Genomic DNA, 115,343 nt, shown 5'->3' with positions numbered 1-115,343 from the left:
TGCTTGCCGATTAGCTGGAGGAGCATCGACAAATTCGACGAATCGGCGATTCTGCGCGCGGTTTGCTGCGGCCATCCGAAGAATACGGGCATATCAACGTTTCCACCGCTCGATACGAGCAGGCAGCCTCCGGACATGCCGAGAGCACTTGCAGACATACTGAACGTTTTCTGCATGACGGCTTCAGAGTCCATTGCCATGGAGCTGACCGCTTGAAGCGCATGACTGGAAGTTTCCACGACGTCAGCTTTGAGATAAAGCCGCTCCGACTCGATAAGCACATCCAGTATCCGGGGCATTAATTCCAAAAGGAACCGCAGCAGCTCCATCTTTTTTTTCGGCACACGCGCGATCGGTCCAACTCGAATAATTCCATTTCCTCCGTCCATAGGCAGATGAAGCAGCGGCACTTCGCCTTCATATATAATCCCGGAATTCTGGGCGGACTCATCCACCTTCAAGCTGAGCGGAGGCAGATACACCTCTTTCTGATAAGGCGCTAGCCCGCTGTAAGAAGGCTCCGCCTGACCCGGATCACGCCGCTCGTGACGAACGGCTTTCAGTACGAAGTTTCCGCTTTTCGGATCCCGGATATAGAAAGCATAGCTGTATGCATCAATGATAGAGCCGATCACTTCCAGAAAAAGATTGAGGTTATTTTCAAGTCCCGCTTCCGGCTGCATAAGCTTGATCATGCGCTCAGCCATTTCAAGGCGCTCCGTCTTTTTGCGCATCCGGCGTAATATACCGATAATCAGCAGTACGGCGAGCGCGAGCAAGCCGGCTGCAGCCGGGAGCAAATAAGGGGCTATGTTCGATAGTATAAAATCAGTCCATTTGAGCATAAAGGTTCCCCCTTCCTTGACGAGGCAAAGCTGTGTCAATTGTCTTTCCCATTCGATTCTCCACTCCGCGGAATATCGCGTTCCTTGTCCAGGAGAGCGACATGCTGAGCGAGCTGGCGCAGCTTTTCATTCAACACGGAGATTTGCATCGACTGGTAAAGCACGATAACGAGCAGCACCAAGGTGGAGAACAGAAATAGCAGCGACGGCGGATAACTGACGCCAAGAAGCCTAGCGAGCCTATCGAACCAACCCGGGTTCGCCGAGAGGATCAAGATAACAGCGACGCTCAGCATCCACGCCACCGAGTTGCGTGCGCTAATTTTTTTGCGCAGCAGCAGACGGATAATGGCTCCGGAGAACGTAATGCCGCAAAGCAAAATGAACCATTTTAAATGATAATCCATCTTCTCACGACACCTTCTTCGTCAGCTTATGGCTAATAATAACGATACTTATGCTGAGCATAATTTGCAGCACGTAAATGACCGGCTTTAGACCCGCATGCATGGAAACGCCCGCTTCCCGCTTACGCATATGCGCAGGAACTTCCTTCACCCTGTACTTCATCAGCAGCTGCTGAATCAAAATATCCGCATCCGGAAAATCCGCCGGAAAGCGGTCGCGTACCGAGTAAAAGTTGAATACGCTGCTGGAGACGCCGCGAAGACCCGATGTCGGATCTGTAATCCGTGTACCGGTCAGCTTTTGGATTAATAGGCGAAAGAAACGGATACCGGCTCCTTTCACAAATCCCGTATCGAATCCGCTGCTCTCCTCAAGAAACCGTGAGCCCATGACGATGTCGGCATCGCCCTTCTGCAGCTCGTACATAATACGGGACAGGTCGTTTGGATTATGTTGTCCATCGGAGTCGAATTGGAGGATGTATGGGTAGCCTTTCTCCGTCGCGTACTTGTAGCCCGTTTGAATCGCAGCACCGTACCCGAGATTAACCGGATGCGTGATGACCGTTACGGGATAGCGCCTGGCAACCTCTTCCGTGCGGTCGCGCGAACCATCATTCACGACAAGAATTTCGGCCATTAACCCCACGTCCAGCAAACCGGCAAGAACATTCCCAATATTTTCTTCTTCATTGAAGGCGGGTATGATAATTAAAAAGGGTTGGCTTGACATATTATCCACTCCGATTATTCGAATCTCGTACGACTAAGATAAACATAAGCAGGGCATTAAGTCCCCAGCCGCATAGAGCGCCGTATCCCAGCGCAGCAGGACCAAAGGATTGCACCGTAAGCAGGTCGAATACGATCGTACATACCGTTGAAACCAGATAAACGGCCGCGGGGCCGTACAGACGGCCGCATGCCAGGAAATAACGGAGGCAGAGGACGGAAACGACTTGGAAGGCGACGCTCAAGGAGTATCCTGCCAGCAGCTCCGATGTAAGGGCAACGGAATGCGAGTCGAAAGCCCCCCGTCCAAAGAGCAGCGAGATAATCGGCTCCCTTAGGAAATAGAGAACGGCAGCCGAAGGCAGCATCAGACAGAGTGTCGCACCCAGGGCGCGATACAGCTCGGGCTTCACGGATCCCCCGCCTCCGCCCGCTGCAGCCGATCGCGACAAAGCGGGCAGCAGGACGGCGGTCACCGCCGCTACAAATACCCAATTGGGGAACTGGGCAATGCGGTATGCATAATTTAGACCGGCCAGCGTACCCGGTTCCATATTGGATGCAATCGCCCTTTCTATCGCATAGAGCGCCTGAGAAAATAAGTTCAGCAGAAGCAGCGGCAGAATGTCCCGGTAGACACGGGCAAGGCCCCCTGAAGCCTTCAAAGACTTATCTGTTTCGGCTGCTTCACCGTCCCGGATTTTCCAAGCTTCGATAAACGATAGCCGCACCTCAAGCTTGAGCTTTCTCCGGAGTGCCGCCCAAACAACTAGTACCATCCCGCCTGATCCGATCAGAATGGAGACAGCGTACGCTATTGCTCCGTCGCCCTCAGCGAAGTCTCCCATCCAAGACAGGGTGATCGCCGACAGCATCATCGCGTTCAGTAGAATCGGACCGGCAGCTGCAACATAGAAGGCGCCGGCAGCTTGAAGCGCCGCCGCGCCTACGGCAAATACCGGAAACAGCGGCATCGAGAATAGCAGAAGCGTGTACAAACGTTCTAGCTCGCCCATCTCTGCACTGCCTGACCGGTAGCCGAAAAGCTCGAACATATGATTTTTAGTGAGCAGCAGCAAGGCGAGGACCGCAATCATCAGCAAGGTAACGTGCAAGGCCATCCGAACCGCGTTTCTTAAAAACATGCCGTATTGTTTCTCCTGCCACCTTCGGCTTAATTCGGGAACCGCCGTGATTCCGATCACCGCTGCGATCAGGTTGTAGCTGACCGCTTCCGGAAGCAGAAAGGCCGTCGTTACAAGATCCGCTGCCTGCGATGTGCCGAAATAAGCGGCAAACGTTAAATCCTTCAGAAAGGATACCGCCGCTAACAAGAAGTGGACTGCAGTCACGCCTCCGATCAGCAGCCATGCAGACGAACGCTTGCCCCGCAGCTTTGCGATTACTGACGCGCTCATCCGCTTTTCTGTACGGCATCCGGCGAATAAAGCCGATGCGGCGGGTAGCTTTCCCCGCTCATGATTTCTCCGAGCGGCCGGAAGCTGAAATCACGGAATAACCTCTCCAGCTTACCTTTGGTCCCGGTCAGGCCGTAATACTGTATCGTACGGATAAATGCCGTTGTTTGGGCTCGAGGCTGGTCCGTGTCAATTTCCCATGGATGGATGTAAATCATTCCCGGTCTTGTCCGGTTGACGCGGTTCAACGCCCACTTCACCAGTGGGTACGGCACTACCCTTAGGTAGAAGCCGCCCGAAAAAGGGATGGACATGCCGGCCAGCTCCGTCACGGTCGGCGGAAACTCGGAAATACCGAGCGGTTCCCCGTCCAGTACGGGAGAAAACGGCGTTTTTGGCGCTCCCGCGATACCGGAGAGCGGCGTCTGAAAGGGCTGCATGCTCGAATCGCATACGAAGCCTTCCTCAGCCAATATTTTGAGCGCGTGGAACCTCTCCGGCGAGATCGACCACGAAGGCGCCCGGTAAAGCTCAACCCTCCGGCCGGTGATCCGCTCCAGTATTTCCTTAGATGACCTCACATCGTGCCGGAAATGGTCCAATGTCTGCGATGTGACAAGCCGGTGCCAATAGCCGTGGGAGCCGATTTCATGCCCCCGGTCCGCGATTTCCTTCACGAGTCCAGGATGCTTCTCTGCTACACAGCCAAGAATGAAAAACGTCCCTTTGACCGCATACCGATCGAACAAATTGAGCAGCGTTGTCGTGTTCCGTACGACGCGGTCCTCGTACTTATGCCACTCCGAAGGATCGATATCCAGCCCGTTCGTCATATACCAATCCTCTACATCAACCGTAAGCGCGTTAAGCATGCTCTCCCCTCCTCTCACGATGCTCCCCAGATTCTTCGACGTTCCTTATCTTCGGCATCCGGCCTGTACAAATACCAGATGCGGATATGCTCGTCCTCGTAAAAAATAGGAGGTTTACCATGAGCTTCTATGTAAGCATTCAACCATTCCTTTAGCTGCTTCTGCTCTTTTTCGTGCTTTACATAACGCTCTTGCTCCAACTTTTCGTAGAAGCTACTTGTAATAGACACCTTGAAAACCTGTTTTTCTTCGATGACGAACATATACTTTGTTACATCGGGATCGTATTCGTCTTGTCCTTTGCGTGTGATGGGCGTACCGGCAGGATCGTAATTATTGACTAGGGTAGAGATATATTGATGCCACCCTTCTCCATAAATAAGAGAATAACCCTCCTCCTGGGAGAAGATCGTCCAAGTATTTTCCAAGTACATTGATGAGATGCGCAAATACTGCCGGAATATACTGTCCCAATCCATCTTGTACGTTTGGATGGGACTGAGTTGAACATACAAAGCCAAGATGATCACAGCTGCCCCGGCCGCCATACGTTCGACAATGGAAATGCCTTTCAGCTTGGAGACGAAGCGCCATAGGGACCACCAAGCGTAACCGATACAAAAACAAACGGTGAGCACCCAAAGACTCCCGGTTCGTGAGGACAGCATCGTGCTTTTGGTAACGACCGGCACCAGATAATAGAGCAGAAAGGTTGCCGTTCCTATGCCGACCGCGAACCATTCCGAAATCCGGTTCCTTTTGTCCCGCCAGCCGATAAGCGCGCTTAACGCGATCCATGCAATTGCTCCGAGCCCGATGTAATCTCTCGGTACAAGCTGCGGAAAGGTAACTTCCGTGATACTTTTTAGAAACTCGGCCGCGCTGGAATTGAATGAAATACCTGACCAAATAGCAGTCTGAATCGGCGCGTAGGTAAACACGACCGAAACGGAACCCGCAGCGCAAACCATCCAAATCCGCTTCCACGACCGGGCCTCAGGCGTCATGACGGATGCGATCATAGCGACCGCGAGCCCCATACCGACGAAAGCGAAAACGAGCGAATGAACGAAGCCCGTAATGCTTACAGCCGCAAATCCGGTCCAGAACGAATGGCGTCTTCCCTTCTCCAAATACCTTAGAAAGAAGTAAAGAGCCGGAAAGGCGAATACATAAGCGAACTCTTGCGAGTTGGTTGCCGCCTGACGCTCCCAGTCGCCACCAAAGAGAAATGTTCCTCCAAGGCCAAATAGCGCCGCACCGGCGATGCCGGCCATTTTATTTCCCGTTAATCTCGACAGGACGAAATAAAAACCGGCGGCAGTCAGAACGCCATTTAACGGACCCGTATATTTCAATATATACAAAGGATCGATGGCTGCGAATTTGCTCAGAAGCGACAGCGTAATGTGAAAGCCCTGCGGATAAATTCCTTCTACAAATATTAGGCGGTTGTTGATAAATTTCATCCAGGCCAGCGTCACCGAACCATCGGACAAGGCTGGCGCCGCGTAGTGTACCGCATCATAAAACCGGACGTAAGCTGCCGTACCCAATACCCCTGCAAGAAGCAGCAGAAGCAGCGGGTCGCTGTTTCGCAGCTTGTACAGCTTGACGTGCTTGCGCGCCATTGTCAGTTTGCCTCGCGCTTTCAGCCACATCGATTTTATCCGAAAGCCGGCTTCAAGCAGATGGTAGAACCAGACATGGAAGGCAGTCGCGGTATCCGACCTAGCCTTCGCTGAGCCTTTTCGCCAAAAACGGCGGGTCGACAGGACAATTAGAATGACCGATACCGATATGACTTCATACAGCTTTAAAGCGACAAGCACGTAGCCGAGCACGATATAGATACAGACCGCTTTCGCAAACAACGCAAACCCGTTTTCCAAAGGGTCCTCAGAATCTGCCTTCAGGAAGAAGCGCGGCCAAACGATCATGAGCAGTACGAAAGCAAAGGCGTAGTGCAGCATCGCATAGAGTTGATGGGAGAATGATGAATAGTCCACTTACGCCTCTCCTCCTTACGATATCGCGTATAAATAGTAATCGAGCTTGCGAAAAACCGACCGCATCGCTTTAAACGACAGAACGGCGAATACGACCGCTCCCGCCATCAAGCCAAATACGGCATACGTATAATCAATCCAGCGGCTGAGCAAAAATCCGACGACAAAATTCACGCCGAGCGCGGGCAAAATCGCCCTGTTTACCAAGCTGGGCTGTGAAAGAGAAAACAGGATAACAGAATTCAGCAAAGCGACTGCAAGAATGACGTAGGACGCCATCGCGACGATGAAGACGAACTCCGTCTCTTTACTAACAATTAGGTGCTTGCCTACCGACTCAACGTAGGCCTTATCTGACCATAAAATGACGAAATAGATGAGTACAGCGCTGGCAATCGAAGAGGCTGTTATGACGGCGATCATCCGATAATATGCTTTCTCGAATAAAGCGTTCATTTTGTCCGTCTCAAAGCCCCAGTAACGTTTATAGCTCGCTTCGATATTCATCATCATCTTATTGACTAGAACCTCGCAAACGCCGAGCGGGATCATGAGCGCGAGCAGCGCAAAGTCGAGCCCAAGCTCATAATCGCCGCGGAACCAAATAAAATAGGGCATAAATCTTTTATCATTTGCCGACCAAGCGTTGATGCGGTCAATGTACAGGAATAAAAAGTATAGAAATCCGTAAACAAAATAGGGCATAATCGAGTAAATCGTGATGGAGAGTCTGGTCATCTTGGGTGCAATGCCCTTCTCTTCTCTTTTCTCAGCCGATCTGAAATAATAGATGACCAATGCCATGCCGGTGATAGATACGAGTGAAATCGCAATAAGCTGCGATACGATAATATCCATCTTGAATTCCCGGAACAAAACGTACACGAGGCCGATTCCCGCGACAATAAGTCCCGTAAAAGTAAGCTCGCGTTTCAAAATATACATGACGGTTACAGACAGCCAGATCGAATTCAGAAAAAAGAAGAACAGGATAATATACATAAACATGTCCATCGGAAAAATGTTGAAAATGAGGTTAAACAAATAAATGGCGATGCCCACGATCAAGCAGGTCCAATAGCCGAACCGGATAAACAGGAAAGTCGCCTTTCTGGCCATCTTGTAATAGCCCTGAAAAATATAGAAGAAGCCTCTTCTCGCAATCGCCTGCGTGTACCCGCCTACGACAACAAAGCTGAGAATCGTGCCGATTGCGATACAGGTCGCAAGCTCGACGGACAAGTTCTGGTACGACCAAAGCGAAAATTTCAGCGTAAGCATCGAGACGACGGAAATAGCCATAGGCAGCGCAAAGATTAGGCCGCGCAAAAAACTTTTCACGAGCTCAAATGTCATTTTCACGGCGCTGGTTTGCACGTTCTGCGTGAAAGCGGTCGTAACGACCTTTTGCCGGATCTGTTCCCATATTTCCGTGGCCAGCTCGAAGATGTTCTCGACGCCGAATATTTCTGTGGCCCGGCTGTCGTTCCAGCCCATCGACTCGAGCAGCGCGGCGATTTCGCTTCGATCCTCAGGTGTCATGTTTTTGTTCATGACTTCTTCAACAAGCCGATCAAAGCGCTCATGCCTGTTTATCTCGGTCCCAAGCCGGTTTTCCCCTTCCGTAACCATAATCATGACGGGTCCGCGAAGCCGGGAATGACCATTTGGACGATCAGATCCGGCATTTTCCCCGCGTGTTCCGCCCGGTTAATCGTATCGGCGGTAATAATTGCCCCTTTGGCGATAATGAGAGAGCCGTCTTCGCCGTACAAATTCTCGCCTGCTGCCTTACCTGCAATATAGCGGTACTGGATGGATTTGATTTCTTCCGCAAGCGCCGGACTCACCGGACTCGCCTCGGGCTCCGCAGAGGCTGCAGAGCTTGCATCCGAAGTGTTCGGATTCGGAATCCGAGGAGCCGGATCGGCTGCCGAAGAAGCCGCTTCCGACTTAGCCCGTTCAGTCTGGGCAGAGGCTGTTAATCTCTCCGGTGCCATCGCGATGACAGGCGGCTCTTCTGGAGGCGGAGAAGCCTCCGCGCCTTCAGGCCCCTTTAATCCATCCTCCATGTAGAGGCTTACATCTCCCCAAAATCCGGAAGATGATGTCTGTGTATTCGGTACGATCGGGCTGGCCGTCTCGTATTTCGTCCGCGGCGCGGTTTCGGCCTGTTTCGGCGCAGGCTCGTTTTTGGAAGAATGGTCTCTCATGCTAGCCGGAGGAGCTGCACCGTCCGCCGTAACCATCGTTTGTTCCGATTCCGTATCCTGCAAAGAGTCCATAACCGATTTCAGCCTGAATGGAACAACATTGGCCCCATACGCAAATTCCGGCTCGCCCTTCATGATCTGCTCCATCTTCACGTCTTCAGCCGGTTTTTCGTTCTCTTCTTCCGCCATCTCAACCGGACCTTGGATTTCAGCAGGAAGAGATACGATCTCTTCTTCACTGACCGGAGTCTTACCCTCCTCCGGCTTATCCTTGAGGTTTGTGATCAAACGAGCTGCATCCTCCAGCAATTGATCAAAGGCAGCCCGGTACTCCGCAAGCTGCTTATCCATGTCCGCCCGTTTGCTGCTTTGCTCGTTACGTTTCGTTTCCATCAGCACAAGCAGTCTTTGCCGCTCGGCTTCGCCTTGTTTACGCAGCGCTTCAACCGAATCGTCCAGCCTCCGGAGGAGTAAATCCGCAAATCTATCGGGACGGTCATGCTTATTTGAGTTCAGCAGAGCCGTTTTCTGATCAAGCTCCTGCCTCAGCTTTTTATTTAATGCTTTTTCCGATTGAATAAGTGCTTCCAGCTGCTCCGCTTCACTGTCGTACAGGGAGTCGCATTTGCTCAAATATCGCTCTGTTTCCCTTATGTCCAATCCGAACCACGCAAGCCGCAGCTTATTCGGATGCTTCATTATTCTGCACCTCTTTCCCGGCATGAACGCCAAAGTTATCCTTTATTTGGCGCTCCACGCGTTCAAGCAGGCCGTTGCATTCGCGCTGCTTATCCACAAGCTCCAACCGATGCTCCCCGTCCAGCTTGTCCAGCTGCTTCATGGCTTCCCACACAAAACCGCTCTGCTCAATATGCATGTGCAGCAGCTTTTCCTTGGCCATTCGATGGACAGGATCTTCGCCCGAGGCTGAGCCTGCACTCGGCTCGATTGAATCAAGCCCCTCCAGTTCACGGCGCAATTTCCCGTTGCCTTGCTGCAGCATCAGCAGCTCTTCCTTCAGTCCTTGCATGCGCAGCCGATGGGTTTCCTGCCTGAGCTTCAGCTCTTCGCGAACGGCGGATTCGGCATAGCCGCGTAAAGCTCTCTTTCTTATTTTCATTGCGGCCGCCTCCTCTCTTCTCACTTATGAAATTTCGCGGTCAGCGATTAAGCCGACATACGCTTCACATCTGGCAAGCTCCACCATCGCTCTGTCATACTCACCAAGCTTATTGTACAAGCCGGCGATCTCTGTCAATATGTATGGAACGCTTGAGGATCCGGGCAGCAGCTTCAGCGCTTCCCGGTACTGGGCAATCGCTTCCCTGTTGAAACCGAGTGCGGCGAGCGAGAATGCTTTCTCCATCACATGCCGCTGCTTCTCGCGCGGAGTTACTTTGACTTGCGGCGCAGGTTTCCGCTCAATTGCCCGGGTCGCCAGCTTGATATAACTTTTCAAATGCAGCTCCAGCACTCTATCGAGGGTAAAGTAGCTTAGAGCGCGTTCACGCCCTTCTCTTCCGACCTCGGCCCGCAGCTCCGGATTCGTGACATAGGTCATAATCCCTTCCGCAAGCGCCTCGGGATTACGCGGCTCGACCAGCACGCCCGTATCGCCGAGCGCTTCCTTGATCCCCCCGACATCCGTTGCAACGACCGGCTTTCCGGTCATCATCGCTTCGACGACCGAATAGGGGAACGCTTCGGAGATGCTGGACAAAACAATAATATCCCCGCTATGGTAGGCGGCCGTCATCTGTGTAGCATGACCTGCAAAGATGAAGGATTCCCCCATCTTCAATTGCTCTTTAAGCGCTAAGCATTCCTCATAGTAAGCTTGAACACTGACCGACCCGTATACGATAAACTTTGCATCCGGCTGTTTATCGAGGACGATTCTGGCAGCTTTCATGAATGTCTGAATATCCTTGATCGGATCGATTCTGGCAATCATGGCGATGACCGGAGGCCCCGGCGGCCGCGGCGGCGCTTCGACGAAAACGCTTTTGTCGACCCCGTTATAAATGACGTCAATCCGTTTCTTGGCAACGCCGAACTCCGTCTCCCACCGCATATTATACTGGCATACCGGTGAAACCTGATCCGCAAACGTATAATTAAGGCTGGTGATCGAGTGCACCATCCGGATCAGAAACTTGCTAAGAAACGAGGAGTATCCCCGATTGGACAACGATAAGTATTGTTCGCGCAAATAGATTCCGTGTTCAGTTAACAAATAGGGCGTTTGATTCAGCAGCTTTGACAGTACGCACGGTATGCCGCAAAACGCAGCCGCCGAGGAGTGAGACACAGACACCTTGGGAATCGGTGTATTCACGATATTGAAAAACCGGTAAAGCCATCCTAAGCTTTGCACCAGTCCATAGACATCGGGTTGGCTGAGCCCGGAACTCTGGTCAGCCGCCGCGGTCAAAATAATCTTCTTATAGGTATCCCAAACAATCTCGGATTTAAAGCTTTCCTTGTATTCGTAGGTTTGGAAAAAATGGTATAGCCCTAGCAAAATATTTGCAAATCTACGGGGATCTTTCACTTCGGCTATGATTTCGTAAACCAGCTCCTGAAATAAAGGAATAAAGTGCTCCTTTATTTCATTCAGGCCGGTTTGCTTTTTCATGAGGTAAATATGAGGAAACGGTGTCGACAAATGCTCGCTCGGCTCTTCCGTCCCCCAGAGCGGGACCGTATAAAGCGATGCCCCTTTCGGCAGCTTGAACTTCTGCGTCACGAACGGATTGGACAAAATGGCATATACGACGTAATCCACAGGCTCCAGCTTGTTGATCAAGATATCACACCAAGTGCTAACGCCTCCTTGATGAAAAGGATAGGTTCCTTCCGTCGTTAGCAAGACTTTCATTTTGTCGCTCATCCGTTATCCCTGGCTTTCCGGAAAAATATGGGGTGATGAATTAGGAAAGTTACGACCAGGAATATGTTCCTAGTTATATGACCCGTTAGTCCTGTTATATCTTTCTAATACTAATTCATCAATCTACCATTAGATCCAACAATTTCTTAATACTTTCGACACTTTTTTATGCTTATCGTAGCATAAAGTAACCCTTAATATAAGTACTAAAATACTGGTATTTGTCGAATTTAAAAGAATAATATTTTATATATTCAAAAGAACATCGTTTAATTCATACCAGCCGTCACTTCTCATTCCCTCTATTCCCAATTGGATGCCGGATTTCCCGCTGTCCGGGTCGATAATTACGACTAACAGCTTATATTTTCCTGCAAGCAATTGACCCGGAACCGGCATATTGAACTGGGAAGAGTTTGAAGTCTACTATCAACCGAGAATAAATACGGCTACCAATCAGATTGTAAGTGCAGAGGCTCTTATAAGGTGGAATCATCCGAACTGGGGAGAACTGGCGCCGGGTGAGTTTATTTCCTTATCGGAGAAGAACGGATCCATTCATTCCATTGGAATGCGGGTCCTTGAGACCGTTTGTCAGCAAATTAAATGGGGGGAGACTGCCGGTGTTCCAATGCGAATATCAGTAGGAGCAGTTAGCTATTTTACGAAGAATGCAGTGCAACAAAATTCAAGGTTATTTGTACAGCAAAGCCGTAACCGCGCAAGAGTTCGGCAAAATACTGATAAAAGGAAAGCTCATGCCTAAACAGACCGTTTATGCTTCCCGGGAGGCAGGAGAGCATAATTACGAATATGGCATAGAGCTTTTAATTGATGAGGCAGAACGGGCAAATCTTACGAAAATATTGAATCAGCTGCAAATCCTATTTCGGAATAAGCAGCCTGCAAGCTACCGTGCTGCAATAAATTAATTAAGCCGTATATGGAGGACTTACCTTTTCATTGTTGATGTTCTGTTAAGGGGGGAATCATTGTGCATCTGCTAAGTATCCATCGGGGATTCAGAAGCGAAATTCAAAAATGCTGATGTCTCATAGGATATGAGACATCAGCATTTTTCCGCTCAAGCGCTATTTCACGATACTCATTGACTCCTCGCTAGCTTCGTAACCGTTCGGGTTATTCAGCTGCCAGCGCCAAGCATCCGCGCACATTTCATCGATCCCTCTCTCAGCAACCCAGCCTAATTCCTGTTTCGCCTTAGAGGCATCGGAATAACATATCGCAATGTCACCCGGTCTTCTATCTATAATCGCGTAAGGAATGCTCCTGCCCGACGCTTGTTCGAAAGCATGGATCATCTCCAGCACGCTGTATCCTTTACCGGTACCAAGATTGTAGGCTTCTACGCCGGCGGTTGTCATGACCTTATCGATGGCCTTCAAATGCCCCAGGGCGAGATCCACCACATGGATATAATCCCTTATCCCTGTCCCGTCTGACGTTGGGTAGTCGTCGCCAAACACGCGAAGCTGTTTCAGCTTGCCTACCGCTACCTGCGTAATATATGGCGTTAAATTGTTAGGAATGCCGCTCGGGTCCTCGCCAATTTGACCGCTTTCGTGAGAGCCCACCGGATTGAAATAGCGCAGCAGTGAAATGCTCCAGCTATTATCCGATACATAAAGATCGCGCAGGATCTCCTCTATCATCAATTTCGTGCGCCCATAGGGATTAGTAGCCCCCAGAGGAAAATCCTCGGATATGGCCTCTCCAGAAGCAGTAGGAGCATATACAGTTGCCGAGGAGCTGAATACTATTTTCTTCACATTAAAGGCCTGCATGACCTGGCAAAGAATAAGCGTTCCCGTAATATTATTCTGGTAATAATTAAGAGGAATTTCGACTGACTCGCCGACTGCTTTGTATCCGGCAAAATGGATTACCGCATCGATCTTATTTTCCGAGAAGACGGCTTCCAGACCCTCCTTATCCAATAAGTCTACCTCATAAAACGTTACCGGTTTGCCTGCAAGCTTATGTACTCGTTCTAAGGCTACAACATTACTGTTAGACAAATTATCAACAACAACCACTTCATAACCGCTGTTTAAGAGCTCCAGGCAGGTATGACTTCCAATATAACCTGCCCCTCCTGTTACTAGTATCGCCATCTACTAATTCTCCTCTCTGTGGAACAAAATTACTTAATTATGTATTCGAAAAAGGGAGGAGCACGAAAGTCAACGCGACTTCTCTACTCCCCCCTCTTTCTGATGCGGGGCTTATGATAGAGCAAGACCCGCTAGTTTATTTTTGTGACGAATAATTTTCAAATAAATCTCCATGCGTTTGGCTTCATCCAAGCAGCCTTCCAACAGCATCTCTTGAAATAAAATAGAAAGCTGATGCCACTCGCGTACAATACTTGCGCGTTTGATCATAGCATTATCCTCCATGTTCCTACATAAACCACAACGGGAGGCACGATATTCGGTAGCTGGCTGGCAGTCTGTCCACAGATAAGCCCCTCTAGCTTTGCGTCGCCATCTTTCAATGGCTTTGCCTTTATCGTACGGTTTATGTTTAATATTTAATCGTATTTTAACAAAATTGCGGAAGGATGTATATGATTTGTTGGACCTAATTAGGATCATAATGGCAAGAACCACTATATGGATATGATCTCTTGCCATCACACCACTGTGAAATAGCAGTTAAAGCCCATCCCAGATCTTTGGTATAAATTCCGGAACTCCAAACGAAAAAATTGAGAAGATAGTCGTTATTACGGAAAGTAGATATCTCAGATAAATAAGAAATGAGCCTTAAAAATACTTCAAGGCTCCTTTCATTAATCACAGTTAATCAAACAAATATTCAACTCTATTTCTCCGTTAATAAGTTACTTATTTGCAAAATAGCCTTCGATTGAGTCTGCTCTTTAGCTTCGTTGTATTCAGACTGCCATGCATCTAGTTCGTTGATATTTAGGCCTTCTGCTTTATATCTTTCCTTAGCACTTTCTAACATATCGGAAAATTCTCGATCACAATGGCCTTCCGATGATACGATCCTAGGTAAGTATGTATTCTGTAATAGATCAATAGAAACTTTCTCCCCATTTGCTTGTCTATGCTTAATATCGCTAACTAACTCGGAGAGCAGTATAGTACTCTTCGAAACACAATCAGCTTTTAATGCACCTAATTTAGAGTTGTATGTTTTCTGAATTTGCTCCTTTACAACCTTTTGTTCTTCAGTAAGAGGCTTTAAAGAAGACTTAGAGTCAGACGTATTGGGCTCAGCTACGGTTTGATCTAATTGGTCTATTGACTGATCCGTATTGACTTGTTTCTCTTTCGCTTCATTTAAAATGCGTAAACGTTCTTTCTCATCCTTAACTCCAACAGCCTCGATGGGGTAATTAGGATCTAAAATAATTAAACCTTTACCATATTGGGTAGTAATAGAACGAAGTGCTTCTATCTCCTCTTTTGACAGCTTTTCCAAGAGAACCTCTCGAATCCTTTGCTTTTCTTCTATAGATATATCCTCAGAAGCGCTTCCCTGTAACCAGTAAATTTCTTTGAAACTAAGACCAGAATTTAGAAGTATTGCAGCTACATCCAAGGCATCTTGTGTCTCTATCTCTTTATTAGTAAACTCATTTGCTTTCCCAACAGCTCCCTCTAAAGCTTTGGGGGCCTCTTTCTCAGTTGAGTCAGTTACTTGCTCCACTGCACTGGATACTTGTCTGTCCTTGATGTCCTCTAAAGAAATTGACTTTACTTGATAGTACAAATATCCTATACCGCATAAGACAAGAACAAGTAGACCTAGTAGACTGCTGAGAGTCCATTTTATCCATGGCTTCATTCGTTTCACATTTGAAGACAACATATCAAATCCTTTTTGTTGTTTTAATATAGTAAGATTTCAAGCGCGTGGCTTTCAAGCGTTACTCCCCTTTTGTACATTTCCTAAAATTTCCTTCAACTGATTTAAGTCTTCTACACCTTCAATGATAACTTGAAACCCTAAGTTATGTGCCATATCAACTTCCTCTTCCGAACACAGCAATGTCGTCCTGAAGGTAGCGACTTCAATAGTAGGAACTAATAGTAATTAACCATCTTTCTCGGAAGAACGTTCAATGACCTTGTACACCAGTTGTACGGGTTTAATGAACTTTTTCGGCTGTACGGTCATAGACCCTAGATAAACCTTTTTGCCAGGACGAACTTCTTCGCAGCGACCTTGCTCCTGAGCGGTCATAAGCCATTTCTCGGGTGATTCTTTTCGCTAGTTCCGTTTGATAACAGATCTTGTTCGTAATACAGACAGGTATTGACCGTATCAGCAGCATCATTACCTGCATCAAATCGAGCCAGTATCGGTACATCTGTAATCGTGCACGCATACCGAATGCTTTGATCAATAAAGTCGTCAGCCTCTTTCTGAGAGTGAGCGGAACCCGTGCGAAGCTCTACGTTAACGCCATATCCTTCTTGTCCAAGATAGGCAAAGAAAGGGGCATATCCATCAACCCCTTTATACGTTCTGGAGAAGCCTTCCTTCTTCGTTTTGGAGTTGTCAAAGGGCGAAACATCCAGATCAAGCTGCATATAAGCTTTCGTTTCCCCGTCTACCCGAATCTGCAGAGGAGTTAGCGGAGCTTTTTCCTGTTTAAGGAGTTTGGCCGATTCTTCCAATACAATCTTCTGCCACTGCTTGCTTAGGGCTGCCTGATCAAATCGTTGGGCATGGTCGGATTGGAAGGAATGTTGCGAATGCATAAGGCTTTTGCATAGAACACATCACTGCGAAAGGGCTCGATGTGATCAAAATCATTTTTTCCTTGGCAGAGTGATCCGAGATAGGCACGGACATTATCCGCGTGGGAGATGTCAGGGACTTTTGTTTCTCCAACGACACTATGGTTTAGACGTTTATTTAATGAGGTCTTCGCCAGTAGTTGTCCGATTAGGATCAAACCACCGCGAGAACTCAGATCCCCACCACGCTAGATTCGATGATTTATTTAATCATTGAGGAATTGTTTCAACAGGTGGGACCGGCAAATATGCGGTCGACAAGGGGGATAGACTCCTAGTCGATGTAAAAAAATCCGAGCTAAAGGATATCCTTCCGTCGACCCATCCGGATATGATTGATAAATTGAAATTATTTATTACCGCAGGCCATATCGTTTCTAAGTTTGAAGGCACCCTCATTGATACTGGGTTATCACCAGTCACGTTCTATCTTCCGGAAGGCAAAAAGGTAGAGTTGGTCAAACATTTGGAGGAAAAGGGACACCAGGATTGGTTGGTAAACGTAGCCGGCCAAGCCATGGAGGATAATGCAGATGAAGAATAACGCAAAAAGGATCCGGGTTTCATCGGATCCTTTTACATTAAATAGCTTAAAAATGATGCCTGCTTGATCATACTACCACAGCAATATGAGCACCCACAACAGGGCTCCTATCAGAACGCTGTCAGAATGCTTCTGGAGACCGATAGCGGATCTTCTCTATGCATCTCTTTTTCCTCGAAATTGGACATAACGAAAAACCTTCCCATCTTCTACCAAAGGGCTTAATGCCCTGTCATAGATTATAGGAAGGTTTAATCTATTTATACAGGCAAATGAGAATACTGGCTTTTATTATGAAAAACAGGCCTGCCTACCGGATAGTAAGAAAGGCCTGTATTCCCAATTTGGTCTAGGCTGAAGACGTTGCGCCCATCGATAAGCACTGGACGGGCTAAAGCAGCTTCGACTTGTGCGAGATCAGCTGTTACGAACTCGCTCCATTCCGTCAGTAAACAAAGTGCCTCGCTACCTTGCGCGACATCCATCGCTGTCTCGCACCACGTAATAGCCGGATTATCATACATGCGACGGAAGCTCTCCATTGCTATCGGGTCATACACCTTCACTTTGGCTCCCAATTCAATGAGCCTGTCAATGATCTCTAAGGCTGGAGCTTCACGAACGTCATCTGTTTCCGGCTTAAAGGCAAGCCCCCAGATGCCAATCGTCTTCCCGTATACATTGTCCAGCGCTTGGAACAATTTATCGAGAACACCGTAGCGCTGATGACGGTTCACTTCCACTACGGCCTTCAGAAGCTTGAAGTCGTACTCTACGTTACCCGCAATTTGGATAAGCGCCTTCGTATCCTTAGGAAAACAAGACCCACCATAGCCAATGCCGGCGCGCAAGAAAGATGCTCCGATGCGTCGATCTAGCCCCATACCTTTGGCTACCTCGATCACATCCGCTCCTACTTTTTCGCATATATTTGCAATTTCATTGATGAACGAGATCTTCGTAGCTAGGAAAGCGTTCGATGCATACTTGATCATCTCTGCGCTCCGAATATCCGTGACAACAATTTCATCCGTAAGAGGGCTGTGCAGCTCTTTCAAGAGCTTTGCTGCATGTTCACTCTCAGCACCGATGATAATACGGTCGGGATGCAGCGTATCCTTCACAGCCGTTCCTTCGCGCAGGAATTCCGGAAGTGAAGCTACATCGAACTGACCCTTATAATGAGTGGCTATAATCGTACGTACACGTTCATTCGTACCTACTGGAACTGTACTCTTTACACAGATAACCTTGTAACCATTCATTGCTTGTGCGATTTCTTTAGCCGCAGCTTCAATATACTGCATATTCGCTTCACCGTTCGGAAGCGGCGGGGTTCCTACTGCAATAATGATAAGATCCGCTTCAGCTACAGCTTCAACGGTATCTGTCGTGAATTTCAATCTCCCTTGGTCCGCATTATGTATAAGCAGCGGTTGTAAGCCCGGTTCATAGATCGGTACGCCACCATTACGCAGCATCTCAATCTTATTAAGATCTTTATCTACACAGTACACGTTATTTCCTAGCTCCGAATAACAAACACCGGATACCAAACCGACGTATCCGGTGCCAATGATTGCAATTTTCATTTGGATCACTCCCGATATATAAGCTTATTTAGAGTTTTTTTTCAATTCACTAAATGTCTAATAAAATTAACGATCTCTTGTAAAGGTTCGCCTTTGTTCTTTAGTGAACGGTTAGGTCTGTTATTCTTAATCGAAGTTATGAGCCCTCTCGTTATTTGGAGATGCTTTAACTCTTGCCATTCCATGAGTCGATATGGATGAAGCTCGGTTAATGCCTCTACCGTATTGCGATCCTCAAGGAATGAAGATCTTTCTAAGAGCAGTAACGGTTTTCCTAAAGAGATAGCTTCACTCACCGTTCCCCATCCGGGCTTTGTGATGACAATATCGCAGACCGCTAAATAATCCTGAGACTCTGTAACATGTTCGGGTATTCGAATAATGTTATCTCCGTCGGCATTCATATTATTGGAGACAATAAAGAGACATGAATCATCGTTCCACATGGCCATTTGTTTGAGATCATCGACGTAAATGCTCATCCCTACTGCAAAGAAAACAATTATCTTTGCATTTTCAGGATTGAACTGAGCTTTGAGTCGATTTACTTCTTCGTCATGTGGCGTACGACAAAAAAATCCAGTTTGAGAGTATCCACGTCGTCCCCATCGAGGCTCTGTGATACCACCTGCCAGACTTACAAAATAATCCATATAAGAATATGCACGGTATAGAGGTTCAAGCTTCTTCTCATCCAGCATCTGGGTGTAAGCTGTAAACCATGTAAAGTTTGAAATACCTACCGAAGTAATATTAGCCTGATTCGCAGCAGCAAATGGCACCGGTGATATATCCGAAATAACTAAATCCACTTTCTCTTGAAGAAGAAAATGTTTTTCCCGTTTAACATGGCTCGGCAAGTTCTCCATATAGCTGAGATACGCTTCCCTTAACTGCCTAAGATCGGGCTGGATCGATCCTGTTTGCAGAATGTAACCGTCTCAAGTCGAATCAAGGCCTTTCTTATACGTTCATACAATTTTGAGTAACTTCATCCCATGTGCTGAATATCTCAACGATTTGATTCTCTTCTCGTTGAAGACCGCTCTGAACCACAATCATTTCCAGTTCACTAACTGCTTTTATACTATGCAACGTCTTCATTGGGATATGGAGGATATTACCGGCTTTTACCTTCATATAGTTTCCATTCTGGATAAATTCGCCTTCACCCTTAATGATTGTCCAGACTTCTTCCCGATACAGGTGCATTCGGTAACCAAGGTTCTTTCCTTCTTTGACTCCTACTCGTTTGGTTGCTACAGTGCGCCCATCCTCATAAACTTGGTCATCAAGGACTCTGAGCCAGCCCCAATTTCTTTCTTCAAACATCGGTCCCTGATCGTAATTAATAAAGTCCTTTATTCTTGGGCTGGCGCTTTTGTCCGTCACCAAAATACCATCGGGACTGACAGCCACTACCACATCCGATAGACCAAGTACAGTAACCGGAATATCGATTTCATTGATCAAATGTGTATTTATACAATCTTCGCTTATGGTCCCCTTACCGATTTGCGAGTTACTCATTTCTTCCGTCAGCGTATTCCAGGTACCGAGGTCTTTCCAATAACCGTCATAATGAACAACGACGATTTTATCGGTTTTCTCAAGGATTTCATAATCGAAGCTTATCTTCGGAAGGAGATGATACTGTTTCGAAAGTTCTTCATATTGAATAGGGAGGCCTTTTTGTTCTAGGATGTTGACCAAATATCCGAGCTTGAAGGCGAACACACCGCAATTCCATAGGGCTTGTTGAGAGATTAGTTCAACCGCTTGCTCCTCCGAAGGCTTTTCACGGAAATGGCTGACACGACGAAAGTTCATCGTTTCTGTTTGTTCTTCCGTCGGAATGATATAGCCGTACTTAGAGGAAGGATAAGTCGGATTAACGCCAATCAAGGCCATATCCGCATTCGACTGCTCCAGCACATGTTCTAACTCTTTAACAGTTTCGAAGAAATGGTTTTCCACATAAGGATCAACCGGGAGAATGGAGATGACTTCGTTCAACCCAACACCCTTTATCGAGTAGAGATACGCAGCAGCGAGTGCAATAGCTGGAAAGGTATCCCGCCGTTCAGGTTCAACGATTAGCGGAACGTCCGGACCAACCTGGCTCTGCATGATTTCGATTTGCGATTTGCTCGTTGCAATGTAGCTGGACTCACTCAATCCGCTCTTATCCAGTTGACTCCATACCCGCTGTACCATAGAGACAAGCTCGTTGTTGTCGTTCTCAAGCACCTTTAGAAATTGCTTCGATCTTGCGTCATTGGACAAAGGCCACAGCCGCTTTCCTGATCCGCCGGATAACAGGATGAGTTTCATATCCAACACCTCCACTTGTCTTCTGCTAAATCTTAATTAATTTATCTTTATATGACCTCTTAATAATCCTGAAGCTCAGCATACACGGGTTTTTTCATTAAAAAATAGATTGGGATTAGCTTATATGGACGTCAGCACCCACCAATTCACAAAGATTTGCAATATCATTCATATACGATATTTTAAGAGCGAGGAAATCGTTGGATGCATACTTAATCATTTCTGCTGATCTTCTATTTACTGAAACTATAGGCAAATGAAAAGGCTCATAGATCTGCATAAGCATCTCTTGAGCCTATTACTTTCAGTCCCTATAATAATTCTTTCTGCATGGAGCGTATCATGTACTGCAGAGCCTTGTGCCAAGAACTCCGGATTCGATGCTACTTCCACATTCACATCATTGATTAAAAAATAATCGGCATACAGGGGTGCAGACGCAATCTTTATCGGAGTAGGAACTCCAGAGCAGTCAGATGGTTCAGCCAATCTTTCCTATATTGCAACTGTAGCAAGGCAGATTGCTGAATCTGTAGAGAAGGACTGCTTAGTTGTAGTGAAATCAACAGTACCGATAGGTTCCAATGATAAGGTAGAGCAGTTTATTCGTTTATAATCGGTAGTATAATTTATTCTCTCAGCTACATAATTTCTTCTGCATTAACTCTTCTAAACCCGCTTCATAGATTGGAGAAAATCCAGATTTCATTAAGTTTACTTTATTTTCATCAATATCAACACATATCACTTGATGCCCAACTTCTGCAAAACATACACCTGCAACTAAGCCAACATATCCAGTTCCAGCTACTGCAATTTTCATTTTGTCCCACCTTCAATATATTTAGATTCTTATATTAATGTAACTTGATACATTATGAACATGTTACAAAAAAACCGATTAAATTAGTTCTTGAATTGCTATATTAATATGATATTGAAAAGGTTATTATTGATTGGTTATTATATTTTTCATTCTGCCGTCTTCCAATAAAAAACTATTATCTTTCAAACTATTTTAACAAAACAACGGGATTAATTGATATGATTCCCGAATTTAATATTTCACCAAGTTATTTCTTCTCTTTTAATCATAGTTCTTTTATTTATATTCTATATTTTCTTATTATATTTTGAGTATCCAATATATTTATTCTTAACAATGCCTATTGCTATAGATATCAATCCCTTAAATTCCTGCGTTCTGCACACGGCTAATAAAAATAAAATATTAGGTACTATTGAACATATTAATATTTTGACTATGAGATAGCCAAATTTTCCATCAGGAATATAAGAGCAAATTTCATAAGTTACAATCCCTGAGATCAATGTTATTAATATATAAGTAGCAAATTTTATATAATATTTTATTGGTTGGAGTTTGAAATAATTTTTAAACAAAGCATATGTTTCCCATGGAATTGCGATCAAAACCACGCTAATAATAGTTGAAATTAGGACACCATTTACACCGATAAAATTCACCAGCGTTAAAGTTAAAATTAGATTTGTTATTGCTTCTGCATATGGTTTATACCTATCGCTCCACCACATTCCTGCTGCATCTTTATATATTAGAACAGTTTGCCTAATTAAATAGAAATACAAGTATACTCCCAATAGTATAACTGTCGAAAATGAAAATAGCATATTTTTACCCATCCAAAGAATCATAAATGGCTGAAATAAAACAACAAGGGCTATAGTACTCCACCCTACAAGCCATGCATATAGAAGAAAGACCTTATTAAAATCGCGGTAATTTTTCCCTACTTCTTCAACTATAATACTATTTCCAATTACTGGTGTAATTGCAGTGTTTATTATCGATAAGATTCCTATAATAGCAGTTATAATGATGAAGTAGTTATTGAACATAGCAAGAATTGTTAATCCTAGCCACGCAGAAATCACTAAATTATCCGCGCTTCTAACAACAGTTCCAGATAATCGGTGTCCAATTAAAGCACCTACTCGTTTTTTTATTTCTTTTAAATCTTCAGATGTAACGCTTCCGTTACAAACATATTCAGGGTATTTCTTATCCACAATTCTTGAAACTATAATATTATTTATTATCGTTGAAATCGGTAAGATTATAATGTATAAATAATAATTTTTAAACAGAAACAAAACCGCTACTTGTAAGACGTATAAAGCAAAATTGATTACAGTACTGATATTACTTAAAATATCATTTCGTTGATACGCTACTAAGAGAGATTGCTTGTACGCATAAAGGAAATAACTTATAACTGTATTCCCCAAATATATAAAATATAATAAGTATAAATTTATATCATTCGGATATGATCCGTTAATTAAATGCTCAAGGAACGGTGATAAACACAATCCAACCGCTAAAATAATACAACCAATAAATCTATAAATTTTTTTGTAAAGGTTCAACAAAGCACTTATTTTTGCATTATCACCTTCAGCTATGGGTTTGTACATACTATAAACCATTGCGGTTCCAAATCCCAATTCAGCGAGGCTTAATGTTTGCAAAATTGAACTAAACAAGCTATTTAGACCTAAATATTCAACACCTAGAGAGTATATCATAATTGTTCGTAGGACGAATGGTAATAGCAATGAAACTAGTTTATTAATTAATCCAAAAAAAAGACTTCTAGTTGAGTTTAACTTTCTATCCATTTTCACCAATTTACTCTCACTTTCTAGTCTAATCCATTGCATAAGTCTTTTTTGATTTTATTTCTGAAAATCTTCAAATTCAATTTTCACCTGATTTATCCCACCATTAAGTCATTGATTAACAATCCACCTTTTTACATATTTGGATATAAAGATCTTAAGGTCTTTTTAATAAATAATTTCACTTGCTTCTTAAGTGGCCTGCAATCATGAAACCATTACCTTCCCCATTTAATATTTCTTTTAATTACCTTAGCTGGAAAACCACCGATTATACAATGTTCTTCACTAAATTTTCCTGTTACGCAAGCTCGATAAGCAACAACGCATTCATCTGGGATATAAACACCTTTTAGAATATCAACATAAGCTGCAATCCAAACGTTATTTCCAATAATCACTTCTCGAGGTTGGTTTGTTACATTTACCTCTTGGTCATTCATTTCAAAGATAGAATGACCATCTACATCCCTTATGTTCGTATGCCAACCAATCAGTACATTATTACCAAATTCTATGCAGTTATTACTTGCAAAAAAGCAATTAGAATTACATACGAAATTATTCCCAAAAACTATAGTACCACCATTATCACAGCGAATAGAAATTCCGTTTGAAAAATCTGCTCGTCCTTTAAATATAACTCTACTTTTTTCATCTACGCTCCACTTAGATCGTTCCTTTTCACCTGATAACCCCTTAGATCCTTCCGACCACCCGTATTTAATCATTCCAAAGGATGGATGACATTCAAACGCAATTGTACCAGCATGTAAGTTATACAATTTGGTATTATATGAAACTATGACTGGTAGTTTTATCGCAGTTCTAAAAGAAAAGACTTTGAAATTGAAATATGTGCTTTTGAGCAGTGACAAAAACATTTTAATTAGATTCATTTATTCCCTTCTCCCTATCATCTCCAGTTATACTTTCTTTTCTAATTTTACTCAAATGTAAAAATTTATAAATAATAAAAATTAAAGCTATTGCCAATATAAAAGTAAACGAGAAAATCTTCCCTAAGAAAGATAGCGCTAAGTCTCTAGGTGCATATATTATTTTGTATAGAAAAATTAAAACTACACCAGAAACGAAAAAATTCTTGCCATAATTCTTGGTTGCATAACACATTATCCATACATATACACCAGAAATGATGACGACTCCAATATATCCAAAATCTTTATATGTTTCTGCTAAATAAGTACTCCCAAGACCTACACCCTGTAGATATCTGAATGGATCATAAAAATAAGAAATCGCATTTCCAAAGTTCCAACCATTCAGAGCTCCTTCAACTGTAAACCCACTATAATATGAGCTAGAGTTGAATATTAATTTATAAATAAAATTGTTCGTTAAAAAATCAACTAAAGGCCCTACTGTATATACACGATTAGTAGGAAAGATACTCCAATTTACTATGGTTTCTGCTAGGATACGAGCACTATTGCCTTGGCTATCAAAAAAGTTTATAAAAGCATCAGCTATTTTAAAACTTTGATCTGTTGCTAACCTAAATGAGCCCCAAAACGAGAAAAATACTATTGCAGCTGGGAGCGCTAATGTAAGCCCAAACTTGTATTTTTTTGTTATCCACTTTTCTTCATCCTTTTTACGAAAGAGCTCTCTCAGTGGGATATAGGTTAGTAATAAAATACAGAACCTTAACGCAATCGGATTTCTCTGCCCATATCCTAAACTCAACGCACCTAATGCCAAAAATGAAATGCTTGCAATAAGCATTTCTTTTTTCCTCGGGTTAGTAGCAAGATATATAAAGAAGAATATCTCGTTCATTGAATCAAGTTTTGCAAATATACTTGGTAATGAAGTACTAAAACTTGTATAATAATCTGCATAACTTGTTGTCTGAACAAACAACACTTTTTCCATAACATTCACAATAGAAAAAGCAAGTGTTATCCAGTACAAATAGATGCATGCTTTACGCAACAATTCTCCATTAATACGTATATTATTAGTAATAGCACTTGTTCTCTGTTTTTCAATAACTATATACCTATTTTTGAAAACGGCATAAAACGCTCTTAACGAAACCAAAGCAACCATAATAATTGAAAACACATTATTTATTACGTCACTACTGTATTCAAGACCAAAATTTCCGTAAAAAATATAACTCATTGTCATTCTACCCATGACAAAGATAAAAAAGGTAAGATTAAATACTCCAAAAATAAATCTTTTCCGAACTGACGATAGTGCATATAATAAATTCGATATCCACATAATATGGAATGCAAAAAACAAAAACAAATTATCAGTAAATGCAGCTGAAACCGCCCATAAAATAATAGATGTAGCTAACGATATCCAAGAGAATAAAATAAACACATAATTCCTCCATTAAACAATAAAAGGCAGGAATGGCCTTTATTTCTATTTTTAGTTTCAATTTAACAATTCAATATTAAATGGCCTATAGTTAGTTTCTACATTACATAGTTCTTCCCAAATATCTCTAGATTCTCGGCACATTTCTTTGTACTTTCGTTCATTCATCTCATAAACGGTTCTGAATTTCTCTGCGAGTTCTTTAGGATCCAATTCTCCTGGCAACAAGAACCCATTTCGCCCGGATATAACAATTTCTTTTGTTCCCCCAACATCGGTAGCAATAATTACTTTCCCGAAGGACATTGCCTCCATTATTGATACTGGAACGCCCTCACTACGACTTACATTTACAAAAACATTAAAATCATGCGTTCTATAATATTCTATAACTTGATCATTATTCATGTTACCTAGGAGATTACATCTTATGTTACTATTCTTAAACTTGTTGACTTCGTTTTGGATTTTTTCAAACTCATCTCCATCTCCTATATGAGTCCACTCCACGTCAAAAGTGAGTTCTTTTAATGCCTCCAATATCAATCCATTTCTTTTAACTGCCCTCATCCAAGAACAGGATAATATTTTTAAACATTTTCCTTTCGGTGATATCCTTAATCCCATATCTTCTGTACCAAGCCGACTAATTTTAAGTTTTGATTTATCTACACCGTAATTTGTTATTATATAATCAGCTCCATCTTGAGATATTGGATAAATTACATCCAGTCCATTTAAAATATAATTTCTAAAAGGTATATAACCATCGGCTGCATATTCATATACATCAAATCTATGGCATCTCGATATCGACTTTATTTGAAAACTATTAGATAACTTTTTAGATACTTTAACAGCAACATAAGCCTGTAAATGTAACCAATAAGAATAAAGAGTAATTTTCGCACCCGATGGAAGTGTTTTAATAATATATTCTTCTAGTTTTGATGATAAATAATTTCCTTGCCCTACAAAGCCAATAAGTTTAATAATATTTTTAAAATTTAGGCGTTTACTCTTCATTAACAACACCATTTCTTTATACAATCCGATGTCTAGTAATGACAATAAACACCATAAAATCTTCCTTGATTTCGAATAATCTGGTATACTGTCAATTACTTCAAATCCAACTAAATCCACAATCTTCTCTTTTATTCTATTCGCCCAAATTGGAAAGATATATTTACTTGTGTGTTCCTGTTCCAGCTTTTTAATGTAATTAATTTCTGTGGCCAAGAAAGTTTCACCTTTATAATCATAAGGATAGAACATATCTACATAGACAATTGCTTTTACACTTTTTGCTTTAATGTCATTAGCTTTTAACTTTTCTATCATTGACTTCTCCTATTATATCAAAGTATTCAAAGACTTTTTCGAGTGTTTTCTTCATGTCACATTTTTTTCTTGCGGCTTCTCTAATATTTTGAGCTAAGAACGTATTTTTCTTGGCACTGGTGCCGTGGAGACGGTGATAAAACTCAATAATCGATTTAATTTGCACTGGAGTTTCATCTGGTGTTACCTGAAGAACATACTTTCTATTTTCTTCTTGACTAAAGGCATCTATAGGATATGAAGAAATGATTGGGAGGCCTTTTGCCACATATTCTTTTGTCTTCAATGTGCTTTCTACTTTCAATTTATCCCGATGAATAGCTATTGAATTAACCCCTATATCAGCACTATTATATAATGCATCGAGTGCTATACCAGATTGAAATCCATGAAAAACGACTCGATCTTCTAATCCATACTTAGTAACCAATTCGCGATACTGATTTAGATGTGGTCCTTCTCCAACGATATTAAACAAAATTTTTTGTGTACCACCATTTCTATAGTAATAATTCATTCCTTTAATAATTCTATCCCAACCCTGAACTGATCTAATAGCGGCTGCACCAACCATAATAATGGTATCTGAAACATTGACATTGTTTTCTTTTTTACATTCAACATTATCAAATATTATCCCATTAATTGTATTAATTGTTTTAATTCCAAAAATTTTCTTATCATCCGAAAAAGTAATAATTCTATCAACATATTTCTTAAGCTGTGTCCGAAACAGATAATCTGCAGCCGCAATTCCACAAGACACAAAACTATTACCTATTTCACCATAATACGGAAAGGTAGGGATTTCAACAACAATTTTCGTGCCTTTATTTTTTAAATACTTTAATAATTCAATGAATTTAAACTCGCTTTTCGGATACCTAATATAAACATAATCAAAAAATTCATTTTTAACTAATTCAGATACAGCATTGTATAGATTAAATCTTCGGTGGATATTACTAGAATAATTTATATAATTTATGCCCGTTGAATTATATTTTCTTAAACCATTATTACTATATGACATTAAAGTACATTTATATTTTTTTTCAAAAACACTTACTTGGCTTAATACTTTTTTGGCAACCCCATCTGGTTTATTATCATCTATTAGTACTGGCGCAATATACAGAAATTTTTTCACTATTAAGATTCACACTCCTATCTGACACTCTTAGAAACTTCAAACATATATTTCACATTAATTATTTACTTCAGATTTTATTGAATATCTTCTGTAGTTTTCCAAGATATATCGATTGCATATAGTTTTTTAAAATGATATTTCTATTATTAATCATCGTCTTCTTATCACAGTACAATCTGTTGTATAATGCTACTAAATTTTGCTGTTGAGCTGTAGTTACGACAATTCCATTTACACCATCTTTAACAATATCAGGAATCCCCGCATGGTCTGTGGTCATAATTACCATCCCATTGCCCATAGCTTCCAGAATTGAAATTGGTTGGCCTTCGTTCGGATAGCGAGTGATTAATGTAAAAATATCGCAATTTTTCAACAAATCTTTTTTCTGTTTCCCACCTACTTCACCATGATAAGTTATAAAATTATCCAAATTATTTTCCTTTATATAATTAAAAAAGAACTCTTTCTCTGAGTCCTCAAAAAACCTTCCCGCAAAATTGAAATGAAATCTCTTCTTTTCACCAGATTCAATTCTTTCTTTTTCGATCTTTGCCATTTTTAGAACTTCTGGGTAGCCTTTTGTCTTAATAAAATTACTAAGATATAAGACGTGCAGAATCTGCTTTTTATCCAGTGCATTTACTTTATTTTCAAACTCTGTATCAGCCATCAAATATTGATCATCTACACAATTCGGAACCACAAAAATCTTATCATGAGCTATTATTCCGGTGAAAATAGACTTTAATGATTCGCTTAGAACAATTACACCTTCAAGGAAACTTATTGCCTTATAGTTTAACTTTGACTGTATTTTACCCACATCATCATCTACCAGTTTTCGGTAATAACCACCATGTAGATGTATAATACATTTCTTCTTCTTAAGACTTAAAATCTTTAAGATAATCAAATCACGTATATTTCCACCTTTTGTCTGGCTGATGGTAAAGTAAAACAAATCTGCTTTGCTATTCCAAATTAGAACGAGATTCTTCAGAAACCTTTTATTATTCGCAATATCTACTTTTCCAAAATCATAATCGTCCGAGAGATTTGAATTATAAAGAGTTTCCACTGCCTTCGTCAATCCATGAATTGGAGGTGGAAACTGAGCAATAAAACATATCATTTTCTTTTTCATTGAATCATACCTTTGCTTCATTAGTATCTAGATATCGTACCACTCTCACCGGATTCCCAGCAGCTATACAATTGGCCGGAATCTCACCGCTAACTACGCTACCGGCACCAATAACAGTATTGTCGCCAATCTTCGCACCTTTCAGAATCAAACAGTTGCAACCGATGAACACGTTCTCTCCGATTTCAATTGGTCGGATTCCCATATGATTATTTGGTGTTTTCCTCCGCACTTCTGGGTCAACCGGGTGAAAATCATTGTCAATAATTTTCGTATTTCCGCCAATCATTGTATTATCACCGATTATGATGCTCTTACGTGCATAAATCGTGGCACCAGAAATGCCAACTTCATTACCAATAATAATTTTAGCCTCTGGTGTTCTCGTCACAATAATAGTCCGCTGATACAATCCTACTAGATTAGATAAGAACGATGAATTAATCGTCACATTTTCGCCGATAGTGAGTTCTGCCCCAAATTTATTGAAGATAACTGGTGCACCTTTTAACAATAAGTTCTTCCCATATTTAACTTTCGTTGCTTTCAATATTAACTTATACCAGTTGCTATTCATATTTGAAACCTCATCTTATTAAGATACTAATCTCTTCAATATACTTCTTTATTGATACATCTTTCGTTAGATTATTAACCAAATAGGCTCTTGCACGCTCACACATTTCAGTACGAATGCAGGTTTCTTTCTCTTTCAGAAACCTTTCAATATTGGCTTCAACCTCATCATAATTACCCGGTTCAGTTACATAACCACACTTTGTTTCTTCAATAATCAAGCGTGCTTCGGAGCCTTCCTCTAATACACCAAGTATTGGTTTTCCTGCTGCCATAATTCCATAAAGCTTACTTGGAACGGATACTCCCTTGATGCCTTTAGCATTAATACACCAATGAACATCACCGGCATTCAGGCTGTAGACCAGATCTGATTTATTCTGATAAGGAATAAAAGTTACATTTTTGAGATTGTATTCGTCCTTATAGAGAACCAGTTTATCTAAAATAGTGCCCTCGCCAACAAATGCAAAAGCCATATCGTTCCTATCATTAAACTTCTTAATTACGTGTATCAAGTTCTCAAGATCATAGTAGAGACCTATGTTACCGGAATACATTATGATAAACTTATTTTCTAATTTGTATTTCTTTTTGAAAGCTACTACTTTTTCATTATCTGTCGGCAGAGGATAGATTTCCTTCTCATCAATCCAGTTATTGATGAACACATGATTCGGTACCTTTTTACCTTTAAATCTGTCTTTCATGGTTTCAACCATATCACGACCAACAACAATTACCTTGTCAGCACGTTTACAGCTAAATTTGTCGAACCACATCATAGCGTTCAGAATCAGCTTATTCTTGCTATATCCAACAGCCATGGTCTGCTCCGGATTAAAATCCTGAATATTGTAGATGTATTTGGCGTACTTCATCCATTTCCCCCATACACCAAGCAGGCCACCAAGAATAGGAGGTTGAGAAATGGAATACACATAATCCATTTTTCCGACCTTAAATGTGGCAATCATAGCTCCTAAGAAGTATGCTAGAATATTTTTAATTCGGCTTAATTTATTTTTCTTGGAGAATTCCGGAACACGAATTCGGATAATTTTAACACCGTTGAATTCTTCCTTATAAAACATCTTTGTCTTATACTCGGCAGTAACCTCTCCAGTATAGGAAGGAACAACACAAATTACGGTTATATCGAAAGAATCAAGCATTTTTTCAGCCAGTTCTTTTAATATCTGACCTGTGGATGCGACATCTGGATGATAATAGTGGGCATATATTAGTAATTTTTTCTTCACATTTGGTTCAGGGACTTTCATATCCGAACTCCGTTCCTATGAATAAGTAAAAGTTATTTGAGTTAAAAATAAAAAAAGTGCTGCTTTACTTTACACAGTGCTTTTTTATTTAATTCAGCTAGTCAAACAGGAATTTTCACATTACTAAATTGAATTATTCTACTAACTTTCTTCATGTCTTCATCAACCATCATTTTAATCAACTCTTCGAAACCAACTTCCAACTTCCAACCGAGTTGTTCTCTCGCTTTCGTACAGTCACCAAGTAAAAGATCCACTTCAGCTGGGCGTGTAAACTGCGGATCTATAATTACATACTCCTTGTAATTTAATCCCACATGAGTGAAGGCCACTTCAAGTAACTCCCTAACTGTGTGCATCTCTCCAGTCGAAATCACATAATCATCCGCTTCTTCTTGCTGTAACATAAGCCACATTGCTTTTACATAGTCACCTGCAAAACCCCAATCCCGAAGTGAATCAGTATTACCAATACGGAGTTCATTTTGAAGACCTAACTTGATTCTAGCTACCGCATCAGTTACTTTACGGGTTACAAACTCCACTCCGCGTCTAGGAGATTCATGATTAAACAAAATGCCGGAACATGCAAACATATTAAAGCTTTCACGATAATTGACCGTGATCCAGTGACCATAAACCTTAGCAACACCGTAAGGACTGCGCGGATAAAATGGTGTTGTTTCTTTCTGTGGCGTTTCTACTACTTTGCCGAACATTTCACTGCTAGAAGCCTGGTAAAATCTCGCTTCGGGTTTAATAATTCTTACAGCTTCAAGCATATTCGTAACGGATAACGCGGTGATTTGTCCTGTTAGTAAAGGCTGCGGCCATGAAGCAGCTACGTATGATTGAGCAGCCAAATTATAAACCTCATCAGGATCAGAGAGTCTAACAGCCTCAATCAGAGAAGCTAGGTCTGTTAAATCACCAGAGATCCACTTGATTTTATCTTTAATATGTTCAACATTCTCATAGTTCGCTGTACTGGTCCTTCTTCTCAGGCCATAAATCTCATAGTCCTTGTCAAGCAAGAATTCTGCCAAGTAAGATCCATCTTGTCCGGTAACACCTGTAATTAATGCACGCTTTTTCATTTGTTTTCCCCCATAAATTCTCTTATTATTTATTTATCAAATATTCCTTTTGGAAGGCCACATATGCTGATTTAAGTCCTTCTTCCAAGGAAATTCTGGCTTGCCAACCAAGGGCGTTGATCTTAGAAACATCAACCAATTTCCTTGGTGTCCCATCCGGTATGGAGGAATTAAAACTAATTTCGCCTTGATAACCTACTATGCTCTTGATTAATTCAGCCAAATCCCTAATCGCAATATCTTCACCGACACCCACGTTAATAATCTCGCTATCTTCGTAATGCTCCATTAGGAATAAGCACGCTTCTGCCAGATCGTCAGAATGCAAAAATTCACGTTTTGGCTGGCCCGTTCCCCATACTTCAACCGATTGCGCATTGGCTTCTTTGGCCTCATGAAATTTACGGATGAGTGCAGGTAACACATGTGAAGTTTTCAGATCGAAGTTATCATTCGGTCCATACATATTCGTTGGCATGACTGAAATGAATTTCGTTCCATATTGACGGTTATACGATTGACACATATTGATTCCTGCAATTTTCGCGATGGCATATGGTTTATTCGTAGGCTCAAGATCCCCCGTCAGTAGATATTCTTCCTTCAGAGGCTGCGGTGCGAATTTAGGATAAATACATGTTGAACCCAGGAACATTAGATTCTTCACGCCGGTACGATAAGCGGAATCGATCACATTCGTTTGAATTAGCAAATTATCCCGAATGAAATCCGCTGGAAAATCATTATTTGCGGCAATGCCGCCTACTTTAGCCGCAGCCAGAAAAACATAATCTATTTCTTGCTCTTCGAAGAAGCTCTGAACTTGGTCTCGTTCTCTTAAATCCAATTCTGAACTTGAACGATAAATGAGATTTCGATAACCTTTCTTTTCTAAAGCTCTTAGAATTGCTGAACCAACCAATCCCCTGTGTCCTGCAACATAAATTCTGGCGTTATTCTCCATACCGACACCTCATTTTCATATTTATTTTATTTCAAAAAGCATCTTTTGATCCGATTAGTACTTTTACTGTCTTGAATATAATTTTTAGATCAAATAGCATACTTCTGCGTTCTATGTAAGCCAGATCTAGATCAACCATTTCGGCAAAGTTCAATTCATTTCTTCCGCTTACCTGCCATAAGCCGGTACAACCTGGCATCACCTTGAGCCTCATCTTGTCATAACTCGTATATTCTGCTACTTCGCGTGATAGCGGGGGTCTAGGCCCAACAATGGACATGTCGCCTCTAATCACGTTCCATAGCTGCGGCAGCTCATCGATGCTGGTTTTTCGTATGAACTTACCCACTTTGGTGATACGTGGGTCTTCCTTCATCTTGAACATCGCGCCGTCAATTTCGTTTTGGCTCAGCAACCCATCTAGTAGTTCTTCCGCATTGGAGACCATTGAACGAAATTTATACATGCGAAATGGTGTTTCGTTCTTACCAATTCGAACCTGATGAAAGAAAACAGGACCACGAGGGTCCTCGATCTTGATTAAGATGGCGACGACAATAAATAACGGAATAAGAAATACCATTCCAATAAAAGCGGCTATAATATCCATCGCTCTCTTGGTTATTAGATAAGCTCTTAAGTTTCTTTTATGTTCTATCGCTACCGAAGCATTATATACATTAGTTTCCAGAGCGATCTTTGCATCATTTCTTTGTTGAGCCATATTCATTCCCCCTCTTACCAATCAATAAATGACTTTGTTGGCCTTTTCACGCTCCAATATCTCTTCTAAAGCCGTAAGTAATGGTAAACGAAGTTCTTTCCTCTGAAGTGCAAAATCCAAGCTGGTTTTAATATAGCCCAGCTTCTCTCCAACATCATAACGAACTCCGTCGAAATCATAAGCGTAAACGCCTTCTGATTCGTTCAATTTCTGAATCGCATCCGTCAGTTGAATCTCACCGCCGGCTCCAGTCTCTTGTTTTTCTAGGAAACCAAATATTGCTGGAGTTAAAACATATCTTCCCATGATAGCGAGATTGGAAGGTGCAGAACCTAGCGGTGGTTTCTCAACAAAATTACGAACTTGAACGAGCTTCGTATCTGCCGGCTCCACTGGATCCACAATTCCGTATCTTTCAGTTTGATCAATGGCAACGGCTTGAACACCGATAACCGATCTTCCCACCTGCTCATATTGGTCTATCAGCTGTTTGATGCATGGAATTTCCGCCTGTACGATATCGTCACCAAGGAGGACGGCAAACGGTTCATCGCCGATGAAATTCCTAGCACACCATACCGCATGCCCCAGCCCTTTGGCTTCTTTTTGACGAATATAATGTATATTGATGCTCGAGGATTTTTGGACTTCTTTGAGGATTTCGTGTTTGCCCTTCTCATAGAGATTATGCTCCAACTCAAAAGCAATATCGAAGTGATCTTCAATAGCCCGCTTTCCTTTTCCTGTTACAATAATGATGTCTTCAATACCGGATTGGATGGCTTCCTCTACTATGTACTGAATGGTAGGTTTATCAACGATAGGTAACATTTCTTTTGGCATAGCTTTCGTTGCTGGAAGAAATCGTGTTCCAAGTCCAGCGGCAGGAATGATAGCTTTTCTCACTTTTTTCATCTCAATCACCTATCCTTCGATTTTCTAAATTTTCTTGTCTCCTATTTATCTAGTTATCAAAAATGCAAGCTGTGTCTTCTTACGCCTGTTAAGCACGTAAGAAAGCATAGCTTGGACTTTTGCTGTCCAAGTTCAGGCATCAAACCCATCCTCACGTCACACTCTTGACGATTTACGTCTAAGGTCTATCGACCCACAGCATGACCGAGTGCCTCCAGTGATATAGGTACAGGAGACATTACCTTTAAATCCGTTCATACATTACTCTACGTGCTATTTCTGCGTTACCCTTTTTATTTCTCTTTCCGCTCGCCATAATAATAACCATCTGTGCTGTTGCGGTTAATGTTATTTATAATGACGCCGATCATTCTCGCTTTAACTAGCTCCAAACTCACTTTGGCTTTCAGGGCGGCTTCATTCTTGACCCTTCCGGAATCGATGACCATTATTACACCATCGCACTGAGCGGCAACGATTTGAGCATCGGTGACCACCAGGACAGGCGGCGTATCGATGAGGAGCACTTTCTTGTTCGACTGCGCATAAGCAACAGCCAGATTTGCAAATGTCGTACTTTCCCCTTCGGCCATCTTGGTGGAGGTAAGCATTATCGTTTGTATCTTCTCATCAACATTCGAAAATTCGATATTAGTCCGAAGAATTTTATAGGCTTCGGAGATCGGCGACATTGGATTGCTATCTGTGATCAACTGATCATTAAGTGTCTATCATGACATTCTTCTCACCTCTTATTGTTTTGGTGACCTTCTGTTAATCGATGATACGTTGAAATCGGAAGCGGATGTCGAACAAATTCTTGGCTGGCCGAACTTGACGCTTGTACCGCGTATGAGAAAATCCAACAAAGTTTTGTTAAAGTTAGCTTCAGGTCGGGAAATTTCGCCACAACTTTGCTCATAATACGGGGTTTTTTATAATTTATTTGTAGGTCTTAACAATAGAATGTTGGTGTTGATTGTACCGAGATCTATTCTGCTATTTTTCGCATCCATATTCTGATTCACGATCAAATTCGTGGATGCTTCATACATCTTATCCATAAAGAAATAAGAATAGATGCCCGTTGTCGTTCCACTGACGATGACCAACACAAGGATCATCCAAATATTTTTCCTGACAATTGACCAATAATCTTTCAGTTTCAAGTTGCCTCCTCCATTTGTATTATTTTACCAAAAAAGTATTATTCTTTTCGATTTATCCGCCTCAGTAAATTTCTTTGTTCTAAATGACTCGAATCGTATTATTACGATACAAATCGATATATTCATCGCCAAGTGTCCTGCCGAGGATATGATACGCTTTTGTTCAGTTCTAATGCTCTGTGGTAACATTTATGAGCATCGATAGCAATGAAATAGACCATACGGTTCGACATAATTCAAGTGCTTCTGAATCTTCTTTCCAAATAGTCCGGTTATCGAACAAACAGTCAATTGGCAGAGTGCTCCTTTAATGAAACAGCTCAACCGTTTGCCTGACTGCGCATAAATGAAGTAACCGTTGTAGACTTGCCACCTACAAAACCTGCTTAAGTCCTATGTACTCACCAAAACTCACTACTTGAAAACTGTATCTACTATCTTGACTAATATCACTTTCGTGATTCCAGCTTACGTTAGCATGGGCAAATACGACCATTTTTTTGCCCAACAAATTGAATTATATCAAAAAGTAACTACTTTGTATCTATAATTATGAAAAAACCCTAATGATTTTTTAACAATGTTGTCATATATTCCAATCTCTGTGATTTCAATCAATACTAAAGTGTGACAATGACACAATGAGATAAAATGACCACCTTTGGAACCTCCTGCATGGCGTTGCCTCTCCCCTTTTTTATCATGGAATGAAGTTCCGAACATGCAAGTAACGAATTACAACGATACTTAATCACTGTCTCTTTCTGTCCACCTAGACTCTGTTCTCTTCCTTTGTATCTCCTTCGAGGAAATCATGTATGTGTAGAAATGTGTTTGAGTAGGATTTTTATAAGGGTTTTCACATAACCGTCAATCGGTTGCTGAAAGGTGGGATTGAGTTTAGCTTCCAAAGAATGAATAAGATCTCCGAGCTCATTAGGCAGGTCCCTCGCAGATGAAAGCAATACTAGATGACAATAGATTACCGGATTGTCATCACGCGCTATGGTGAATTCCAGGCTTACAGCAATGAGCGAACCGTGACCCTATATGGACGGTTTTGAGATGTCATGTACACATAGCTCTCCTTAAGAGTCTCACAGTCTCAATTTGAATTCATCTTTCATATGATCGAAAAATTTCTTCATGGAAGGAGACGTCGACTTTTCTCCGAATCCCTTCTCTATTAAATGCCAATAGTAAGAAAGGAGCAGCTTTAATCGGAGCGTTCCAGTCCGAGACACCTCGTTCAAGCATGGCTAGGAGTAGAACCTTTTATAACTCTTGGTCATGGTAGTGCCTTCAAATTCACCAAACCATATTTACCATAGTTCGGTCGGGAAGCACTAGCACTCTTTCTTTTTATCAAATTATATGATATTGTCAATACGTTTCGTGATCAAACTCAATGGAACGTATGGAGCCTGAGACCATTCGGTTACTTTTTTATAAAGAACATTAAGGAAAGGAGATGCTCGTGTGTAATAGAATTGCCTTTTTGCATAATTAAAGGGAATTGACGCAGGATGAATTAGCAGACCACCTTGAAATTACCCTGGACTCACTCTCATATTAGGAGAATAATCGAAGAGAACTAGGTTATGACCTTTTAAATAAAATAGCTGATCATTTTCGCGTTTTATGCGGTTTTTTATTGGGGCGGTTACAAAATAATCTTGACTTCGAACTTTCAGATCAATCCAATTAATGATCGACGGCCTCCCCCAACTATCAAACGAAGTGAACAGCGTTATCGCTTGATTCGGACAGAGCGACTGCTAGATTAATCTTTAGCTTGATTACCGGCAATGAGAATGCTATGGAATGATTGTGGGAGGAGTTTATGTTCTAAGATGCTTCTACTAATTACCACTTCATTTGTTCTAGAACATGTTTAATAATTGAAATAAGTTGATGAGCAATTAGCACCAAATGGATTACGTGCTCAAAAGTAAAATAAGGAGTCCTGCAAACATGAATCGTCGATTGAAACTCACCCTCATATGGACAGGGGCTGTAGTCGCTACAATACTACTGCTGGTAGGAGGCTTAGTTTGGTACGTATATAATTCAGCCCAGCAAACCGCTGCAAAGATATATGATGACTTAGAGCCCGTAAATCCGGCCTATATCAGCAAAGACACAGACGTGAACAAGGCAACGGAGCCCATGAAAAATTTGGACCCCTTCACAGTTCTTGTCTTAGGTGTGGATGAGCGGAAAAATGATCGGGGTCGTTCTGATACAATGATTGTACTGACCGTTAATCCTGTAAAGCAGTCCATATTGATATTTAATATTCCTCGTGATACGCGAACCGAAATCATTGGTCACGGCACCATAGACAAAATCAACCATGCTTACGCCTTCGGCGGCGTGGAAATGTCCATACAAACAGTAGAGAATTTCCTGGATTATCCTATTGATTACTATGCCAAAGTGAATATGGAAGGCTTCGCGCGGCTTATTGATTTGATAGGCGGCGTTGAGGTGGATAATCCGTTTTCTTTTGATTATGAGGGTCATAAGTTCGATCAAGGTCATCTGTCGTTGAACGGAACATTAGCGTTGAAGTATTCCCGTATGCGCTATGATGACCCAAGGGGCGACTTCGGACGCAATACGCGGCAGCGTGATATTCTGCAGGAAGTCATGAATCGTGCAATGAGCTTCTCCAATGTAACCCAACTACAGTCGATTCTAGGCGAGCTTAAAGATAGTGTGAAGACGAATATTACCTTTGATGAAATGAAGCAATTTGTGACGGATTACCGACCTCAGATTCATAAGATCGATATGGTTGAGGTGCAAGGAAAAGGCCAGATTATCAATCGAATTTGGTATTATAATGTCGAGAATGATGAGCGAACCCGTATTCACAATAAAATCAAAGAGCATCTTCAGAAGGTGTCTTGAAATGAGTAATAAAGGCAAGACTAATGTGAATAATGGGTGGAAAAGCAACAACCGAATTCCAACTAAACGAATATGTACACGGGCGGAATTTGCTACGATGTTGGTGAAAGCCAGCCTTCGGTTTAAAAGTTTCGCTTGCAACCAAAAATTTTTCAGACATTCAAGACAACGATTAGTTTGCCTCTTTTGTCACAACAACGGCGAAGTTTGGGATTGTGAATGGGTGATCAAGTACGGTTTTTGATTACCATTCTCCGCCTTGATCGTTACATTTTCCAAACGATCTTTACGCATTCCTGGGCCTCAAAGGAAAACTGGACATCAAATTATCACTGCCACAATTCCTATTAACTTAGCCAATACCGACACAATCAAATTCATTAAAGCCAGAGCCACGACCCTAGCAACACATTATTTCAACGTTGTGGCTTGGCAATGTAACCATATTCCACATTATAAATGCCGCTCATCAGCCTAAACGGCCTCTCTGTAAATAACAGGGAGGCCCTAGCTTTTTTAAGCGAATGGTTTGTTAAAAAGGATGGATAAATGGACTTTCGCAAGGCTCTCAAAGGGGCCAAGTATCCCGTAACTTCATTCGTTACTGATAGTGAATGTGATGCCTTCTCTAAAAAAAGTAGATGCACTACTTCGCAAAAGACCATCGGTATTATAGTTCATCGATGAACAACGCTTCGAGAATCGGTTGGACGAAAGAGTCCACTTCATTCAGGGATTCCGGCGATTCACCTCCCTCTCTATTCATATTCTTTTTCAAAACCACTGCTTCCTCATCCTGTCTTTAGGCTATTCTAAGCCCAAAATGTAAACCTTAATTGACAATGAAGATCACTGCTCATAAGATCAACGTAAGCTCCGTAAATTAAAGAGAAAGTGAGATTTAAACTTGAAAGCATATATTACAGCTAATGAAGGGTTCATCAGCGCTGAATTGATCGTTGAACAAGCGGTTATCTATGCGAGATTGTTACGGCAACTCGGAAATGTGGATGTACGCGTAGTTCCCATCAATGCATTAAAAACTGGAAAATCAGGGAAACAAGCGAATATGCGTCATTTATCTGTAAAATAGATTTCGTTAACGCTCATACCCAGAAAATGTACGTAATTGATGGGTTGGGGAGAGCTTATGGCATTATTGTCAAATGCCAAGAGACCGGCTAGGTAGTCCGAGACGCTTGGCATGAAGAAGCATTAGTCCAAGGCCACCGGAATCGAGGATCATTACAAGCAAACAGAATGCGATGAGCGCTATTCATTGATTATGCACGGATTGCTCGCTTGTCCCATAAAAGCATTTGATCTGTAGATGCTGTTTCATCCACTTGAAGAACGTTTCAATTGCCCAGCGACTGCGATATGGAATCGATGATTTTCAGCATTCCTCGATCTGCGGAAGAACCATTTCGTGACAGGATCTGTTTGACCAATCGCTCAAAAAACCTGCCCCAGCAACTCAGGATCCACTCGGTTGTGTTTTCAACAAAGTTGAGCAGCAGAGATGGACTGAAGCCGAGCTCCTGCTGAAACTCTTTGCATAAGACGTCGTCCGCAATGTCTCAACCATTTACCAAATGAAGAATATAGGGTATCCTTGTCCATGCGTGAATGGATTATGGACAGGAACTACCTACCATACCCATTGTAAAGGATTTTTTTATGCTCACATGACCGAATGACTGAAAATTATGAAGACTAGGAGAACATTAATGCAATGCTAATGAAAGCGAAAGCAATTTCCTTCAAGATTTGTTCTTTGGATTTTGAGTTTCTCTATTTAATAATGCATTTATTTAAATATTTAGTAAGTATTTTCTATTCAAACATAAATAAGAGGTACCTAAAGTCTTAGTCTTTAGATACCTCTTATTTAAATATGCCGGGTTAAAAGACTTAAGAAGAGAGACATAACTTCCCTATAGTTTCTTCATCTGAGTAATGAATCTCATTGATTATAATAGAACTTGCAGCTTTTGATTCCATAAATTCTCTAACAAAGATTGCTTCAGCCATTTTATCGGCTCGTTTTGAAACTACGAATAAACTAAAATAAAAGATACCGCCAATAATCCAAAAAATAGACAAAGTAATTAACCAACTCATATACTTTCTACCTCCTTGAAATGTGTTCCACATACAATCGGACGGAGGCCCGTTTTCGGCAGCTGGCTGACATATTGAATGTTCCAATTCAGTCCCTTTAGCTTTGCGTCACTGATTTTCATCAGTTTTGCTATTATCGAACGATTTATGTAATTTTCGTATATAGGAATATATTATCAAATTTTAAAAAAATAACATCATACTTTAGTATTGCATTTTGCTCAAAAAATAGGGAATAAAGAACTATTTTTCTCTTCGAAAAGATAGGCGGATCGGGGAAGCAACTGTGGCCTTTGTCCAATGATGTAAGATCAGCTATTTCTGCTTCACACATTTTTTTCTTTCTGCTCGTCCTAAAAATAACTCACTGCGCGATTGCGGTTTAATGTCATTTAAAACGACACCTATTTTTCCTGATTCAACTAACTCCAGACTCACATGGCTTTCAGAGTAGCTTCTTTCTTGCTATAAGCAATAACCAGATTTGCTAGATATCGTACTTTATACTTTATAATACTGAACATCCATATCTTCTCTTCTAAGCTTAATCCTACGCTACAGCTATCTACTACGGAATTATCTTTTATTTCTCTTGAACGCCATAATAATAATAGTAAACCTCTTCATTCGCTTTGCGCTTCACATTGTTCAGCACAACGCCTAGAATACGTGCTTTTACGCTCTCTAAACTCTTTACAGCCTTGCTTGCGATATCCCGTTTCACTTTGCCTTGATCGACTACCAGAATAACGCCATCGCTCTTCGTAGCCACGATTTGCGCATCGGTTACCGCGAGCAGTGGCGGCGTATCGATTAAAATTATGTCATACATTTGTCTGAGCTGTTCCAGGAGTGATGTCATCTTCTTCGAGCCCATCATCTCTGCCGGGTTCGGAGGAATCGCTCCCGATGTCATAACATCCAAGTTAGGAATATCCGATGCCTGGATGACTTCCTCCAGCTTGGATTGCTGCGAAATAACAGAAGACAGCCCCCAGCGATTGGATAAAGAAAAGGTGTGATGGGCGGTAGGCTTACGAAGATCGGCATCGATCAGAATGACTTTCTTCTCCGATTGCGCGAAGGTGATGGCCAGATTCGTAATCGTTGTCGACTTCCCCTCGCCGGGTCCTGCCGAGGAGACCATTAGCACTTGAAGAGTCTCATCGATGGAAGAAAACTCGATATTGGTCCGCAGCGCGCGGTAGGATTCGGAAATAGGTGAGCGGGGGTTTGTAACAGTAATCATCTGCCGTTTATTTTTCGATTGAGACACGCTCTAATTCACCTGCCTTGTAGGTTTGGTTGGCCTTGCTCGTTTGGTTAGAATTAGTCTCCTCCATATTCATTCTTGAAATCATGGCAAGCGTAGGCTGGCCCAAATACTGCAGTACATCCTCTTCGGTCTTGATCGTATCATCCAAATACTCAAGCAGAGATGTGACACCGATGGCTAGCATTAAGGAAACGACAAACGCAATCGCTATATTAAGCGGCACATTAGGAGCGACCGGACTTGGGCTTACGGTTTCGACCGCTTTGTTCAAAATCGATACATTCTCGACCTTAAAAATATGCTGGATCTCTTCCTGAAATACTTGAGACACGGCGTTCACGACTTGAGCCGCCAGCTTGTAGTCCACGTCTTGTACAACTAGCGTCATTACCTGTGTATTGTTTACGGAGCTGACCTGGATCTTGCGCGAGAGCTCGACTGGGGTTAACCCAAGCTGCGGATACTGCTCGGCAACTTTGTCTAATATAGCCGGTGTCTTAATAATTTCTTTGTAAGTATCAATCATCTTAATATTCGAATTGATTTGATTGAGATCAAGCTGACCGGTTGCCGTTTGTGATGCTGTCTGATTCACGATAATTTTCGTAGAGGCCTCATAGACTGGGGCCTTAACAAACAAGCTGACAACGGCCGCTGCGGCTGTACATACGAATACAAACAATAGAATAAGCGCTAATCGCTTCTTAATGATAGCCATATACTGTCGTAAATCCAGTTCGTTAGACACTTCATACTCCTCCATCAGATATAGTCGCATCGATATGAATTATTGATTCCTGAGGACTACACCCTACTATGTATTAATACATAATTTTACTGTAAATTATAAATTTCTGAAAAAAATCTTCCTCCCCTCTACATGGGAGGAAGATTTTTAACTTTATTATAACTTATTTGTCGAAATTTAGCGCGCGGTAAATAATGACAGCTGCTTCTGCGCGAGTCGTATTGTTATTCGGTAAGAACTTGCCTGCATTTCCGATTACGATTTGGTGATTTGCCGCAAATGCAACGCCGTCTTTCAGCGCAGCGCTGATTTTACCCTCATCAGCAAATCCTTTAAGTGCAGCCTTCTGATCCAATACATCTGCAGCACCCGTTGTTACTTTAAGTGCACGAGTAATCATTGTAGCCATTTCAGCACGTGTAATCGTTGCATTTGGAGCGAACTTGGATGCGGAACGACCTTTGATGATTCCAAGCTTCACTGCTGCAGCTACATATGGAGCATGCCAGTCGCCAGCTTTTACGTCATCAAAGCTTTCTGTTGCGGAGTTGTTCTCCAAATCAAGTCCGCGAACAAGCATTTTCGCAAATTCAGCACGTGTTACATTATTTTTCGGAGCAAACTTACCTGCAGCTTTACCTTCGATTGCACCCTTAGCCGCGATTACTTCGATTTGGCGCCCAGCCCAAGCTTGAACGGAAGCGATATCGTTAAACGATACTTTATTTTCAACAACTACATACGAGGAGAACGCATCGCGGGATTCGATAATCGAATTACCTTTCACTCGTCCACCGTGGATCTCAAGCTTGCCGTTAACGATTTTTGCTACGGACAGAAGCTCTTTATCAAGACCTTCTAGGCTGTCAAGCGGAATACTGACAACGATCGGATCAGAAAACTTAGTCGTCTCTGTTCCGCCAACTTTCAGACTGAAGTCAAATACGGAAGATGCCGATTTCAAAGTACCAATATTCGCTTTTGTCGCATCACTTGTCTTAACTGTCAACGAAATAGCGGATGAGAAAGTACCTCCGAACGGAGTTGTAATTTCAAATTTATCAACGATAAATTTTGAACCAGTCAACTTCGCACCTGCACCGGCTTTCACTACTGCATCGGACAAATTAAGAACGAATGCCTTTTGTGTAACAGCGCCTAGATTAAACGTTAATCCCAGGTTCTTCAACACAGCCTTAGGAGCAACTTCCTTGACTTTTGCGGTAATAGCCGCAATTCCTGCAATAACCGGCAACACCTTCGAATCATCGAGTTTCAATTCAGCTTGTCCGTTAACAACCGTTACGTTGCCAGCAGCATTAATAACAACCATATCATTTATCAATGACTGAGAATCCTTAACGAACTTCTCGATAATAGCAGCCTTCTCTGCATCAGTAGCTTTTTCAAGCGCGGCTTTCAGATTATCTAGAAGGGAAGTAACGTTAGCAGGCAATTGGTCAGTTACAGCACCTCCACCTACGATTCCACCGCCGCCGCCAACTGGAGTATCCGTATTCAATGATTCATAAGCAGTGAACAACGCTGTAGCAGCATTAATAAATAGGATGTCGTTGCCAATCTCGATTCTAACTTGTGATAATACGTCTATTACATCCTCAGTGGTTACTCCATACTCAAGGAATACTTTCTCAACTGCATATTCACTCATAGGCAATGCATCCAGTACGTCTTCTAACAACATATTAAGAGAGCTTGAGTTCGTCATCAAAGTAAGTAATTCTTCCAAATCCTTTTCGCCGAGTTGATTAAAAAACTCAGCCTGAATATCAAAGAAATATTCAGCAATGTCATCTACGCTCAAAACAACGTCAGCATTCTCAGCAAATGATTGAATAAATGCGCTATGATCCGCGCGAAGCTTCTCAAGACCCTCATCGGAAGGGCTATAGTACAAGCTAACCGCTTCAAAGAACAGTGCTTTCAATTGCTCTTTCTCAGGTCCTGCAGTTACGAATTTGTCAACGACTGGCGCAGCGATTCTGCCTGCTGCAGCTATGCTCAATGCCTCGAAAGCACCTTGAAGCGACTCAACGGCTGGCAATCCTCCCGTTTCGACAAGCGCGTCGTACAGAGCCTCCATGTCATCTTCAAGCGTGGAATCCGCTGTTGCCGAGGATGCATAAGCAACCCCGCTCACTCCGAGCTTCTCCGCCAAACCTTGGCTGCTAAGCGGAATGCCGGCGAAAGCCGTTAGGGCTACGCTCGCCGCAACCGTAGATACTGCTAATTTTTTTGTTAATTTCACGCTTTCTCACTCCTAATATATTAAAATAGTTGCACTCATCTAAATGACGAATGACTAATAACGCCGATAAACATAACTTTCAATATGTACTTGCTGCTTATGTCTCTTACTCTAGCGCTGCCTAATTCTTGTAGAAATAGGAAAGGAAACGACGAACAGCTCCCTTAGAAGAGGATACTTTGGCAGGCTGGATATGGAAAGGCTTGTCTTCGATAATAGATTGGGCATTGCTTTGCAAATAGCTCACCCACTGTTCTCCCATCCGCCTCTCAATAGAAGCGTAAGCCTCGCGCAGCCGAAAGCCGCGTCGCTCGACATGATGAGCATCGGAAGACACAATATGGATCAGACCATCCTTCATTAAGGACCAGGCGGATTGTTCAATACGTTTACCGAACCCGCCCAGCAGAGAATGGGTCGTAACTTGCGCGAATGCTCCTGCTTCAATGAGCTCGGCTAATCGCTCCGGGTGCTTGACTACTTCTGCATTTCTCTCGGGGTGAGCGATTATCGGCTTGAGTTTTAGAAGGCTAAGCTCATGAATGAGCTCGAGCATCGCCTTCGGTATACGAGAAGATGGCATCTCAACTAATAGGTAGCAGGAGCTGGCTAACGGGAGAATTTCACTCCTATGCCAAGCATCCAGTAAATCATCATGAACGCGGACTTCTTGCCCGGTCATGATAGTAACAGGCACACCTGCTGCCATCAACTGTTCGTTGATGGCATGAGTGTGCTCAGCTACTTTGTCTGCTGTATTAGTATAGGCCCCATTGGCATGGTGCGGAGTTGCGATAATGGTTGTAATTCCTTCCGATACGGCTGCCCGGGCCATAATCAAAGTATCATCGGTGCACGCTGCGCCATCATCCAATCCGGGTAAAATATGCGTATGTATGTCTATCATTCCGATCTCACTTCCTACTAGAATTTGATCAAAAGCTCCTGATAGGCAGGGCATGTAACTATTCTATCACATTAAGATAGAACTTTCAGCACTTCCTTCTGCATTTTTACATTTTTTACTACATTCCCCCTAAGTATATCCTACTATTACCAGAAGTGTAAGTAAAAAAATGTAAGAGTTGCAATTTGTCCAGGAGAGTTTCAGACCTAACACAAATTTAACATAAATCAAACGCTGATTTAATACATCTTTAGGTGCAGGTATTTTTGCCGATTTCTCCGCCGATCGCCGCAGCCGCAATAGCTTGCAACTATACATTCACTCACATGGCATACAGGCCAAAAAAATAGAAGCGACGGAAGTCCAGCTTCCATCGCTTCTTTCATGTACATAAGCTTCGCACTAAAACCGGGCGTTTCGACGCATAACTTGCTGCATTTTACCTAATGACTGCATAGGACTCTTTGAGAGTCCCGTAGCTGTCCACGATTTTCTGATGAATCGAATGCTTATGCGGAATACCCATATGCGAGGTGATCACATCATGTATGCCGGAACGACGTATCGCCGCTTGCAGCTGGACAGCTTCCTCATCCTTCTCGTAGTCGAACAGAAGCGCAGCCGCTATCGCTGTCGTTAAATGCGGGATAGGAATACCCAGCCTATGCGCCTGCAAAGCGGGCCTGACGAGCCTATCGTTCAATGACAGCTTACGGATCGGAGAACGGCCGACGCGTATGATGTTATCCGACAGCCTTGGATTCGTAAACCTTACCATCATTTTCTGAATATACTTGTCATGCTTCTTCTTATCCCAGTGGTATTTGGAGGTAAGGAGATTCCCCGTTTCTCCCAGCACATGCGATATTTCCGCCTTAATCTTAGCATCGCCCATCGCTTCTTGAATCGTATCATAGCCCTCGAGGTAGCCGTGATACGCGGCCGTACAATGACCTGTATTGACGGTAAATAACTTGCGTTCGATGTAAGGCTCCAGCGCATCCACATACTTAACTCCCTCGATCTTAGAGTAGCCCTCGATCATCGCCGAACGGTCTACAATCCACTCGAAATAAGGCTCTACGGTTACTTTAAGCGGATCGTCATGCTCCTGAACAGGAACGATTCGGTCAACAGCCGTATCCGGAAAGGCGATGCAGCAATCCGCTTTCTCATGCCACTCCGCCGGCAAATGCTCATAAACGCGTTCCCTCAGGAGCGAGCTGCCGGACATCGCATTCTCGCAAGCGATAATATGCAGCGGGTTGTAGTTCCGGTTTTTAAGACGCAGCCCAACGCCCGCCGCGATGGACTCGGCAATATGCTTCAATGCGGTTACACCTACCGCTGTTGTGACCATATCGGCCGTTGCAACGGCTGCCGCCACCGCAGCCTTGTTCTTGCCGCTGACCGCGGTGACATTGTTCACGATTTCCGTATCGCTCGCCTCGTTCGCAAGCGTAACCGAATACTGCTTCTGCTGCTGGAGCAGCTGAACCTTCCTCTCATTACGAGCCACGAATATGACCTCATAGCCCGCATTGGATAAAAGAAGACCAATAAACCCTCTGCCAATATTTCCTGCGCCAAAATGTACAGCCTTCATCGTCCGAACCTCCTTTAATGGGATGGTGTCGTCTTTGAATTATTATCTGAATATTATGACTAATTTAAATATGCTACAGCGCACCGGACACCATTTCATGAAAATCAATATGAGCTAACGATTCCGCATGATAACAACGGTCGGCCTTATCGAAAGCCAAGCTCTTCGTTATCGTATTCGGAACGATAATGCAAGACATGCCTGCAGACGACGCCGCACGCGCTCCATTAGGGGAATCCTCGATTGCCATCGCTTCGATTGCTTCTACACCCAGACCAGCCAGGGCTTGCTTGTATAGTTCGGGATCAGGCTTCACCTTCGCCACATCATCCGCCGTCCGGATGCACTCGAAGTAATGCGCAATGTCGAGCTGCTCCAAATATTTATCGATCCAAGCGCGATTCGAGCTGGAGGCAAGGCCGATCTTCAAGCCAGTGGCCTGAGCGGAATTCAAATAATCCAAAATACCGGACCGTACCTCTTCCCGCTGCATAAGCTCGGAATGCTGGAGATGCACCGATTCACGGAATGCCTGTTTATCGATCGGCAGCTTCAAATCCGTTATTAAATATTCATAGGGGTTAAAAGCATGCAGACTCGTGCCAATACAACCGGAGTACTGCTCCAATGTGAGCTCTACGCCATGTTCCTTGTACGCCTCGTGAAATGCATTGTACCACGCCGTTTCCGTGTCAATAATTGTGCCATCAAAATCAAAGATAATCGCTTTAATCATCCATCCGTCTCCTTTCAAGAGAGAAAATGTTAGATTTGATAACAAAACCGTAACATGTTTTGAAAGTTTACGTCAAGGCAACCGAACGCCTAAATCCCCGTTTTCGCGCATGTCCCAGCATTTCCCTTATGACCCGCAAACCATTGCGGCTGCTGGGTTTTTACTATTTTTGCAAGCGCTTTGAAAAGCTATGAAAAAAAATTTCAGACTATTAGCAATCAAACGCTTACATTTCGAAATGACTCGTCCCTCCTCATTAAATAAAGGAAGTGAAATAAAAAGAACAGTCCACGGAGCTCCATGGACTGTTCTTTCGTTCGGCGGTTCTAGCAACGTTTAAAATAGACCATCGAAAACATCAAACACGGTGTGCTTCTTCTTTTTGTGCTTCGGATAATGATGGTCGTTATCGCTTCCGTGATGCCCGTGCGATTGAGGATACGGCCGTTGCGGCGGAGCTTCATACCATTCGTCGTGTTCTTTCCGTAACTCATGTACCTCATTTGTTAATTTCTCCAGCTCTCCGCGGTCCAGCCACACTCCTTTGCAATCCGGGCAAATGTCGATATGCACGCCGTTCTTTTCCACTTCTCTCATCCTTACATCATTGCAAACCGGACATTTCATCGGGCTTCCTCCTCTTAAGGTAAATGAATAAATCTACTATATTTACCTGATTTGATCCTTCTCGACCATTCTAGGGAAAAGCTGGTGGTACTCTAAACCTAATTTTGCGCATGAAGCGTCGGGTTGGGCCTCTCAGACCAGCGCGCTTTCATATAATGTGTCTTTTGGAGTTATTTTACCACATAGTGGAAACAAGTAAAACAGCGCCCAAGCGAGCAGGAGAAAACCGGTCCTGTTCCATTGTTTTTTCCATATTTTAAGCCTGGCACCCAGAGAGTGGTGCAGGCTTCTCATTCATAACTCTTCCAGTGTTACACGTAAAAATTTAAGAACTTAACACTAATATTAACCGTTTGAGTTGACGATAAACAGAGTATCACTAACTGGAGGCTCTACATAAAATGAAGAAAAGATCCAAGTTTAATCGCAGCGGTATTTTGACGTTCTTGTTGGCATTTGTCGTTACAACCGTTTTTGTCCCAATCGGTAAAGTTGGAGGTGAAGGCGCTATGCTAAAGACAGGAAACTATATTCATAGCCCTGCTCCGGATGGAGGAAACTCTCCCGACTGGAGAGAGTCCGGTATTATATCCTCGGCTAACGGCGTGTTGTTCGACGGAGCCCCGTCTTACGCAGGCTGGATGGGTAGCGCAACCTCTCACTCAACTGTGAATGTGGTTATTGATCTGTTGAAGGACTACCCCTTGGACCAAATCCGCGTGGTATTGAATTCACCCAACAAATATTGGGGATTTAAGGACATTACCGTAAAGTACCGTCCCGAGTCGGCGACGGGTTATTACATTGCAACCAGACACGTAAGAACGGGAACCGATTTAAACTATTCGGTAACCATCCCGATGTCAAACAAGACAGTCAGGTTTATCGTGCTGAATATTAGGCGTACCCAAGCTTATCAACATATTCCGCTGACGGAAGTTGAGATTTATAAAGGTACGGGCGTTGAGGGTCAAAATCCGAAACCCGCTCTTATTGAAGAAGGATTGAAAGCTGAATTGAAGAAGGAGGCCCTGCTGGCGGACAAATTCGGTCAATGGATGAATGAAACCTGGTCGGGAAAGGTTACATCCGACTCGCAGCTGCAGCTGGAATATGCAAATGAGGCCGTTGCCTTGGCGAATGTTTCGCTGGATCCCACAACATATGATCAATATGGAGGCATTAAGAGCTTAGGAAAGCAAGCAAGCACAGCGTACTTCAGGCTTCAAACAATTAACGGCAAATGGTGGTTTATTACGCCGGACGGATATCCCTTTATTGTTAAAGGAGTAGATGCAGCAAGTTTGTGGGAGACCGGATATAAGACGCCGATTCTGAAACCGGACGGCACCTCCAAGCAAATTTTTGAGGAATTGCCCGATCGGACCGCTTACGCTCCCGCCTACACCAGAGATGCGAACGGAGAATACGTCAACTTCGTCATCGCCAATGTCATGAAAAAATACGGAAGCGGATATGAGTCGAAATGGGAGGATATCACGAAGAAGCGTTTGATCCAGTGGGGCTTTAACACCTTCAGCAAGTGGACCAAACCGAAAAACATAACGTTTCCGTACATTCAATCGCTGCAAGACCCCTCGAATTTGAAAAGAATACAATGGACGTATGACGTTTTTGATCCGCAGAGCGGGCCCATCATCGAGAACGCACTTAAGACACAGCTTCAAAATGCGAGATACAGCAAGTGGTTGGTCGGCTATACCTACGATAATGAAGCGGGTTGGAATGCCGATATCGCAAAACAGGTGCTGACCTATTCTTCGTCCTCTCCGGCGAAAAGCGCATTCGTGGATTTTCTTGCGCCAAGATATAATGGCAACCTCGACGCAGTCAACCAGCTTCTGGGTACGAACGCTGTATCGTTTGACGCTTTGAAAGATACCCCGATCGATATCGCCAAAGTTCCCGCGGTCGATGTATCAGAATATATCAGGCTGGCATCCAGAACTTACCATTCCATGATCAGGGACATTATTAAAAAATACGATCCGAACCATCTGTTCCTGGGCACGTCTATCGTTCCTACCTGGCGAACCAGCTTGGATTGGGATCAAGCGGCTATGCAGTTTGTAGATGCCTTTTCCGTGGACAGTTATACAAGAGATGCGAGTTGGATTTCCAGATACGAAGATTACGGAAAGCCCCTGTTGAATCTGGAGCATTCATTCGGCTCGTCCGAACGCGGACTTTCCTATATCAGTGCGGCTACGATGACAACAAGCATTAGGGAAAGAGGAATCGCTTACCAAGCTTTTGCGGAAAGCCAGGCCGCGCATCCATTGTTTGTCGGCTCAGGCTGGTATGCCTACTACGATCAGCCGGTTACCGGGCGTCCGGACGGCGAGAGCTACAACGTCGGCCTGGTCAATCAGCAGGATCAGCCGTATGCGGATATGGTCAACATCATGAAGACGGCACATGCCGGATTGGAAAATGTTCACCTTAACGGGGTTCGTTGAAAGTTCCTTCTCCAGTCAGGATAGAAGCCGGGAATTACAGTTCACAAATGGGGTTTGGGACCCAGACTTTATCGTAAACCGGGACAGGGCTGAAAATCGGTTCGCTGCAGCCCGGCGACTGGGTCGCTTACAGCAACATCAATCATTCTTTCAGCATTACCACGCTAATATGTCTAAATAAGCAAAAAGGAGCTCTGCAACGATGCAAGCTCCTCCACTTTGTTCTCTTTAGAAACCCCAGCGCCTCGTTAGTTTAGGAACTACAATTCATCAGGCAGTCCGTGAAGATACATATTTATGCAGTCAGTATTTTGTATTAGTGCTTCGATTGTCTTATGGTTCGGTGCCTTAAATATAGTGGGATAGTCGACCTCGTCATATTCTTTGCGTATTGAAAAAGCTAATTGTTCTCCTACTAATGAAAAATCGGCATGAACCCCTCTTTTATTGCCTCGTGCGTCCAAGCGAATCCATTTATCATATCTCGGTATATAAACAGCGTTTAAAGCATGAATACAATAACCGGTATCTGGGGTGTCCCCTAATGTTAGCCGTTGATAACAAAAGCCAGACGGTATACCTGCTTTTCTAAATATTGCGCACAGCAAGTTCGCTTTTGCATAGCAAATGCCCTCTTTAAAAAGCAATGTTTCTGAAGCCGTACATGTGATTCTGGAACTCTGGATATCCCAGGAATGATTAATTTCATCACGAACATACTCATACGATTTTTTTATAAAATCCAATTGATCTACTGATGATTCTCCCAGTCTGGATGTCAAATAAACTATTAGACGATGGTTATAATCGATTTCAGTTGTCTCGGTCAAGTAGTCATTTAAGACTTCCGATTCACAGACTAGATTCATTTTCCTCCACCTCTAAACCATTATTTGCATTTAATTCAATTATGGATTCAGTGTCCTGCATTCCCACTTATTTAATGTGCATAAATTCCCCCCAAAGAATCATGTTGGAATAATTATGCACAATTTTAAAATTTTATACAATCTGTTTTTCGTATTGTTGTTCAACTATCCTGCCAGTTCGTTCAACGAGGCTGCCGTTCCATGCCGGCAGCCTCGTTCTCGTATTTGTAAAGTCAGAGTATCCCATTAGCCGAATAGCTTAATACCGTAAATTGAATCGGCCGCATACACCCGCTTATTAAATAAAAAATGGCTGTCTCTCAGGTTGCTAGACCTTTCGAGACAGCCCTTCCTTATCACTTTGTCAGATTGTAAATGCCAACTATACGGTTTGTCCTTTCGGGGACTTACTCAGAAGAACTGGCTTTTCCGCCGGCCGTTTGCGTTCAATGCTGATCCAGACCAGTCCGGCCGCCATACATGCAGCGCCGCACATTTGCAGCGGTGTAATCCTCTCGTCGAACATAAAGTAGCCGGCTATGACAGCTGCAGCCGGAACCGCGTAACGAAAGAAGTTCGACCGCGTCGCTCCGACCTTGATCATGCAGTAATTCCAAACGACAAAGGCCAGCACCGTGCAAATAAGCACATTGTATCCGATAGACATGTAATGTCCTGTATTCAATGCGGACCAATCCGTCTGCCCCCACTTGCCAAAGGTCAGCGGCAGCATAAACAGCGATCCGAACGCGATGATCCACGTACTTATCCGAAGGACCGAATATTGCTTCATTAGACTCATGGAACTGAGATTATATAATGCGCCGATAATGCTGACGCCAAATGCCATCGCGTTGCCCAGCATATTTTCAGAAGAAAGACTGAAGCCCTCTCCTCCGCCAAGAATGACAAAGCATACACCGACAATCGATATCGCGCCGCCGACGATGAGCCGCAGCGTAATCGATTCACGTATGAACAGCGGCGCAAACAAGGCAGCAAAGATTGGCCATGGCGCTACGTTCAGTAGCGACGCATTCGCGAGCGTCGTATATTTAATGGAGTACATCACCGTAATTTCGAGCAGCGTAACGCCAAACAGCCCAATTAGCGCAAGTTTCGGAACCATCCGCCAAGGAATCCCCACACTGCCTTCGGTCAGCTTCAAAATAAGGAAGAAGATTGGAATAGCCAGTCCAAATCTCAAAAACGAAAATACAACCGGGTTAAACGACTCCATCGCTAATCGTGATATGCCGAAGTTCGCTCCCCATACGACAGCTACCAGCACAAGTCCGCCGTAATTTATCCATTTATTATTCATTCTAACCGCCCCGTCTATTCACAAATGTCGTCTATCTACAAATTCCTCATCCATCATAGCACGAGCGGGCGCGTAAATATTCCTGCATTTAGCTCAGTTCTTATGCTTTTTGAACGCAAAGAACAACTCGCTCAAATGCGGCTGCCTTCTTAACACTATTCTTCATCCAGAAAAAATGATGGCAACAGCGATCATGACGCAACCTGCTTTTCAATTCATTGAATATGAAAGCGCTATCCATTACGATTAAATCAGGTTCTGGTAGCAAACATTATAAACACCAGGAAATGACAAAATGGAGGTTGAAGCATGAGTAATTTGGCATCAGAGAAACCGGTATCCGGCGGTGTTAAAGTTTCTGTTCAACGGTTTGGCCGTTTTCTAAGCGGCATGGTTATGCCCAATATTGGCGCCTTTATTGCATGGGGACTCATAACTGCTTTATTCATACCGACAGGTTGGATTCCGAACGAAAGTCTAGCAACGCTTGTAGGACCGATGATCACCTATCTGCTCCCTATTCTTATCGGCTATACCGGCGGCCAAATGGTTCACGGCGTACGGGGCGGAGTAGTTGGCGCAATCGTCACGCTCGGCGTTATAGCAGGGGCCAATATCCCAATGTTTCTCGGAGCTATGATCGTCGGCCCGTTCGCTTCATGGGTATTGAAAAAATTCGATCAATCTATTGAAGGAAAGATTCCTTCCGGCTTTGAAATGCTCATCAACAACTTCTCTTCCGGCATCATCGGCGGCGGACTTGCCTTGATCGCATTCAAAGGCATTGGGCCCGTAGTAGAAACCCTTAGCAAGCTGCTTGCTTCCGGCGTTGAGATTCTCATCGACTCGGGCCTGCTGCCGCTCGCAAACGTATTGATCGAGCCGGCCAAAATATTGTTTCTCAACAACGCCATCAACCACGGCATACTAGGGCCGCTCGCGCTGGATCAAGCAACGCAAGCTGGTAAATCCATTATTTACATGCTGGAATCCAATCCCGGTCCGGGTCTTGGTATCCTGCTTGCTTATTGGTTTGTCGGCAAAGGGATGGTTAAGAATTCCGCGCCAGGCGCTGCCATTATCCATTTCTTCGGCGGTATTCACGAAATTTATTTCCCTTATATTCTTATGAACCCGCGCTTAATTCTTGCTGCCATCGCAGGCGGCGTGTCCGGCACCTTCACCTTCTCCATCTTCGGAGCAGGTCTAGTCGCCGCACCATCGCCGGGCAGTATTATCGCTTACTTCACTATGACGCCTAAAGGCGGATTTCTGGCCATGCTTAGCGGCGTAGCAGTAGCCACGATTGTTTCATTCTCGATCGCATCGATCCTGTTAAAAACCGGCAAGCAGAACGAGGATGCCGATAACGAGCTTGAGCAAGCGGCGAAGAAGGTTCAACAAATGAAGGCGGTATCCAAAGGAACTGTCGTAACGCCCGCTGCGGAGCCAGCGAAGACGAAAGTAAGCAAAATCGTATTTTCCTGCGACGCCGGCATGGGCTCTAGCGCAATGGGAGCATCCATCCTGCGCAAAAAGATCAATGCAGCCGTGCTGTCTATTACTGTCATTAACACGGCGATCAGCGATATTCCCGGGGATGCCGACATCGTCATCACCCATAAGACCCTTACCGACCGCGCCCGGCAAAAAGCGCCGAACGCCGAGCATATTTCAATCGAGAATTTCCTCAAAAGTCCAGAGTATGACTTGCTCGTACAAAGACTAAGTTAATGACACTAATACTTAACGCTGACAGATACCTGTCGGCGTTAAGTCCATTCTTCCGCGAAGGAGGATAAACCATCAAAGCCTCAACTAGGCAACGTCGAATTATAGAGCTGCTGCTTGAACAGAAGCATGAAATTACTGCGGCCGATATTGCAGCTGCCGTCGGAACAAGCACAAGGACGATCCATCGCGAGCTTAGCGATATCGAACCGCTGCTGGCGGAGAGCGGCATTGTGCTACACAAAATAGCCGGACACGGCATCCGAATCGAAGCGGATCACGACACGCTAAGCCGTTTCAAGCAAACATTCGACCGGTCCGATTCATTCGAATATTCGGCAGCGGAACGCAAGATTCTCATTTATTGCAGACTGCTTGAGCATGATGAGCCCATTAAACTGTTCTCGCTCGCTCACGAGCTGCGCGTAACGATGCCGACGATTAGCCACGACCTCGATGAGATGGAAGAAGCGATAAGGCAGCAAGGCTTGACTCTAGTCCGAAAAAGAGGCTACGGCGTTGAAATTATTGGCCCTGAAGAAGCGAAACGTCTATCGATTAGCTCGCTTGCGTTCAATCATCTCGACGACTCTGATTTATTCGGACAATTCAAAGACCAAACCGTTTCTCATCCTATAACAGCGCAGCTTCTCGGCATGATCGGCAAAGAAAATTTCAAGAAGCTTGAGCATGCGTTATGGGAGCTGAATGACGATTGGCCGAACACCTTATCCGAATCCGATTACACGAGATTGCTTATTAAGCTGTCGGTTGCGCTAACCCGTATGGAGCATAAATACATGATTACAGCAAGCGGTTATGATTTTGGCGATGAGATCACCTTGCTGAAAAGTTTGCTGGATATTTTGGACATACAGCTTCCTATAGAAGAAAAACGGTATCTTTCTCAACTGCTAAGCAGCGAAGCTTTTCCGGAAAGCAGTCTGCTAATCCATCATGACGATATGCCGACCATCGAAGGCGTTAAGCAGCTAATCCGTTATGTGGAGGCGCAGCTGCAAATGCCGCTTATGGAGGATCGTTCCTTGGAGGAAGGACTCATCCAGCACATTAAGCCGGCCTTCGGGCGGATTAGAGACGGCATGTCCGTACGAAATCCCATGCTTGCGCCAATCAAGAAAGAGTATGGTCCCTTATTCTCTATTGTGCGGCAGGGTGTAAAAGAGCTATTCCGTCAGCTCAACGTGCCGGACGAGGAAATAGGCTATATCGTCATGCATTTCGGCGCCTCCCTGGAGAGGTTAAAGACCTTCCCAAGGAAAATAAGAGCCGTCCTCGTCTGCACGAGCGGCATCGGTTCATCCAAGCTTCTGGCTGTAAAAATTGCTAAGGAGCTTCCGCAAATCGAATTGATCGGCCATTACTCATGGTTCGAAGCAACAAGGCTTGCGCCGGACCGGTATGATTTAATCATTTCCACCGTTGACCTGCCTCTGGAACCGGATCGTTACATTAAGCTAAGCCCTATGCTCCCGCATGAAGAAACGAATAAGCTTCGCGCCTATATCGAGGGCACTACCTTAAAGAAAACGGCCGTTACCGCCAAAGCAGATACGTCCGGGCAATCTCCAATGGACCGCTTACTACTGCTGCAGCTTTACTCCGGTATCGTTCTGCGGCTGCTTGACGGCTTTCGCGTTCATGATCTTGTCCTATTGGAAGGCCAAGAACGATTAGAGAATCAGCTGCCCGGTATGCTTTCCTTAATCGGTCAGCCGTATATCGATTCGAATAGCGGGAAAATTGCAGAGCAGCTGCTGGCAAGAGAGCAGCAAGGAAGTCTTATCATCCCGGATACCCGGCTCGCTTTGATTCATACCCGTAGCGAGTGGATCGAAGAGCCTTTGCTCGCCTTATACCGTTACGACAGACCTCTGCAGCTCAGCGAGGATGGCGAATCCGAGGCCATGCAGGTGCTAATGATGCTCGGCCCCCTGAAGCTGGACTCGTATACGTTGGAGCTGCTTAGTGAAATTAGCGCGATGCTGCTGCTGCCTGATCTGCTCGAGTTGCTTGCGCATGAACAAGCGGCAAGCATCAAATTGTTCATCTCAAAGATGCTTGAGCTTTATATCAAAACCAAATTGGATTGGAGAGAATAATTATGACCATTCTATCGAAAGAAAAAATAAAGCTAGACGCCATTGTAACAGACAAATACGAAGCGATCCGCATGGTCGGACAAATGCTCGTCGATGCGGGACACGCGCCGCAGGAGTACATCGACAAAATGATTGAACGCGAGGAGGCTCTATCCACCTACATCGGCGGAGGCCTTGCCATGCCGCATGGAACCAATGAGGCGAAGGCATTAATTCGCTCGACAGGCATAGCGGTTATCATCGCACCGGCTGGCGTAGACTTCGGCGGCGGGGAGCCGGCTCAATTAATTATCGGATTAGCGGCGGCCGGCGACGATCATCTGGATATTTTAACTAACGTAGCCATGCTCGTATCCGAGGAAGAAGACATGCAGCGCATTTTGAATGCCGCTTCGGAAGAAGAGCTGATTTCTATTTTCGAAGCGGGGATGGAATAATGAAGGCCGTTCACTTCGGAGCAGGCAACATCGGCAGAGGCTTTATAGGACTGCTGCTCCATAACGCAGGCTATGAGCTATGCTTCGTCGATGTTAACGATACTCTCGTCACGGAGCTGCAGAAAAAAGGACAGTATGCAGTCAAGCTGGCCAATGAACAAGGGGATACGTATCTTGTCGATCATGTTACAGCCATTGACGGCAAAAATATCGCTTTAGTCGCAGAAACGATCGCGGAAGCTGATTTCGTAACGACCGCTGTCGGCGTATCGGTTCTAAAGCATATTGCTGCCGCGATCGCCAAAGGCCTAGAACTTCGGCTCACGAGGGGAAAGGCTGCGCTCCCTATTATCGCTTGCGAGAATGCACTCGGCGGCAGCACGATTTTGAAGCAATTCGTCTATGAGCACCTGTCTGCGGAAGCACAGGCCAAGACCGATCAGCATGCCGTTTTCCCCGACGCTGCCGTAGACCGGATCGTACCAGTGCAGCAGCACGAGGACCCGCTGCAGGTTACCGTTGAACCTTTCTATGAATGGACCGTGGAACGTTCCCCTTTGCTGGATTCGCTGGAGGAAATCGCAGGGGTGCATTACGTCGATCAACTGGAGCCATATATCGAACGCAAGCTGTTTACCGTCAATACGGGGCATTGCGTCGCCGCGTATCACGGTTTCTTGAAAAGCTATGCAACGATTCAAGAGGCGATGAAAGATCCAGCAATAGTAGCTGAGGTAAGAGGCGCATTGCTGGAGTCGGGAGCCGCGCTTGTTCAAATCTATCATTTTGACGAGAAAGCACACGCGGAATATATCGAACAAATATTAGAACGCTTCGTTAACCCTTACTTGGTAGACGAGATCGTACGGATTGGCCGCTCGCCGGTCCGCAAACTTTCTCCGAATGACCGGCTTGTGAGACCGGCAACGTTAGCTTATCAATACGGCATACCCGCAACTCATTTAACCACTGCTATGGCAGCGGCTCTGCACTTCGACTGCGCCGGCGATCCCGAGTCCGATCAGCTGCAGGCCTCGATCAGGGAGTATGGCATTCATTCTACGATTACTAGATTTACAGGCTTAGACGAGCAGCATCCACTTCATATTCAAGCGGCAGAGAAGTACAGCCTGCTGGGACCATTACAAGCAGTCCGGCATGGAAAGGAATGAGGATATGATGACACAATCATTGAAAGGGATAGCGGCATCTCCGGGCATTGCCATCGCGCGCGCGTTCCATCTCGCATCCGAGCACTATACCCCAACCAAACAAGCCATCCAAGACAGCCCGCAGGAGATCAACCGGTTCCGCCAGGCAGTCGCTGTCGCCCGTGATGAGGTCGAGGCCATTCGCGCCTCTGCGGAAGAGCGGCTCGGTGCCAACAAAGCCGAAATTTTCGAAGGGCATCTTATGATACTTGAGGACCCCGATCTCATTGAAGCGATCGAGATGAAAATAGACGATGAAGCCATTAATGCCGAATTCGCGCTGCATGATGTATCGCAATCCTTCATCGGGCTGCTGCAGTCGATGACCGACGAACTGCTGCGCGGGCGGGCTATTGACATCGAGGATGTCTCCGGCCGCATCATGAGTCATTTGCGCGGCGTTCCGCACCTCGACCTGGCCAACCTGCCTGCGGAATGTATTATTGTGGCACGGGATTTGACGCCATCGGATACAGCCCAGCTCAATCTGGAAGTCGTTCGCGGCTTCATTACAGAGGTAGGCAGCCGGACTTCGCATTCCGCCATTATGGCGCGGTCATTGGAAATACCCGCAATCGTCGGCATCGGACCGTCGATTCACGGCCTGCCAGAGCATGCCGTCGTCGTGATGGATGCAAGCCAAGGCATTGTCCTTGTGAATCCAACGGAAGAAGAGCTGGCAGCTTACCGGGACAAGAAGCAGAAGGACGATCTGCGCAGAGCGGAATTAAGCAAGCTGAAGGACCAGCCTACCCTATCCAAAGATGGCAAGCAGGTTGAGCTGGCAGCCAACATCGGCAAGCTGGAGGATATTCAGCGGGCCATCGACAACGGCGCCGAAGGGATCGGGCTTTTTCGCACCGAGTTTCTATACATGGGACGCAGCTCCCTCCCTACCGAGGAGGAGCAGTTCACCAGCTACAAATATGCGCTTGAGAAAATGAACCCAAAGCCGGTCGTTATACGGACGCTTGATATTGGCGGCGACAAGGAGCTGCCTTATATGGAGCTGCCGGCGGAAACCAACCCTTTCCTCGGCCAGCGCGCACTTCGTCTATGCCTGGATAGACAGGACCTGTTCCGCACGCAGCTGCGGGCGCTGCTTCGCGCTAGCCGTTACGGCAATTTGAAAATTATGTTTCCGATGATCGCCGTATTAGAGGAGCTGCTTGAAGCTAAGAAGCTGCTTGAGGAAGAAAGACAGAAGCTAATTGCCGAGGGCGTTCAGCTTGCGGAGCACATCGAGATCGGGATGATGGTCGAAGTTCCGGCAGCGGCCGTCGCCGCCGACCTATTTGCGCCGGAAGTCGATTTCTTCAGCATTGGAACGAACGACTTGATTCAATATACAATGGCGGCAGACCGTATGAATGAAACGGTATCCTACCTGTATCAGCCTTGGCATCCCTCCTTGCTGCGCCTCATTCGCTTCGTTATTCAAGCGGCGGAGAAGGAAGGCAAATGGGTCGGCATGTGCGGCGAGATGGCAGGAGATGTGACGGCCATTCCACTGCTGCTGGGTCTTGGCCTGCATGAATTCAGTATGAGCGCCGGTTCGATTTTGCAAGCAAGAGAGCTGATCGGACAGCTCGACAAGACCGAATGGGCGGGCTGCGCGAATCAGGCGCTGACCATGCGGAGCACGCAGGAAATAACGCAATTTGTTGAACACAAGCGTAAACAAGCTTTCGCCATCCTCTGGTAGCAAAAGCTTGATTCGCGGTGAAATATAAGCAGATATAAGGGTGAAACTTATACATTCTTATATTTTAAAAGAAACGGAGTGATGCAATATGCTTAGCCAAACTTTCATCATTGTTAATCCTACAGGCTTTCACGTACGCCCGACCAAATCCTTCGTACAAACCGCAAGCACCTTTCCCTGCAAGGTTAACGTCATTAATAAAGGAAAGAAAGTAAACGGCAAAAGCTCGTTAAGCATGCTTACGCTTGGCATTGCGGCGAACGAGGAAGTTACGCTGGAGATTGACGGCGAGCAGGAATTGCAGGCGCTTAACGCGCTGGGGAAGCTTTTGACGGATATTCACGAGTAGAACGCAGGCAGGTCAGGTGCATACACTACGGGAAAAACTCCTGCTAATTCCGCCATTTGCGCGCTTCAGCCTCATTTAGCTGGAATTTCTCCCTTTAATTTGGCGTAAACCGCCCCTTCTAGGGTGTATGTTCCGAAATAACAGGAGGAAATCCTGATAAATCAGTCACGTACACATCGGCAATAAAATAGCAGGAGCTTTTCCCGTAAAATGCAGCGAATGAAAGCGAAAAACACAAAAGGACAGCGATCATTCGCTGTCCTTTTGTGTTTTTCAGTCTCGTTGAAGCCTGTCACAGCATCATTGCCCGATATTCCGCGCTGCTAAACGGCTGCCGTTGCTTCCGCCGGGTCCACGTTATCCCTTTTCGTTTTGTGATGGGACAATGTAAAGTAAATGTAAGACAGCGCTGCGAATAGGAAGGCAATGCCCGCCATAATCGCCATATATCCGCCGACCTTACTGTAATCGCCACTTGAGATGATATCTCTAAAGCCTGCTACCGAGTAGGTCATTGGCAGAAACGGCGATACCTTTTGCAGCCAGCCTGGAACGAGCTCGATCGGGAACGTGCCGGCAGAGCTGGTAAGCTGAAAGATCAGCAGAATAACGGCGACAAAGCGGCCTGGATTGCCCATTGAAGCAACTAAAAACTGAATGATCATCATAAACATAATGCTCGTTAGAATCGAGAAAAGCAAGAACATGCCTATGCTCTGAACCTCAAGCTTCAGCACATAAATCAGCACCGCGTCTGCGATAAGCGCCTGAATCGTACCGATAAGCGCCAAGGTGAGCGCCTTGCTCCAGAACCAGCTCCAGCCGTTCACGGGATGAACCGCCGGCTCACGAACCGAATAGACGATGGTCAACAGCATCGCTCCGACATATAAACCAAGCGATAGGAAGTAAGGCGCCAGCCCCGTACCATAGTTATCAACCTCGGTTACCTTCTCTATATCAAGCTTCACCGGATCGGAGAACATATCCACCATCGTATCTGTCAGCTTCATGCCGGAAGTTTTCCCGGATGCCTCATTCAACTTGCCAGACAGCTCCTGCGTGCCGTCCTCCAGCTTCAATAACCCGGAAGCCACTTGCTGCGCGCCATCCTCAAGCTTAACTGAGCCATCCACGAATGGCGTTACGTTTGAGGAGAGCTGCGTTAGTCCAGATGCCAGCGCAGCTGCGCCGCTATTCAGCTGCTTAGCGCCCGTCGCCAATTTCACTCCGCCGGCGCTTGCTTCGGCAAGCTTTGTGCCAAACTGCGTCATGCCTCTTGTGAACTTCTCCGCTCCAGCAGCTAACTGCTCTCCAGCAGCGCCCAGCTGCTTGCCGCCTGCTGCCGCTTCCGCTGCCTTCTTATCGAAGGTTCCCAGACCATTCGACACCTTCACAAGTCCGCCGCTCAGCTTTGCCGCACCGACGCTTAGCTGGGTCTGGCCGGCCGAAGACTTCTCCAAGCCCGCCGCCAGCTCCCGGCTCGCTTTCAATAAAGTGGCAAAGCCCTCACTCTCCGCCAGCTGCGGATTTGCCTGCCCAAGCTGCGCCAGCCCATTCGCAAGCTGCGCCGCTGCCCCCTTCAGCTGCTCCTCGCCCGCAGCCGATTCCTCAAGGCCGTCCGCCAACTGCCCCGCAGCCTGCTGCGCGTCCGCCGCGCCCTCCGCCAGCTGTCCGCTCGCTCCGGCCAATTGCGCCAAGCCGTCGCTCAGCTTCACCGCTCCAGCCCCAAGCGAACCCGCGCCATCACCAAGCGCTGCGGCTCCCGCGCCAAGCTGCTGCTGCGCAGCCTGAAGCTGCGTCAGGCCGCTGGCCAAGCCGGCTGTGCCTGCGCTCAGCTCGGCACTGCCCTTGCGCAGCGCCGCTCCGCCATCGTTCAGCTCGGCAACTCCCTCCTGCAGCGTCAACGATCCGCTGACGAGCTTCGCAAGATTTTGCTCGATGAGCACCGCTCCATCCTTCGCCTTCGACGTGCCGTCGGCGATTTCGCCGGCGCCGTCACTCGCTTTGCCAATCCCTTCCGCGAGCTCTTCCATCTGCTCAAACACGGTGCGCGTATAAGCCGCCGTCACTTCTTTGCCCAGCTCAGCCTTCATCGTATCGACAGCTTTGCTGCCGATCTGCGAGGCAAGAAAGTTGTAGCTCTCATCAGCCAAATACGTCAGCTGTGCCGGTGTCGGCTCATTCGAAGTGAGTGATGCCGTGTTCTCCGAGAAATCCGCCGGAATTTCAATCGCCATGTAATAACGGTGATCCTCAATTCCCGCCTCCGCTTCTTCCTTGCCGACAAAGTGCCACTCGAACTTTTCATTTTCCTTTAACTGTTCCTCAAAATCATCGCCGATATCCATCAATTCACCGTTATACGTATAGCCTTTATCCGCATTGACGATGGCCACCGACATTTTATCCAAGTGTCCGTACGGGTCCCAAAATGCCCCAAGAAACATCGAGGAATACATAACAGGAATCATCAGCACGCCGATAACCGATATCAGCAGCATTTTGTTGCGTGCGATGCCGGATAATTCCTCGCCAAACTGCTTTAACCCTCTGAACTTCAAAACGTCCACTCTCCTTTTTTTAATTGACCAATTTAGTCATATGGTCATTTTATGCTGTAAAAAAAGGCATCCGGGCTATTCCGGAGCCAATCCTACTTGCATATAAAATCGCAATTGTTCTGCAACCTGCTTCTTATCGAGCGGTTCATGCGTTTTTTTCCATTCCACGGTAAGCGCCATATACAGCCGAAGCATAACGAATGCCGTCATTTCCGGATTGCACGGCTTAATCTCGCCCTTGTCGATGGCCGATTGCACCTGCTGCTGAATGTAGCCGACAACCGCCTTCTCGATTTGCTGCATGCCCTTTACCGCCATCGGCGTGCCAATCTCGCGCACCTCATGCGACAGTTTGAGCGCCAGCTCGTGCTCCTCGCGGAATTCAAGCAGCTGCTCCAGCACAGCGTTCAAATTTTCGAAAAAGCGCCTATTCGGATCAAGCACCTTCTCCGCTACCTGCTTCATTTCAATGATGAGCTTCTTCATGATTTCATGGAACAGCTCTTCTTTATTCGCAAAAAACGTATAAATCGTACCCTTGCCCACATTCGCAATCTTCGCGACCTGATCCATCGTCGTCGCCTTATAGCCAAACAAAGCAAACGACTTCGCCGCCGCATCCACAATCTGCTGCCGCCGATCTGCTGCCATGCCGGCACCTCCAACCTTGTAACTTCTGGTTCTCTTAAAAAATGACCGAAAAACCAAAACGGTCAATTAGAATGAAGCAATCATAGCATGCTCTTATTCTGATTGCAACATCCATCCGCCCAAAGATGACTTTACCCGGTCAAAAGAGCTATAATACACATACTGTTACAACTACTATCTGCATCGCAGAATATAAGGAGTGTTTCCCATATGTCATATAAAGAAATTACGTCCATTGAAGAATGGAACAACGTTTACGAAGGCTCGGCCACCCGTCCGCTCATCGTGTTCAAGCACAGCACGACTTGCCCGGTTAGCGCGAACGCTCATCAGGAGTTTAATCAATACCTTGACGGCAAACCGCGGGAAGACGTCGAATACGTGCTTGTGAAGGTCATCGAGTCGCGTCCCGTTTCCAACCAAATCGCTGAAGATACGTCCGTGAAGCATGAGTCTCCGCAAATTATTTTTATCGATAAAAAAGAAAAAGTGTGGACGGCTTCCCATTGGTCAATTACGAAAGCTCATATCACAGCCGTGCTCGACTAATTCCAGGCGGTAACCGCTCATTAATACTGAAAACGCTCAGCCCTTCGCAAAAAAACGAAAGACTGGGCGTTTTTTTCGCTTCAGTAATAGTTTTCCTCTCCACGTAAATATTTTGCGGAGTTAATCCAAAACTTTCAAGCAGCAAAAAAATGATCATAAATCCCAATTCCTATTATATAATGGGTAAGTAATTATACGATGCGATCACGAAAGGAATGGTACGATGTTTGGAAAATTAGCTGCAGACGCGCTTGGATTAAGTGATATTGGCGCGATTATCAAGCCGGCAGATTTCAGCAAAGCGGATTCTGACGATTATGTCATGCATGAAGATAACGAGAAAATCTATTTTCTCATCAAATCGAAAACAGATGAATACTGCTTCACGAATCTCGCACTCATTCATCTGGACGGCACAAGCGCAATGAGCAAGAAGCGTATGCTGAAGCGTTACTCCTACAGCTCCAACCAGATTTCACAGGTGATGCTGGAAACCGCTGGCACGGTCGATCTTGACGTCGAAATCAAGTTCAATATCGGCTCCGTCCCTTTCACTATCGACGTAAACAAGAAGCATATCGAAGAGCTTAAGGATCTGTACAAAGCATTGATTAAAATTTCAGAAATTACACGCGAGAATGAAATTTCGCTTGAATATGCAAGACGCAGCCTGGATCTCGCATCCACTACGCTGCAGCAATTCCACAAAGGCGACTTCAATGTCGTCGAGCAGTTCGACGGGCTGAACAAATCCGCCTTCAACTGGCTCGTTAACACGCATAAGCAGTATCGCGTGAAGGATTTTGGCGCTATTTTCGAGCGTTATATCAATAACTAAATCGACTTCACGATAGTCGACGCTTAGCAAATTTAATATGATTAACAACAGACGAAGAACGTCCATGCGCCGCTTTAGGCATATGGGCGTTCTTTTTTTGCGTACAATATCGAGGAGTGTGTGATTATGGATTTATTTGAACGCGAGCATGCAGTATTTATTGAAAAACATTTGGTCGGCAGAAATGGTGAGCGTAAAGACAGATTGCTGCGGGGACACGGATATGGCGAGAAGCTTTTGCTGCAAAATGTATGGTGGCCGGTATTCGGTAATTTCGATTACCTCCATCCGGAATACGAAGTCTATGACCGAAACCGAAAATCATATTTTCTTGATTTAGCATTCACGCCCCCATTCGGGCTCTTCAACATCGAGTGCCACGGCTTTCAATCCCATATTAAAGATATGGATAGGGAGAAGTTCAGCTACTCACTTAATCGCGACACCTTCTTAACGGCATTAGGCTGGAAAAATATTCATTTTTCCTTCGATGACATCAAGGATCGTCCCGAAATATGCCGCTCCTTGCTGCAGCTCGTTATCGGTCCTTACCTGCTGAATAAAGACAGTGCAGGCCCCGCCCTGAAAATAGAAAGGATCTCCTGCTTCTTGCTTGGAAACTCGGCAGGCCTATTCGTCCGAAGGATGTTTGCGACGAATGGCGTATCAATTTTCGTACATCCCGCAAGCTTCTCATTTCCCTGTCCGAAAAGGGCTGGCTAAAGCCCATCTCGAAGGGAAAAACCGTAAGATATTACGAATTACAACCAAACACACTGAACCTTTTATTCTGAGAGGTTCAATCATGTGCGATTGTGGCAGGATAGCCAATAAGTTGAGAGTTGAGCAGCAGCTCGGCTACCCGCTACATACCGCTGTATGAGGTAGGCTGGCTTAGTAACTTAGCTTGATAGTCTATTCTGCCAGATCCGCTAGTTAGACCACCTGCTTGAGCATGCTATATTGCACATTTGCAGGGTAGAAGCCACTATTCGTCTGTTTGCTCGGCGTATGTTGCACATTTGCAGCTTACAAGACCATTCTACTCCACAGGTGGCAAGGATCGAGAGATTTTATTGCATTTGTGCAGGATAGAGTAACCTTTGAGGCTGAAATGAGTGAAGTTACTGCAAATGTGCAGGATAGCCGATGAGTTAAGCGCTTAGCTGTTGAGCTGCATCTCGACCGCCACTTCACGCTGCGATCGGATGAATGGTTAGTCTAGTAACTTAGAGTGCTTGTCTATAATGCGAGACCCCATAGTTAGATTATCTGTATGTCTGTGCTTGCTATATTGCACATTTGCAGGGTAGAAGCCACTTTTCATCTATTTGCACGACGTATGTTGTACTTATGCAGCGTATATGAGACTTTTGCTACTCAGGCGGCAAAGTATGAGCGATTTTATTGCATTTGTGCAGGATAGAGTAACCTTTGAAGCTGAAATGAGCGAAGTTACTGCAAATGTGCAGGATAGCCGATGTGTTGGGTGTTGGGTGTTGAGCTGCATCTCGACCACCACTTCATGCTGCGATCGGATGATGGAGGTTAGTCTAGTAACTTAGAGTGCTATTCTATACTGCGAGACCCCATAGTTAGATTATCTGTACTTGCTATATTGCAAATTTGCAGGGTAGAAGCCACTTTTCATCTATTTGCACGACGTATGTTGTACTTATGCAGCGTATATGAGACTTTTACTACTCAGGCGGCAAAGTATGAGTAATTTTGTTGCATTTGTGCATGATAGAGTAACTTAGGAGGCTGCAATGAGCGAAGTTACTGCAAATGTGCAGGATAGCCTACGCATGGGGTTGGGTTGGGTTGGGTTGGGTTGGGTTGGGTTGGGTTGGGTTGGGTTGGGTTGGGTTGGGTTGGGTTGGGTTGGGAAGTATGCTGATGTGAAATAAATTTTAGCGGGAAAATGTGGCGTTATATATGCATAAACACCTGCTATAGGTATAATAACGGGATTTTCTGGCGTTAACTCTCTCATTTGAGTTGTCTAACCTCAATAACAGACGAATTAGCTCCTAATTTTACCGTTAATTCCCACAAAAACTTCTAAGCACAAGAAATTAACGCCTAATTTTACCGCTGATGCCGTATAACTTTACTAAAAAACGAGGCTGTCCCCAGGTTTATCTAAACCTGTGAACTGCACCCCGTCAAGTAGACAGCACAAAAAATAAAAACAGTTAGGCGGCCTTGGTCCTAAATTCTATCGGACTGAGGCCGTTTAATTTCGCTTGTNGGTTGGGTTGGGTTGGGTTGGGTTGGGTTGGGTTGGGTTGGGTTGGGTTGGGTTGGGTTGGGTTGGGTTGGTCGTTACACTTACGGCTGGCCACCTGACTGATGATACGAAGGTGCAGATCACGCAGCTCGTTATACGCAGGGCAGCCCGCAGACTGCACCCTGCTGTACAACAAATCCGCTACATCCCGTAGGCATCCATCGCAGCTTGCAGCGAACGGCCCGCTTTCAGCTGATGGCCGTGGCGCAGCAGCACAGCTTCCAGCGCGCTAAGCGTGAGAAGCACGTTTCGTTTGCTGCAGCTGTAGCCCATTGTGCCGATACGCCATATTTTACCCTTCAGGGGTCCGAAGGAGCTGGCGATTTCGATGCCGAAATGGTCGAGCATCATCGATCTTGCGGATTCGCCGTCTACCCCGGCGGGTATTTCAATACACGTTACCACGGTCATTTTGCAGGACGGGTCGCCATACAAGCGCAGGCCCATTGCCTCCAAACCGGCAATCAGCGCGCCTTCGTGCTCGCGATGCCGGGCAAAACGCGCCTCAAGCCCTTCTTCCAGCACAAGACGCAGCCCTTCGCGCAGCGCATAAAGCATCGAGGTCGCTTCCGTATGATGATTGAGCCGCGCCGGACTCCAATAGTCCTGAAGCTGGCTCAAATCCAAATAATTGCTCTGAATCGGGCGCAGCAGCGGATCCTCCCCGCCATCCTGGAGCAGCAGCCCTCTTTCAATTTTTTTGCGGCTCTGCAGCTTCGCTTCCGCCCGTTTATTGTATGTGATCGGAGCCATGCCCGCCGGCACGGATAAGCATTTTTGCGTGCCGCCGATAACGGCATCAATAAGCAGCCGATCCGTCGCCACTTCGATGCCGCCAATCGTAGCAACCGCATCTACAACGAATAGCGCATCAACTTCCCTGCACACTTGTCCTATGCCTTCAAGCGGCTGCAGCCTCCCCGTCGACGTCTCGCCATGGACAAGTGCTACAAGCTTAGGCTGATGCTCCTTTATGGCGCTAATGATTTCCTCCGTTTCAAACACGCTGCCCCATTCTTTCTCCAGCGTCACGATCTCCGCGCCGCACCGCGCCGCAATCTCCGTCAGCAAATGCCCGAACCGACCGTAAATCGGCACAAGCACCTTATCCCCCGGCTCGATTAAACCAACAAGTACCGCTTCAATTCCGGAACGGGACGTCCCATCCACCGGAAATGCCCACTCGTTATCCGTCTTGAACAGCTCCCGCAGCATCCCCATCGTTTCATTCATTAACGCCGTAAACTCAGGATCAAACTGTCCCAATATCGGAAAAGACATCGCCCGCAGCACCCGCGGATCGACCTCCACCGGGCCCGGTGTCATGATCGTGCGCGGCGATGGCGATAAATCCTTATAAGCCTTCATAGCTCTTCCCCCTCATAGCCTAGTCGATAAAGCAGCTCTGTCAGCACGAGAACGCCAACCGCGAGATCGCGGGGCTCCGTATATTCCTCAGGCGAATGCGAAATGCCACTTCTGCTCGGAACGAACAGCATGGCAGTCGGACAAAGATGCTCAAACATTTGGGCATCATGCCCGGCTCCGCTTACCATCCGTTTCGAGGAGATGGCCAGCTTGCCGCAAACGTCGTCCATTTTCTTTTTGAGCTTGTCGTTCATAGGAACCGGCTCTTCCCTGAACCATTCCGTTCCATGAATGGCAAGCTGCCGCTGGGCCGCCAGAGAGGTAAACTCCTTCATCACCCACTGGCAAAAGCTATCGAGCGCCTGCTCATCGTCATGGCGCGCATCTAACGTAAAAACCACCTTGCCCGGCACGACATTCGGCACATTCGGCTGCACCTGCAGCCTGCCAACGGTTGCCACAAGAGGCGCTCCGATCCGGACCGCCTCTTGGCGGAGCGCCTGAATCATTACGCTCACACCCTCAAGCGCATCCCTTCTCATATGCATCGGTGTCGTTCCCGCATGATTGGCTTCGCCGATCACTTCAAACTTCAGCCTTCGCTGGCCCGCAATCGTGTCCACCACGCCGATAGCTATGCCTTCCTTCTCAAGCACGGCCCCCTGCTCGATATGCACTTCAATAAAGGCTCCAATATCGGAACGCCGGCTATCCCTGCCCGTTCCCTCGCCAAAGCCGCACCGCTGCATCGCATCCGCGAAAAATACTTCATACGAATCCTGCAAATGGACGATTTGCTCGAAGTTCCGTTTCCCGACAATGCTGCCCGAGCCCCAATAGGCCATCGGAAACCGGCTGCCTTCCTCTTCACAGAGGGAGACGATCTCAAGCGTTCGCTTCGGCTTGCCGAATTGCCGCTGTAAATAGTCCAGCGCAAGCAAGCCAGCCGCAATGCCATAAGCCCCGTCATACATGCCCCCTTGAACAACCGTATCAATATGGGACCCCGTTATAATAGAAGGCGCATCCAAATCCTCGCCCTGTAATTTTCCGAATAAGTTGCCGACATGATCAAATTCCGTCTTAAGGCCGCAGCCTGCCATTTTCTCCGCCAGCGCCAGCTGCGTCTCCAGCCAGCCTTCCGTGTAAAGCAGCCGCGTAATGCCGCCTTCTTCATCCGGGCTAAATGCAGCCAGCCAATTCAACACCTGCATAACCTGCGTCTCAAAATACGATAACAGCTGCTCCTTCTCCTGCGGAGAGAGACATACGCTTCGCTCCATAGCTGTTCCTCCTATTCTGTTAGCAAAATCTATCTCACCCACCGACCCGTCTTGCTTTCGCCGATTCCCGTATCTTCCCCGTATACCTTCTGACCGCGCAAATAAGTAGCCGTTACTTTGCAATGAAGCTCTTCCCCAATATACGGACTATGCTTGTGCCGTTGATACAATTGCCCCTCTTCCAAAATATAAGACTTGTTCAAATCGATTAGAACAAGGTCGGCATCTGCGCCAATTCGTATTTCACCCTTCGCGGCCTGTAATCCAAACCGCCGGGCCGGCCCGGCTGCAAGCAGCTCGCTTAGCAACGTAAGCGGCAAGCCGCGCTTTACATGCCCTTCCCCGATAACGAGCTCCATCGAGCTTTGCGCGCCGGCAATGCCGCCCCACGCATCGAAGAAATTATCCGCTTCCTTCATGGAGGCCGGACAAGGCGAATGATCCGACGAAATCATATCGACACGGCCTTCCGCTATGGCCCGCCAGAGCTTCTCCCGCTCCGAAGCGTCCCGCAGCGGCGGCGAACACTTGGCGACCGCGCCCTTACGATCCAAATCCGCCGCCGACAGGGTCAAATAGTGCGGACAGGTTTCCACCGTTACGTTCAACCCGCGCCCGCGCGCCTGCGTAATCAAATGTATGCCAGCCTCGCTGCTGATATGGACAAAATGAAGCGCGCAGCCCGTTTGTTCGGCATAGAAGAGTGCCCGGTTAATCGCCTCCAGCTCGGCAATGATTGGCCTTGAGGCCACGTAATCGGCCGGAGCCAGACGCCCTTCCGCCCGCATAGCTTGGCCCAGTTTGGCAACAATCGGTTCACTCTCGGCATGCAGTGCAAGCACCTTGTTCAAGCTTGCGATTATTTTCATCCCCTCGAACAGCGTGTAATCGTCTACCTCGCGGAACGCATCCTCGCTCGGGTCGCCTGGCGATGACATAAACGCCTTAAAGCCGATGACTCCCGCCTCGTGCAGCGGAATTAACTCATGCAGCTTCCCCGGCACTAATCCACCCCAAATAGCGTAGTCCACATACGATCTATCCTTCGCGGCGGCAAGCTTTTGCTCCAAAGCATTCACGGTAACCGTAGGCGGAATACCGTTCAGCGGCATATCGACATAGGTCGTGCAGCCGCCGGCCGCGAGCGCCGCGGAGCCAGTCTCAAAGCCCTCCCATTCACCTAAGCCAGGCTCATTCAGATGTACGTGGACATCGATCATGCCGGCCATGACGGTTAGTCCCGCCGCATCCTGAAGCGCAGCGGCATTTCCGCCATCCAGCTCTTCACCAAGCTGAACGATCTTTCCCGCTTTTATGCCAATATCGAGCACTCTCACCTCATTCTTTAATACGACGGTGCCGTTTTTTATAATGAAATCCAGCTTATCTTGTCCGCCCATCCAACACCCCTGCCTTTCTCGATATATGGTTAACAGCGCCATCTATACGCATATACACTCTAATGCAGTTTATGAGGCAATCCAGCCAAATAGTGAAGCTGGCTTCACTATTTTTCCCCCTCGAACAACGATACGCCAGCTTAGTGAGTTCAACTTCACCCGCCACGAAGCTATCCTCATGGATAATGAGCTTCCCCCTACTCCTTTCGCCAAATGCCCGCTGGTATCCTTCCAAAAAATCAGGGCCGCGGACTACGAGGTCAGCGGCCCGATTTTCCTGTATCGCAAGCTGCCCTAAACCCGGCGGGCTTGCTCCATTCTCAACCTTCTATTCCTTCAGATCCGTCACGATCAAGCTTGGGTCCACTTCCTTCAGCAGGCTTAGATCATGGTAGGATGCTGACGCCGGAATCGTCTTGATGTTGCCGACCGACTTCAGGTACTCGCCGACAGCAGGGCCGTTGCTGCCGTTCACGTAGGTATCTCCAACCTCCATCGAATACACGTTACGGCTCATAATTTGCGTAAGTTCTTCCTCGGTTAGGTGCAGCTCAGGAGCCAGCGTTTTGATCGCTTCCTCACGGTTGTCATTGATGTAGTCCGTCGCTTTCTTCAAAGCCCGCAGCACAGCCTTCAGCGTGTTCGGATTTTTCGCAATGAAATCATCGGATACTTGGATCGTCGTATGCACGCTCATCCAGTTCACGTCGCCTTGTTTGTCAGGCAGCTCGCTCTTCGTTCCGCTGAAGAGGAATTTGCCGCCGCCTTGGATTGCCTTCGTAATGAACGGCTCCCAAGCAGCCAGCGCATCGATGTCGCCCTTCTCCAAAGCCACGACTGCGTCGCTCGGCGCCAGGTTAACGTATTTGATTTTGCTTGCGTCTACGCCCAGCTCTTTTGCCATGTTGTTAATGGCTATCGTGACGTCAGCGCCGCTTGGAATACCGATCGTTTTGCCCTCGAGATCCTTCGCGCTCTTCAGTTCAAGCTTGCCCCCGCCTACCACTGCTTGCGTTCCGGCAATTTGTGCGAGCGGAGCAATGATTTTGACTGGAATATCGGTTGATTTAAGAATAATATCCATAAAGTTCGTTTGAATGCTAACAGGGGCGCTTCCACCGGCAACCATCGGTCCGATATCCGGGCCGCTCTCGATCAGTTGACTCGTTACGTTAAGTCCCTCTTCCTTGAAATAACCAAGCTTATCGGCAATGATTTGCTGCGAGGAAATTTGAGCGTCGCGAACGCCAACCAGTGTCAGATCCACCGTCTCCAGCTTCGTGGAGGCTGGCGCATTCGATGCCGCGCCTTCGTTCGTATCCGCTGGGGCGACATTGTTTCCGCCGCAGGCAGCAAGCACAAATGTTAATGATGTGAGTACAATTGCAGATTTGAACCAATTTCCCGATTTTTTCATCGATATTCCCTCCACTTTTCTCTTTATAGTTGTTTTTCGCCTTGCTCTTTCCTTCGGTATGCAGCGTTACTTCTCGATGGCATCTCGAAGCCCGCCTTTACGCCAAGCCATAACCCTCCTCTCAACTAGCTTCAACAGGTAGGAGAACAAGCTGTATTCCAAGCCAATCAAAATGATGGCAATGAACATATTCGTTATTTTGAGATAATTTCTTGCGTCAACGATAATGTAGCCAAGCCCCGACTTTGCACCCATCATTTCGGAGACAATGAGGGCCGAGAAGGATAGGCCGAGACTTACCTGCGCGCCAACGAGAAAATTCGGAATAGCAGACGGAAGCATCACCCTCGTAAAAATTTGCCGCTCCGTCGCGCCTAAGCTGAGCGCCGAGCGAATCAGAGTCGAAGGCACCGACTTGAAGCCGTCGAGCGTGTATACGAGCACCGGGATAAACGTGGTCCATGCAATAAGCAGCACCTTTGGAAACTCGCCGATGCCGAACCAGATAATGAACAAGGGCAGGAGCGCCAGAGTCGGAATCGGCCCTACCAAATTGAGAATCGGCGAAAACCACCGCTCCACCGTTTTGAACTTGCTCATAATGACGCCAAGCCCCACCGCTGCTGCGCTCCCGATCACAAACCCTAAAGCAATCCGGATCGTGCTTGAAATAAGGCTGTCTGTAATAATCCCTGTTTTCGCCAGCTCCCAGCCCTCCGACAGCAGCACCGTCGGAGCCGGAAGGAAGTTAGGATTAAAAAACTTGGCGGTTTCGTTCAATCTGGAAAACAGCTCCCAGAACACAAAGAACAAGATAGACGGGAGAATATTATATTTCTGAAAAAATCGGCTTAGCGCAGGGGGGCGTTTGCCTATTACCGCCGCCTTAGCTAATGCGGCCGACCCCGCTCCTGTATCCTTCACAGCAGATAAATTCGCTCCGTTCATTACGACCCCACCTTCGCAGAAGCAGAAGCAATCCCCAGATGCTCCTCATCCATTAGAACCCGTTCAATCCGGCTCATCATTTCGCCAAAGCCGGCGGAATGAGAAGAACGCGGGTGCTTAATGCCAACCTCGAAAATATCTGCAATCTCGCCATGCTTCATGACCACTACGCGGTCAGCCAGGTAAACCGCCTCGCTAATGCTGTGTGTGACGAACAAGATCGTCGGCTTCAGCTGGCTGCAAATCTTTTGCAGCTCGACCCGCATCGTCTCCCGCGTCAGTACGTCAAGCGCTCCAAACGGCTCATCCATAAGTAAAATATCCGGTTTGCTCGCAAGCGCCCTCGCAATGCCGACGCGCTGCTTCATGCCGCCCGACAACTCCCCCGGATAATGCGACGCATATTGCTCAAGTCCAACCAGCTTAAGAAACTCCATCGCCGTTGCCTTCGCCTGCGCCTTTGGTACCTTCTGCACCTCAGGACCAAAGGCGATGTTGTCCTTTATCGTCATCCAAGGAAATAAAGCATGATCCTGAAACACCATTCCCCGCGTCTTCGAAGGACCCTTAATCTCTTCTCCATCTACCGTAATGGAGCCGTCATCGGGCAGAAGGTAACCCGCAATCATATTTAACAGCGTCGATTTGCCGCATCCGCTATGGCCAAGTATGCAAATAAACTCGTGTGAGTTAACCATGAGATCTACATTTTTCAAAATCGTTCTGCTTCCAAAGCTCTTCCCAACCTGGTTTACGACCAACTTCATTTCTTCAACCCCAATCCATATCATTGTAAGCTTATATCACATGTATCGGTGATGTATAGCTACATCATAATCCGAATCTAAGTCGTTGTCATTGTGCGCATTAGCTAAAAATCACCTAAGATCATTGACTAGTCTACACAATTATACATTTACACCTTACGGCATAAGTGATATATTCATGTCAATAAATATAACATTAAATTATTGGTGGTGCTGTCATGCTGCTTAAAGAGCTCATCACTCTTCCTATTTACGCGAACGCAAAAGTGGTTGCCGGACATGACGGCATGACAAATAGCGTCCAATCGGTCAACATCATGGACGCACCTGATATTATTAATTATTTAAAGCCGCAGGAGCTGCTCCTCACGACCGGCTACGCGATGAAGGATCATCCGGAAGCGCTGCTGTCCCTCGTATCAAACATGGCTAAGGTCGGCTGTGCCGGACTGGCCATTAAGACGAAGCGATTTTTGCAGGAGATTCCGAAGGATGTGCTGCAGTGCGCGGAGAAGCTTCAATTTCCGATAATTGAGCTCTCTCTGGAGCAATCGCTCGGCGATATATCCAATTACTCGCTCAGTCACATTTTGGAGAAACGTACCGATGAGCTGAACTATGCGTTAACGACGCATAAGCAATTTTCTCAAATGATCATGCAGGGCAAGAGCACCGAGGATGTTATCGAAGCGCTGGCTCACCTGATCGATTCGCCGGTCATGCTTATGAATCAACATGCCGGACTGCTTTTCCGCTCCAGCAGGTTGACTGAGGAGCTGTACCTTAAGCTGCCGGGCGAGCTTCATACGGAGCTTGCTTCACCCTCGCTGCACGGCTCCTTTACGTTCCAGCTGCCGCCGCAGTTGTCCGAAGGCACGCTCTATTCGGCAGTCGAACTGCATCCGATCGTCACCTTTCAGCTGGAGGGCTATTTGATCGCCTTAACGAGCGATATAAGCAAGCAGTTCAGCAACCTCACGAAGCATGCGATGGAACAAGCAGCTAACGTCATCGGACTGGAGCTCATGAAGAAGCAAGCGGTAAAGGAGCGGTCGCGGCGGTACAAAAACGAGTTTTTCTCCGACTTCGTCGACGGCTTGATCACTTCCGAGCAGGAGCTTCTGCACCGCAGTAAAAACTATGGTCTGCTGAACCATCCTGTATATATCAGCGTAGTCGCCAAGCGTGATACCTCCTTCGATTTACTTCGTCCCTCCAGCACGCTCGAGTCGGACGGCCGCTTTATTTCCGAACGCGACCGCCACTACAACCTGCTGAAGAGCGAATTTTCGAAGCTTGATCTTCGCTTTGTTCTGTTTACGAAAAACGAATATTTCTGCTTCCTCATTGCGCTGCACGGGGGCCAAAAAGTGACTGAAGGCAAGGAAAGCAAATTTCTCGAGCAGCTAAAGCAAATGGTCAGCAACCTGAGCATGGTGCACGGCATTCCAATCTCGGTCGGCGTCGGCAATCCGGTATCGCAGCTTCCCGATATTCCGCTATCCTACAAAGAAGCGATCGAAGCGCTCCAAACCGGCTACGACGCGCGCAAGAAGCAGTTCGTTCAGCCGTATCGCGCCAAAAACTTCAACAATCTGCTGCGGATGATTCCGAAGGAGGAGCTTCGGGAGTATTACGAAGAAACGTTCAAAGATTTGTTAAGCATCGAAGGGAAAGAACGCAGCGATCTGCTCAAGACGCTCAGTACCTTCTATGAGACGCATTGCCAGCTGGCGGAGACTGCCAAGCAGCTGTTCATTCACCGCAACACCGTCACCTATCGCCTTGAAAAATGCGAAAGGCTCACCGGCCGTGATCTGCGCGATCCCGTCGAGAGCCTTCGTTTCCGCACCGCTTTTGCGATGGAATCGCTGTTCCTGTCCGATAAAACATGAGAGAGTGAGAACTGCTGGCTGAGATGAGCATATCGCCCGCTAATAGGGAAAGTTTTTTTCGCTATTTGCGAAAAACATGCCTATTGGATGTAAATAGAGAAAATTTCTTTCGCTATTTTGTAAATAATCTCTTTAGACCGCCTGAAATCAGATCATTATTCGAAAATAGAGAAATTTTCTTTCTCTAGTTTCCTCTTTATAGGTAAATGATGATGAATAGGGAAAATTTCTTTCGCTATTGTCTTCCTAACAAGTCGCTTCTGGCGACGAAATCGTTAAAACTCCGTCTCTGCAGAAGTTTCCACCTTACTCACACGCCAAACCAGCCTATAATCACACATTTGTGCTTTCAGACTACTAACTCGGGTTACTTTATCGCTGTAAGTGCATATTCGCGCTTACAGCGAACCTCCAACTTTCCGCACACGCCGATTCCGCTCTGTAAAGCACATATTTGTGCTTACAGACTACTAACTCGGGTTACTTTGTCGCTGTAAGCGCATATTCGCGCTTACAACGAACTTTCAACCTTCCGCACACGCCGAATCCGCTCTATAAGCACATATTTGTACTTTCAGCCCACCAATTCAGGCTGCATCGTCGCTGTAAGCACATATGCGTGCTTACAGCGACAAGCTGTGGGCTACAGCCCCCGCTTCGCTTTTTTGCAGCGCAGCCTGTAAATCTTCCCATTTGCTTTGCCGTAGCGTATGATCCTGCGGAGCATCGATTGATCTTCGAGCAGTGTAAACGGACAATGATCAGGCCTGTTGTTCACCTCAAGTATCCAAGGCTTCAGCTGTTGGTCGAGGGCAATGTCGAGTCCAAGCTCCACGATGCCGGGATAGACAAGACTGAGCCGCTGCGCCGTGCGGACACCGAGCTGATCCATTTGCTTCAGCAGCCGCAGCCGCCCGGTCTCATTCGTATAGCTCCTCAGCAAGTACGCCGTCGGGTAAATGGTTCCGCCTTGACTGCCGTTCGTTACGATCTTGCGGGGATGAGCCACTCTGCCCACCGTTGCGGTCGCTTTCCAGCCTCCGCGAGGCGCCCGCTGCACGACGAGACGAATATCAAAGGGACGTCCTTTATGCTTTAGCAGCTGAATGCCCTTCTGGACTAAATAGACCTTCCCCTGCGCATTGTTCAACATGGACCGGTAAAACGATTTATAAACGGGGAAGGCCCGCTTTTTCTCGCCAAGCTGGTAGGCATAAATCCGCACGGGACGGCCCGCCGCCTTCGCCTCGATCATCTCCACCTTCATCACGCCGCGTCCTTGCGACCCCCGTATCGGCTTAACGTACACCATTCCGCACTGCTGCAGCATCTCCCGCAAACCGCTCTCCGTCAACATTTGTGCCGGGGGCAAATGCTTCTTGAGCTCCGGATCGCCCTGCAATAATTCCGTCTTTGTCCATTTATCGGTTTTGCTGCGGCCGCGGCTTGGGCTTTGGCTGGGGTTGAGACTGGGGTTGAGACTGAGGTTTAGACTGGGGTTGAGCATGGGTTTATTTACAATCAACGCCTTTGCATGCATCTTTCTCATCAAATCCCTTCCTTTCACTTTCCCGCTCCTATTAGCATACGAACATTTTGCGAAATGGATTTAGGCAGCTGCCGGCATAACCGAACCTGCAGGCGCAAGCGACATATGCTTAAGTAACGCATTCATCCATGACGTTTTTCTTTAGGAGGCTCAGCGCGAATGTCGTCATTGACTCTAATTCAGCAGCAAATCGATCGTATTTGCCAGCTTCACCCTTGGTACGGCGCTCTTCTTGCAATGCGCGAAATAAATCCGCAAGCATGCGAGCTTGCTGAGCTGCCGCTCATTACATCAGAAATTCTGGAGAAGCACTATTTCACCCGGGAGGCCAGAACCGAGGCCGGATTATCTGTATACAGAACCTCCGGTACCTCGTCCGGCATCCGCAAGGCGATCTATTACTCAGAGGAGGACGATGAGAGCTATATCGCTGCGAAGACTGCTTCCTTTCGGGAGTGGCTGACGGCTGACGGCTCGTTACAGCAGCATCCGGCTGTGATCCGCAAAGCGCTTGCCGATATGGGCACCGGACATGCGGCCAGCACGGCAATGACGATCTTCAGCCGGCTTGGCTTGCAGGCGGACTCTCTGTCCTACGCACTGCCGATCGAAGAGCATATCGCGAGGCTGGATTCCTTCCGGCCCGAGCTTCTCTATACGATGCCGTCGATTTTGGACGCTCTCGTTTCCGCTTCAGGGGAGCCGCAGCATTTTGGCATCAGAAAAATAATACTTGTCGGCGAAATCGCCCCGCTTGATTGGCAGTCTAACATTGCCGCCCGGTTCAGGATTGAGCCTAAGGATATTTTGGACACATACGGCTCAATTGAGATCGGCGCTATCGCCTCTTACTCTCACGAGCTCGGACTATATATGATCGCGGACGGCATTCATGCCGAAGCCCTGCCGTCGGAGCAAATTGATGACCGGTTCGAGCCTCTTCAAGCTAACGAAGCCGTACTCGTGCTGACCTCTTATGTGCGCACGCTGTTCCCGGCCATCCGATACGTTACCTATGACGTGGTTCGGGATTTTCAAACGATCCAGGTGGACGGCCGGGAAAGGCAATGCTTCCGCTGTATATCCAAGAGAATCGGCACGGATCTGAAGCATGGCGAGAAAATTAGCTTATATGACATCGAAAGCGTCGTGAACCAATTCGTGGGCGATGCCGAGCTTCGCGTGAGACTGCGCCATAACAAGCTGTCCGTCCATATTCGAAGTAAATCGTTAAGAAATGAGATGCTTGTTCATATTCAGCATGCTATCGAGCATAAAATTGGTGAGATCGGACAAATGATTCAAAACCGCATGCTTGAAGGCGTTACAGTGACACGCGCAGCGGAAAACGAACAGCTAGAGCGCGGGGCGGTGAAATCCAAAAAAATTTATTTCTAAGGGGAACGAAGCCTATGGAGAAAAATTTGTTGTCTATCATCGGGAATACGCCTCTCGTTCAGCTGTCGAAGCTGTTCACGAACGATCGCGGAATCAAAGTGTTTGCCAAACTCGAATTGCTTAACCCGGGAGGCAGCGCAAAAGACCGGTCAGCCGCGCGAATTATTAACGGAGCGTGGGAAGAAGGCATAATCGGTCCCGGTTCCGTCATCATTGAGTCCAGTTCCGGCAATATGGCGATCAGCCTTGCAGCCATCTGTTCCTATCTGGGCATGGGCTTCATCAGCGTCATCGATCCGAAAGCGACGAAGCAGAACATTCGGATTATGCGCGCTTATGGCGCCAAAATCGATCTCGTCGAAGAAGCGGATCCGGAGACAGGGGAGTTTTTGCCAGCAAGACTGAACCGGGTCCAGCAGCTGCTGGCCCGCACGCCAAATAGCTTCTGGCCGAACCAATATGCGAATAAAAACAACTACTTGTCCCATTATGACGGAACGATGCGTGAAATCATCGAAGAACTGGGCCATGTCGATTACGTAGTCGGCGGAGTCAGCACCTGCGGCACGATGCTCGGATGCGCAAAGTATGTCCGGGATCACAAGCTTTCCACGAAGGTGGTTGCCGTTGATGCGGAGGGCAGCGTTATTTTTGGAGGAACGAACGGCAATCGGCGATTTCCCGGCCTCGGAACCGGGATTATCCCCCCATTTGGACAAACGAGGTTTATGGACCATGCCATTAAAGTCGCCGATCAGGACATGGTTGCCGGCTGCAGGCTGCTTGTAAAACACGAATCGCTCCTAGTTGGCCCCTCCTCCGGCGCGGTTATCCATGCCTTGAAGTCGATCCTGCATGAGCTGCCGGATGACTCGGTATGCGCCGTTATTTTGCATGACCGGGGCGAGCGTTATATGGATACGGTGTTTTGCGATGAATGGGTAGAGCAGCAATTCGGCGGGTACCGCTATAATTCTGATGGAGCGGATGCCAAATCCTGATTTTGGCATAGAGCCGTCAAAAGCAATTAAAATCTATACTAGAGAGGACAATGCCCGTGCTATATCTCGGCGATAAGCATATTCGCGCCATCGGTCTGCACTGGGGAGAGCTTGTCGACAGCATGGAGGCCGCGGTGCGGATCATCGATTCGGGTGATTATGCGCAGCCGATAAAGCCTTACTTGCGCTACCGTAATCCGGCTAACCGAATCATCGCCATGCCCGCTTATGTCGGCGGCGCCGTGCAGACGGCCGGCATTAAATGGATAGCCAGCTTTCCGGGCAATATCGACGCCGGCTTGCCGCGTGCACACAGCGTCACGCTGCTAAACAACGCTGAGACTGGCATCCCTTACGCGATGCTCAATACGCCGCTGCCAAGCGCCGCCCGAACGGCTGCGGTAAGCGGTCTTCTCATCCGTCATTACCTGGCGGCGCAAGGTGCGGAAAGACGTTTAAAGCTTGGGATCATCGGCTTCGGGCCTGTGGGCCGGCTTCATTACGATATGTGCTGTCAGCTGTTCGGGGAACGCTTGGAGAATGTGTATGTGTATGATATACGGGGCTGCGAGCTTGATTTCACCGGGGCGGACAACGACCTGCGCAGCCGTACCCGGCTCGCGAGCAGCTGGCAGCAATTATATACCGAGTGCGATCTCATTATTACATGTACGGTGAGCAACCAGCGTTATATTGATATCCCTCCTGCCGCAGGCAGCCTTCTGCTTGATGTGTCCTTACGGGATTACACCCCGGCTGCCTTAAGCGGCATTAACGCGGTTATCGTCGACGATTGGGAGGAGGTTTGCCGCGAAAATACCGACATCGAGCTGCTGCACATTGAACGAGGCTTAAGCAAGGCCCAGACCCGGTCCTTAAGCGATGTCGTATGCCGCGGCGCATTGGCCGCCTTCGCCAGCACGGAGCCAGTATTATTTTGCCCAATGGGTATGGCGGTGTTCGATATGGCGGCGGCAGATTATTTCGTTGAGCGTGCGATAGCGCTCGGGATTGGGCTGCAGGTCAAGTAACGTCCCCTTCATTTTGAATGGATACGCCTGTTTTTATACCCCTTCGGATGCAAAAAAAGGATGATACCATGGATCGCATGGCATCATCCTTTTGCTCGTTGCTATTATGCTCTATGATCGAAACCGCTTATTATCAAGCAGATCGGCCTAGCCGGTTTGCAGGAAATGAATATAGGTTTGAACGGTCGCCCGCTTGGGCCGCTTCGTTCCTGCTTGCTTTCTGCGCATTCGTCAGCTCCATAAACCAAGCCTCATCCCATGTATCTAATGCCAAGTCGATTGTATTTTGAAAAACCTGGGCATCGTCTAGTGAAATGTCGGATACGTTTTTGAGCCAGGATGAACGAACCGCAACGATTTTCCCTATGACTTCCTCGTTATCTGACTTTACAACATTGACGGTTACGAAGCCTTGCAAAATATCGACCGTCTCGACAAATCCGTGAATAAGCTCGCCATCTTTCGTTTTACCTTGCACCCAGTCGCTTATGTTGAATTTCATCTTCCAACACCACCTGTCCCTATTAGTTAGATACCCGTTTAACTGTAACTTTTTCCAGTACATTTACTGTAAAAAAGTAGACGAAACTCATTCGAATTCAAGCGCCGTCTTGTTGGTGACTTCCATACTGTAAGTTTAATAGTTACAGTTATCTTTGTCAAGTTCTTCATCAAAATTGGACATTATGCTAACGAGAAGATCTCTTTTTCTGATAATATGAGGAGGCTTGGCTAATTAAAGGAGGAATAAGCGGATGGTGCATTGGGCTGACGTAAACTATTTAGCTGTACTGCTTGCTGCGGTAACGACGAGGTGCTTGGCTTCTTATGGTATTCCCCTATCTTGTTAGGCAATGCGTGGATGAAGTATCGCGGCTTGTCAAAGAATGAAATGTCCGGCGGCGGGGCGATAACTTATATGCTGACAGCCTTGACCGCGCTTGGCGGTTCATTTATTTTGGCGCTATTGCTTACGCTTGCGGATGAATCAACGATGATAGCCGGATTAGTCGTCGGGTTGTTGATCGGTATTAGCGTTTCGCTCAAAATCGGCATGAACTATCTCTTCGAAGGACATAAGCTTGGTCTTTACTTCATTACGATAGGCTACCATCTGGTCTCGTACGCGATTGCCGGTCTAATTATTGGATGCATGCAGTAGACGAGTTGTGATTACCGGTAAAAAGGGCGTTATCCGCTGCAATCAGCCGGCTCTGGAGCCATCGATTGCCGTAACGCCCGCCGCCGAGCAGCGAAATTAACTCCAGCCCCAGAAGAAGCCATCCCGTTCCCATGCCGCTTTCCCTTTATGAAGCTTGCGGAATACCTTCTTCACTTCTTTATCGATCGATTGATTGCCGTGCTCATTTACATATATAAACGACTCGCCATAGTGGCTCTTTATATGCTCCACGGCGGCGCTTTGATGCAAAATCCCTTTTTCCTTCAACTCGCTCAGCATCCACTCTGCAACCTCAACAGCGTTATGGGACATCGCTCTCACTCCTCCACCTTAATAAACGCAGTAACTATAGCATACTTGGACTTCTATCTTCAATGGTACTCCGTATTCCCTCGCATTGACAGTCCTTTGCCATCTCCATTATATTATATTTATCACAATTTAATTTTACTAAATTTAGCGATAATGCTCAACTTGCCTAAACTAACAAATTCACCTTCCCGCGGAGGACAACGATATGGATAGCAACGAAATATTAAAACTGGACAATCAAATCTGCTTCGCTTTTTATGCCTGTTCCCGGGAGATTACGAAGCTGTACCGTCCAATGCTGGAAAAGCTTGATCTAACCTATACCCAATACGTCACGATGCTCGCCCTGTGGGAGCAGGATCATGTAACGGTAACCGCGCTTGGCAACAAGCTGTATCTCGATTCCGGCACCTTGACCCCTCTGCTCAAAAAGCTGGAAGCAGCCGGACATATTACCCGTACGCGCGACCGCAACGATGAACGGAGTGTTCTGGTCGAGCTGACCGAGCAAGGCAGAGCCTTGAAGGAGAATGCGCTCGATATTCCTTATCAGCTTGCCTGCAAGCTTGACGGTACGCCTGAAGAAGGTGCTGCACTGCTTGCGCTTATGCAGCAGTTTCTCCGCCGAATCCAGCAAGGCGCAGCCAAAGAATAACCGCGAATATACGAGGGTGTCCCAGTAGGCCTGAAAAGTCCTCCGAGACGCCCCTTTCCTCTCTGCATTGCCTTAGCCACATATCATGTTGAATCGATTTTCTATCTGCGAGTCGAGAGCCATCCATCATTCAAGACAGCAGCAGCACGCGGCATGATTAACAGGAAAAGCTCCTGTTAATTTTACCTGTATACGCCTTACCGCTGCATTTAGCAGGAAATCCTCCATGTAATCTGAAGAGATTCATCACACTAAAGGTTTATGTGCTGAATTAGCGGGAGAAATTCCTGATAATTAAAGCGCGATCCTATACGCGAGTTAATTAGATGGAGTTTTTCCTGTTATTTTTTTCGTATTCGATTAATATATCTGCAGCGCGATCATCATTCGGGGGATATGTCATGTTTTTATGGCAGATGCTTTCGCCTTAGATTTGACACCCACATTTAAATTGTGTAAAATTAAATTATATAAAATATAAAATTCAGTTATTGGAGGTTGTTCCTATGTCCTTATACCATTTTGAGGTAAAGACGATCCGGGGAGAATCGCAGACGCTCGCCCCCTATAAAGGGAAGGTTATGCTGATCGTAAATACAGCTACCAAATGCGGCTTTGCGCCTCAGTTCAAGGGTCTCCAAAAGCTTCATGATACGTACAGCAAGCAAGGCTTCTCCGTACTCGGCTTTCCTTCCTCACAGTTCGCCAATCAAGAGCTAAGCGACGACAGCCAAGTGGCAGAGGCGTGCGAAATCAACTTCGGAGTGTCGTTCCCGCTCTATGCGAAAATCGATGTGAACGGCAGCAATGCGCATCCCCTGTTCAAACATCTTACGAATGAAGCGCGCGGGTTCCTCGGCTCGAAATCCATCAAATGGAACTTCACGAAGTTCCTCGTCGACCAGAACGGTAAAGTGCTGAAGCGTTTCGGGTCTAAAGATATGCCCGAGCAAATCGAAAGCTATATCCAGAAGCTGCTGAAGGTTCCTACTCACGCTTAATATCAAAGCCAGATTAATCAAGCGGCACCGGCTCTCACCGAAGAGCTGGTGCCGCTTGCGTTCCTGCGGCTTCGGCTGTCCGTTATCGCCAAAAGCTGCCTTCCGCGGCATCTACAGTCTATTTGGGACCAGCGGTTGAGCAATATTAGTCTCTATTACGTATATCGCTTCATCTACGCTCACTTCCCGCTCGATCCGCTCTTCCATGTCCTTTAAACGGACCCTTCCAGCCTTCCATTCCGTTTCTCCCAGCAGCAGCGCATAACGGATTCCGCTGCCCGCTGCCGAGGCGAGAATATTTTTCAGCTTTCGGCCGCTCGTATCGAGCTTCACCCGGATACCGCTCGCGCGCAGCTCGGCCGCTGTTTGCAGCATATCCGCAGCAGATACGCCTACGGGAATGAGGACTACCGAAGCGGCAGCCGCTTCCGCGGTACGATTTTCGAGCAGCGCCATAATCGACTCCATGCCAAACGATAACCCGGCCGCGCTGTATTCGGCAACGTCCCTACCGGCCAGCTGTCCAATAATCGCATCATAACGCCCGCCGCCGCCCAAGCTCGAAGAGAAGCCGCCTGCTGCATCAAATATTTCATAGACCGTTCCCGTATAGAACGATAGCCCGCGCGAGAGATATGGATCAAACAAGCAGTCCTCCGCAAGTCCAATCTTGCACAGCATATCTCGTACCGCCAGCACCTCCAGCGCTCCCGCGCTATTTTGCAGCCCGTATTTGTCCATAAGTTCCTCGAGCGACGGATTTTCTATTGTAATCAGCAAGGTAACGGCATCCCTCGCCTCGCCCGCCAGTCCTTTCCCGGCAAGCTCTTCCTTCACGCCGTCTGCTCCGATTTTTGCAAGCTTATCTAGGGTCAGCATGACCGATAGCGAATCCTTGGCTGGAACTCCGACAGCAGCCAGAATCTCGCCCAAAAAACGTCTATTGTTCCATTTCAGCTGAATCTTAATCGCCAGCGTACGGAATACGTCGACCGCCAGCTGCATTAATTCGACCTCCGCTTCAGGCCCTTTTACCCCGACAATATCGACATCGCATTGCAAAAACTCCCGCATACGCCCGCGCTTAACGGGACCGTCACGGAACACCTTTCCGATCTCATACCGCTTGAAGGGCAGCTCAATCCCCGGATTTAATGCGAGCACCTTGGCGAAAGGGACCGTCAGGTCATACCGCAATCCTAATCGCCGCTTTCGCTGATCCGTCAGCTGGTACATTTCCTTCATGATTTCATCGCCACCCGCGTATTTGGAGGTCAAGAAATCGAGCCCGGTCAGCTCGGTCGTCACCATCTCATCGAAATCATAGAGCTCAAACTTTTCATGGAGAGCTGCTTGAACCTGCCTCCTAAGCGCCTGCTCCTTGCCAAAATAATCATAAGTCCCCTTCACGTTTTGCATCACGATCATTCCTCTCCCGGATTATTGGAATAAAAAAAAACGCGCAGGACCTCATGGTCCTGCGCGCATCGTATGCTGCAGGGAGGCCAACGCGAGAAGCGCTAGCCCACCCTGAATGTTGTTCAGGTGTGCTAACGCTTGGTGAAATGATGAAGCTGATTCAATTGGAATTTGTACATGATACCCAATCCCTTCGACTGAATTAAAGTGATTATAGCGAATCAACGCTTGTTTCGCAACTGTATTTATAGCTGCTGTATGTTTAACTGCTTATATTTTTAACTGCATTAACAAACATCGCTTTTTATTACCTGCAGCCCGTTCTCAGTACATGTATTTATTAGCCGAATTAAGCTTTAAACGGCCATATGCAGCAAGGATAACCAGGAGCAATACGATAGCCGCCAGTATATGGGCATGGTCCAGCAGGAAGGAACGGCTCCCCCCTGGCGTCGTTAAAAGCAGGCCCTTTACAGCCTCACGCCCCGGAATCCCGTATACGAAGCAGTACATGACGTTTAAGCCCATATGTATACCCGAATTCATCCAAATCGATCCCGTCTTTAGAAGCACATAGCCAAGCGATAGACCGAGTATAACGGAAAATAGGGTGTTTGAAATGCTGAAGCCTGCCAGCCAAACATCATCCAGCGCATAAATAAACGCGGATATGAGCAATAAATAAACGTTTAACACTTTACCCTTAAGATGTGCAAATACATAGCCCCTTACAATGAGATCATTCATAAGCGAGCCAAGAAACATGCCGGCAAAGGTCTCGATGACAAAAATGACGGCTTCCGGCGCTTTCTTTACACCGGTGATTTCAAAATCTCCAAAACCCCACAAAAGCAAATACATCGCAGCCCAAATGCCTGCCCCGAATAAAAAACCGATCCGCAGATTTCTTTTCCAGCCAAAATGAGCTTTTATACCCAAATCGCCAATTCCGCTTAAACCGGTAAGCTTAGCTACATGATGGGCTAATACAAAAAACAAGCAAGCATACAACAGCCAAGAGACGGTATCCAGCGGGAATAACTGCGGAATGAGATTAAAATACAAATCGATAATAAGGAAACCGATGACTGCAAATAACATTCCCATTGCCTAAGCCCTTCCTAATAAAAGTCATAAATACTTCAAGTATATTCGCGAGACAACGGCTTATTTCCTGCTGGTTGTTGCTGGGGTTTATAGCGTGCGGTTGATGGAGACCCCCTTATTCAGCATACTGCCGAATATAGAAGCTTTTTATTGCAAATGTGCAGGATAGACAGGAGTTGGCTCTAATAAGTGAAAAGTTACTGCATTTACAGGATAGCTATTTATTGGTGTGAGTTCGAGGCAGCTCCCAAGCAGAAGAGTTGAGTTCGTATACTTGAGTAAGTAACAAGGCTCTCAAAAAAGAGAGCCTTGTCCAGGATCGAGTCTGTTCTTCTATGCTGCCTAGCGTACATTCAATCTCTAGTCCCACTTACAACAGAATGCGGCTCTCTCGCATTTAAATCGATCCATATGTTATCATACAAATGGAATAAGAGAAGGAAAAGCAAATTTTGAGGAGGATATTGGAATGCTGTTTAATAACAAACGTCTTGGGATGATGCTGCTCCTTATGCTCGTTCTGCTCGTTACCGCTTCAGGCTGCGGCGCAAACAAGAACGCGGCTGGGGACAAAAGCTCCGGCGCAAGCTCGAACAGTGGCAGTGCGGGTACAACTCCCCCTACTGAAGCGCCTGAAGAGGATGGCCCTGAGCTGCTCGGTCCGGATAAGCATCCCGTCGTGACTATTCAACTAAGTAATGAAAAAATCGTTAAGCTTGAGCTCTATCCGGAGGTTGCTTCTAACACGGTGAACAACTTTATTTCTCTCATAAATAAAGGATTCTATGACGGGGTTATATTCCACCGCGTTATTCCAGGGTTTATGATCCAGGGCGGAGACCCGGACGGCGTAGGCTCGGGCGGCCCCGGCTACAGCATTCCCGGCGAATTTAGCGATAACGGCTTCGAGAACAAGCTGAAGCATACGCGCGGCGTGCTTTCGATGGCGCGTACCGGTGAGCCGGACTCCGCAGGCTCGCAATTTTTCATCATGGTTGCCGACGCTCCTTCGCTTGATAATCAGTATGCTTCCTTCGGTAAAGTAACGGAAGGCATGGACGCGGTAGACGAAATCGCGAATCAGACAACCGGTGCGAATGATAGGCCGGAAAATCCGATTTCGATGAAAAAAGTAACGGTAGACACGCTCGGCATGACGTTCGAAGAACCGGCAAAAGTAAAATAAACGGGCGCAAGCGGCCATCGCCGTCCTTAGGCCCGTTATTACGGTGAAATATTAGCAGCGTTAACGTTTCAAATGAAAAGGCTGTCCGGGTCTCCGACCTTAGGACAGCCTTTCGTATTTGCAGGGCATTCTGCGATCCCTTAACCTTTCACCGCTCCGCCAACAATTCCTTTCACGATTTGCTTCTGCATCACGATAAAGAAAACGAAGATCGGAATAAGCGAGATGACAGTCAAGGTCATAAACAATGGCCAATTAACCGAAAACTCTCCTTTGGCGGAATAGACCTCAAGCACGAGCGTCGCATTGCTCTTGGAGTTCAAAAACAGCATCGGCGCCAAAAAATCATTCCAAATCCACATCGTTTGATAAATGATGCTTGTAACGGTTATCGGCTTTAGCAGCGGCAAAATAATGCGCCAAAAGATCCCGCCTACCCCGCAGCCGTCAATAATCGCCGCCTCCGGAAGTTCCTTCGGAATCGACTTCATATAGCCCATCATCAGAAAGAAGACAAAGACCGCCCCGCCCATATACAAAATAATAAGTCCGTAGAGACGGTCGATAAATCCGAGATCGGTCATCAATTGAAACAGCGGGATGAGCGTCGTCTGAAACGGGATCATAAAGCCAGCCAGCAAATACATCGTAACGAGCTTATTCGTCCGGTTCGGATTAAATACGATCGGATACGCCGCCATCGCCCCTATCAGCACCATAAGCAGCACCGATACCGCCGTGATGGTCAAGCTGTTGCCGAAGCTGCGCAGCAGCTCAGTTTCCTTGAATACGGTCACGTAGTTGGAAAATATCCATCTCTTCGGCAGGCTGAGCGGGCTTGCCGCGGTTTCCTGCATGCTCTTGAATGTATTGATTATAATTAAATAGAACGGGAAGAAGGTGATGGCGCCAATGGGAAGCATGAGCACATCCAGCAGCCAGTTCTTTTTGTTGTCGCTCGTCATTGGATTTTCTCCTCCCGCTTCTGCATCAGCTTCACTTGGAATATCGCAATTGCGAGTACGATAAGGAAGAAGACGACGGACATCGCCGAGGCGAGACCGTACTGCGTTTCGGAAATGCCCCGAAGCACGATAACCTGCGTAATCGTATGCGTCTCAAAGCCGGGACCGCCGCGCGTTAAGGCAAACGGAATTTCGAATACCTTCAAGCCACCGGTGAGCAGCAGCATCATGCTGATCGTCATGGCCGGCGCAAGCAGCGGAAGCGTAATATGTCTAATTTGCTGTAGGCGGGTAGCGCCGTCAATCGCGGCCGCTTCGTAATAATCCTTCGAAATAGACTGCAAAAAAGCCAAATACAATACGGCATGCCAGCCGGCCGCGGCCCACGCCGAGATAACGACCGTCGACGCTTTGGCAAGCATTGGATCCGACAGCCAAGGCTGAGGACCCATCCCGAATAATTTTTCCAATATGCCGTTCAGCACCCCAGAGGAGATCGGAGCCAAAATGAAGCCCCAAATGTACGCCAGCAGCAAGCCGCTCGGTATCGAAGGAAAAAAGAAAATGGCGCGGTGCACATTTTTGCTCCAAAAGTTCTGATCCAAAATGATGGCAAGCGGTATCGCGAGAACGGTAATGAGCAGCGTGCTCGCGAAAGCAAACAGCAGCGTGAAGGAAATGCCTGAAATGAGCGCTTCATCCATAAAGATTTTAGCGTAATTGCTAAACCCGACAAAGTCGTATGACTTTACGTAGCCATCAAAATTCGTAAAGCTCAGCAATACCGATTTGAGCAGCGGGTAAATGGAGAATAAGGTGTAAATCAATAGGATCGGGAGCAAAAATAATTGAAACTTCAGTTGCCGCAGCAGCTTTCCCATGTTGTCTCCTTTCTAGAAAAGGGCATTAGGACTTCCTAATACCCTCCGCTTTCTTTACTTGTTTTCCATTTCCTTCAGCTTCTTATCGAGCGCCTCCGTTGCCTGCTCAGGCGTTATTTTGCCAAAGCTTAAATCCTGAATCGATACGACAAACTGGCTGCGCAGCGCCTCCTGATGCCTTGCCCATGATACCATCGGCAAATAAATCCTGCTCTTCATCAGTCCGTCTTTATAGGCGCTTTCCATGACCGGATCAACCGTGCTTTCATAGCCGTTTGCGGTAATCATCGCGCCCGTACCGGTCTCAAACGCCTTCAAGCCTTCCGGTGATGCCAAATATTGCAGGAACAGCAGCGCCTCTTCCTTGTACTTGGTCTTGCTGTTAATCGCGAAGCCTACGCCCGGCGCTCCGGCAAAATAATTGCCGCCTGCTTCATTTGGTCCAGGTATGGCCATCATGGCAAAATCCAGATCCGGATTCGTTTCCCTAAGCGTATTAATATTCCATGGTCCGCCCGGGAACATCGCAACCTTGCCGATCGCGAACTCATTCACGATTTGGTCTCCGGTCAGACCGATCATATCCGGAGTCAAAATTTTGTTATCGATGAGATCGCGTTTCCAAATGCGGAGCACCTCCGTCCAGCCCTCGGAGAAGGAAGCCTTCCCCTCAAACAGCTTCGCATCGAAGTCGGGATTCGCGGCAAGCGTCAAGTTGCCGAACAGCCCGGAGTGGATGGTCGTCACATCCTGCATATTGTCATAATACGGTATGATACCCGCCGCCTTAAGCTTCAAAGCCGCATCGATGAATTGCTCCCAATTTTGAGGGACACCCTCAACGCCTGCTTTGGCAAACAGCTCTTTATTATAAAACAATCCGCCAGCCCAGCCCGTTTGCGTAAAGGCATACGTTTTGCCGTCCTTGCTGAGCATCGGCTTATTGCCGTCTACCATCGTGCTCATAAAGGGTTCATTCGTCAGATCAAGCGCATAGCCGCCGTCAATAATCTCATTGCGGTTTTCCGCTGCCATGATGAAGATGTCAGTCGCCGTATCGGACAAAAGCATCGTCTGAAGCTTGGCGATATAATCCTTCACCGGCGGCGCATTCTGAAAGTCGAAGGTGATGTTCGGGTATTTCTGCGTGAACCCTTCTATGACGGGCTTCATCTCCTTTTCGTTATTCCAGGACAGGATGCTCAGCTTCACCTTCTTGGCCGCGCCTTGGCTATCGCCCTCCGTTCCCGTTTCGGTTTTATTTCCGCTGCAGCCAGAGAGCACGAACGTGATAGCAAGTACGATGACGAGATTTAACGCTAACCACTTTTTCATTTTGTATCCCCCTCGAACAATATTTGAAAGCACTTACATTACCTATTGTAGGCATCCCACCCCTGCATTTGAATGCAAATCGTTGCGCAAAAACTTGTCAATCATTGCGCTCTCCGGATGCACCGCGATATTCCCTTGGCGAGACATTATAATATTTTTTAAAGGCGCGGCTGAAATGGCTTTCGTCGCAATAGCCCGTCCGCTCAGCAATCATGCCGATTCTCCAATTCGTCTCCCGAAGGAACAATGCGGCTTGCTCCATCCGGATTCTCGTCACGTACGTCCAATAATTTTCATCAAACAGCTGCTTAAATTCCCGGCTTAAACGGAACTTGTCGATGAAAAAGCGATCAGCAACCGTTTGCAGCGACAAATCGGCTTCAAAGTTGGTATCAACGTATTTTTTTATTTGAAAAATGACATCGTTTTCCGGAGCCGATGCCGCAAGGCCGGCAACATGCGCTTGTGCATATTTGCTCCAGAACAGCATCAGCTCGGCAAAGGTTGTACAAGCGTGGCGGTAAGCCCGCAGCGGCATGAAATCGCCGTTATATCCGCCCGGCCCGCCCGTATGGCTGCCGCAAAACACAAAGAGCAGCCGATGCGCTATTTCCTGCATCTCCTCGGGCTCAACTCGTCTTTGCTTGGCTGCTTCGAAAAAAGGTCTGATCAGCTCCAGCGCAGCCGGCGTATCGTAACCCCTCCGCAGCTTTTCTTCAAGCTGGAGCCCTTCGTGACGGACCGTGCGAAGCTCCGCCCCTTCCGCAAATAAGCCGTCCTCATAACGATAGATGCGGCCCGCTTCATAAAAGGCCTGCTTCGCCGCCTGCCGGCTTTCTTCCATTCGCTTAGGCAGCAGCGCAACCTCCTCTTCGATCTGACTGAAGCCAAGCGTGAACGATTGCCCGGGCAGCAGGCGCAGCCATTCGCCTTGCCACTTCTCTCCTTCCAGCAGCAGCTCCGCATACTGATCAGCATCGCTCAAGCCAACAAAGATGCACCATTCGCCGGTATCCTCGCGGGGCGGAAGCGGAAACAGCTCGATGCCGCTTGCTTCCGTAAAGCCGAGGGCTGGCCAGCTGCTGCCTGCCTTCGGTCCGCGGACCGTCAATACCGCATATGCCGAACTGCCATACGCAGTCAATGCGGCTTTTGCCGCTGCCAAACAATTCTCCGTGAAACGCTCTACCGCTGTCGCATTTTCCAGCTCTCTGAGTGCAAGCGCGCGTGCCTCCATACGAATATCCTGCACAAGAGCAAGCAGCAGCTCTCTAATCTGCAGAGCATCGACGGGCTTTAGCATATACTGCGATACATTTAGCCGGAGCGCCTCCTTTGCATATTCAAACTGATCGTATGCGCTGAGGATGATCGTTTTCGGTTTATTGCGCAGATGCCGGATATGCTTTAGCGCCTCAATTCCGTTCCATTCGGGCATATGAATATCGATAATAAGCAAGTTCGGCTCGAGGGCCTCCGTCATTTCAGCAGCCTCTTTGCCGTTATAGGCATGCCGTACTTCGGTAATGCCCAGCGCTTTCCAATCTATCATTTTATTTAAAAACCGATGCAGCGACGGCTGGTCATCCGCAATAAGAAGCTTCATCCCCTCACCACTTCTCTTTCTTTTTATAGTAAGCCTGGCAGCACGATATAAACGGTCGTGCCCGCCTTGTGCCTGCTGCGAACGGACAACCCGTACGCCGGACCGAAGGTCAGCTTGATGCGCCGGTCAACGTTAATTAATCCGATACTGCCCGTGCTGTCCGATTTCCCCCGAAGCCGTCTTGTCAGCCACTGCCGTCTCTCCCTCGTCATTCCAATGCCGTTATCGGTTACCGAAATACAGACGCCTCTGCGCATGGACGCAACCTTTATCCCGATACGCGCGGATTGCGGATTTTCCTGAAACGCATGAACGATCGCATTTTCAATAACCGGCTGCAGCATCAGCTTAACGGTTCCGCTTCGCAGCAGCGCCGGATCGGCTACTTCGAATGTAATATGAATGCCGTCGTCGTATTTTTTATTAATAATGTACAAATAGTCCTTCGCATTTCGAAGCTCATCCGCAAGCTCAACCTGCCCTTGATCCCTCTGCATCGAGTAGCGGAGCAGGCTGCTGAGCGAGAGTACCAGATGATTGGAGTCCTCCGTATTGCCGCAAACAATTTCCGTCTGCAGCAGCTGCAGCGTATTAAATAAAAAATGCGGGTTGATTTGCGATTCGAGCGTCTTCAGCTGAGCATCCCGGAGCGCGATTTGGGCGACATAATTTTGCTTTACCAGCTGCTCGATTCGTCCTACCAGCTCTTTAAATTTATTGCCGATTAAGTTCAATTCGCGGTATTTATAATTTTTCGGAATGACCAATAAACTATCTTCCCCTATTCGATCAAGCGTAACCAGAAGCCGGGTGAAGGGCCTCGAAATACGGACCGTAATAATGATGGAAATGAGCGTATTCAGCAGCAGGCATAAATATAAAATACCCGCCAGAGTGGCTTTAAGCGGATCAGCCTGCGCATACACCACTGACATCGGCACGGTGGAGACGATTCGCAGTCCCTTAATCGACGTAGGATGATAGATGACCAGCCTTTCCTGTCCTTCAATCGTCGCGACGAAACTGCCGGATTCGCTGGAGTGAATCGCTTCTATCCCTTCAAAAACAAGATGATTTCCTATTTTCCCAGGCTCAGGATGCACGATAATCGTATCCTTTTCATCCAGCATAAAAATATGCTCTCCGTTCTGGTCCGCGCTCAGCTCGAACAAACCGTTAATTTTTTGGAGATCGAGATTAGCTATGACAGTACCTATTACCTGCTGTCTGTAGCCTCTTACCGGCAGTGAAATCGCGAACGTCTGGCTGTTAATTTTGGACAGCATCGCTTCTGTATAATAGTTTTGCTGATGCAGGTACAACGGTATAAAGCCTCTGCTCCCGCTTGAGGAAACTGCCTTCAGATACCACGGCTGCTCCCAGAAAGGATAATTCCATTGCAGCGACTTGCGGTTGTCCAGATTATTGACATATTTGTTCGTCCCCAGCATAAGAACGTCACTGATTAAGGTTTGCAGCGCCGTTACTCCCTTTGAAAGCTCCGCAATGCTGCGTTCATGCTGAATGCGCTCCTCCAGACTTAACGTATGATCCGGGTTCATAAGGGCGATGACGGAGGCATGCGACGCAAATTGGACGAGCGGGCGCTTCGCTTCCTCTACATTGAAGTTAATGCCGCGCGCGGCCTGCTCCATTAATTTGTAACGGGATGCTATAATCTCTTCCCTTAGCGTGTGCGTCGAATCTTTTATCGATACGAGGCCGAGCAAAAACAACAGAATCAGGTTAATACCCAAATACGAGAATAAAATGTTGCGAATAATCGATTTTCGCCAAAGAAACCGCAGCATGGTTCGAAATATCAAAATTTGCCCTCCTTTGAATGAGTAGTTGTGAAGATAGCTTTCTTAAATTATAATATATTTGTTAATTGATTAATAAATATATTATTTTAAAAAACAGACCTGGGGGGCACACAGCATTGAAGAAATCTGCCATTTTACTTACGATCATATGTTTCATGTCTATCATGAGCGCATGCAGCGGCAATAATACCGGAAGCCGCGTTCCGGGTGAAAGCGCTGCGCCTGCAAACGCTGCTGAAACCATTATAACGGAAGCGGTTTTAATTGAAGAGCCTGTTTTCGCAAACGCTTCCGTCCACGATCCGTCTATCATTAAAGCCGGCGATACCTTCTACATTTTCGGATCGCATCTCGCTGCTGCGAAGTCGGCGGATCTTATGTCCTGGGAACAGCTTAACTCTAGTGTCTACGAAGGTAATCCGATTATACCGGACGTACTAACGGAAATGAGCGAAGGATTTGCGTGGGCGGAAACAGATACGTTCTGGGCAGGAGACGTTATTAAACTGCCGGACGGCAAATTTTATATGTATTACAGCATGTGCAAGGGAGACTCTCCGCGGTCCGTGCTTGGGTATGCGGTCGCCGACAAGGCAGAAGGGCCTTATAAAAATAAAGGGATTATTTTGAAATCCGGCATGTGGAATGATTTGAGCGAGGACGGGACGATCTATGATGCGACCGTGCATCCAAACGTAGTCGACCCGAATGTATTTTATGATAAAGACGGTATTCTTTGGATGGTGTACGGCTCGTATTCAGGCGGTATATTCATTATGAAAATGAACCCGGTCACCGGACTGCCTTATGAAGGTCAAGGCTACGGCAAGCGGCTGCTCGGCAACAATCACAGCCGCATTGAAGCGCCGTACATGATGTACAGCAAGGAAACGGACTATTATTATTTGTTCCTGTCCTATGGCGGACTAGACTCGGCCGGCGGCTATAACATCCGCGTCGCCCGCTCGAAAAATCCCGACGGTCCGTTCCTCGACGCCGAGGGCAAGGATATGATCGACGCATTTGGCGCTTACGGGACGCTGTTCGATGATGTGTCTATCGCGCCTTACGGGGTTAAACTCATGGGTAATTTCCAGATGGACAATGTAGACGGGGAAATCGCGAATATCGGAACGGGGTACATGTCGCCTGGCCATAATTCAACGTATATAGATCCGGACTCCGGCAAAATGTTTATCATCTTCCATACTCGCTTCCCCTCCCGCGGCGAAGCCCATGAAGTGAGAGTTCATCAGATGCTGATGAACTCCGAAGGCTGGCCCGTCGTCGCTCCGCATCGTTATGCGGGTGAGACAGCCGGGAACGTAACGGAGGACCAAATCATCGGCGACTATAAATACGTGAATCACGGCAAGGATATTACGGCCGGTATTAAGCAAGCCAGTCTGATCACGCTTGGCAAAGACGGCAAAATAACCGGCAGCGTGAGCGGCACATGGAAAAACACCGGCGCTTCGACGATCGGTCTTACGATCGACGGAACGCAATACAACGGCTCGCTGCTGCGCCAGTGGAATGAAGGCACGCTTAGCTATGTCATGACGTTTAGCGCATTATCCAAAGAAGGGATTGCCATATGGGGCAGTCACGTTTCAAAAGAGTAGCCAATCACTGTCATGTTCCCGGATTCCAATCATATGGTGGAATATAAGCATGTTGCGAAGGACGGTGAAGCGATGTATGGCTACGTGCCTGCCAGTGTGGTCGATTTAACGAATCCGTTTATTAAATCGCTGCAGGGGAAATATTTTTTGGGCGAAACGGATCAGCTGAATCCGACCGATTCGAACCGGACTTGGGGGGCACTCGTCAATCCCTCTCATTCGGACGTTAATCTTTACTTTGCCGTGTATGTGCTCAGTAATTTGTCCAACGACAAGCTGGTATCGCAAATTTGCTTCTGCTCCAGCTTGCCGACGCAAGGCAAACAGTCGCATGAGGTTTCATCCGCCAATCTGTCGTTTCATCCACAGCCGCTTCCGCGGGGGCAAATCCAGTTCGGCAGCAGTCTCGATACAACCGCGCTGGCGGCGATTCCCGTATCCACGCGGGTCATTCCGTCCTACTCAAGCGTGTCGAGCGAGAAGGACGGCCACTGGATTATCGGTCCCGGCAATGCCATTCTCTTTACGCTAACCAGCTCTATGAACCACCCCGCCCCCGCCGTCATTTCATTCGGCTGGTGGGAGGAGGTTCATGGCCTGTATTAGAAAAAGCATCTGTGATAAAATCCCCGGTCGAACAGGATCGGGGGTTTTGTGTGCCTTGGCTGCCCATTGACAGCTCATTATTTAGTACTATATAGTACCAATATGAACGCTAAAACAAAAATATCCAATCGTGAGATCGCGCTCCAGACGGCTGCCAGCCTGTTTTTGAGCAAAGGCTACCTCGTTACCAGCATGGACGACATTGTCGCCGCAAGCAAAGTATCCAAGACGAACATTTATTATTATTTCAAAAGCAAGGAGGAGCTGTTGTCCGCCATTATCGCGCGGATGACCGAGCAATACGATACGCTCATTGCCCACATTGCAGCTCAGAGCGAGTTTCCGGTCATGGACCGGCTCATGAGGCTTATGCAGGTGCTCATCGAGCAAGACGCCGACTGCCTCGGAGGCTGTCCCTTCCTGACGCTCTATACCCATACGCCGAAGGAAGCCGCCGCTATTCGCGAGCAAATCAGCCGTTTTTTCAGCAGACAAAAGATCACACTCGAGCAGCTCATCAAACAAGGCATCGCGAGGAAAGAAATCAACGGCAGCCTGTCCCCGCAGCTGACAGCGGCCTTAATTCTGTCGACGATCGAGGGCGGGCTGTTCCTGCAGCATGCCAATCAGGACCCGGCCATATTGCAGCATTCGCTTCAAGCTTTAGCTGCCATGCTAAAGTAATTTTTTTGACCATATTAGTACTAATCGGTACTAATTCATTAAGCCTGAGGAGGACATTTATTATGGTACATGTATTCATTACCGGCGGAACAGGATTTATCGGCTTGCAGGTTGTAAGGCGGCTTGCAGCCGAAGGCCCGAGCAGTCGCTCAGCTTTATCGTCAATGACTCCTTTCCGCTGCAAGCTGCCCGGCATATTCAGCAAAAACACGCGCTTCCTGCCTCCCTAAATGCATCCGTTCTTCCGCATGTCGTTGCCGATCTGGATTTTCGCCTTTCGCACGGGCAGTCGAGCCATTCGGGCTTCGAGCGCAGCAGACGCGGGCCATTAGCTGTACTTGAGAAAACGGGCGGCGGCAATCCCGTTATTTTGTTGCCCGGCATCTTCAGCGGAGCAGACTGCCTTCTGCCTCTAGCCGACGAGCTGAAGGGCCATCATGTTTGGGTCGCCGATCTGCCAGGCTTCGGACGTTCGCCTTATCACCATGCAGCAAATGTAATTGAAGGACATGTCCATGCCATCATAGAGGCGATTGCATCGCAGCCGGAGCAGGTCACGTTAATCGGCCACTCCTATGGCGCATTGCTCGCAGCCAAGGTCATGGAGCAAATACCGGAATGTATCCATGCCGTCCTCCTGATGCAGCCGGTGCTCCATCCGGCAGGGTCCCGCTACAAGAGCCGGCTCATTAATCGTATGCTTTTGCCGCAGGTTACGAATGACATTCTGCGCAAGGAGCTCATCTCGCGAGGCTGCTTTGAGCATGCAAATGCGATCCCGCACAGCTACGCCGTCTATGCGCAGAACGAGCTTAGCTCGCCCCGGGTCAGAGCTACCTTAGCGGATACGCTGGCAGCCTTGAGCCGGCCGAGCATTTCCGGCTTCGGCCGGAGAGCTGGGATAAACGTAAAATCAGCATGCTGTGGGGGACGAAGGATCTCGCATATACGATTCCTACAGCCTATCAATCCATCTCTACTGCACTCCTCCCGCACGGTCACCACTTTCCGATCTCGCATCCGGCGGAAACTGCGCAGCTGCTGCTCCGCTCAGGGCTTTAGTTCAGGTGAGGCCGCGTCGCGTATGTTCGAGCAAAGAAACCGCAAAAAAGTCCCAAACCGTTTGGTTTGGGACCCTTGTTAGGTGACAAGCTCCAACTATTGCTGTTCCACCACGATGTAGCTTAACATCGGTTTGGATCCGCCTGCCTTAATGACCTTAACAATTAGTTCTCCATTGTTCACTTTAATACTATCAAATGTTTTCTCTTCCTGTTTATCACCGATCACATAATCAGTCAGTTTCGTCTCGCCATTAATGGTCAGATTCATCTTACGATCGCTTGCTTTCCATGGATCAAAGAACCCGACCTTAACCTTGTAAGTACCATTCGGTAATTGAAAACGGTAAGCAAGCCCCTTGCCGTTCTCATTACCGTCGTATTGACGGATCGATTGGTAAGCCTCAGTAGGTGAAGTATGAGCCCAAGTCAGTCCGCCATCGGCTTCGTACCCCCATTTCACACCTGTAATAGGGTCACTTCCATACGGCTGTTCCTCCAACGTCTGAAGTGAGCCAAACTTCTCGCCATCCTCAAGCACGGAAGGCGTTCCATCGCCAGCGTCCACATAGAAAAGAACGTTATCCGAGTTTCCGATGGTCGTTGCTGTAATCGGTTCCGATATTGCTTCCTCTGAGCCTCGCTTGGCAACCACCGTAAATGAATATGAAACGCCGTTAGTTAAACCGGTTACAATCGTTGAACCCGGATTTGCAGACAGTTCGACCGGAGCAGTGTCATCTCCAGTTAACGCCGCATATTTGATCGTATAGGATTCCGCGCCGTCAACTTCGCTGTATTTCAGCGCAACCTGCCGATCGCCTTCTTTCACCTGATAAATTTCGGGTTTAGTCATGATGCTATTCGCTTCGGTGGCAATTTTAATGTAAGCAAATTCCGCATCAGCCCAACTATGTAGACCGACACGTCCGCTTGTGTAGGTTGTATCCGTCACTTCAAATACCAGTGCCCCGTCTAAAAATGCCTGGATTTGTTTCCCTTTTAGACGAACCTCAAGTTTATAAAGCTCATCCAGTTTCGCAGAGAAAGGAATGGAGGGAGCCAAGTTCTGTCCGTCTCTACGAATGAACAAATTGCCGTTTTCGAAGCCGAACATGTACCCTTTGTCATAGCTGGCGCCGCGAAAAACGATACCCCAATCCGCTCCTGCTGTCGAGTGTTTTGCAATCGCTGTTATTGTACCATCAATCAGTTTCAGACTATTTAAGCTGATTTCACCTTGATTATCTGCACCGGAAGCATGTTTTAACAAACCGTCCTCTATGAGCCATTTGCTAATGTCCTGTTGATAGCGTGTCATGTCACTCTTATCAAAGTTGTCCTCTAACCGGACTTCCTCAGCTTTCGGAGTTACTATCGCCTCCGAGAATCCGGTACCATTTCCGCCTATTCCAATAGTAGATACACGAACCGTTATTGGCGCCCCATTGATTAAGCCGTCCAGTTCTATTGCATTCTTATCACTCTTCACGGTAGTGCTGGTTTGTGTTTCAGAACCAACTTGAAATATATACCCTAATGCACCATTTACCGGAGTCGCTTCAAGATGTACTTTGTTATTGCCTGCAATGCCAATGACTTTCTTGGGTGCAGGAATATCGGGCATGATTTGAAACGGAGCCGATGGAGGACTGACATGTATGCCGTCAACCGCCTCCACGATCCCATAGTAGGTTTCGCCATTTATCAACCCTTCAACTTGAACGGCTCCGTTCGGCGCTTCGCTTACCTGTTTTTGATCATAACTGCCCGGCTGCAATCCGTAGCGAACTTGATACGCAGGAACCCCGGTTGCAGCGTCATACTTGACCGTAAAACCGCCATCCGTACTAATGGCCGATACTCCGTTCGGGACCTGCATTTCCGGTACTCCGTAGGCCCGCTCGGACGGAGGCCCAAAACCATTCTTATTGCCTCCTCGAATGGTAACATAGTATTCCGTTCCATTTTCCAAATTCTGAAGAGTGATGACATCATCAGCTGCCACCGTCACTTTGCGCTCCCGATTGCCTTTTTTCTCCCCATATGCCACTTCATATTCATACGCGCCTTTTGGAGCTGTAAATGCTATTTCCAGCCCTTTATTCGCTGGTTTTACTTGAACGTTTTCCGGGGCATCCGGCTTCTTGTTCACCTTCACCAGATCTCCATATAACGTCACAACGGAACGAGCAGGAATAACCGTTTCGAACGTTCCATCCGCCTGAACAGACACATTCTGGCCTTTAGCCAAATCCTTATCGGCCGAGGTAACGTAAGGCTTCAACATGTATACAGCGTCGTTCTTATCCAATCCCGCAGCGGATAGCTTGATTCGTTTATCTTCCTCACTGTCATTAACGAATACAGCCGTTACCGTCTTTTCGTTATCATCCTTGTAGGCAGAGCCCAACAATCCGCTCCGCGCTTGTTCATCCAATCCGGTAAGTGCGATGCGCTCTGCGCCTGGACGTATGAATTTGCTGTAATTGCCTAATCCCCACAATATCTTCGAAGCGAGGATGTTCTGCTCATCCCCCGCTGTTTTAAAATCCGTGTAAATCAAACCATCCTTATAATCTTCAGTGGAAACAGCTGTCCACCACTGCCATGCCGCGGCATTCGCCCGCGTCAGATCGAAATGAATGGTACGGGCAACATAAAGAGCGGGGTCGATGCCTAGATCGCGTCCAGGACCATAGGAACCGAGAATGCAATATTCAGACATCCAATATTTAGCGGAAGAATCATATTTCTTCAAGTTCTCAGCCAGAAGGTCTCTCAACTTACCAAGGCGGTCGTCTCCCGGGTTACTATAATCTGACCAATACGAATGGGAGGCAATTTTATTACCAATCGCTTCCTTTAGTTCCGGGTCGCCAAGCAGATCCTTAATATATTCGCGATATTTGCCAACCCCAAGACTATTGGCGCCGCCTGAATATTGATCTTTGTCCGCGAAGCTCTTATAGACTTCATCATCAAGCAAAGCCGTGATTTCCACTCCGTCAGGCGAGCTGATTTGAGCGGTTGCGCCTCTTTCCTTAAGCTGCCGGTAAAGCTCGAGTATGACAATTTTCATGTCTTCGTTATTATATCGATTGGCTTCCTGCCCGGCTTTATTCCAATCCCAAGTAGGCTCATTAATCGGGCTTATATAGTCGAATTCAAAGCCTTTTGACTTAAAATGCTCCAGTACATCAGTCATATAAGCAGCAAAATCGTCTTCGTATCCGTCTTTCAAGTTGGTGGAACCGACAGTGGAGTCCGGCTGTGCGTGACCGTTCTTTGTCATCCAGACAGGCGGACTATTGACGAAGGCAATCAGCGTATCGACACCCCGGTCCTTAGCTGCCTCAAGAAACCATTGTTGTCCCGCTTGCTTGCTCCAATCATAATCACTGTCTGCCGATGATTTAAACGCTTCTGCGCGCCGCCACGGATTCGTTATAATCGCTTCATCCGTCTCCGTCGAGCCCGCTCCAATGTTGAAGCGCCAACTGGACAAACCTATACCCTTATCTCTTGAGAAGAGCAGGTCGGCAACGCGTGCCTTATTTTCATCAGTCCAGTTGGTTCCCAGCTGCTCCATTGACCATGCGTCGGATGCGCCGAAGTTGTCGATCTTCTGATACTTAACTGAGGCATCGATGGTAACGAATGCATCGATCTGCTTATTCTCTTCACTAGCCATTTCGGCGCTCACAGCACTTCCGAATAGACCAAAACATAATGTGCAAGTGAGAAATGTTGCTGTAAATTTCTTTAATGATTTCATATTCTAATAGCCGCCCCCTTACTTAAATTGTATCGGTCGAAATTTGTATGATGAACAAATCTACTGTAGTTACCCATGACTAACTTTTTCAATTATTACCATCTCTCCTTCTAAGATCAAGGATTCATTACACCGTGTAAATCAAGCCTCCTGAAAATCTGGATGTCTTGTTATTCTTTCTTCGATTAGCCTCACCACCTTTCAATATGGCATTGCATTTTGGTTTGTAAACGATTACAAGTTGTTATAAAAAAAACTCTATAAAATAAGCTTACCGCTTATACGCTTTAGTGAAACCCATTTCATGAAACGGGTTTCACTAATTTCAAAAATAATACCCGCTGTTTGCGGGCCCGTTTTTTTGAACTTCCTTCTTTAGTGAAAGGGGTTTCATTAATCTGAAATTAATTATATTCCCACATTCCATAATCAGTCAATATTCATTTTTTTGCCGAGGTTTCCCCGTACTCTGCCGAACAATAAGTTCAGGCTGCAGGACTGTATTTTTTTTCGCAGGTATTCCATTAATGATCTGATAAATTCTTTCAACCGCAAGCCTGCCCAGCTCATAAGTATTCTGTGTCACTGTGGTTAGCTCGGGAATAACGGCAGTGGACAACGGCGAATCATCAAAACCAACAATTGAAATATCATCCGGGATCCGCAAACCACGTTCCATTGCTGCTTTAACGGCACCGATGGCCGTAAAATCATTTACGCAGATCACAGCCGTAGGCCTTTCCTCTCCATCCAAAAGCTTGTTCATGAGTTCGCGTCCTGCTTTTATCGAAAACTCGCCATATTGAATCCATTCTTTGCGCAAACTTAATTGATGTTCTTCCAGCTTCTTTTTAACCGCCTTCACCTTCTGATTGGTGGTCGTCATAAAGTCCAAGCCGCCAATAAACGCAATATCCTTATGGCCCAGGTCAATTAAATGCTGCGTCGACATAGCGGTCCCGGCTGCTTCATCGGTATAAATACGGTGTAAACCGCTTTTGGCGAGATTTCCGTTTACGAGGACAATGGGAGTACCTTCAGCCACTTCCATTACTTCTTGCACTAAGTCAGGCGGACAGTTCGCCAAATTGATACGGCCTCCAACAAAGATAATGCCTTCTACTCTTTTTTCACGAAAAATCGACAAATACTCCGTTTCTCTGCTGTATTCGCCAGCCGTGTTACATAGGAAAAAGGTGTAGCCTTTCTCCCTCGCCTCATTCTCTGATCCCCAGAACACTTCCGGGAAGAACGGATTCGTAATATCAGGCACAATCATGGCGATTGTGCCTGATTCCTTTTTGATTAAGCCCCTTGCCAAAGCATTCGGCTGAAATTTGTATTTTTCAATAATTCTCATAATGGTTTCTTTCGTACTGGCTTTGACGGGCGCCGTACTGTTTAAGACCCGTGAAACCGTCGATACCGAAACGCCCGCTTCTTTCGCGATATCGTAAATCGTTATGTTTTTCATCATGTTCCACCCTTGAGGTTGTTTCTTGTCTCCATGATAACAGATGATAAAAATTTATGAAACCCATTTCATAAACGCCAATATAATCGCCAGTAACGACGATACAGTGCTCTGCCATTTTTAAAATAACAAAAAAAGCAAGCAGCCTTTGCCTAAATAGCGCTGGCTGCTTGCTTCTATAACCCGACTTGAGCTCCCCTTCTTACCTCACGCCCAGCCTCATCCGGTAGCTGAACATCACATCCAGCGTTCTTCCCGCAAAATAATGCTCCACGCTGCTGCGGAACGATTGAAGCGGCTTGTCCAGCTCCGACGAGCCAAGCTTGAACACCGCCTGAACGCCGCCTTGGCTGAGCGCCAAACCGATATAGCGCTCTGCATCGCATGACTCTATATGATGAAACACGATTTCTTTCGAGAAACGAAATAGGCCGCTTTCCCTAATTCGGGTTAAATGCTGCTCCTTATCCCGTTTGCTTGCCCGGTTTTTCTCGGCAATATACTTGGCAATGATCGCCTCGGACCGGTCGATAAGCTGCTTATACTCCATCTCAACGCCAAAGTGGAGAGTTGGCGGCCAGTCGCAATCATACGCCGCGAACAGTCCTCCCGGTTGCAGAACGCGAGCAAATTCACGCAGCGTGCTGACAGGCTCCATCCAATGAAAGGATTGCGAGCAAGTCACGACATCCACGCTCTCCACATCCAGGGCAAGCTTGTCAGAATAGCCTTTGACAAATGAAATATGCCCTGCATCCTTCAGCTCAGATAAACGGGCCAGCGCCTTGCTTCTCATATCGTCGTTTGGCTCAATGCCCATGATCCGCCCGGCATGCTTATTCCAGACAAAGGTGGACAAGCCCGTGCCGCAGCCGACATCAACCACAACGCTTGGCGCCTTGCCCAAGTAGCCGGTCAAAATATCGACAACCGCGGTCGGGGCTTTCGGCCGATGCTGATCATAATCATTTTCGAATCCGGAGAAACGTTCTACGTTATTTTGCAAATGGCTTCCTGAAGTCATTTTACAGCCTCCGTTCCAAGTATAATTGCTGAGCTTGTTATAGCCCCTGCTTATAATAATAGCATTGAATTCGTCGTCGTGCGCTATTAAGAATGATGCCGCGTCCTCTAAATAAACGGCCTCTACGTACATGACACCTTTGTTCAGAACGACCGTACGCTTTGCATTAGCTTTGAGTACAAGCTTCCAGCCCTTTTTGGCTAAGCGCACCTCCTTCTTGGCAGCATTCCACTTGATTTCTGTCCCCCATGCTTCAAACAAAGCTCTGACAGGGAGATACGTTTTGTCCCCGCTCTTATATGGTTTCTGCGCAGCAGCAAATTTCACCTGCTTGCCTTCCAGCCATACTTGAACATCCTTGCCCGCCGGCAGCAGCTCCGTACCGGCAATTAACTCCTCTTTTGTGCTAATCGGCTTAAGCGTCTTCGGATCAGCCTCAAGCATCTTCACGCTGTTGTTCATCGTATCCGCAACGTACAGCTTACCCGCCGTATAGAGCAAGGAGGACGGCTGATTAAACTGTGCGGTATCCAACGCTCCTACCTTATCGCCCGGTGCGCTTTGGCCCGCAATCGCAATCACTTTCCCATCAGCTTGTAAAGCACGGATACGGTTGTTCAGGCTGTCGGCAATAAATAAGACGCCATCGGCATAAGCAAGTCCGCGGGGACGGTTAAACCGCGCATCGCCTCCCGAACCGTTTGCGTAGCCGCCTGCCATATAACCGGTAAACGCATCGGCGGCTGTCGGCTTGCCGGCAATTGTCGTCACTTTTCCCTCATGAATATAACGAATTAAATGATTGCCGCTGTCCGCAACATACAAGCCGCCCTTCTTATCAAAAGCAAGTCCCATCGGCTCGTTAAAAAGCGCTTCAGATGCGCTGCCGTCCTTATATCCGCCCGTTTCGTCAGCGGCTCCGGCGAACGTGGACGTCATGCCCTCCGGCGTAATTTTGCGGATGACATGGTTTAACGAATCGGCAACATAAACGTTGTCATCGGCATCGAGCGCGAGACCAGTCGGAGCGTTAAACTGCGCCTCTTCGAATTTGCCGTTTTTATTGCCCGCATTGCCGTTTCCGGCAGCCGTGTACACCCGCTCATGAACGATTTTGCGCACAACATGATTGTCCGTATCGCTAACATAGATAACACCCTTGCTGTTCACGACTGAATAAGTCGGGTGATAAAAGCTTGAGGTCACGGTCGTACCATCAAAATAACCCGGTTTAGTCTGAGCCGTTACAGGCGTGAGCTGCCCATTTTGCCACTTGCTAATTTGGTTGCTTTCCGAGCCGACGACAATGATGCCGCCATCCGGTAAAGCAGCAAGCCCCCATGGCTGATTTACTTTGTCGAACACTTTCGCAATTACAGCAGCGCCGGCCTCCGCCGTTATTTCAGTTGGCCCTTCCGCTGCCGCGTATACCGTTAAGTTAGCCGCGGTAAGCGCCGCAGTAAGCGCCGCGCCTGCCGCCAGCAATCGAAATCTGCTTTTCACATGATTGCTCCTTTCGCTATTTGATCATTGAAGTTGTGAATAGACCATGATTTCTATGTAAAGCACATCTATTTGTTCTTCGTCTTTTATGATTGGAATAATGAGCCAATATGGCGTTAACACTGCAGCTTCATTACTAAAATAAGCCCCTTTGAGCGTCAGCTTCGCTAAATGCCCAACCCTGGTTAGCTCATACCCCTTGTCTAAATCAGGAGGAGACTCATACCCGCTGCAAGAGTTATCGACCCAATCACAAGCCTGAAGCAAAGTTATATTCCCTATTTCATTTCCGCGGCTATTAATCATAATTTCTACGTCATCTGATACGGGTGACTTATGAATGAATCTGACGGTGTTCTTTGACAGCTCAGACCGATACATGTAATTAAAAAATTGAGGTGCTTCTTGCATATCCTTAGTATCTGCATTGAGCAACAAATTTGGATTTACATTTACGTATACTAGCGAGCCGTATTCAACAGCATCCTCCAATGTAACTATGAGCCGCGCCCTATCATTGCCATCAATGACTACATTCAAAATATTAACAGCGTTAAACGGCGGATAAGCCGTGTCTCCGTCTTCATTTTCCCCGTTAAAAGGATCTGTCGTCAAAACTGGAACTTCAGTTCGAATGTTATAAACACTGACAGTTATTAAATCCTCCAGATTGGACGAAATGAAAGGCAGCATCAAACTCGTGCTAAATGGCAGTATTAAGGTATGATCATCCGTCATTTGCGCCTGATAGCTCAGCGCGACAGGAGGATTAAACTGCCTTACGTTTATATGAATATCTACATGGCCATCAATCTCAAGGCCATTATCATCTTTAAAATTAAGGCGCACTTGGTATAAAGCGGGTTCAAGCCTTTTAAAATAGGATGTATTCAGGCTAACTTCCGCTCTATTCTCGATCATGCTTAATAATAAAATCCCATTCCCATTATGGATAACGTTTGGATAACATTCTGAATCTACTTCGCCTCCTTCTTGCGTTTCCTCTCCTTCATTCCCATCACCGGGACAAACTTTGCTTATCGTAATGTCAGGCGAGTTATCCATTTCAGGAACTAGCGGTATATGATAGCCGAGTGTAGAAAACGACAGATTCTGGTAGCTGTCCGCCGCATCTGCCTCATGTATAAACTCGAGCGGTATCGTTTCCTGATCGAACTTAAATGTAAACCCTTGGCCTGACCGCTCGCTTGCCGTTACCTGATCCTCGATTTGAATATCGTTTGTTTCCGCATTTTTCAATTTGCCCTCGCGAATCGTTATACGGATTTTAGAGCCATACGGAACGGCCTGCGATAAGGTAACCACTAATCGGTTGGAATGGTGAAGATCACGTTTAACCGTCTCAACCATACTCTTGTTTTCAATGAATGCACCCGCATTTTCCTGATAGACCTCAAATTTAACGACCTGTGATCCATCGGCAGGGAATGCCGAATTCGCGCCATTGTAAGCAAGTGTTGCCGTAAACGGCAAAACAAAATTTTTATCATTTATGATGTATGAACTAAGATTGCCGTAAAATGCAGTGACGTCTAGTTCAGGCGGATTCGGAATGGCAGTTGGTGTTGCTGTTGGAGATACCGTTGGTATCGGCGTCACCGTTGGCGTTGCTGTCGGCGTCGGTGTCACTGAATTACCGCCATCGCTCGATTGTCCCTCTTTATCCTCGTATACGATGCCCGAGCTGGATTGCGAGCTTCCGCTATTAGTAGAAACTTCCGCAGCTTCCACCTCTGTTTTCGTTTCGATTACTTGTTTTACTTGATTAATTAAATTTTTATCGGCTTCAGGATCCTTCTCGAGCAGCTGAACATAATGCTCCAAGCCCACAAGCGGAAGGTCGCGATAATCGAGCTTTTCTTTGCCGCCTGTTCCCTCTTCGTTTAATTGCAGCTGCTCATTGGGTGTAACGGTCGTCTCATCCTGCAGTCCCTCACCGTATTTGGTCTTCACAGCGCCTTCAAAAACGCCGACGTAGCTTTCTTCATTTTCATATTTAACGGTAAAATCCGTCCCCATAACGCCCATAATGGCGGTCGGCGTTTCGATCTCAAACCTGGAGTCGCCGTCCAGCTTCTTCTTAATGGAAACGAGCACCTTGCCCTTTAGCAGACTGAGGCTTGTCTTCCCGCCCAGCGCCTTGGCGCTCTTAACCAGCTCGCTGACGACAAGCGTCGTATTGGTGCCGATCGTCACCTCTTTGTCGCTATCCAAATCCATCTTAACCTTGCCGTCGCTGCCGGTCATAATGGTATCGCCTTGCGTGATGGCCATCCCTTTAAAAGCATTAAATTTTTTGAAGCCGCCGCCTTTTTTCACTTCCGCTTTGCCTGTAACGGCCGTCATTTTGCCCGCTTTGCCAGTATCCTTCGCAAAAACGGAAGTCGGCAAAATGAGCACCATGACAAGCAAAGTGACGAAAAACAGCTTTAAAGTCTTCAATTTAATCCCTCCAATTCATAAATAGTAATGCCCTGCTCTTTCCCTTTCACTTTGATCTCGCCAAGAGAACCGGCCTTGATTCGATCCTTTACCGCCTGATAAACTGCATCGCTCAAAATAATTTGCCCCGGCTTCGCATTACTCTCCAGCCTAGCAGCCGTATTCACGGTGTCGCCGATTGCGGTATAGTCCATCCGGCTCTTCGAGCCAATGTTGCCGAAGACGGCAGAGCCCGTATGAATCCCAAGGCCGAACTTAACGCCAAAGCCGAACCGTTCGACCAGCTTGCGCTCGAGCGCAGCCGAGCCTTCCTTCATCGCCCAAGCCGCTTCCACAGCCCGCATCGGATGATCCTTCAGAAGCAGCGGCGCGTTAAAAATCGCCATCGCCGCATCCCCGATAAACTTGTCCAGCGTCCCGTCGTGCTTAAAGATGCAGTTGGCTGCAAGATCGAGATACTCATTCAATATTTCTACGATTTCCTCCGGCTCCGCCCGCTCCGAGAGCGGCGTAAAGCCGCGGATATCGACGAACAAAACGGTTAGCTTCCGGCGTGTTCCGCCAAGCTTCAAGCCTTCCTCGCCATTTTTCAAAATCTGGTTCACGACCTCCGGAGCAACGTACCTGCCGAATATGTCCGTCACCCTGCGGCGCTCCAGCAGCTCCTCCATATAATGAAAGCCAACGACGACGATACAGCTGACGATGAGCAAAGGAACCACATAGCCAATCGAGATGATTAGACCATTGTCGTATAGATAACTGCTCCCTAATATAAAAGAAGCAATGATTGCCGCAACGGCCATGAAGGAAATGACCATGTTCCACCTTCGAAACAGGAAGCAGGCAAGCGCCGCCGCCAGCAGCAAAATAAGCGCATTCCATTTCCAATCAAGCTCATGCTTCAGATCCCCTTCGAGCAGCGCCTGAATGATGTTCGCATGTATCTCCACCCCATACATCGGGCTCTTCACCTGCAGCGGCGTAAGGTAATCATCTTTAAATCCTGTTGCGTAAGGGCCAACCAGCACGATTCTATCCTTAAAATAATCCGCAGGCACCTCTCCGCTAAGAACAGCGGAATACGGAATGGCTTCATACTGTCCCGGCCGTCCCGTGTACGGGATATGAAACCGGCCAAACGCATCGAGCGGAAGCATATCCGCATTAGCGGACCTGCCCATGCGTTCCATGAACATCCGGTAAACAACCCAAGAAAAGCTCTCTACCCGCTCGCCTTTATCCGTAAAGCTATATAAGGAATTACGCACGACACGGTCGCGATCCGGTATCGTGTTGATGTGCCCGACCGCTGCGGCCGCTTCCTTTAGCGCCGGGAATGGATCCGACATGTCCAGCGCTTCAATCGCGCCTTGCTTCGCAGACGGAGCGAACGTTCCATACACAGGCATGACAACATTGCCCGCATTCGCTGCTGCGGCGATCAACGCCTCATCCGATGATGTGTCATCTGCCGAGGGTACGGGAAAGGTTACGTCAAACGCAATAACCGCAGGCTTCCCTTCGGCGAGCATATCGATGAGCTGGGCATGAACGCTGCGGTTCCAAGGCCAGCTTCCAAATTCGTTTACGCTTTCATCATCGATGGCAATTATAGCGATCCGGGTATCCGCAGCGCTCTCCTTCTGCATAAACCGATCCTGGAAAAAATAGTCCATCGTATCGAGCGTCCCTTTATACATGAGGAACACGGCCACCGCCGTTAGCAAAGCAATCATATGTACAAGCTTAATTCGCACAATATCCCCCTATTCACTTTCTATTTTGCTTCACAGGCCAATCGACCTATCATTAGAAAAATTAGTTCTCAAGTTATATGCGTCTATTATATATGAAAAGTGAAAATAGTAGATAAGATGTCGAAATTTATATATAAATATTTTATTTTCGGATCTTTCCGCCGGCTGATTCCATACACAGCAAAAAACCGCCTTAGCGCAAGGCGGTTTTTTGACGCGGTGGCGCCGCATGGATTCGGATGCTTGAGGAGGCCTCATTCTTATTTCACAGCACCGCGTGTAACGCCGCTAATAATCCATTTTTGCGCAACGAGATAAACAATCAACATTGGAGCCATACCCATTAAGTATGACGCAAAAGCATAATTTGTGTCTTGACCAAATTTCGATTGGAAAATAAATTGTGCGAGCGGCAGAGTAGCCTGCGACTCTTGATCCAACATAATGAGCGGCAGTAAAAAGTCGTTCCAAGCCCAAACCGTTGTAATAATTGCAACCGTAGCATTAATTGGCGCAAGCAGCGGGAAAATAACTTTCCAAAACGTTTGCCATATGGAAGCACCGTCCACGATCGCCGCTTCTTCAAGCTCTTGCGGCAGGCTTCGCAAATAACCGACATAAAGCAAAACGTTAAAGGATAATCCGTACACAATATATAGAACAATTAATCCATATAAATTATCCATATTAAATTTGGCTGTCAGTTTCACAACAGGCAGCATGATAATGGGAAACGGCACAAACATTGCGCTTACGAAATAGAAATAAAGGCTTTTGTAAAATTTACGATCGAAGTTTTTCTTAATCCCATACGCAACAAAAGAGTTTGTCAGCAAGGTTAGGAAAACCGTAATTACGGTAATTAACGCGCTGTTACGGAACTTTTGCCAATAGTTCACCTTCTCCGCGGCAATACGGAAATTATCCAAGCTCCACAGCTCTGGAAAAGCGAGCACGCTTTTTGCGATTTCTTCCGTATTTTTTACGGCTAACATAATCGTCATATATAAAGGAAACAAAAGAAATACTGATCCCAGCGCAAGAAAAATGGTCGCAAACCAATTGGCCCGGTTTAATCGCATTATAGATTCATCTCCCTCTTTTGAAGATATTTAAGCTGAATGAACGATATCATCACGATGACTACAAAATAAATGACGGCATTTGCTGATTGGAATGCGAATTCCGTACCTGAGAAGCCATCTCTGTAAATGAGCAGTGCGATCGAACGGGTTACCCCGAAAGGCCCGCCCCCTGTGAGTGCCAGCACTTGATCGAAAACTTGTAAAAAACCCTTCAGAGAAAGAACCATATTTATCGTGAAAAAAGGGGCAATAAGAGGAAACGTTATACTCCAAAATTCTTTCCACTTGTTAGCGCCGTCAAGCGCGGAGGCTTCATATAAATCTTCCGAAATCGTTTGTAAACCCGCTAAGTAAAGCACCGTGTTAAATGCCGAGGAATGCCATACTGTAACAAAGACAATGGCTAGCCACGCGCCTTTTTCGTTTCCTAATGGATTAACCATCCATTTCTCAATACCTAACCATTCCATGATATCAATCCAAAAGTTCGCAAAGAAATAGTTGAAGATATAGGCAACAATTAACATGCTTAAAATATACGGCATGAAGTAAAGGCCTTTGAAAAAGTTTTTGAACTTGATTCTGCTGTTTAACGCAACGGCTGCTGATAAACTTACAATATTCACAATAACTGTCGTTACAATTGCAAATTTAAATGTGAATAAATAAGCATCTAAAACATCCTTATCTTTAAAAACGTTAATAAAGTTTTTAAGTCCTATCAGTTCATACGTAGGCCGAAGGCCATTCCAGTCTGTGAAACTGTAGAATATACCCATTAATGCTGGTGTTGTATGGAATAAAAAAAACAATAAAGTGGCTGGTACGACCATTAATAAATAGGTCCCTCTATTTTTTTTCACCATGCATCCTCCTTCTCCAGATTAAACAAAGAGATGAAAAGCGACTGAATGCTTTTCATCCCTTTATCACTTCCCGATTTGATATAGATTAGCGATTCGCTAATTTGTCGTACTCTTCATCCATTTTTTTCAATGCTGCATCAATGTCTTTCTTTTGCATCAGTTCTTGAACGATTATGCCAAGGTCCATACCGTTGATGTAGTGATCTGGAAAGTCAGCAATACGGCCTTCTTCAAATACAGGCTTAAGGTCACTGTAGTATTCTTCGTTTTGAAAAACACCTTCAATGGCGGAGAAAGATTTTTGCTCATTTGTATATTGTTGGGCGTTTTCGGTTTGAATCAAAAATTCAATGAATTTCTTAGCCTCTTCCGGGTGTTTGGATGTTGCAGATATAGCGAACAATGCATCAACACCGGATACAAGAAGATTTTTGGATTTGTCGTTGGATACAGGATATGGGAATACACCAAGCTTGATTTCTGGGTTGGCTTTCAAGATTTCCGGAATTGACCATACACCTTGCAGATACATCACAGACGCGCCTTTAGCGAATGCTGTGTTACCCTCAGTATATCCATCAGTGAAACGGTCTCCGGGTTGACCGTTTTGCATAAATGCAAGGTATTGAGTCATTAGTTCTTTATGAGCTGCTGCGAAAGTTGTAGATCCTGCTGCTCTATCCGCGTAGAAGTCAGCCGGCTGCAAAGAAGCGGTAAAAACATTCCATGCGGGAAGCGCTGTCCAAGCATCTTTAAAAGTTAAATGGAACGGAACTTTACCTGCAGCTTTAATCGCAGCTAAAACGTTATCCATTTCGTCTTTTGTAGTTGGAACAGACAAGCCAAGCGCTTCAAATTCACCCTTGTTGTAGATGATGCCGTTCGCATTCGCAGCGAAAGGAACACCGTAAAGCTCGTCAGTGCCTGTAATCAACTTCAAAGTTGTTTTATAGCCTTCGATGACAGAAGATTGAACAGAGTAGTCCGTCAAATCTGCAAGGATATCATTTAGGGCTAGGTCAGCAAATTGTGCATCGCCGCCTGTTGAAATGATATCCGGCACATCGCCTTTCGCTACCCGTGTTTTAAGAACAGTTGCTGATTCAGGAACGTTTGTCTGGACAATGTCGATACCAGGATTAGCCGCCTCGAATTTCGCGATCAATGCGTCATAAGTTGCAACCGCTTCTGATTTATATTGAAAAAACTCAACTTTTACTTTTCCGTTGCTGCTGGAACCTTCTTCTTTGCTGCCGCATGCAGTTACAATAGATACGGCTAATGCTAATGCAAGAGTAAGAGAAAATGCCTTTTTCATTGAATGGTCCCCCCGATTCATGTAGGTGTTGGATAATAACTGTTTTTTTGATACAATAAAGCTGGCTTTTTTACCTAAAGCGCCTAGTCATTGCCGTGGCTAGGTTTTTTCCTCTTTCACATTTCTCCACAAACCACCTCCTTAACAGAATAAACAAGTGTTAAATCTGTTAAAT

At 46.4% G+C, this 115,343-nt stretch carries 97 protein-coding genes, 4 pseudogenes and 2 riboswitches (2 of these 103 cut by a window edge); of the genes and pseudogenes, 30 read left to right on the top strand and 71 right to left on the bottom strand.

Going from position 1 to position 115,343, the window contains the following annotated elements; all coding sequences use genetic code 11:
• The 10 genes in view from ASG81_RS08360 to pelF are tightly spaced (at most 35 nt apart) and all read right to left on the bottom strand, a layout consistent with a single transcriptional unit that may run on beyond the window.
• Positions 1 to 845 carry the beginning of an HD-GYP domain-containing protein gene (locus tag ASG81_RS08360; protein ID WP_056631792.1) on the bottom strand. Its footprint begins 1,015 nt before the window's first position, so only the first 845 of its 1,860 coding nucleotides appear in the window; it begins with the start codon at positions 843 to 845; its stop codon lies off the left edge, out of view.
• A 35-nt stretch (positions 846 to 880) separates the two neighbouring features.
• The gene (locus ASG81_RS08355) at positions 881 to 1,252 is read right to left on the bottom strand and encodes a DUF2304 domain-containing protein (protein WP_056631789.1); all 372 of its coding nucleotides are present in this window, start codon (positions 1,250 to 1,252) and stop codon (positions 881 to 883) included.
• 4 nt (positions 1,253 to 1,256) lie between these two features.
• Positions 1,257 to 1,985: a glycosyltransferase family 2 protein gene (locus ASG81_RS08350; protein WP_056631785.1), complete on the bottom strand. Its 729-nt coding sequence runs from the start codon at positions 1,983 to 1,985 to the stop codon at positions 1,257 to 1,259.
• 1 nt (position 1,986) lies between these two features.
• The gene (locus tag ASG81_RS08345) at positions 1,987 to 3,402 is read right to left on the bottom strand and encodes a lipid II flippase MurJ (RefSeq protein WP_056631782.1); all 1,416 of its coding nucleotides are present in this window, start codon (positions 3,400 to 3,402) and stop codon (positions 1,987 to 1,989) included.
• Complete coding sequence (locus ASG81_RS08340) at positions 3,399 to 4,274, bottom strand: DUF3473 domain-containing protein (RefSeq protein WP_056631778.1); 876 nt, start codon at positions 4,272 to 4,274, stop codon at positions 3,399 to 3,401. Before ASG81_RS08340 ends, ASG81_RS08345 begins: the two co-directional genes overlap by 4 nt.
• A gap of 14 nt (positions 4,275 to 4,288) precedes the next feature.
• Positions 4,289 to 6,283, bottom strand: a complete 1,995-nt coding sequence (locus ASG81_RS08335; protein ID WP_056631775.1) for a hypothetical protein — start codon at positions 6,281 to 6,283, stop codon at positions 4,289 to 4,291.
• Between the two features lie 15 nt (positions 6,284 to 6,298).
• Positions 6,299 to 7,921, bottom strand: a complete 1,623-nt coding sequence (locus ASG81_RS08330; RefSeq protein WP_056631772.1) for an exopolysaccharide Pel transporter PelG — start codon at positions 7,919 to 7,921, stop codon at positions 6,299 to 6,301.
• Positions 7,918 to 9,195 (bottom strand): hypothetical protein, encoded by a 1,278-nt coding sequence (locus tag ASG81_RS08325; RefSeq protein WP_056631769.1) that lies wholly within the window; start codon positions 9,193 to 9,195, stop codon positions 7,918 to 7,920. The genes ASG81_RS08330 and ASG81_RS08325 overlap by 4 nt, the downstream gene beginning before the upstream one ends.
• Positions 9,179 to 9,616 (bottom strand): hypothetical protein, encoded by a 438-nt coding sequence (locus ASG81_RS08320; RefSeq protein ID WP_056631767.1) that lies wholly within the window; start codon positions 9,614 to 9,616, stop codon positions 9,179 to 9,181. Before ASG81_RS08320 ends, ASG81_RS08325 begins: the two co-directional genes overlap by 17 nt.
• Positions 9,617 to 9,640: 24 nt before the next feature.
• Positions 9,641 to 11,377, bottom strand: a complete 1,737-nt coding sequence (gene pelF, locus ASG81_RS08315) for a GT4 family glycosyltransferase PelF (RefSeq protein WP_056631765.1) — start codon at positions 11,375 to 11,377, stop codon at positions 9,641 to 9,643.
• A gap of 412 nt (positions 11,378 to 11,789) precedes the next feature.
• On the opposite strand from pelF, the gene ASG81_RS33875 reads away from it, so the two are divergent.
• Together ASG81_RS33875 and ASG81_RS30695 are read left to right on the top strand one after the other, a co-directional pair.
• The gene (locus ASG81_RS33875) at positions 11,790 to 12,155 is read left to right on the top strand and encodes an EAL domain-containing protein (RefSeq protein ID WP_162255007.1); all 366 of its coding nucleotides are present in this window, start codon (positions 11,790 to 11,792) and stop codon (positions 12,153 to 12,155) included.
• Entirely contained in the window at positions 12,061 to 12,321 is a 261-nt protein-coding gene (locus ASG81_RS30695; RefSeq protein WP_056631762.1) for a hypothetical protein, read from the top strand. Before ASG81_RS33875 ends, ASG81_RS30695 begins: the two co-directional genes overlap by 95 nt.
• A 159-nt stretch (positions 12,322 to 12,480) precedes the next feature.
• On the opposite strand, the gene galE is transcribed toward ASG81_RS30695, so the two are convergent.
• From galE to ASG81_RS08295, 4 genes are all read right to left on the bottom strand, one after another.
• The gene (gene galE / locus ASG81_RS08305) at positions 12,481 to 13,524 is read right to left on the bottom strand and encodes a UDP-glucose 4-epimerase GalE (RefSeq protein WP_056631759.1); all 1,044 of its coding nucleotides are present in this window, start codon (positions 13,522 to 13,524) and stop codon (positions 12,481 to 12,483) included.
• A 111-nt stretch (positions 13,525 to 13,635) separates the two neighbouring features.
• Positions 13,636 to 13,794 carry a hypothetical protein gene (locus ASG81_RS30690; RefSeq protein WP_155971353.1) on the bottom strand — a complete coding sequence of 53 codons (159 nt, stop codon included), beginning with the start codon at positions 13,792 to 13,794 and terminating at the stop codon, positions 13,636 to 13,638.
• Between the two features lie 48 nt (positions 13,795 to 13,842).
• Positions 13,843 to 13,927: riboswitch (cyclic di-GMP riboswitch) on the bottom strand.
• Positions 13,928 to 14,236: 309 nt separating this feature from the next.
• Complete coding sequence (locus ASG81_RS08300) at positions 14,237 to 15,154, bottom strand: hypothetical protein (protein ID WP_162255006.1); 918 nt, start codon at positions 15,152 to 15,154, stop codon at positions 14,237 to 14,239.
• Positions 15,155 to 15,624: 470 nt separating this feature from the next.
• Positions 15,625 to 16,149 (bottom strand): transposase, encoded by a 525-nt coding sequence (locus tag ASG81_RS08295; protein WP_155971349.1) that lies wholly within the window; start codon positions 16,147 to 16,149, stop codon positions 15,625 to 15,627.
• 382 nt (positions 16,150 to 16,531) lie between these two features.
• Here ASG81_RS08295 and ASG81_RS08290 point away from each other — a divergent pair, with 382 nt between their 5' ends.
• On the top strand, positions 16,532 to 16,732 hold the full coding sequence (locus ASG81_RS08290) for a hypothetical protein (RefSeq protein WP_162255005.1): 201 nt from the start codon (positions 16,532 to 16,534) through the stop codon (positions 16,730 to 16,732).
• Between the two features lie 260 nt (positions 16,733 to 16,992).
• Here the strand turns inward: ASG81_RS08290 and ASG81_RS08285 are convergent, their stop codons facing one another.
• From ASG81_RS08285 to ASG81_RS33870, 4 genes and pseudogenes are all read right to left on the bottom strand, one after another.
• Positions 16,993 to 18,324, bottom strand: a complete 1,332-nt coding sequence (locus ASG81_RS08285; protein WP_056631748.1) for a UDP-glucose dehydrogenase family protein — start codon at positions 18,322 to 18,324, stop codon at positions 16,993 to 16,995.
• 41 nt (positions 18,325 to 18,365) lie between these two features.
• The gene (locus tag ASG81_RS08280; RefSeq protein ID WP_056631745.1) at positions 18,366 to 19,193 is read right to left on the bottom strand and encodes a glycosyltransferase; all 828 of its coding nucleotides are present in this window, start codon (positions 19,191 to 19,193) and stop codon (positions 18,366 to 18,368) included.
• Between the two features lie 94 nt (positions 19,194 to 19,287).
• Complete coding sequence (locus ASG81_RS08275; RefSeq protein WP_056631742.1) at positions 19,288 to 20,658, bottom strand: sugar phosphate nucleotidyltransferase; 1,371 nt, start codon at positions 20,656 to 20,658, stop codon at positions 19,288 to 19,290.
• Positions 20,659 to 20,785: 127 nt separating this feature from the next.
• Positions 20,786 to 21,072 (bottom strand): annotated as a pseudogene (locus tag ASG81_RS33870) (UDP-glucose 6-dehydrogenase); the annotation flags it as partial.
• A gap of 4 nt (positions 21,073 to 21,076) precedes the next feature.
• On the opposite strand from ASG81_RS33870, the pseudogene ASG81_RS29665 reads away from it, so the two are divergent.
• A pseudogene (locus tag ASG81_RS29665) lies at positions 21,077 to 21,268 on the top strand (UDP-glucose 6-dehydrogenase); the annotation flags it as partial.
• Here ASG81_RS29665 and ASG81_RS08270 read toward each other — a convergent pair.
• The 15 genes and pseudogenes from ASG81_RS08270 to ASG81_RS08200 all read right to left on the bottom strand — a co-directional run.
• Positions 21,268 to 21,481, bottom strand: a pseudogene (locus tag ASG81_RS08270) (3-hydroxyacyl-CoA dehydrogenase NAD-binding domain-containing protein); the annotation flags it as partial. The pseudogenes ASG81_RS29665 and ASG81_RS08270 overlap by 1 nt on opposite strands.
• Positions 21,482 to 21,771: 290 nt before the next feature.
• Positions 21,772 to 23,322 (bottom strand): lipopolysaccharide biosynthesis protein, encoded by a 1,551-nt coding sequence (locus tag ASG81_RS08265; protein WP_235548781.1) that lies wholly within the window; start codon positions 23,320 to 23,322, stop codon positions 21,772 to 21,774.
• 218 nt (positions 23,323 to 23,540) lie between these two features.
• Positions 23,541 to 24,221: an acyltransferase gene (locus tag ASG81_RS08260; RefSeq protein WP_056631732.1), complete on the bottom strand. Its 681-nt coding sequence runs from the start codon at positions 24,219 to 24,221 to the stop codon at positions 23,541 to 23,543.
• Positions 24,208 to 25,683, bottom strand: coding sequence for an O-antigen polysaccharide polymerase Wzy family protein (locus ASG81_RS08255; RefSeq protein ID WP_056631729.1), 1,476 nt, complete (start codon positions 25,681 to 25,683; stop codon positions 24,208 to 24,210). Before ASG81_RS08255 ends, ASG81_RS08260 begins: the two co-directional genes overlap by 14 nt.
• A 57-nt stretch (positions 25,684 to 25,740) precedes the next feature.
• Positions 25,741 to 27,027, bottom strand: coding sequence for a glycosyltransferase (locus ASG81_RS08250; protein ID WP_056631728.1), 1,287 nt, complete (start codon positions 27,025 to 27,027; stop codon positions 25,741 to 25,743).
• Entirely contained in the window at positions 27,005 to 28,177 is a 1,173-nt protein-coding gene (locus ASG81_RS08245; RefSeq protein ID WP_056631725.1) for a glycosyltransferase, read from the bottom strand. Before ASG81_RS08245 ends, ASG81_RS08250 begins: the two co-directional genes overlap by 23 nt.
• 70 nt (positions 28,178 to 28,247) lie before the next feature.
• Entirely contained in the window at positions 28,248 to 29,327 is a 1,080-nt protein-coding gene (locus ASG81_RS08240; protein ID WP_056631722.1) for a glycosyltransferase family 4 protein, read from the bottom strand.
• 4 nt (positions 29,328 to 29,331) lie between these two features.
• Positions 29,332 to 29,904, bottom strand: a complete 573-nt coding sequence (locus ASG81_RS08235; protein WP_056631719.1) for an acyltransferase — start codon at positions 29,902 to 29,904, stop codon at positions 29,332 to 29,334.
• Between the two features lie 10 nt (positions 29,905 to 29,914).
• Positions 29,915 to 31,186 (bottom strand): glycosyltransferase family 4 protein, encoded by a 1,272-nt coding sequence (locus tag ASG81_RS08230; protein WP_056631715.1) that lies wholly within the window; start codon positions 31,184 to 31,186, stop codon positions 29,915 to 29,917.
• 101 nt (positions 31,187 to 31,287) lie between these two features.
• A complete protein-coding gene (gene gmd / locus ASG81_RS08225; RefSeq protein ID WP_056631713.1) occupies positions 31,288 to 32,283 on the bottom strand; it encodes a GDP-mannose 4,6-dehydratase in 996 nt (331 codons plus the stop codon).
• 25 nt (positions 32,284 to 32,308) lie between these two features.
• Positions 32,309 to 33,247: a GDP-L-fucose synthase family protein gene (locus tag ASG81_RS08220; protein ID WP_056631711.1), complete on the bottom strand. Its 939-nt coding sequence runs from the start codon at positions 33,245 to 33,247 to the stop codon at positions 32,309 to 32,311.
• A gap of 31 nt (positions 33,248 to 33,278) precedes the next feature.
• Entirely contained in the window at positions 33,279 to 33,971 is a 693-nt protein-coding gene (locus ASG81_RS08215; protein WP_442952829.1) for a sugar transferase, read from the bottom strand.
• 21 nt (positions 33,972 to 33,992) lie between these two features.
• Positions 33,993 to 34,886 (bottom strand): UTP--glucose-1-phosphate uridylyltransferase GalU, encoded by an 894-nt coding sequence (galU, locus tag ASG81_RS08210; RefSeq protein ID WP_056631704.1) that lies wholly within the window; start codon positions 34,884 to 34,886, stop codon positions 33,993 to 33,995.
• Positions 34,887 to 35,179: 293 nt separating this feature from the next.
• Entirely contained in the window at positions 35,180 to 35,578 is a 399-nt protein-coding gene (locus ASG81_RS08205) for a nucleotide-binding protein (protein ID WP_056631698.1), read from the bottom strand.
• Positions 35,579 to 35,821: 243 nt separating this feature from the next.
• Positions 35,822 to 36,055 carry a Wzz/FepE/Etk N-terminal domain-containing protein gene (locus ASG81_RS08200; protein ID WP_056631696.1) on the bottom strand — a complete coding sequence of 78 codons (234 nt, stop codon included), beginning with the start codon at positions 36,053 to 36,055 and terminating at the stop codon, positions 35,822 to 35,824.
• 1,974 nt (positions 36,056 to 38,029) lie between these two features.
• Here ASG81_RS08200 and ASG81_RS08195 point away from each other — a divergent pair.
• Together ASG81_RS08195 and ASG81_RS08185 are read left to right on the top strand one after the other, a co-directional pair.
• Positions 38,030 to 38,971, top strand: a complete 942-nt coding sequence (locus ASG81_RS08195; protein WP_056631693.1) for an LCP family glycopolymer transferase — start codon at positions 38,030 to 38,032, stop codon at positions 38,969 to 38,971.
• A gap of 907 nt (positions 38,972 to 39,878) precedes the next feature.
• Positions 39,879 to 40,064: a hypothetical protein gene (locus tag ASG81_RS08185; protein WP_056631689.1), complete on the top strand. Its 186-nt coding sequence runs from the start codon at positions 39,879 to 39,881 to the stop codon at positions 40,062 to 40,064.
• 186 nt (positions 40,065 to 40,250) lie between these two features.
• On the opposite strand, the pseudogene ASG81_RS30680 reads toward ASG81_RS08185, so the two are convergent.
• From ASG81_RS30680 to ASG81_RS08140, 9 genes and pseudogenes are all read right to left on the bottom strand, one after another.
• Positions 40,251 to 40,352: pseudogene (locus ASG81_RS30680) on the bottom strand (transposase); the annotation flags it as partial.
• Positions 40,353 to 40,885: 533 nt separating this feature from the next.
• The gene (locus ASG81_RS08180; protein WP_056631687.1) at positions 40,886 to 41,095 is read right to left on the bottom strand and encodes a hypothetical protein; all 210 of its coding nucleotides are present in this window, start codon (positions 41,093 to 41,095) and stop codon (positions 40,886 to 40,888) included.
• 54 nt (positions 41,096 to 41,149) lie between these two features.
• Positions 41,150 to 41,237: riboswitch (cyclic di-GMP riboswitch) on the bottom strand.
• A 441-nt stretch (positions 41,238 to 41,678) separates the two neighbouring features.
• The gene (locus ASG81_RS08170) at positions 41,679 to 42,371 is read right to left on the bottom strand and encodes a CpsD/CapB family tyrosine-protein kinase (protein ID WP_056631682.1); all 693 of its coding nucleotides are present in this window, start codon (positions 42,369 to 42,371) and stop codon (positions 41,679 to 41,681) included.
• Complete coding sequence (locus tag ASG81_RS08165; RefSeq protein ID WP_056631679.1) at positions 42,352 to 43,119, bottom strand: YveK family protein; 768 nt, start codon at positions 43,117 to 43,119, stop codon at positions 42,352 to 42,354. Before ASG81_RS08165 ends, ASG81_RS08170 begins: the two co-directional genes overlap by 20 nt.
• A 163-nt stretch (positions 43,120 to 43,282) precedes the next feature.
• Positions 43,283 to 45,388, bottom strand: coding sequence for an S-layer homology domain-containing protein (locus ASG81_RS08160; protein WP_056631676.1), 2,106 nt, complete (start codon positions 45,386 to 45,388; stop codon positions 43,283 to 43,285).
• 121 nt (positions 45,389 to 45,509) lie between these two features.
• Positions 45,510 to 46,295: a tyrosine-protein phosphatase gene (locus ASG81_RS08155; protein ID WP_056631673.1), complete on the bottom strand. Its 786-nt coding sequence runs from the start codon at positions 46,293 to 46,295 to the stop codon at positions 45,510 to 45,512.
• 439 nt (positions 46,296 to 46,734) lie between these two features.
• The gene (locus ASG81_RS08150; RefSeq protein ID WP_056631671.1) at positions 46,735 to 47,901 is read right to left on the bottom strand and encodes a mannitol-1-phosphate 5-dehydrogenase; all 1,167 of its coding nucleotides are present in this window, start codon (positions 47,899 to 47,901) and stop codon (positions 46,735 to 46,737) included.
• A 73-nt stretch (positions 47,902 to 47,974) separates the two neighbouring features.
• Entirely contained in the window at positions 47,975 to 48,637 is a 663-nt protein-coding gene (locus tag ASG81_RS08145; protein ID WP_056631667.1) for an HAD family hydrolase, read from the bottom strand.
• A gap of 336 nt (positions 48,638 to 48,973) precedes the next feature.
• Positions 48,974 to 49,264, bottom strand: coding sequence for a TFIIB-type zinc ribbon-containing protein (locus ASG81_RS08140; protein ID WP_056631664.1), 291 nt, complete (start codon positions 49,262 to 49,264; stop codon positions 48,974 to 48,976).
• A 401-nt stretch (positions 49,265 to 49,665) separates the two neighbouring features.
• On the opposite strand from ASG81_RS08140, the gene ASG81_RS08135 reads away from it, so the two are divergent.
• The gene (locus tag ASG81_RS08135) at positions 49,666 to 51,744 is read left to right on the top strand and encodes a hypothetical protein (protein ID WP_056631661.1); all 2,079 of its coding nucleotides are present in this window, start codon (positions 49,666 to 49,668) and stop codon (positions 51,742 to 51,744) included.
• Positions 51,745 to 52,004: 260 nt separating this feature from the next.
• On the opposite strand, the gene ASG81_RS08130 is transcribed toward ASG81_RS08135, so the two are convergent.
• Both ASG81_RS08130 and ASG81_RS08125 read right to left on the bottom strand, forming a co-directional pair.
• Positions 52,005 to 52,613, bottom strand: a complete 609-nt coding sequence (locus ASG81_RS08130) for a transglutaminase-like domain-containing protein (RefSeq protein ID WP_056631658.1) — start codon at positions 52,611 to 52,613, stop codon at positions 52,005 to 52,007.
• Positions 52,614 to 52,995: 382 nt separating this feature from the next.
• Positions 52,996 to 53,937: a DMT family transporter gene (locus tag ASG81_RS08125; RefSeq protein ID WP_056631655.1), complete on the bottom strand. Its 942-nt coding sequence runs from the start codon at positions 53,935 to 53,937 to the stop codon at positions 52,996 to 52,998.
• A gap of 309 nt (positions 53,938 to 54,246) precedes the next feature.
• On the opposite strand from ASG81_RS08125, the gene ASG81_RS08120 reads away from it, so the two are divergent.
• From ASG81_RS08120 to ASG81_RS08095, 6 genes are all read left to right on the top strand, one after another.
• Positions 54,247 to 55,671 carry a PTS mannitol transporter subunit IICB gene (locus ASG81_RS08120; protein WP_056631653.1) on the top strand — a complete coding sequence of 475 codons (1,425 nt, stop codon included), beginning with the start codon at positions 54,247 to 54,249 and terminating at the stop codon, positions 55,669 to 55,671.
• A gap of 71 nt (positions 55,672 to 55,742) precedes the next feature.
• Entirely contained in the window at positions 55,743 to 57,791 is a 2,049-nt protein-coding gene (locus ASG81_RS08115; protein ID WP_327205154.1) for a BglG family transcription antiterminator, read from the top strand.
• A gap of 2 nt (positions 57,792 to 57,793) precedes the next feature.
• The gene (locus ASG81_RS08110) at positions 57,794 to 58,228 is read left to right on the top strand and encodes a PTS sugar transporter subunit IIA (RefSeq protein ID WP_056631650.1); all 435 of its coding nucleotides are present in this window, start codon (positions 57,794 to 57,796) and stop codon (positions 58,226 to 58,228) included.
• A complete protein-coding gene (locus ASG81_RS08105) occupies positions 58,228 to 59,400 on the top strand; it encodes a mannitol-1-phosphate 5-dehydrogenase (RefSeq protein ID WP_056631648.1) in 1,173 nt (390 codons plus the stop codon). Before ASG81_RS08110 ends, ASG81_RS08105 begins: the two co-directional genes overlap by 1 nt.
• A gap of 7 nt (positions 59,401 to 59,407) precedes the next feature.
• Entirely contained in the window at positions 59,408 to 61,144 is a 1,737-nt protein-coding gene (gene ptsP, locus ASG81_RS08100) for a phosphoenolpyruvate--protein phosphotransferase (RefSeq protein ID WP_056631909.1), read from the top strand.
• Positions 61,145 to 61,232: 88 nt separating this feature from the next.
• The gene (locus tag ASG81_RS08095; protein ID WP_056631647.1) at positions 61,233 to 61,493 is read left to right on the top strand and encodes an HPr family phosphocarrier protein; all 261 of its coding nucleotides are present in this window, start codon (positions 61,233 to 61,235) and stop codon (positions 61,491 to 61,493) included.
• Positions 61,494 to 61,816: 323 nt separating this feature from the next.
• Here ASG81_RS08095 and ASG81_RS33485 read toward each other — a convergent pair whose 3' ends face one another.
• Both ASG81_RS33485 and ASG81_RS08085 read right to left on the bottom strand, forming a co-directional pair.
• A complete protein-coding gene (locus ASG81_RS33485) occupies positions 61,817 to 64,057 on the bottom strand; it encodes a YhgE/Pip domain-containing protein (protein WP_056631645.1) in 2,241 nt (746 codons plus the stop codon).
• 75 nt (positions 64,058 to 64,132) lie between these two features.
• Complete coding sequence (locus ASG81_RS08085) at positions 64,133 to 64,708, bottom strand: TetR/AcrR family transcriptional regulator (RefSeq protein WP_056631642.1); 576 nt, start codon at positions 64,706 to 64,708, stop codon at positions 64,133 to 64,135.
• 210 nt (positions 64,709 to 64,918) lie between these two features.
• On the opposite strand from ASG81_RS08085, the gene ytxJ reads away from it, so the two are divergent.
• The 4 genes from ytxJ (at position 64,919) to ASG81_RS31605 (ending at position 68,542) form a co-directional block, all read left to right on the top strand.
• Positions 64,919 to 65,257: a bacillithiol system redox-active protein YtxJ gene (gene ytxJ, locus ASG81_RS08080; RefSeq protein ID WP_056631639.1), complete on the top strand. Its 339-nt coding sequence runs from the start codon at positions 64,919 to 64,921 to the stop codon at positions 65,255 to 65,257.
• A gap of 223 nt (positions 65,258 to 65,480) precedes the next feature.
• On the top strand, positions 65,481 to 66,095 hold the full coding sequence (locus ASG81_RS08075; RefSeq protein WP_056631636.1) for a PH domain-containing protein: 615 nt from the start codon (positions 65,481 to 65,483) through the stop codon (positions 66,093 to 66,095).
• 126 nt (positions 66,096 to 66,221) lie between these two features.
• Complete coding sequence (locus ASG81_RS08070; RefSeq protein WP_327205153.1) at positions 66,222 to 66,818, top strand: hypothetical protein; 597 nt, start codon at positions 66,222 to 66,224, stop codon at positions 66,816 to 66,818.
• Between the two features lie 1,583 nt (positions 66,819 to 68,401).
• On the top strand, positions 68,402 to 68,542 hold the full coding sequence (locus ASG81_RS31605; RefSeq protein WP_162255004.1) for a hypothetical protein: 141 nt from the start codon (positions 68,402 to 68,404) through the stop codon (positions 68,540 to 68,542).
• Here the strand turns inward: ASG81_RS31605 and ASG81_RS08065 are convergent.
• From ASG81_RS08065 to ASG81_RS08040, 6 genes are all read right to left on the bottom strand, one after another.
• Positions 68,530 to 69,756, bottom strand: a complete 1,227-nt coding sequence (locus ASG81_RS08065; RefSeq protein ID WP_056631633.1) for a pyridoxal-phosphate-dependent aminotransferase family protein — start codon at positions 69,754 to 69,756, stop codon at positions 68,530 to 68,532. The two genes, ASG81_RS31605 and ASG81_RS08065, sit on opposite strands and share 13 nt — an antisense overlap.
• Complete coding sequence (gene allC, locus ASG81_RS08060; protein WP_056631626.1) at positions 69,753 to 71,039, bottom strand: allantoate deiminase; 1,287 nt, start codon at positions 71,037 to 71,039, stop codon at positions 69,753 to 69,755. Before allC ends, ASG81_RS08065 begins: the two co-directional genes overlap by 4 nt.
• Before the next feature lie 29 nt (positions 71,040 to 71,068).
• On the bottom strand, positions 71,069 to 72,439 hold the full coding sequence (locus ASG81_RS08055) for an allantoinase (RefSeq protein ID WP_056631623.1): 1,371 nt from the start codon (positions 72,437 to 72,439) through the stop codon (positions 71,069 to 71,071).
• A gap of 328 nt (positions 72,440 to 72,767) precedes the next feature.
• The gene (locus tag ASG81_RS08050; protein ID WP_056631622.1) at positions 72,768 to 73,856 is read right to left on the bottom strand and encodes an ABC transporter substrate-binding protein; all 1,089 of its coding nucleotides are present in this window, start codon (positions 73,854 to 73,856) and stop codon (positions 72,768 to 72,770) included.
• A 66-nt stretch (positions 73,857 to 73,922) separates the two neighbouring features.
• On the bottom strand, positions 73,923 to 74,804 hold the full coding sequence (locus ASG81_RS08045; RefSeq protein ID WP_056631621.1) for an ABC transporter permease: 882 nt from the start codon (positions 74,802 to 74,804) through the stop codon (positions 73,923 to 73,925).
• Positions 74,804 to 75,571 (bottom strand): ABC transporter ATP-binding protein, encoded by a 768-nt coding sequence (locus ASG81_RS08040; RefSeq protein WP_056631618.1) that lies wholly within the window; start codon positions 75,569 to 75,571, stop codon positions 74,804 to 74,806. The genes ASG81_RS08045 and ASG81_RS08040 overlap by 1 nt, the downstream gene beginning before the upstream one ends.
• A 218-nt stretch (positions 75,572 to 75,789) precedes the next feature.
• Here ASG81_RS08040 and ASG81_RS08035 point away from each other — a divergent pair, with 218 nt between their 5' ends.
• Complete coding sequence (locus ASG81_RS08035) at positions 75,790 to 77,466, top strand: PucR family transcriptional regulator (protein WP_056631613.1); 1,677 nt, start codon at positions 75,790 to 75,792, stop codon at positions 77,464 to 77,466.
• A gap of 643 nt (positions 77,467 to 78,109) precedes the next feature.
• On the opposite strand, the gene ASG81_RS08030 is transcribed toward ASG81_RS08035, so the two are convergent.
• A complete protein-coding gene (locus tag ASG81_RS08030; RefSeq protein ID WP_235548775.1) occupies positions 78,110 to 79,015 on the bottom strand; it encodes a YheC/YheD family protein in 906 nt (301 codons plus the stop codon).
• Between the two features lie 159 nt (positions 79,016 to 79,174).
• On the opposite strand from ASG81_RS08030, the gene ASG81_RS08025 reads away from it, so the two are divergent.
• From ASG81_RS08025 to ASG81_RS08015, 3 genes are read left to right on the top strand one after another with little or no spacing between them, the layout of a single operon-like run.
• A complete protein-coding gene (locus ASG81_RS08025) occupies positions 79,175 to 80,413 on the top strand; it encodes a hypothetical protein (RefSeq protein WP_056631609.1) in 1,239 nt (412 codons plus the stop codon).
• A gap of 14 nt (positions 80,414 to 80,427) precedes the next feature.
• On the top strand, positions 80,428 to 81,414 hold the full coding sequence (gene sbnA / locus ASG81_RS08020; protein ID WP_056631601.1) for a 2,3-diaminopropionate biosynthesis protein SbnA: 987 nt from the start codon (positions 80,428 to 80,430) through the stop codon (positions 81,412 to 81,414).
• A 56-nt stretch (positions 81,415 to 81,470) separates the two neighbouring features.
• On the top strand, positions 81,471 to 82,445 hold the full coding sequence (locus tag ASG81_RS08015; RefSeq protein ID WP_056631599.1) for a 2,3-diaminopropionate biosynthesis protein SbnB: 975 nt from the start codon (positions 81,471 to 81,473) through the stop codon (positions 82,443 to 82,445).
• Between the two features lie 133 nt (positions 82,446 to 82,578).
• On the opposite strand, the gene ASG81_RS08010 is transcribed toward ASG81_RS08015, so the two are convergent.
• The gene (locus ASG81_RS08010) at positions 82,579 to 82,947 is read right to left on the bottom strand and encodes a hypothetical protein (protein WP_056631596.1); all 369 of its coding nucleotides are present in this window, start codon (positions 82,945 to 82,947) and stop codon (positions 82,579 to 82,581) included.
• A gap of 312 nt (positions 82,948 to 83,259) precedes the next feature.
• Here ASG81_RS08010 and ASG81_RS08005 point away from each other — a divergent pair, with 312 nt between their 5' ends.
• Positions 83,260 to 83,607, top strand: coding sequence for a DUF1761 domain-containing protein (locus tag ASG81_RS08005; RefSeq protein ID WP_081417194.1), 348 nt, complete (start codon positions 83,260 to 83,262; stop codon positions 83,605 to 83,607).
• A 96-nt stretch (positions 83,608 to 83,703) separates the two neighbouring features.
• On the opposite strand, the gene ASG81_RS08000 is transcribed toward ASG81_RS08005, so the two are convergent.
• Positions 83,704 to 83,940, bottom strand: coding sequence for a DUF6953 family protein (locus ASG81_RS08000; protein WP_056631585.1), 237 nt, complete (start codon positions 83,938 to 83,940; stop codon positions 83,704 to 83,706).
• Between the two features lie 205 nt (positions 83,941 to 84,145).
• Between ASG81_RS08000 and ASG81_RS07995 the strand changes: the two genes are divergently transcribed.
• Together ASG81_RS07995 and ASG81_RS07990 are read left to right on the top strand one after the other, a co-directional pair.
• Positions 84,146 to 84,595, top strand: a complete 450-nt coding sequence (locus tag ASG81_RS07995; protein WP_056631583.1) for a MarR family winged helix-turn-helix transcriptional regulator — start codon at positions 84,146 to 84,148, stop codon at positions 84,593 to 84,595.
• 506 nt (positions 84,596 to 85,101) lie between these two features.
• Complete coding sequence (locus ASG81_RS07990; protein WP_056631580.1) at positions 85,102 to 85,596, top strand: glutathione peroxidase; 495 nt, start codon at positions 85,102 to 85,104, stop codon at positions 85,594 to 85,596.
• Between the two features lie 111 nt (positions 85,597 to 85,707).
• On the opposite strand, the gene ASG81_RS07985 is transcribed toward ASG81_RS07990, so the two are convergent.
• Positions 85,708 to 87,015 (bottom strand): histidine--tRNA ligase, encoded by a 1,308-nt coding sequence (locus ASG81_RS07985; RefSeq protein WP_056631902.1) that lies wholly within the window; start codon positions 87,013 to 87,015, stop codon positions 85,708 to 85,710.
• 324 nt (positions 87,016 to 87,339) lie between these two features.
• Entirely contained in the window at positions 87,340 to 88,122 is a 783-nt protein-coding gene (locus ASG81_RS07980; RefSeq protein ID WP_056631578.1) for a CPBP family intramembrane glutamic endopeptidase, read from the bottom strand.
• Between the two features lie 469 nt (positions 88,123 to 88,591).
• Here ASG81_RS07980 and ASG81_RS07975 point away from each other — a divergent pair, with 469 nt between their 5' ends.
• Entirely contained in the window at positions 88,592 to 89,308 is a 717-nt protein-coding gene (locus ASG81_RS07975; protein ID WP_056631576.1) for a peptidylprolyl isomerase, read from the top strand.
• A 140-nt stretch (positions 89,309 to 89,448) separates the two neighbouring features.
• Here the strand turns inward: ASG81_RS07975 and ASG81_RS07970 are convergent, their stop codons facing one another.
• From ASG81_RS07970 to ASG81_RS07950, 5 genes are all read right to left on the bottom strand, one after another.
• The gene (locus tag ASG81_RS07970; protein WP_056631574.1) at positions 89,449 to 90,273 is read right to left on the bottom strand and encodes a carbohydrate ABC transporter permease; all 825 of its coding nucleotides are present in this window, start codon (positions 90,271 to 90,273) and stop codon (positions 89,449 to 89,451) included.
• On the bottom strand, positions 90,270 to 91,154 hold the full coding sequence (locus ASG81_RS07965) for a carbohydrate ABC transporter permease (RefSeq protein WP_056631571.1): 885 nt from the start codon (positions 91,152 to 91,154) through the stop codon (positions 90,270 to 90,272). The genes ASG81_RS07970 and ASG81_RS07965 overlap by 4 nt, the downstream gene beginning before the upstream one ends.
• Positions 91,155 to 91,208: 54 nt before the next feature.
• Positions 91,209 to 92,489: an ABC transporter substrate-binding protein gene (locus tag ASG81_RS07960; RefSeq protein ID WP_056631568.1), complete on the bottom strand. Its 1,281-nt coding sequence runs from the start codon at positions 92,487 to 92,489 to the stop codon at positions 91,209 to 91,211.
• A 97-nt stretch (positions 92,490 to 92,586) separates the two neighbouring features.
• Positions 92,587 to 94,095, bottom strand: a complete 1,509-nt coding sequence (locus ASG81_RS07955) for a response regulator transcription factor (RefSeq protein ID WP_056631564.1) — start codon at positions 94,093 to 94,095, stop codon at positions 92,587 to 92,589.
• 23 nt (positions 94,096 to 94,118) lie between these two features.
• Entirely contained in the window at positions 94,119 to 95,921 is a 1,803-nt protein-coding gene (locus ASG81_RS07950) for a cache domain-containing sensor histidine kinase (RefSeq protein ID WP_235548774.1), read from the bottom strand.
• 164 nt (positions 95,922 to 96,085) lie between these two features.
• On the opposite strand from ASG81_RS07950, the gene ASG81_RS07945 reads away from it, so the two are divergent.
• The 5 genes from ASG81_RS07945 (at position 96,086) to ASG81_RS07930 (ending at position 99,980) form a co-directional block, all read left to right on the top strand.
• Positions 96,086 to 97,546, top strand: coding sequence for a glycoside hydrolase family 43 protein (locus tag ASG81_RS07945; RefSeq protein WP_056631897.1), 1,461 nt, complete (start codon positions 96,086 to 96,088; stop codon positions 97,544 to 97,546).
• Positions 97,547 to 97,579: 33 nt separating this feature from the next.
• Positions 97,580 to 98,152: a DUF6143 family protein gene (locus tag ASG81_RS07940; RefSeq protein ID WP_155971341.1), complete on the top strand. Its 573-nt coding sequence runs from the start codon at positions 97,580 to 97,582 to the stop codon at positions 98,150 to 98,152.
• Between the two features lie 102 nt (positions 98,153 to 98,254).
• Entirely contained in the window at positions 98,255 to 98,836 is a 582-nt protein-coding gene (locus ASG81_RS07935) for a TetR/AcrR family transcriptional regulator (RefSeq protein ID WP_056631894.1), read from the top strand.
• A gap of 62 nt (positions 98,837 to 98,898) precedes the next feature.
• Complete coding sequence (locus ASG81_RS31600; RefSeq protein ID WP_162255002.1) at positions 98,899 to 99,066, top strand: hypothetical protein; 168 nt, start codon at positions 98,899 to 98,901, stop codon at positions 99,064 to 99,066.
• 140 nt (positions 99,067 to 99,206) lie between these two features.
• Positions 99,207 to 99,980 carry an alpha/beta fold hydrolase gene (locus ASG81_RS07930; RefSeq protein ID WP_056631556.1) on the top strand — a complete coding sequence of 258 codons (774 nt, stop codon included), beginning with the start codon at positions 99,207 to 99,209 and terminating at the stop codon, positions 99,978 to 99,980.
• A gap of 14 nt (positions 99,981 to 99,994) precedes the next feature.
• On the opposite strand, the gene ASG81_RS07925 is transcribed toward ASG81_RS07930, so the two are convergent.
• The 9 genes from ASG81_RS07925 to ASG81_RS07885 all read right to left on the bottom strand — a co-directional run.
• Positions 99,995 to 103,675 carry a glycoside hydrolase gene (locus tag ASG81_RS07925; protein ID WP_056631553.1) on the bottom strand — a complete coding sequence of 1,227 codons (3,681 nt, stop codon included), beginning with the start codon at positions 103,673 to 103,675 and terminating at the stop codon, positions 99,995 to 99,997.
• 433 nt (positions 103,676 to 104,108) lie between these two features.
• On the bottom strand, positions 104,109 to 105,149 hold the full coding sequence (locus ASG81_RS07920; RefSeq protein ID WP_056631552.1) for a LacI family DNA-binding transcriptional regulator: 1,041 nt from the start codon (positions 105,147 to 105,149) through the stop codon (positions 104,109 to 104,111).
• A gap of 202 nt (positions 105,150 to 105,351) precedes the next feature.
• The gene (locus ASG81_RS33650) at positions 105,352 to 107,676 is read right to left on the bottom strand and encodes a methyltransferase domain-containing protein (RefSeq protein WP_081417192.1); all 2,325 of its coding nucleotides are present in this window, start codon (positions 107,674 to 107,676) and stop codon (positions 105,352 to 105,354) included.
• A 24-nt stretch (positions 107,677 to 107,700) separates the two neighbouring features.
• Positions 107,701 to 110,139, bottom strand: a complete 2,439-nt coding sequence (locus tag ASG81_RS07910) for a FecR family protein (RefSeq protein ID WP_056631549.1) — start codon at positions 110,137 to 110,139, stop codon at positions 107,701 to 107,703.
• Positions 110,136 to 111,899 (bottom strand): CHASE2 domain-containing protein, encoded by a 1,764-nt coding sequence (locus tag ASG81_RS07905; protein WP_056631546.1) that lies wholly within the window; start codon positions 111,897 to 111,899, stop codon positions 110,136 to 110,138. The genes ASG81_RS07910 and ASG81_RS07905 overlap by 4 nt, the downstream gene beginning before the upstream one ends.
• Positions 111,900 to 112,159: 260 nt before the next feature.
• A complete protein-coding gene (locus tag ASG81_RS07900) occupies positions 112,160 to 112,981 on the bottom strand; it encodes a carbohydrate ABC transporter permease (RefSeq protein ID WP_056631543.1) in 822 nt (273 codons plus the stop codon).
• Complete coding sequence (locus ASG81_RS07895) at positions 112,981 to 113,847, bottom strand: carbohydrate ABC transporter permease (RefSeq protein ID WP_442952835.1); 867 nt, start codon at positions 113,845 to 113,847, stop codon at positions 112,981 to 112,983. The genes ASG81_RS07900 and ASG81_RS07895 overlap by 1 nt, the downstream gene beginning before the upstream one ends.
• Positions 113,848 to 113,935: 88 nt before the next feature.
• Complete coding sequence (locus tag ASG81_RS07890; protein WP_056631534.1) at positions 113,936 to 115,168, bottom strand: ABC transporter substrate-binding protein; 1,233 nt, start codon at positions 115,166 to 115,168, stop codon at positions 113,936 to 113,938.
• A gap of 169 nt (positions 115,169 to 115,337) precedes the next feature.
• Positions 115,338 to 115,343: the end of a LacI family DNA-binding transcriptional regulator gene (locus tag ASG81_RS07885; RefSeq protein WP_056631530.1), read on the bottom strand. Its footprint extends 1,029 nt past the window's final position; the window shows 6 of its 1,035 coding nt (coding positions 1,030–1,035); the start codon falls outside the window, past its right edge; its stop codon occupies positions 115,338 to 115,340.

This window comes from Paenibacillus sp. Soil522 (genome assembly GCF_001428245.1).
Taxonomy (GTDB): domain Bacteria; phylum Bacillota; class Bacilli; order Paenibacillales; family Paenibacillaceae; genus Pristimantibacillus.
The sequence above is the reverse complement of the archived record's forward strand: the minus strand, read 5'-3'. Positions and strand labels throughout refer to the sequence as shown.

What these genes read in the sequence shown, in the direction of transcription:
- ASG81_RS08355 (WP_056631789.1), bottom strand. Translation starts at nt 1,252, where the DNA reads ATGGATTATCATTTAAAATGGTTCATTTTGCTTTGCGGCATTACGTTC.
- ASG81_RS08350 (WP_056631785.1), bottom strand. Translation starts at nt 1,985, where the DNA reads ATGTCAAGCCAACCCTTTTTAATTATCATACCCGCCTTCAATGAAGAA.
- ASG81_RS08345 (WP_056631782.1), bottom strand. Translation starts at nt 3,402, where the DNA reads ATGAGCGCGTCAGTAATCGCAAAGCTGCGGGGCAAGCGTTCGTCTGCA.
- ASG81_RS08340 (WP_056631778.1), bottom strand. Translation starts at nt 4,274, where the DNA reads ATGCTTAACGCGCTTACGGTTGATGTAGAGGATTGGTATATGACGAAC.
- ASG81_RS08330 (WP_056631772.1), bottom strand. Translation starts at nt 7,921, where the DNA reads ATGATTATGGTTACGGAAGGGGAAAACCGGCTTGGGACCGAGATAAAC.
- ASG81_RS08325 (WP_056631769.1), bottom strand. Translation starts at nt 9,195, where the DNA reads ATGAAGCATCCGAATAAGCTGCGGCTTGCGTGGTTCGGATTGGACATA.
- ASG81_RS08320 (WP_056631767.1), bottom strand. Translation starts at nt 9,616, where the DNA reads ATGAAAATAAGAAAGAGAGCTTTACGCGGCTATGCCGAATCCGCCGTT.
- pelF (WP_056631765.1), bottom strand. Translation starts at nt 11,377, where the DNA reads ATGAAAGTCTTGCTAACGACGGAAGGAACCTATCCTTTTCATCAAGGA.
- ASG81_RS30695 (WP_056631762.1), top strand. Translation starts at nt 12,061, where the DNA reads ATGCAGTGCAACAAAATTCAAGGTTATTTGTACAGCAAAGCCGTAACC.
- galE (WP_056631759.1), bottom strand. Translation starts at nt 13,524, where the DNA reads ATGGCGATACTAGTAACAGGAGGGGCAGGTTATATTGGAAGTCATACC.
- ASG81_RS30690 (WP_155971353.1), bottom strand. Translation starts at nt 13,794, where the DNA reads ATGATCAAACGCGCAAGTATTGTACGCGAGTGGCATCAGCTTTCTATT.
- ASG81_RS08295 (WP_155971349.1), bottom strand. Translation starts at nt 16,149, where the DNA reads ATGCATTCGCAACATTCCTTCCAATCCGACCATGCCCAACGATTTGAT.
- ASG81_RS08285 (WP_056631748.1), bottom strand. Translation starts at nt 18,324, where the DNA reads ATGAAAATTGCAATCATTGGCACCGGATACGTCGGTTTGGTATCCGGT.
- ASG81_RS08280 (WP_056631745.1), bottom strand. Translation starts at nt 19,193, where the DNA reads ATGGAGAACTTGCCGAGCCATGTTAAACGGGAAAAACATTTTCTTCTT.
- ASG81_RS08275 (WP_056631742.1), bottom strand. Translation starts at nt 20,658, where the DNA reads ATGAAACTCATCCTGTTATCCGGCGGATCAGGAAAGCGGCTGTGGCCT.
- ASG81_RS08265 (WP_235548781.1), bottom strand. Translation starts at nt 23,322, where the DNA reads ATGGATAGAAAGTTAAACTCAACTAGAAGTCTTTTTTTTGGATTAATT.
- ASG81_RS08260 (WP_056631732.1), bottom strand. Translation starts at nt 24,221, where the DNA reads ATGAATCTAATTAAAATGTTTTTGTCACTGCTCAAAAGCACATATTTC.
- ASG81_RS08250 (WP_056631728.1), bottom strand. Translation starts at nt 27,027, where the DNA reads ATGATAGAAAAGTTAAAAGCTAATGACATTAAAGCAAAAAGTGTAAAA.
- ASG81_RS08240 (WP_056631722.1), bottom strand. Translation starts at nt 29,327, where the DNA reads ATGAAAAAGAAAATGATATGTTTTATTGCTCAGTTTCCACCTCCAATT.
- ASG81_RS08235 (WP_056631719.1), bottom strand. Translation starts at nt 29,904, where the DNA reads ATGAATAGCAACTGGTATAAGTTAATATTGAAAGCAACGAAAGTTAAA.
- ASG81_RS08230 (WP_056631715.1), bottom strand. Translation starts at nt 31,186, where the DNA reads ATGAAAGTCCCTGAACCAAATGTGAAGAAAAAATTACTAATATATGCC.
- gmd (WP_056631713.1), bottom strand. Translation starts at nt 32,283, where the DNA reads ATGAAAAAGCGTGCATTAATTACAGGTGTTACCGGACAAGATGGATCT.
- ASG81_RS08220 (WP_056631711.1), bottom strand. Translation starts at nt 33,247, where the DNA reads ATGGAGAATAACGCCAGAATTTATGTTGCAGGACACAGGGGATTGGTT.
- ASG81_RS08215 (WP_442952829.1), bottom strand. Translation starts at nt 33,971, where the DNA reads ATGGCTCAACAAAGAAATGATGCAAAGATCGCTCTGGAAACTAATGTA.
- galU (WP_056631704.1), bottom strand. Translation starts at nt 34,886, where the DNA reads ATGAAAAAAGTGAGAAAAGCTATCATTCCTGCCGCTGGACTTGGAACA.
- ASG81_RS08205 (WP_056631698.1), bottom strand. Translation starts at nt 35,578, where the DNA reads ATGTCGCCGATCTCCGAAGCCTATAAAATTCTTCGGACTAATATCGAA.
- ASG81_RS08195 (WP_056631693.1), top strand. Translation starts at nt 38,030, where the DNA reads ATGAATCGTCGATTGAAACTCACCCTCATATGGACAGGGGCTGTAGTC.
- ASG81_RS08180 (WP_056631687.1), bottom strand. Translation starts at nt 41,095, where the DNA reads ATGAGTTGGTTAATTACTTTGTCTATTTTTTGGATTATTGGCGGTATC.
- ASG81_RS08155 (WP_056631673.1), bottom strand. Translation starts at nt 46,295, where the DNA reads ATGATAGACATACATACGCATATTTTACCCGGATTGGATGATGGCGCA.
- ASG81_RS08150 (WP_056631671.1), bottom strand. Translation starts at nt 47,901, where the DNA reads ATGAAGGCTGTACATTTTGGCGCAGGAAATATTGGCAGAGGGTTTATT.
- ASG81_RS08145 (WP_056631667.1), bottom strand. Translation starts at nt 48,637, where the DNA reads ATGATTAAAGCGATTATCTTTGATTTTGATGGCACAATTATTGACACG.
- ASG81_RS08140 (WP_056631664.1), bottom strand. Translation starts at nt 49,264, where the DNA reads ATGAAATGTCCGGTTTGCAATGATGTAAGGATGAGAGAAGTGGAAAAG.
- ASG81_RS08135 (WP_056631661.1), top strand. Translation starts at nt 49,666, where the DNA reads ATGAAGAAAAGATCCAAGTTTAATCGCAGCGGTATTTTGACGTTCTTG.
- ASG81_RS08130 (WP_056631658.1), bottom strand. Translation starts at nt 52,613, where the DNA reads ATGAATCTAGTCTGTGAATCGGAAGTCTTAAATGACTACTTGACCGAG.
- ASG81_RS08125 (WP_056631655.1), bottom strand. Translation starts at nt 53,937, where the DNA reads ATGAATAATAAATGGATAAATTACGGCGGACTTGTGCTGGTAGCTGTC.
- ASG81_RS08120 (WP_056631653.1), top strand. Translation starts at nt 54,247, where the DNA reads ATGAGTAATTTGGCATCAGAGAAACCGGTATCCGGCGGTGTTAAAGTT.
- ASG81_RS08110 (WP_056631650.1), top strand. Translation starts at nt 57,794, where the DNA reads ATGACCATTCTATCGAAAGAAAAAATAAAGCTAGACGCCATTGTAACA.
- ASG81_RS08105 (WP_056631648.1), top strand. Translation starts at nt 58,228, where the DNA reads ATGAAGGCCGTTCACTTCGGAGCAGGCAACATCGGCAGAGGCTTTATA.
- ptsP (WP_056631909.1), top strand. Translation starts at nt 59,408, where the DNA reads ATGACACAATCATTGAAAGGGATAGCGGCATCTCCGGGCATTGCCATC.
- ASG81_RS08095 (WP_056631647.1), top strand. Translation starts at nt 61,233, where the DNA reads ATGCTTAGCCAAACTTTCATCATTGTTAATCCTACAGGCTTTCACGTA.
- ASG81_RS08085 (WP_056631642.1), bottom strand. Translation starts at nt 64,708, where the DNA reads ATGGCAGCAGATCGGCGGCAGCAGATTGTGGATGCGGCGGCGAAGTCG.
- ytxJ (WP_056631639.1), top strand. Translation starts at nt 64,919, where the DNA reads ATGTCATATAAAGAAATTACGTCCATTGAAGAATGGAACAACGTTTAC.
- ASG81_RS08075 (WP_056631636.1), top strand. Translation starts at nt 65,481, where the DNA reads ATGTTTGGAAAATTAGCTGCAGACGCGCTTGGATTAAGTGATATTGGC.
- ASG81_RS08070 (WP_327205153.1), top strand. Translation starts at nt 66,222, where the DNA reads ATGGATTTATTTGAACGCGAGCATGCAGTATTTATTGAAAAACATTTG.
- ASG81_RS08065 (WP_056631633.1), bottom strand. Translation starts at nt 69,756, where the DNA reads ATGAAGGCTTATAAGGATTTATCGCCATCGCCGCGCACGATCATGACA.
- allC (WP_056631626.1), bottom strand. Translation starts at nt 71,039, where the DNA reads ATGGAGCGAAGCGTATGTCTCTCTCCGCAGGAGAAGGAGCAGCTGTTA.
- ASG81_RS08055 (WP_056631623.1), bottom strand. Translation starts at nt 72,439, where the DNA reads ATGGGCGGACAAGATAAGCTGGATTTCATTATAAAAAACGGCACCGTC.
- ASG81_RS08050 (WP_056631622.1), bottom strand. Translation starts at nt 73,856, where the DNA reads ATGAAAAAATCGGGAAATTGGTTCAAATCTGCAATTGTACTCACATCA.
- ASG81_RS08045 (WP_056631621.1), bottom strand. Translation starts at nt 74,804, where the DNA reads ATGAACGGAGCGAATTTATCTGCTGTGAAGGATACAGGAGCGGGGTCG.
- ASG81_RS08040 (WP_056631618.1), bottom strand. Translation starts at nt 75,571, where the DNA reads ATGAAGTTGGTCGTAAACCAGGTTGGGAAGAGCTTTGGAAGCAGAACG.
- ASG81_RS08035 (WP_056631613.1), top strand. Translation starts at nt 75,790, where the DNA reads ATGCTGCTTAAAGAGCTCATCACTCTTCCTATTTACGCGAACGCAAAA.
- ASG81_RS08030 (WP_235548775.1), bottom strand. Translation starts at nt 79,015, where the DNA reads ATGAGAAAGATGCATGCAAAGGCGTTGATTGTAAATAAACCCATGCTC.
- ASG81_RS08025 (WP_056631609.1), top strand. Translation starts at nt 79,175, where the DNA reads ATGTCGTCATTGACTCTAATTCAGCAGCAAATCGATCGTATTTGCCAG.
- sbnA (WP_056631601.1), top strand. Translation starts at nt 80,428, where the DNA reads ATGGAGAAAAATTTGTTGTCTATCATCGGGAATACGCCTCTCGTTCAG.
- ASG81_RS08010 (WP_056631596.1), bottom strand. Translation starts at nt 82,947, where the DNA reads ATGAAATTCAACATAAGCGACTGGGTGCAAGGTAAAACGAAAGATGGC.
- ASG81_RS08000 (WP_056631585.1), bottom strand. Translation starts at nt 83,940, where the DNA reads ATGTCCCATAACGCTGTTGAGGTTGCAGAGTGGATGCTGAGCGAGTTG.
- ASG81_RS07995 (WP_056631583.1), top strand. Translation starts at nt 84,146, where the DNA reads ATGGATAGCAACGAAATATTAAAACTGGACAATCAAATCTGCTTCGCT.
- ASG81_RS07990 (WP_056631580.1), top strand. Translation starts at nt 85,102, where the DNA reads ATGTCCTTATACCATTTTGAGGTAAAGACGATCCGGGGAGAATCGCAG.
- ASG81_RS07985 (WP_056631902.1), bottom strand. Translation starts at nt 87,015, where the DNA reads ATGCAAAACGTGAAGGGGACTTATGATTATTTTGGCAAGGAGCAGGCG.
- ASG81_RS07980 (WP_056631578.1), bottom strand. Translation starts at nt 88,122, where the DNA reads ATGGGAATGTTATTTGCAGTCATCGGTTTCCTTATTATCGATTTGTAT.
- ASG81_RS07975 (WP_056631576.1), top strand. Translation starts at nt 88,592, where the DNA reads ATGCTGTTTAATAACAAACGTCTTGGGATGATGCTGCTCCTTATGCTC.
- ASG81_RS07970 (WP_056631574.1), bottom strand. Translation starts at nt 90,273, where the DNA reads ATGACGAGCGACAACAAAAAGAACTGGCTGCTGGATGTGCTCATGCTT.
- ASG81_RS07965 (WP_056631571.1), bottom strand. Translation starts at nt 91,154, where the DNA reads ATGGGAAAGCTGCTGCGGCAACTGAAGTTTCAATTATTTTTGCTCCCG.
- ASG81_RS07960 (WP_056631568.1), bottom strand. Translation starts at nt 92,489, where the DNA reads ATGAAAAAGTGGTTAGCGTTAAATCTCGTCATCGTACTTGCTATCACG.
- ASG81_RS07955 (WP_056631564.1), bottom strand. Translation starts at nt 94,095, where the DNA reads ATGAAGCTTCTTATTGCGGATGACCAGCCGTCGCTGCATCGGTTTTTA.
- ASG81_RS07945 (WP_056631897.1), top strand. Translation starts at nt 96,086, where the DNA reads ATGAGCGCATGCAGCGGCAATAATACCGGAAGCCGCGTTCCGGGTGAA.
- ASG81_RS07940 (WP_155971341.1), top strand. Translation starts at nt 97,580, where the DNA reads ATGGTGGAATATAAGCATGTTGCGAAGGACGGTGAAGCGATGTATGGC.
- ASG81_RS07935 (WP_056631894.1), top strand. Translation starts at nt 98,255, where the DNA reads ATGAACGCTAAAACAAAAATATCCAATCGTGAGATCGCGCTCCAGACG.
- ASG81_RS31600 (WP_162255002.1), top strand. Translation starts at nt 98,899, where the DNA reads ATGGTACATGTATTCATTACCGGCGGAACAGGATTTATCGGCTTGCAG.
- ASG81_RS07925 (WP_056631553.1), bottom strand. Translation starts at nt 103,675, where the DNA reads ATGAAATCATTAAAGAAATTTACAGCAACATTTCTCACTTGCACATTA.
- ASG81_RS07920 (WP_056631552.1), bottom strand. Translation starts at nt 105,149, where the DNA reads ATGAAAAACATAACGATTTACGATATCGCGAAAGAAGCGGGCGTTTCG.
- ASG81_RS07900 (WP_056631543.1), bottom strand. Translation starts at nt 112,981, where the DNA reads ATGCGATTAAACCGGGCCAATTGGTTTGCGACCATTTTTCTTGCGCTG.
- ASG81_RS07890 (WP_056631534.1), bottom strand. Translation starts at nt 115,168, where the DNA reads ATGAAAAAGGCATTTTCTCTTACTCTTGCATTAGCATTAGCCGTATCT.